Raw genomic sequence first — 108,527 nt, 5'->3', positions numbered from 1 at the left:
CATTAATGGGGTTCACTTTACAAATAGGAGGTTTTTATCATTTAATTTAAACGATTAAAAATTACGTTTAAATTATTTTTTTAGGTTGTAGAAAGATTTTAAACCATCGTAAACAGCGATTTCGCCTAGTTCGTCTTCGATGCGTAATAATTGGTTGTACTTAGCAATACGGTCAGTACGGCTCATAGAACCAGTTTTGATTTGGCCAGCGTTAGTTGCAACTGCGATGTCAGCGATTGTAGCATCTTCAGTTTCACCAGAACGGTGAGATACAACTGCTGTGTAACCAGCACGTTTAGCCATTTCGATTGCTTCGAAAGTCTCAGTTAAAGTACCGATTTGGTTAACTTTAATTAAGATTGAGTTAGAGATACCTTTTTCGATACCTTCAGCAAGTTTTTGCGTGTTCGTTACGAATAAATCGTCACCAACTAATTGAACTTTTTTGCCAAGACGGTCAGTTAATAACTTGTGGCCATCCCAGTCGTTTTCGTCTAAACCATCTTCGATAGAGATGATTGGGAAGTCGTTGCAAAGACCTTCGTAGAAATCAACCATTTCTGCAGAAGTTAAGCTACGGCCTTCGCCTGCAAGGTCATATTTACCAGTTTCTTTGTTGTAGAACTCAGAAGAAGCAACGTCCATTCCTAAGAATACGTTCTCGCCAGCTTTGTAACCAGCTTTTTCGATAGCTTCGATGATTACTTCTAATGCTTCACGGTTAGAACCAAGGTTTGGAGCGAATCCACCTTCGTCACCTACTGCAGTGTTAAGACCTTTGTCATGTAATACAGCTTTTAACGCATGGAATACTTCAGCACCCATACGGATTGATTCTTTGAATGTTGGAGCACCAACTGGTAAGATCATGAACTCTTGGAAGTCAACGTTGTTATCAGCGTGAGAACCACCGTTGATGATGTTCATCATTGGAGTTGGTAATTGTTTTGCATTGAATCCACCAAGGTAACGGTATAGTGGAAGACCTACGAAGTCAGCTGCTGCGTGAGCTACTGCCATAGATACACCAAGGATAGCGTTAGCGCCTAGTTTACCTTTGTTTGGAGTGCCATCTAATTCGATCATAGCACGGTCGATACCAGCTTGGTCAGTTACGTCGAAACCAACGATTTCTGGAGCGATAATTTCGTTAACGTTGTTTACTGCGTTAACAACACCTTTACCAAGGTAACGAGATTTGTCACCGTCACGTAATTCTACTGCTTCGTGCTCACCAGTAGATGCACCACTTGGTACGATAGCGCGTCCGAATGCGCCGCTTTCTGTGTAAACTTCTACTTCTACAGTTGGGTTACCACGAGAGTCAAGGACTTCGCGAGCATAAACATCAATAATTGTTGACATATAATTTCTCTCCTTTTATATATACAATTTAATTATTTAATAATTGTTTTACCTGTCATTTCTTTCGGTTGTTCCACATTTAAAAGTGTAAGCATTGTTGGAGCGATATCTCCTAAGATGCCACCTTCACGTAATTCAACATCATTTTTCGTAACGATGAAAGGAACCGGGTTCGTTGTATGAGCTGTCATTGGCTGTCCATCAGAAGTTAACTCCTGATCAGCATTACCATGGTCAGCAGTAATAAGTGCTACACCATCTTTTGCAAGAATCGCTTCTACAACTTTTCCTAAACATTCGTCAGTTGCTTCTACTGCTTTAATTGTTGGTTCCATCATCCCAGAATGGCCAACCATATCACAGTTTGCAAAGTTAAGAATGATAACGTCATGTTTATCATTTTCGATTTCATTTACTAAAGCGTCGGTTACTTCGTAAATGCTCATTTCAGGTTTCAAGTCATATGTTGCAACCTTCGGTGAGTTAATTAAGATACGCTCTTCTCCTGGGAATTCAGCCTCACGACCACCGCTAAAGAAGAATGTAACGTGCGGATACTTTTCCGTTTCCGCGATGCGAAGTTGCTTTAATCCCGCTTGCGCAACAACTTCACCTAATGTGTTATCAAGGTTCATTGGCTTGAATGCCACATAACCATCTACAGTTTCACTAAAGTGTGTCATACAAACGAATTCTGGAATGCGAGGTACTTTTTCACCACGATCGAACTCACGGAAGTCTTCATTTGTAAATACACGTGCAATTTGAATTGCGCGGTCTGGACGGAAGTTATAGAAGATAACTGCATCATCATCATTGATTGTTGCAACTGGCGTTTCATCTTCATTCACAACTACAGACGGCAATACGAATTCATCATAGATACCATTTGCATAAGAGTCCTCTACGCACTCATATGCATTTTTGTAAGTAGGGCCTTCGCCATACACCATAGCACGGTAACATTTTTCTACGCGATCCCAACGCTTGTCACGGTCCATGGAGTAATAACGACCGGAGATAGTCGCGAATTGTCCTACTCCTGTTTCTTTAATTACTTCATTTGTTGCATCGATATAACCTTTTGCTGTTTGTGGTCCAACATCGCGGCCATCTAAGAATGCATGAATGTATACTTTCTCCACACCTTCTTTTGCTGCTAAGCGAAGCAGAGCAAACATGTGGTTCATGTGACTGTGCACACCACCATCAGAAAGTAAACCGAATAAATGAAGAGCTGTACCTTTTTCTTTTACGCTTTTAATTGCATTTTGGAAAGTTTCATTCTTGTCGAACTCACCTTCACGAATTGCAACGTTCACACGTGTTAAGCTTTGATATACTACGCGGCCAGCACCAATGTTTAAGTGACCAACCTCAGAGTTACCCATTTGACCTTCTGGAAGACCTACTGCCTCACCACATGCTGTAAGCGTTGTGTGAGGGAACTTGTTCCAGTAACTATCGAAATTAGGTTTCTTAGCTTGTGCTACAGCATTCCCGTAAGTTTCTTCACGTAGTCCGAAACCGTCAAGAATGATTAAAGCTGTTGGCTTTCTCATTTTACCGCCCCCAGAAGACCTAAGAAGGAAGCAGGCTCTAAGCTAGCACCGCCAACTAAAGCGCCGTCGATGTCAGATTGTGCCATGTATTCTTTAATGTTTTCTGGTTTTACGCTACCACCGTATTGAATACGAACAGCTTCTGCAGCTGCCGGCGAAACAGCTTCTGCAACAACTTTACGGATGTGCGCACATACTTCGTTTGCATCTGCAGAAGAAGATGATTTACCTGTACCGATTGCCCAAATTGGCTCATAAGCGATAACAGTTGCTTTTACTTGCTCTTCTGTTAAACCTGCAAGTGCTTTTGTCACTTGACCTGCTACTAGATCAAATGTTTTTCCGCTTTCGCGCTCTTCTAAAGTTTCACCACAGCAAACGATTGGTGTTAAACCATGTTCAAATGCTGCAAGAGTCTTTTTGTTTACTGTTTCGTCTGTTTCAGCAAACATTTCACGACGCTCAGAGTGACCAAGTACTACATAGCTCACTTTTAAGTCGCTAAGTGCTACTGGGCTAATTTCGCCAGTGAATGCACCATTTTTTTCGAAGTGCATGTTTTGTGCACCTACTTTTAAGTCAGTTCCTTCCGTAGCCGCTACAAGACGCTCTAAGAAAAGAGCTGGAGAGCAAACTACTGCATCAACAGCTGAAGCTGCTGGGATTTGACCCTTTACTTCCTCTACGAAGCTAACTGCTTCAGATAGAGTTTTATTCATTTTCCAGTTACCTGCGATAATTGGTTTACGCATGCTTTGCACCGTCCTTTTTCTTTGGCTGCTTCTTATTTGTCGTTAAGACAAACTACACCTGGAAGCTCTTTACCTTCCATAAATTCTAATGACGCACCGCCGCCAGTAGAAATGTGGCTCATTTTATCAGCCATACCGAATTTTTCAACAGCTGCTGCAGAGTCACCACCGCCGATAACAGAGTATGTACCTTCTGCATCTGCTAATGCTTGTCCTACTGCTTTTGTACCTTCTGCAAATGGAGTCATTTCAAATACACCCATTGGTCCGTTCCATACAACAAGCTTAGAGTTTTTAATTACATCAGCATAAATTTCACTTGTTTTCGGTCCGATGTCCACGCCTTCCCAGTCAGCAGGAATAGAATCGATATCTACAATTTTTACGTTTGCAGTTTCAGAGAAATCATCTGCAATTACGCAATCAACTGGCATGTAGAAGTTTACGCCTTTTTCTTTTGCAAGTGCCATAAACTCTTTTGCTAAGTCAATTTTGTCATTTTCACATAGAGATTGTCCGATTTCATGTCCTAATGCTTTTACGAATGTGTAAGCAAGGCCACCACCGATGATTAAGTTATCTACTTTGTCTAATAGATGACGAATTACACCGATTTTATCTTTTACTTTCGCACCACCAATGATTGCTGTGAATGGGCGTTCTGGGTTAGAAAGTGCTTTACCTAATACTTCTAACTCTTTTTCCATTAAGAAACCTGATACTGCTGGTAGGTAATCCGCAATACCTGCTGTAGAAGCATGAGCACGGTGAGCTGCACCGAATGCATCGTTAACGAAAAGATCAGCAAGAGCTGCAAATTCTTTCGCTAGTTCTGCATCGTTCTTTTCTTCACCCGCATAGAAACGTACGTTTTCAAGAACTAATACGTCGCCTTCGTTCATTGCTGCAACCATTTCTTGTACAGCTGGCCCGAATGCTTCGTCTGCTTTTTTCACTTTTTTACCAAGAAGCTCACCTAAACGTGCAGCTACTGGAGTAAGACGCATTTCTTCTACTACTTGGCCTTTTGGACGCCCTAAGTGACTCGCTAAAATCACTTTCGCACCTTGCTCTACTAAATATTGAATTGTAGGAAGAGCTGCACGAATACGAGTCTCGTCTGTAACTTTGCCATCTTTCATAGGTACGTTGAAGTCAACGCGGCAAAATACTCGTTTACCCTTTAAATCTACGTCACGAATTGATTTTTTGTTCATTGGATTTCCCTCCGACTAGTTAGGATTGACAAAACCCATTCAAAAGCTTATCACATTTGCTTCTAAAACGAAAGAAGAGAGAGGGAACAAACCCTCTCCCTCGTTTTGTCATTGATAGCTTATAAACTCAAAAATTAAAGACCTTTAGAAGCGATGTAATCTACTAAATCAACTACGCGGTTAGAGTAACCAGTTTCGTTGTCGTACCAAGAAAGGACTTTAAGCATGTTGCCTTCCATAGTCATTGTAGATAATGCATCGATTGTAGAAGAACTTGTGCATCCGTTATAGTCAATAGATACTAATGGCTCTTCGCTGTATCCAAGGATACCTTTTAATTCGCCTTCAGCTGCTGCTTTGAATGCTGCATTTACTTCTTCAACTGTTACTTCTTTTTCAAGTTCAACAACTAAGTCAACAAGAGAAACGTTAGCAGTTGGAACACGTACTGCGCCACCGTTTAATTTACCTTTAAGTTCTGGTAATACTAATGCTACTGCTTTAGCTGCACCAGTTGTAGTTGGAATCATGCTCATTGCTGCTGCACGTGCACGACGTAAGTCTTTATGTGGTAAGTCTAAAATTTGTTGGTCGTTAGTGTAAGAGTGAATTGTTGTCATCATTCCGCGTTTTACACCGAATTTTTCGTTTAATACTTTAGCAAATGGAGCTAAGCAGTTTGTAGTACAAGAAGCGTTAGAAATTACATTATGGTTAGCTGCATCATATTGCTCATGGTTAACACCCATAACGATTGTGATATCTTCGTCAGAAGCTGGTGCAGAGATGATAACTTTTTTAACTGATCCACCTAAGTGTTTTTCAGCGTCTGCTTTTTTAGTGAAACGTCCAGTAGATTCTACTACTACTTCTACACCGTAGTCGCTCCATGGTAATTGAGCTGGGTCACGCTCAGCGATAACTTTGATTTCTTTACCGTTAACGATGATGCTGTCACCGTTAGCAGATACTTCTGCATTTACTGTTCCGTGAACAGAGTCATATTTTAAAAGGTGAGCTAAAGTTTTAGCGTCTGTTAAGTCGTTGATTGCTACTACTTCCACGTTAGGGTTGTTAAGAGCTGCGCGGAATACCACACGTCCGATACGTCCAAATCCATTAATACCAATTTTAGTCATTTGAATTTCCTCCTTGGGGGATTATATTAAAGGGTAATACCCTTTGTTAATTGTTTTGCTGCACCCTCATCTGTAATTAGAATCGAAGTGTGCCCTTGTTTAATTACAGCCTGTATTGCTTTTGCTTTTGAAGATCCTCCAGCTACTGCAACAACGTGAGATACGTTTTGTAAATCTTTCAGTTGCATGCCAACTGTTTGTACTTTATGAACGACATTACCTTGTTCATTGAAGTAATAACCGAAAGCCTCGCCAACTGCATCACTTGCTTTAATTTTCATCCAATCTGCTTCCGAAGTATTTCTGCGACGTGCCATTGTTAACGCATCACCAATTCCATGAATGACGATATTGGAAGATCGAATCAACTCAAGAACTTCTTTCACGGAAGGCTCTGTCACAATGGACGCATATGCTTCGCTGCTTACATGGTCTGGAACATACAATAATCGATAATTGCTCATCGTATTTTGTGCCATTTTCGCACAAATGGTATTGGCCTCTAATTCGACCCCTTCTCCAATTCCACCACGCGCTGGGACAAATAGCATATGTAAGTCTTTGCAATCCAGTTGCATCATGTCCGCGGCGGCAGCTAGCGTTGTTCCTCCAGCCACAGCAACGATATTATTCGCTGTCAGACGGTCTTTTATACAAGTAACACAAGCACGGCCCATCTCCAATTTGACCCAAGGTGAATCGTCACTATCACCAGGGACAACGAAAACTTCATCCAAGTCTAATGTTTCCTTAAGTTGTTTTTCTAAAACCTTTAACCCGGAAATTTCTTTCATAAAGTCTTCCAAAGCAAGAACCACAGTTGTTCCTTCTTCTGTTAAAGTCATTCCAGAAGATGCGACGTGAACTAAGTTTTGTTCTTTCAAAACTTGCACTTCACTTCGCAATACTCGTTCTGTCATACCAAGACTTGCAGATAAGTTTCTTCTTCCAATCGGCTGCATGAGGCGAATGTACTGAAGAATTTGCAGTCTCGTTTGCATAACAGGTAGCAAATCAGGTAATAATTTTTTTGTATTTCGAATCCATGAGCGCATATCTTTTCTCCTCACTGCATCGGTTCATTTTCCCTCGTGGTCATTTTGTGTCCCGTAGTGACATTTTATGTCCCACTAGGTTAAAAAAAATAATCCCTGCTACGTGTATTATTGTAACAGGAGATAGAAACTTATTCAACTCTTAACTGCATTCTTTATATAGTTTATTATGACATCTTTGTGAATGACACCATATTCCGCCTGTTTTCCGTCTATTTCCACGACCGGAATCATAATTTGATACTTTTCTAAAAGCTCATCATCTTCGTATATATCTATTTCCTCGATTTTAAAAGAATATACCTTTTGAACCTCTTTCAAAACCTGTTTTGCCTTCACACAAAGACCACAGTCCGTTTTCGTATATAAAACAACTTTCATCTTCTTCACCTATCCAATTGTTTTTCGTAAAGAAGAAGCGGGAATATTCATTTGCTCTCGATATTTTGCAACTGTTCTACGAGAAATAACGATCTCATGCTCTTCTTCTAACAATTTCGAAATTTTTTGATCTGAAAGTGGTTTTTTCTTATTTTCTTGTTCTACAAGCATTTGAATCAATTGTTTGACACGCTTTGTAGAAACAGCCTCATCTTCTGTTGTCACCACTGCATTGCTAAAAAATGACTTCATTTCAAACAATCCGTGCGGCGTTTGTACATATTTATTACGTGTAGCACGACTAATTGTAGATTCATGTACACTTAGTTCTTCAGCTACTTCTTTTAAGGAGAGTGGTTTTAAGTACTCTGGTCCCCGCCAAAAGAAATCGCTTTGTTTCTTCATAATGATCTCCATGACTTGCAAAAGCGTTTGTTTCCGTTGCTTTAAACTGCGCATAATCCACTGCACATGCTGATACTTCTCAGATACATATGAAGCAACGTCCCTCTCACTATTATGAAGAAGCGCGCTATACTCTGAATGAATTTCAATTCTCGGCATGTTGCGTTCATTCATTTGTAAAACGAGACGATCTCCTTCTTTTTTCACAGCCATATCAGGAACAATATAAAGCGGCTTCTCAGAAGAAAATGCAAGCCCTGGTTTTGGCTGAAGCGATGTAATACAATCAACAGCTAACTGCAATTCCTCATTACTACACTTTAAGATGTGAACAAGCTTTCGCCAGTCTTTCTTAATAAAATACGCGAAATATTCATCCACAATCATTTTTGAGAGGGCATTCCCTTTTTGTAAGCGCTTCAATTGAAGTGATAGACACTCCTGAATATTACGCGCTCCTACCCCTGCTGGCTCCAATGACTGAACAAGCTCCATAGAACATTCTACTATATCAATAGGTACGGCAAGTAACTCTGCTAATTCTTCATTTGTTTCTTGTAAATAACCATTTCCATCCATGTTCATAATGATGAAAGAAGCCGTTTTCCGCTCCAGCTCATCTATTTTGTAATACTGTATTTGATCCAATAAATGTTGCTGAATCGTTTTCGAATCCACACTGTAAATTTCCATTTGATTATCGACTTGTTTGCTTGTACTTTTACTTTTGCTTGAGCTCTTTTTCTTCTCCCTCTCAAAGCCATTTAACTCAATAAGGGGATTCTCCATCGATTGCTCATACAAAAACTCCGATAGTTCCTGCACGTTATATTGGAGCATTGTAATCGCTTGTCTTAACTCTTGTGTCATGGCCAAACGTAAGCTTTGTTCTTGTAAAAGACTTGCCTTCAATCTAATCTCCCCCTTGTTTCTATTGTACAATAAGTTTCTTAAAAGGAGAATCCTGTGCAGATACCCTTTCCAAAATATTATTAATTTATATGTATTAATGACGTTTACATCTTACAACTGCAAAATGAATAATATTGAAAGAAAACAATAAAAAAATATATAAACTGACATAAAGCCTTTCTTTTTTTGAGCGTAAGAGAGGACCAATCAAAAAAGAAGCGGTCAGTACTTTTTTAATCCCATGCAAAATGAGAACAAAAGGAGAAAACGAGTGGAGATTTCCTTTTGTTTTCATAACTTCGACTTATACGCTTGGAAATCTAAATACATATATAGAACAACTTTTTATAACCACATACTAATAGTAAATCTTATAACCAGATATAACAAGGGGGGGGATTCACGTTGTATATTTTCGAACAGTCGATAATTGCCGATATATAACGATTTTGACCATATATAAAATAAAAAGTCCTAACTTACAAATGTAAGTTAGGACTTTTTGACGCGCCCAGAGGGATTCGAACCCCCGGCAGACGTGGTACCGGAAACCACCGCTCTATCCGACTGAGCTATGGGCGCATGAACGATATACTCGTAATTATATCTTCTTATACCCATGTACGCAACTACTATCACGCAAAAAGCTCTCCCCACATTTCTTCAAAAACAAAATCACTAACCTAAATTTGGAAATTATATTTTCACCGCTATTCACAAATTATAATCTTTGAATTCATATTTCAAAGGAGGCTTCATTCAATGACTGTAATTACAAAATTAAAACAAACTGTTTCTGGATTAAAAAGTGCACAAGCGAGCTTAGAGGGATTTGCTCTGGATACAGATAACCAACAAGCGAAGCAACTTTTCCAAACAGCTGCACAGCAAACTCAATCGATTATCGATTCTTTAAACCCACGTGTTGAAGAAGTGCAACAAGAAGAGCCTCAATACGGACAACAATAAGCGAGCATACTATTCCGTCTGATGGTAGACATTTTTTGAAAAACAGAAAAAGGATGATTCCATATCATCCTTTTTCACACCAAATTACATAAAGCAATAGAAATGGAATGATTGTAATGCGAAAACTTAGAATCATAACCGCGTTATTCGTACTCCTATGCGCTTCATTTACTGGCTGCGATAATAGCCCCTTAGATAAAAAAGTAAAAAAAGAGGAATCAAAACGAGAAGAGGAAAAAAAAGGACCCAAGTTAACAAAAATGAGTACGGAATCCTTTAATCAATCTATATCGCAGGAAGCAAAGAAAAAAGTACTCGCTATGGAGGAAATCCTAAAGGCCACAGCAGTCAATTCTAATCTAGACCTTTACATAGCGGTCAAGCCCGAACATCATGAAAGATTTCGATTAAAACCTCTGCGTAGCAAAATCAAAAAACAATTGAGCGATGAGTATCCTACTTTCGATATTCGCGTAAGTACAGATCGAAAAATTTTCATGCTGTTAGATAGCCTGGAAAACAAAATTAAGAAAAAAGAAGTAAACAAAGATCAGATTAAAAAGCAATTGAAACTCATACAATCAGAAATGAAATCTGATACTTAATTGTACGTTCTCTAAAGGAAAAGGAAGGGTTCAAATGTCCAGTAAAGACAAAAATTTAACACCTGTACAACAAGAATATAAAAAGTTTGCACAACAACGGGAGCCAAAGCGCCCTGTTTTTAAAAATTGTATAAAAGCCTTTTTCGTCGGTGGGTTCATTTGTTTAATTGGTCAACTTATTTCAACCTTTTATATCACGTATTTCGATTTTACCGAGCGATCTGCTGGGAACCCGACAGTCGCTACGCTTATTTTCATCTCAATGCTACTCACTGGTTTTGGTGTGTATGATCGCCTTGGGCAATTTGCCGGGGCTGGGACAGCAGTTCCTGTTACTGGCTTTGGCAATTCCGTTATAGCTGCCTGCATCGAGCATCGAACAGAAGGCTTTGTTCTTGGAGTCGGTGGCAACATGTTTAAATTAGCTGGTTCCGTTATTTTATTTGGTGTATTTTCTGCTTTTGTAATTGCTCTTATTAAAACTATTCTTGTTCAATGGGGAGGGCTGTAAATGTTACAAGGACACCGAACATGGGTATTCGATAATAAACCTGTTATCATCTCAACGGGCGTAGTCGGTGGGCCATTTGAAGCAAAAGGAAAGATTCCTGAAGACTTTGACACCCTTCACGAAGACTTGTGGCTCGGACAAGATTCTTATGAAAAGGCACATAAAATTTTATTTGAAGAAGCCTGTAGTCGTGCAACGGAAAAAGCAAAACTTCGTAAAGAAGATGTTCAATTTGTACTCGCAGGAGACTTAATTAACCAAATTACTCCTTCAAGCTTCGCTTGTCGTACACTTGGCACTCCGTATCTTGGATTATTTGGCGCCTGCTCTACTTCTATGGAAGGTTTAGCTCTTGGCGCAAGTATTGTAAATGCAAAAGGCGCAAAATATTTATTAACAGGGTCATCCAGTCATAATACTGCTGTAGAAAAACAATTCCGTTATCCAACAGAATATGGCGGACAAAAACCGCCTACCGCACAATGGACTGTAACAGGCGCTGGTGCCGCCCTTTTGAGTAGTGAAGGACATGGTCCACAAGTAACATCCGCAACGATTGGCCGAATTGTTGATATGGGGTTAACTGATCCATTTAACATGGGAGGCGCGATGGCCCCCGCCGCTGTAGATACAATTGAAGCTCATTTACGTGACCGACAAATTGATGCATCTCACTATGATTTAATTGTAACAGGTGACCTTGGGCACGTTGGCCGCGAGATCGCTTATGATTTACTGCATAAACACGGGACAAAGGTCATAGGCAAACAATTTCAGGATTGTGGATTACTCATTTATAGAGACGGACAACCAGTGTTAGCAGGCGGAAGTGGTGCAGGTTGTTCTGCAACTGTCGTATACGGACACTTATTAAATCGAATGAAAAAAGGAGAATTCAAAAAGATGCTTGTCGTTGCAACAGGTGCGTTACTATCTCCTCTTACATTTCAGCAAGAAGAAACCATTCCATGTATTGCTCATGCTGTATCGATTGAGTTTGGAGGTGTGGAACAATGATTTTTTTCTGGGCTTTTGTTATAGGTGGACTCATTTGCGTAATCGGACAACTTATGTTCGATGTTGGGAAGCTTACACCCGCTCACACAATGGCAACCCTCGTTGTGATTGGCGCTATATTAGATGGATTTAATTTATATGAACCATTAATTGATTTTGCAGGTGCTGGAGCAACAGTTCCGATTACAAGTTTCGGAAATGCCCTTGTTCATGGGGCTATGGCTGAGGCAGCAGAGCACGGTATTGTCGGCGTTATAACAGGAATGTTTAAAGTAACAAGTGCTGGTATATCCGCAGCCATTATATTCGGATTTATCGGCGCATTGCTATTCAAACCAAAAGGATAAGAGGTGTTCCCATGACTGTTGTTGCTAGTGTTAAGACATGCCTCGCTAGTTTAAAAGGTGCCCAAGCAAGTCTAAGTACACTTTCGCAAAACGCTGCGGATGAAGAAGCAAAGCGAGTCTTTCACGAATGTATGTTAGAAATGGACAGTGTCATCGCTGATCTTAAAAATAGAGTTTCAATATTAGAACGTGAAGAACCTCAATATAAAGGTTTTTAAGCAGACTGGAGGAAATTACTATGTCTCACCTACCCGAATGGACACTTGTCATTCTTCGTTCCATATTTATATTAATTATGTTATTTGCTATTACAAAATGGTTAGGAAAAAGACAAATTTCTCAACTTTCCTTTTTTGAATATATAGCGGGGATGACAATTGGTGATATTGCTGCTCAGGTATCTACAGGGCTAGATCAAAAATTTTTCCATGGTGTCTTTGCTATACTCATTTTTGCTGCAGTCCCATTTTTCACAGGTATTCTGTCCTTAAAAAATAAAGCGGCCAGAGATTTTTTTGAAGGAAAATCTACCGTTTTAGTAAAAGATGGAAAAATACTTGAAGATAATTTAAAAAAAGAAAAATATACAAGCGACGAATTACTTGAGCTTCTTAGAGGAAAAGATGCATTTAACATTGCTGATGTAGAATTTGCCGTATTAGAACCTAGCGGTGAATTAAATGTGTTATTGAAGAAAGATCGTCAACCGCTTACTGCAAAAGATATCGGATTAAAGGTACCAAATGAAAAAGAAACACAAACCGTTATTATGGATGGCAATGTACTCGATGAACCCCTGTCGGCCAGCGGGCATAATCACGCTTGGTTACACGCTGAATTAGAAAAAATCGGTGTTGTAATTGAAAATGTCTTTCTCGGTCAAGTGGATTCTTACGGACAACTTACCATTGATATCTATAACGATAAAATTCAAATGCCTTCTCCTCAAAATAAACCTTTATTGCTCGCATCTTTAAAAAAATGCCATGCTGATCTTGAATTATTCTCTTTAGAAACAAAATCAAAAGCGGCGAGTCAAATGTATAGTAAAAACGCAAAACAAATCGAAAATATTTTAAATAAAGTAACCTATCTCCTAAAAGAATAGCAGATAAGAGAACGCTTCTATAGAAAAGGCGTTCTTTTGTTTTTTCTACATCTTCTATCAGGTTTAAATTTATATAATTCGGTTATGATGTTGAAGATACATAAGCAGGGAATTACAAAAACATAGCGAATAAATGATGATAAAACTACATATTTTTTTGATTTAAAGTGGTTTCGTTTGACCTTTATTGACCATAATTGTATTATAAGACTAAGAAAGCTTTCAAAGGAGGAAATAACAGATGAATTTAATTCCTACAGTAATTGAACAAACAAATCGTGGAGAACGCGCTTACGATATTTACTCTCGACTATTAAAAGACCGCATCATTATGCTTGGTAGCGCAATTGATGACAACGTAGCAAACTCAATCGTTTCCCAGCTTTTATTCTTGGAATCTCAAGACCCAGACAAAGATATTCACCTATACATCAACAGCCCTGGCGGTTCTATCACAGCGGGTATGGCAATTTACGATACAATGCAGTTCATTAAACCACCAGTATCAACAATTTGTATCGGTATGGCTGCATCTATGGGGGCTTTCCTACTTGCAGCAGGTGAAAAAGGTAAACGTTATGCACTTCCAAACAGTGAAGTAATGATTCACCAACCACTTGGCGGCGCACAAGGTCAAGCAACTGAAATTGAAATCGCTGCAAAACGTATCCTATTCTTACGTGAAAAATTAAACCAAATTCTTGCTGATCGCACAGGTCAACCATTAGAAGTACTACAACGCGACACAGACCGCGACAACTTCATGACAGCAGAAAGAGCACTAGAATACGGCTTAATCGATAAAATCTTTACAAATCGTTAATAAACTTTAAAGCGGAAGCGGCTCTTTCAGAATCGTAGGGCGTTGGAGCACCCGACAGAGAAGCGCTTTTTGCTTCGTCCGAGGGGGCGAAACGACCGGAGATTCTAGCCGCTGAAGCTGGATATAACTAAAAGCGGAAGCGGCTCTTTCAGAATCGCTCCCAAAAAGGCTATCGCCACGTGCGATAGCCTTTTTTTATTGGCCGTTTCTCATGATATATCAGCGACTCGATGATATAACATAAATCAAGTCAATTGAAAAAGCTATCGCTACATGCGATAGCTTTTTACTGTTTATTTTGCACATATGCCGCTAGCGCTTCTAAAGCCGCTTCTGCATCTGAACCTTCTGTTATAATCGTTATATTGCTGCCAGATCCAATCGCTAAGCTCATAATCCCCATTATGCTCTTTGCATTGACTGTTTTACCATCTTTCTCAATAAAAATATCAGCATGAAAACGATTTGCTTCTTGTACAAACAACGCAGCCGGACGTGCTTGTAAGCCGTTTTTTAATGCAACCTCAACTTGTTTCTGAACCATAGCTCCCATTTCCCCTTTACCGTTATTTTTTTGCTACCGGTTCCCCCGCGCGTAATTTCTCTGCGATTTCATCGATTTTACGTAAGCGATGATTGATACCTGATTTACTGATTTTCCCCCCAGATACCATCTCACCTAATTCTTTCAATGTTACATCTTGATAACTAATGCGTAATTGTGCAATCTCTCGCAATTTGTCTGGCAAGACATCCAATCCAACTGTCTCATCAATGTAACGAATATTTTCAATTTGCCGTAAAGCGGCACCAATTGTCTTATTTAGATTGGCTGTTTCGCAATTCACTAAACGATTGACCGAATTACGCATATCGCGAACAATACGAATATCTTCAAATCTCAACAATGCATTATGTGCACCAATAATGTTTAAAAACTCCGTAATTTTCTCCGCTTCTTTTAAATACGTAATGTACCCTTTACGCCTTTCCAGCGTCTTACTATTTAAATCAAATCCGTTCATCAGTTCACATATAGAATCATTATGTTCCTTGTATAACGAAAAGACCTCTAAATGATAAGATGATGTTTCTGGGTTATTTACTGAACCACCTGCTAAAAATGCACCTCGTAAATACGATCGCTTGCAACATTTCTTTTCAATCAATTCTTGTGAGATATTGCGGATAAACGAAAAGTCTTCCCTGACAATATGCAAATCTGCTAAGATTTCACGAGATTTCTCAACAAGCCGAACGATATATACATTATTTTTCTTCAGTCGCATTTTTTTACGGACAAGCAATTCTACCGTCACGTCATATCCTTTTTTCAGCAATGTGTAAATTCTTCTCGCAATTGCCGCATTTTCTGTTTGAATATCAATCGAAAGACGACGGTTTGAAAAAGAAAGTGATCCGTTCATTCGAAGCAATGCTGATAGTTCTGCTTTCTCACAACACTCCTTCACCTGAAGCTTTGTCAGCTCTTTCTTTGTTTCTGATGCAAATGACACAGCCCCACCTCCTTATACGATATTTTGGAACAAAAATCTTGTCCTATATGAATGAGTAGCGTTATCTCTCCTGAGATAACGCATGCTTATAACAACGAATATAAGATAGAAGCTAATTTCAATGTATCATGCCTAACAACTTGATCATCATACTTTGCTAATTCATCTTGAATTAAACTAATGTTACTTTCCGCAAAACGATCTTCGTCAATCACAACAGGTTCAGACATTTCTTCTGCATACAAGTTACGTAATTCAGCAGGAATATCATGATTATTTACAATCGCTGTATCGATGAAAGGCGCCCCAAGATGATCATGTAAAGCCTGCACATGATCAAATGCTGTATATTCCATCGTCTCTCCAGCCTGCGTCATGACATTACATACATATATTTTTTTTGCCTTTGCATTAAGAACAGCGTCACCAATTTTTTTCACAATTAAGTTTGGCAAAATGCTTGTGTACAAACTACCTGGACCAAAGACAAGTAAGTCTGCCCGCTGAATTTCCGTTAACGTCTCATACAGCGGCTCTACATCACCTGGTGTTAAAAATACACGATTGATCTTTTTTCCGAAGTACGGAATTTTCGATTCGCCTGTTACAATTCTCCCATCTTCCAGTTCTGCATGAAGCACCACGCTTTGATTCGCCGCGGGTAAAACACGACCTCTTACATTTAAAACTTTACTAGTTTCTGTAATAGCATGGAAAAAGTCGCCTGTAATCGAAGTCATACCCGCTAACAATAAATTGCCTAATGCATGACCCGTTAAACCTTCTCCGGATGTAAAACGATGTTGAAATAAAGCTTCCACAAGCGGCTCTACATCTGATAACGCAACAAGTACGTTACGAATGTCGCCTGGTGGTGGAATTTCTAACTCATCACGCAATCTACCAGAACTGCCACCATCATCGGCTACTGTAACAATCGCTGTAATATCAACAGGATACTTTTTCAATCCTCGTAATAAAACAGACAGTCCAGTTCCGCCTCCCATGATAACAATCTTAGGTTTTCTCTCTTTTTTCATCCCTTAATTGCCCTTTCTCTTCTCCACATCACGATGAGATACATGAACGATATATTCTGGTTTCAAATGTTTTCCAAGGTATTCTGTAAGCGTAACAGAACGATGTTGTCCACCTGTACATCCAATTGCAATTACAAGCTGACTCTTGCCTTCTCTTTTATAATGCGGAAGCATGAAAGTAATAAGATCCGTCAGCTTTTCTAAAAACTTATGTGTCTCATTAAATTTGAGCACATATGACGAAACTTCTTCATCCAGTCCTGTTAACGGCTTCATCTGTGGAATATAATATGGATTTGGTAAAAAACGAACATCAAATACTAAATCTGCGTCAATTGGAATGCCGTACTTAAATCCAAATGACATCACATTTACACGAAATGCTTGCTCGTTTTCTGTTGAAAACAGATGAACAATTTTTTCGCGCAATTCTTTCGGTTTTAACTCAGACGTATCAAGTACAATATTTGCTCTTGCCTTCATGTCTGTTAATAAACCACGTTCCGCTTCAATTCCTTTTAACGGAAGTCCTGTCGGCGCAAGCGGATGCGAACGTCTTGTTTCTTTGTAACGCGTTACAAGAGTGCTATCTCTCGCATCTAAGAATAAAATATGAGGAATAATCCAAGTGCGTTCTGATAAATCATCAAGCGCTCCCCATAAATGCTCAAAAAATTCGCGGCCACGTAAATCAATACCAAGTGCCACCTTGTTCATTTTCCCTTTCGAGTCTGCCATAAGCTCAACAAACTTTGGCAATAACATAGGTGGTAAGTTATCTACACAAAAATATCCTAAATCTTCGAAACTTTGCAGCGCTACTGTTTTTCCTGCACCGGACATTCCTGTAATAATTACCATTTTAATATCATTATTCGCTGTCATTGTATCCCCTCCATGACGGTTTAGCTTGGATCCAATCGATATGAAAGTAATTCAAATTCTGGTGTATATACAAACGTACCGTAGATTATTCCATTTCCTTTAATTAAATAATCAATAATGTGATAGTCTCCCGGCGCCATTGCTAATTCATCAATTTTATCAAGTGTATGCCAGCCAATGATGCCTTCTTCGCTTTCCAATTTGTTTTCTCCTGCAAAATCTGTCGCTAAAAAGGAGAACATCATCCATTCAGAAACAACTTTATCACCTTCTTGGATAACAAAAGTGAAGACCCCCTTTAACGCTGGGTTCTTTAAATAAATACCTGTTTCTTCACGATATTCGCGAACAACGGATTCTCTTACTGTTTCACCGCGTTCCATTTTCCCACCTGGCGCAACCCACCAGTTTCGACGAGGTTTTTGTAATAGGAGAACTTCATTACCTTTAATTAACACACAGTTCGTGACTCTTTGCATGCTTCTTCACCTCAGCTACTTATGATGAATTTCTTCATCACATACTTATTTCATTATACTATCAAAAACACTTTGTCACAATGAAGGAACTCCCAACCTAATTGAACTATCCCCACCTCCCCCTACACGAGCTTGAGGTGGGACATCCTACTGTTTCTACCCTAGCAAAAACACTTCCTCTTGTTCTGCGAAAAGGATTGATTTTCTTAAAAAAGAAAAAAACGAGAAGACCCCATCATCACTTCATGTAGAGGAAGGGGTCTTCTCGGTTAAAATGATAAAAAACCTCGTAATTTATATATCTCATAAGCAATTATGCAGATATTAAGTGCGACTTTTAGCAGCAGAGGTTTCTCTTTTACTCATTATTCAGTAATCCCCCTTAAGAGAGAAAACTTAAATTCTTATTGATCATCCACAATAATATACGCTGTTCTTATTGGCCCATGTACACCTACAACGAGATTCATTTCAATATCTGCACTATTTGACGGACCAGAAACGAAATTCAAACAAGCTGGTAATTTATCTCCCGCTTTATTTTGATCGTGAATGACTTTCGTAGCTTGGGTTAACCTTGGCACAATCGTACTTTTAGGAACAATTGCAATATACGATTCAGGAAGAAGGCTAACATGCCTTCCTTTTAATCCATCATTAAATAGAACAACAGTTCCTGATTCAGCAAGAGCGATATCACTGAATGTAATGCCAAGGTCAGCAGCTTTCGCAAATTCTATATTCTCTTCTTTATGATCTAAACCCCACTTACGAAAATGTATTGTACCTTCATTGCTTAAAAATTGACCGAGACCATATTCCTTAAACCGTTCATCATTAGAATACATAACAGATTGGATATTCCATTCTGTTAAAAAAGATTGTAATGTTTCAACAAGCCTGTCCTTTGTTGTTCGCTTAACTTGTGTGTGAATTACCTCGCATTGCTCTATTAACTTTAGTACAAGTTCATCTTGTGTGAATCCGTCAAAAACAGTCCACTGCGGAGAAAAAGACCAGTTCGGTTTTTTCACCGCTTCCGGACGTTTTCTGCCAAGCTTTTCTGATAAGTGGAGTAAAAATTCCTCACGATTTTGGATGGCCATTATCGTTCTCCTTTACACGTTTTTTAAACCAATCTCTAAACGACTGTTTTTCTGGAACTGGAAAATCTCTCGCATCTGTCCAAGCTTTTAACGGCCCGATTCCACGCTCAATCTTATCCCCTTTCGTAAGAGGCTTTAACGCATACGGAGCGGTCTTTGCAGCAAGGGAAAACAATCTAGAGCTATTCACCGCTTTTTCAAAACCTTTCATAGCTACATTCCAGGCTACAGGTGATTGTTTCGCTTCTTCTACAATGCGGCGGCGATGTTTAATTAATAAATCGTGTAACGGTATTTTCACTGGACACGCTTCTGTGCAAGCACCACAAAGGCTAGATGCATAAGGTAAATCTTTATATTCATCATATCCTCCTAAAAGCGGCGTCAACACAGCTCCAATCGGTCCTGGATAAATGGAGCCATACGCATGTCCTCCGATATGCCGATATACGGGACATACATTAATACATGCCGCACAGCGAATGCACTGAAGAATACTTTGAAATTCTGTTCCTAAAATATTAGAACGACCATTATCAACAATGACTAAATGAAATTCCTCAGGTCCATCCGTCCCACCAGGCTCGGTTAATCCCGTAATATAACTTGTTAACTTTTGTCCTACAGAACTCCGGCATAGAAGAGTTACTAGAACATCAAGTTCTTCCCATGTCGGAACAATACGTTCCATTCCCATAACTGTAATTAACGTTTTCGGAAGCGTTGTGGCAAGTCTTGCATTTCCTTCATTTGCCACGATAGAGATAGACCCAGACTCTGCAACAGCAAAGTTACATCCTGTCACCCCTACATCCGCTGTAAAAAAATCATCACGCAAATAATTCCTTACAAACCTCGCCATTTCTGTAGGATCAGATGTTCCAGTATAATCTAACTTTGTTTTAAATATTTCACAAATGTGTTCTTTATCCTTATGAAGACACGGAACAACAATATGTGATGGAGGATCGTGGTCGTTCACTTGCAGAATAAATTCGGCAAGGTCCGTTTCTAACACTTCTCCTCCAGCTTCTTCAATCGCTTTATTTAAACTAATCTCTTCCGTTACCATAGATTTTGATTTCACAATTTTTTTCGCATTTTTCTTTTTTACAATCCCTTTTACATATTCCCTTGCGTCTTCTGCAGTCTTCGCAAAATAAACAAAACCACCGTTTTTCTCAATATTTTCACTCAGTTGATATAAATAATAATCAAGGTTTTCTAATGTATGCTTTCGAATTTCTTCTCCTAAAGCTCGCCATTCCTCCCAATTCCCCAGACTCTCAGTAGCTTTTAATTTCTTACCTCTAAGACCATCTTGCGCTTTCCTGACAGCCTTTCTCATGAATTGATCCCCTATCCCTGTTTCAGTACGCTTATGAAAGGGATCGTTCCCAATTTTCATTCCCATCTTTATATCCCCCTCTTACTTTCGATCTTCATTTAATACTTGAGCAATATGTTTTACATCAATTGGATAACCATTGCGTGTTAAACGTCCTTTTATATTCATTAAGCAGCTACAATCCATCCCGATTAACAGCTCCGCACCGGTTTCCATAATATGCTTTACTTTTTCATCTACCATTTGTTCAGAGATTTCTGGCATTTTCACTGAGAATGTGCCTCCAAATCCACAGCAATCATAATTATGTGGTAACGAAACAACTTCCAACCCTTTTACACATTTTAATAATTTTTGCGGTGGTTCCTTAATCCCCATTAATCGGCTCATATGGCAAGATGTATGAACCGTTGCTTTTTTATGAAGCTCCGCACCTAAGTCTTCTTTTCCTAATACTTCAACAAGAAATTGTGTGAATTCATATGTTTTATTTGCAAGTTCAGTAGCTTTTTTCTTCCACTCTGCTTCACTTTCAGAAAATAAGCTAGCAAACTCATGAACCATCATCGCACAAGAGCCTGATGGCGCTACAACATATTCTGAACCAGCAAAAGCCTCAATCATATGTTTAGCAGCTGTTTTTGTTTCTTTATGATAACCGCTATTATAAGCAGGCTGTCCGCAGCAGGTTTGGTCTTTAGGGAAGTCAACTTCACACCCCAAATCTTCAAGAATTTCTACGACATCTTTTCCTACTTCTGGATAAAAAACCTCTGCAACACAAGTGATAAATATTGACACTTTCAAATTTGACACCCCCAAATAAAGTAAAGTAGCCTGTCATAAATTGTCCTTTTACAGGCGATTTACTTTCCTACCAAATGTTGAGAGGAAAGATAAAGCAGAAAAGTAAGCTCTAGTAACATTTCACCAAAATAATCATTTTTGTATATTATTGGTAAAAAACACAGAGAATATAAACACAAATAACAAAAAAGTGATTGAGAGCTATCTCTCAATCACTTTTTCTTACTAAAATACGATACAATTACAAATCCCAAAATAAACGTAATAATAGAACTTACAATCGACATACCACCGGTCGGAATCCCTGGAAACACTACTGCAATCGATCCGATAACAAGCCCGATAATTGAAGCGAATGTTGCACTTTTAAAATGCGCTATTAAGTAGCTAATTCCTTTACTACTCACAACAAACCCAACCATAACACCTGCACCAATGACTGCAATGAGCGGCAAGTTTAATGTTGTTAACGCATTAATCGCTGTTGGATATACACCGATGATTAATAAAATAAATGATCCACTAATCCCCGGAAGAAGCATAGCCATACTCGCCATCCAACCTGATAAGAATAACCCAATTGTATTTAAAATTGTTAAAGAAGTAATTGGATCTGCTGCTTTATCCGGTTTTAAAAATGCTGTTACAGCTACAAGTACCGCTGAAACAATTAGTATAACAATATGTCCTGTTTTAAATGTTTCCTTTGCATTTGCTTCCTTCATCAACATTGGTAAAATACTTAAAATTAAACCAAGGAAGAAAAACTGCGTTGGTTCATAATGATTTTCCAGTAAATACTTAATCACATGACTTAATGTTAAAAATGCCGCTGCCACACCAGCGCCAAGCGGAATCAAAAAACCTAAATGCTTTTTCCATTCACGACTAAAGAATCCACTAAGTGCCGCAAGCAACCCTTCATAAATTCCTAATACAACAGCAATTGTTCCGCCGCTTACACCAGGAATTAAATCACTAACTCCCATACAAAAACCACGGTATATATTACGCCATTCCATACTGAATAAACTCCTCATTTCTCATAATCGTTTTTTCCGTAGATTCTAGTATAACAATAACTTTTGGTGTACTCCATGAGTAATTTAACAAATATTTTACATTTCAAACGAAAAATAAAGCAAGCTACCTTCTATGAAGATAGCTTGCTTCTCAAAAAAGACTCTTACCCTTATTATTCTGTTACAGTTTTTAATTCCTCTAGCAGCTCTTCTACGTAGTGCTGTGCACTTTGCGCCGCGATACTACCATCGCCAGTTGCTGTTACAATTTGACGAAGCATCTTTTCGCGAACATCACCAGCTGCAAAAATACCAGGAACTTTCGTCTCCATACGTTCATTTGTTTCAATATAACCATTTTCATTTGTAATGCCAAGCTCAGTAAATGGTTTTGATAGTGGTAACATGCCGATATAAATGAAAGCACCGTCTGTTTTAAACTCTTGCTCTTCACCAGTGTTCACATCTACAAGTGTTACACTACCTACTTTACCCTTCTCTTCATTGATTTCTTTTACAGTATGATTCCAAATGAAGTCCACTTTCTCATTTTGGAAAGCACGGTCTTGCAGGATTTTCTGTGCACGAAGAGCGTCACGGCGGTGAACGATTGTTACTTTTGATGCGAAGCGTGTTAAATACACACCTTCCTCAACAGCAGAGTCTCCTCCACCAACAACAACAAGCTCTTTCCCTTTAAAGAACGCGCCGTCACATACTGCACAGTATGATACACCGCGGCCGCCAAGTTCTTTTTCACCTGGTACACCTATTTTTTTATACTCGGCACCACTCGCAACGATAATAGCGCGTGTTTTATATTCTTTTTTACCAGCTACAACTGTTTTATATTCTTTACCATCAATGATTTCTTTCACATCACCATATGCATATTCAGCACCAAATTTCTTTGCATGCTCAAACATTTTATTTGATAAATCAGGTCCTAAAATAGATTCATAACCTGGATAGTTTTCTACATCTTCTGTATTTGCCATTTGTCCGCCTGGAATACCACGTTCAAGCATAAGCGTGCTTAAATTCGCACGAGATGTATACACTGCAGCTGTCATCCCAGCTGGTCCAGCACCAATAATAATGACATCATAAATTTTTTCTTCTGACACACTATTCACTCCTATTCATTCCTACCGTGATTTACCCTTATTATACTGTTAGCATCTGTTTTTTCCCAATGATTTGCCTATGCATGAGTACGCTTGACTACCTGCACATATTTTCTCACAGTTGCCACAGATACATTATATATATTTCCAAGTTCGGCCTGTGTCATTTTATTTTTCTGCTGACCGCGCACAATATATTCGATTGCGGCAGACCAACCAAACACATTCGTAAAGACCGTTCCAGATGTATATAAACGTATAAACGTACAAAACCAAAAATGCAAGCATTCTTCAATTAATTCATCTTCTTTATTTGTATAATTATATAAAGCATCCGCAACCCGAATACATTGTTCAAACGGTTGTAACTCGCTCGGAATACTCTTATGGCTATTCATCAAGAAGAAGTATTTTGCCAATTGCGAAACAATCGGCACACGATTTTTCGCCTGCATCACATCAAAGAAAAAACCAATTTTCTCAGGTGTTGTTAATTCATTCATTAAATATAGTGCTAACATTTGTTCTTCCAACGTTTCACTTTGCTGGAAAGATTTCCGTAGCTCTTCAAATAAAACATTCTGTCCCTCATCAGCTAGATTTAAAGCATTCCACGGCTCTTTCCCTTTTTTATCAGGATGTAATTCTACAACAGATTGCCACATCTTTTCCGCTGTCTGTTGATCTTTTATCATATAAGCAGAGTATGCGAACCAATAGTAAAAGCTGACATCTCCTTCATAGCCTTGGCGCTTTAATAACCTTAACCATTTATATGCCGATTCAAAGTGACCAATTGTTGCAAATGTTGTTCCTAGCTTTAATCGATGCTCAAATGATATCGGATATACTGATTCTAGTTGATTTGCTAACGATTCTGCTTGCTTGTGCTCTCCAATTGAATATAGAAAAATAAGCGTATTACATAACGCATGCATATTACCAGGATTTTTCTCTAAAATCATTTCTGTTAACTTTAATGCTTTATCTACATTTCCTAACTGAAAATGAGCAATTGCTAAATTATTATAACCCGACCAAAATTCTGGATAATCTTTCGTAACAATTTCAAGTGTAGCAATCGCTTCTTCTAATTGTCCGTTACGAATGTAACGATTCGCCTCTTCCTGCATAACAATTAGTTCATCTTCATCTTCAAGCTCTTCCGCATCCATTGATTCTTCTTCCATAATCTCAAGTAACTCTAACGTCTCTTCCACAAATTCTTTCTCTGTAGCTATCTCTAAATATTGCTCCGCATACTTCTTTGCTTGCTGAAACAGACCAAGATATGCGTAATTATTTGCTACAAAATAATAACACTGTTCAATATCAGCTTGTGAACGGATAAGTTTCAAGAAAATTTGATTCGATTCTTGATACTCTCCCACCTCAGATAATACAGTTGCTAATTGACATAAAATAAACGGCTCTTTCTCACTTTGTGCCGCTCTACGAAAATATTTAATCGCATCTTGTAATTTATGACCTTGATAAGACCTCATCCCTTTTTTATAAAAGAAATCAGCTAATTGATTAAATGAGATAACTTGTCCGTTCTCCTTAAATATTCTTTGATTTTTCCCCATATATCCTCCAGTTTTTTGTTTTCTTCGCTCATACACTTTTCTATTTATAAGTATAAACGATTCCGTAAAAAACAAAACAGTATATTATAATCAATTATTTCCTTTTTATTCATAAAAAGAGAAGGAAAATGTTACATTTTTAACATTGACCTTCTTCTCTAGCTGCCATTTCTTCCTTCGTATAAATGATACGCATTGGATTTCCACCTACAAAAGCTCCACTTGGTACATCACGATGAACGAGCGTACCTGCTGAAACAATAGCACCGTCACCAATCTTCACACCTGGCAATACAGTTGAATTCGCTCCAATCATCACTTCATTCCCTATGATTACTTCTCCAAGACGATATTCCGTAATTAAATATTCATGAGCTAAAATCGTTGTGTTGTAGCCAATTACTGAATTCGTTCCAACTGTAATCTTCTCCGGAAACATAATATCTGGCATTACCATAAGTGCAAATGATGTTTGCTCTCCGACTTTCATTCGTAAAAATGTGCGATACAACCAATTTTTCATAGATAAAAATGGTGTATATCGTGCAATTTGAATAACAATAAAATTTTTCATTACCTTAAAAAAAGACACTGTTTTATATACATTCCATAATGAATTTGCTCCTGAAACAGGGTAGCGCGTTATACGTCGCACTTTGCTCTCTCCCCTTATCCACTTACTCAGACAAAATAGATAATAAATCACTCATTTTATCTAATACATAATCCGGCTTATACGATTCTAAGTATTCTCTACCTTTAATCGTCCATGCAACCGCTGCTGTTTTCGTGCCTGCATTTTGTCCGCCTACTATATCATGATGGTTATCTCCAACCATTAAAGTTTCTTCTGGTTTCGCATCCAATAGTTTTAATGCTTTTTGAATAGGTTCTGGATGTGGTTTCACATGCTGTACATCATCAATTGTCACAACAACATCAAAGAACTCATTTAACTTCGAAAGCTTTAAACCCATTTCTACTGTTTGTCTTGCCTTCGTTGTTACAATTCCAATTTTATAATCTTGTTTCTTTAATTCCCGAACTGTTTCATAGACAGTTTCATATTCTTCCACTAATTCGTCATGATGGTCATGATTATACTGACGATAGCACTGAATCATCTCATCCACTTTATCCTCATCCATTGAACTAAACGTCTCATGCAAAGATGGACCGATAAATGGCAATACATCCTCACGCTTATACTGATCTGGATAGTACTTATGTAACGTGTGTAAAAAAGAAGAAATAATAAGTTCATTTGTATTTATTAATGTTCCATCTAAATCAAATAACACTGTATTTATTTTCATATGTTAAAGTCCTTTCACTGGCTAAATATGAAAGAAGCAGCATCTCATATAAGATGCTACTTTTTTCTAGTTTTCTGAATATCTTTTATCAGCTTGCCCCATTTTACGTCTCACAATAATGAAAATGATTGAAATCACAACAAGCCCGATGGACACCACTTGCGCAATGCGAAGCGGCCCTAACATTAAGCTATCCGTACGTAAGCCTTCCACAAAGAAGCGTCCTACCGAATACCAAATTAAGTACGTAAAGAATAATTCACCACGACGTAAATTCGCTTTGCGTAATAACAATAATACAATTACCCCTGCAAAATTCCATAATGATTCATATAAGAACGTTGGATGATAATATACTCCATCAATATACATTTGATTCACTATAAACTCTGGTAAATGTAAGCTCTCTAAAAACTGTCTTGTTACTTCACCGCCGTGAGCCTCTTGGTTCATAAAGTTCCCCCAGCGTCCAATTGCTTGCCCAAGAAGAATACTTGGTGCTGCAATATCAGCTAGCTTCCAGAATGAAAGACCACGCTTTCTCGCAAAAATAATTCCTGTAATAACCGCTCCAATTAAGCCACCATGAATCGCCAAGCCACCTTGACGAATATTAATAATTTGGCGTGGGTCTTGCATATAATATTCCCACTCAAAAATAACATAGTATGCACGTGCGCAAATAATTGCAATTGGTACTGCAATTAAAACAAGATCAATAAAAGTATCTTTTGGAATACCTAATCGTTCACCCTCGCGTGTAGCTAACCAAAGTCCAAGCAAAACACCTGTCCCAATAATAATCCCATACCAATAGACTGGGAATGGTCCAAGTTGAATCGCTACACGATCTAGCTGTGGTACAGAACCTAACAGCATATGTATGACCTCCCTCTTCCAAATTACTCTTGATTTCCTAGCTCAATCGCACTCATTAGACGCTCTGAAAATTGCTGAGCTGCATTGACTCCCATTCGTTTTAATCTGAAGTTCATCGCTGCTACTTCAATAATAACAGCCAAGTTTCGACCAGGACGAACTGGTAGTGTAATCTTCGTAAGTTCTGTATCTATAATTTTCATTTTCTCTTCATCAAGACCGAGGCGATCATAATTTTTCTTTTGATCCCAAATCTCAAGATTAATTACAAGTGTAATACGCTTATAGTTTCGCACCGCACCTGCACCAAATAGCGTCATGACGTTAATAATACCTAGACCACGAATTTCTAATAAATGCTCAATTAAATCTGGAGAACTTCCTACTAGCGTATCTTCATCTTCTTGACGAATTTCTACGCTATCGTCCGCCACTAAGCGATGACCACGCTTTACAAGCTCAAGTGCTGTTTCACTTTTCCCGACACCACTTTGACCTGTAATTAAAACACCAACTCCGTAAATATCTACTAATACACCGTGAACGGCAGTTGTTGGCGCTAACTTACCTTCTAAATAGTTCGTTAAGCGACTTGATAATCTTGTTGTCGTTTGTGCAGAACGCAAAAGAGGTACACCAGATTCACGTGACGCTTGCAATAATTCCTCAGGTACATCTTGACTACGAGTTACGATAATACAAGGCGTCTCTTCTGTACAAAGAGCTGTCATTCTTTCTTGCTTCTGTTCGCTTGTTAATGTATCAAAAAACGTAAGCTCTGTTTTTCCAAGAAGCTGCACACGATCTGCTGGATAATATGTAAAGAATCCTGCCATTTCAATTCCAGGTCGCGATAAATCACTTGTATCAATTGGACGATGAATCCCTTCTTCACCACTTACTAATTCCAATTGAAATTGTTCAATTAAATCTTTTGTCCTTACTTTTGGCATATGTAAACCTCCACTCCGCTGCGGGTTCAGTCTCATTTGATGTAAAATTCCATTCTAACCGATATTGTACCATTTTTTTCTGAAAACAAGAAATATGGTTTCTAGTAAATAGAAAAAAACATTTCATGAGCGTCATGAAATGTTTTTCTTTTTGTCATTTTTCTACTTCTTTTCAGCTAATGGCTCGACAATTACTTTATCAATTAGCATATTTAAAATCGAAATACAAATTGCCGCCAGAATTGCTACACCAAATCCTGATATGTTAAAAGCGTCACCTAATAAAGAATCTGTCATCTCTAACGTAATTGCATTAATTACAATTAGGAAGAAGCCAAATGTTAAAACAGTAATCGGTAACGTAATTAAAATTAATAACGGTTTTACAAACACATTTAAAATCGATAAAATAATGCTCGCGATAATCGCGGTTTGTATGTTTTCTATGTAAAATGCGTCTGGTGCAATTCCCTTCAGAAGACCTGATACTACAATTAACACAACGCTATTTACAAGAAGTGATAGAATCCATCTCATTTTCTTACACATCCTTTTGACATATATACTTAATCATACGCTAATGGATTGTAAACGCCAAGTGACCATTTAAAAAACGATACAAAACCTTTCCTTTTTAGTGAGAGAGAGCGTCCGCCCATGCATAGAAGCAGGACCCATGACATGCGAAGACAGAAGGGGAAACTGAATAGAGGCCACCTTTGGACCTCGGAACCATGATTTGTATGATAAAAATCGAAATGAGTTTATATAACAACTTATTCCAGCCCTTATACTTGTATACCTATTACGCTAAATCCTCTCCCAAACCAAAGCAAGGAGCCAGCCAATCGGCTTAGCTCCCTACTTCAACCTCTTTCATTTTCTCTTTCATACGAGCTGTATCACGCTGTAGAATTTCTTTTAAATACTTTCCTGTATAGGAACGCTCTTCTTTAACCACTTGTTCCGGTGTACCCGATGCAACGATTTGACCACCTTTGTCTCCACCTTCTGGACCAAGGTCAACAATGTAATCAGCTGTCTTAATTACATCTAAATTATGCTCAATTACAAGCACTGTCTCACCACTTTCAACAAGTCGCTGTAATACTTCTAGAAGGCGTGCAATATCATGTGCATGTAAACCAGTCGTTGGCTCATCTAAAATATATAACGTACGACCTGTAGAACGGCGATGTAATTCAGATGCTAATTTCACACGCTGCGCCTCACCGCCTGATAGCGTAGTAGCCGGCTGTCCTAATTTCATATATCCTAGTCCTACATCTACAAGCGTCTGTAATTTCCTTTTAATTTTCGGGATATTCGCAAAGAACTCTACCCCATCTTCAATTGTCATTCCTAATACTTCAGAAATGTTCTTATCTTTATATTTTACTTCTAACGTTTCGCGGTTATAACGTTTACCGTGACATACTTCACACGGAACATATACATCCGGCAAGAAGTGCATTTCAATTTTTATAATTCCATCACCGCGGCAAGCTTCACAGCGACCACCTTTTACGTTAAAACTAAAGCGTCCCTTTTGATATCCACGTACTTTTGCTTCATTCGTTTGTGCAAACACATCACGAATATCATCGAACACACCTGTATATGTTGCTGGGTTTGAACGTGGTGTACGCCCAATTGGTGATTGATCAATATCAATAACCTTATCTAAATGCTCAAGACCTTTAATATCCTTATGTGCTCCTGGCTTACTCTTCGCCTTATATAACTTCTGCGCTAAGGATTTATATAAAACTTCATTGACCATCGTACTTTTTCCAGAACCAGATACACCAGTTACTGCAACAAATGTCCCAAGTGGGAATGACATCTTCGCATTTTTTAAGTTATTTTCTTTTGCACCAATAATCTCAACTTTACGTCCGTCCCCTTTACGTCTTTCAAGTGGAACCGGAATAAACTTCTTCCCGCTTAAATATTGACCAGTTAATGAATTTTCATCATTCATCACTTCATCTGGTGATCCGGCTGACACAACTTGCCCACCATGAATTCCTGCACCAGGGCCGATATCAATCAAGTAATCTGCTGCCATCATTGTATCTTCATCATGTTCAACAACGATTAGCGTATTTCCTAAGTCGCGCATTTCCTGTAATGTACGAATCAGACGATCATTATCACGCTGATGCAAACCAATGGAAGGTTCATCTAAAATATATAGTACGCCAGTAAGACTTGAACCGATTTGTGTCGCTAAGCGAATACGCTGTGCTTCACCACCTGATAACGTTCCTGCTGCACGGCTTAAAGTTAAATAATCAAGTCCAACATTAACTAAGAAACCTACTCGCTCTTTAATTTCACGTAAAATTAAACGAGCAATTTGTTCTTGCTTCTCAGTCAATTCAATGTTGGAAAAGAAATCATACACTTCCTGAACAGAGTACTTCGTTACATCCGCAATTGTTTTCTCGCCAACAAAAACAGCTAAGCTTTCTGGCTTCAAACGGCCCCCCTTACATTTCGGACACGTCTGCTCCGCCATGTACTTCTCCATTTGTTCGCGAATGTAATCAGAACTCGTTTCACGATAACGACGTTCGATATTTGGAATAACACCTTCAAATAAAATCTCACTTTCTTTCACTTGTCCAAAGTCATTCACATAGCGGAAATATACCTTTTCTTCGCCGCTTCCGTATAGTACTTTATCAAACAAATCTTTCGGAATATCTTTAACAGGCATATCCATATCAATTCCGTAATGATTGCACACAGATTGTAGCAATTGTGGATAATACTGCGAGCTTGTCGGTTCCCAAGGAGCAATCGCATGCCCATTTAACGATAAATCCCAGTTTGGAATCACAAGTTCTAAATCTACTTCCAGTTTCGAACCAAGTCCATCACAAGTCGGACAAGCTCCAAACGGGCTATTGAAAGAGAACATACGCGGCTCTAATTCACCGATTGAAAAACCACAATGCGGGCAAGCATGATGCTCACTAAATAAAAGTTCCTCTTCTCCAATCACATCGATTAATACACGACCTCCGCCTAGTTTCAATGCGCTTTCAAGAGAATCTGCAAGGCGGCTTGCAACCCCTTCTTTCACAACGATACGGTCAATTACGACTTCAATGGAATGCTTCTTGTTTTTATCTAACGTAATTTCTTCAGACACATCAAGCATTTCTCCATCAACACGAACGCGTACATAACCTTGTTTCTTTATATCTTCTAACACTTTCACATGCGCACCTTTACGGCCTGATACAATCGGTGCTAACACCTGTAATTTCGTACGTTCTGGATATTCAAGTACACGATCTACCATTTGTTCTACCGTTTGAGATGTAATTTCAATCCCGTGGTTCGGGCAAATTGGCGTCCCAATACGCGCAAATAATAGACGTAAATAATCATAAATCTCCGTTACTGTTCCAACTGTTGAGCGCGGGTTACGGCTCGTCGTTTTTTGATCAATTGAAATCGCTGGAGATAGACCTTCAATTGTATCCACATCCGGTTTATCCATTTGTCCTAAAAACTGGCGCGCATACGCGGATAAAGACTCCACGTACCTGCGCTGCCCTTCGGCGTAAATCGTATCAAATGCTAACGATGATTTCCCTGAACCAGACAAACCTGTCACAACAACGAGCTGATTTCTCGGAATGGTTACATCAATATTTTTTAAGTTATGCGCCCTCGCACCTTTTACAACGATAAAATCTTTGCTCACTATTTTCACCCTTCCGCTTTTAATTCTAGCAGTAAATCTCTCAGCTCAGCTGCACGCTCGAAGTCTAGTGCTTTTGCGGCTTCCTTCATTTCTGCTTCCATCTTCGCAATTGTTTTTTCCCGTTCTTTCTTCGTCATTTTCTTAGCTGGCTCCGCTTCATACACTTCAGTTTCTTCTGCGGCTGTTGTTGCACGAATCACGTCGCGCACTTCTTTTTGAATCGTTTTCGGTGTAATACCATGCTCTTCATTGTAAGCTTCTTGCTTTTGACGACGACGTTTCGTCTCTTCAATCGCAATTCCCATTGATTTCGTTATGCGATCTGCATACATAATTACATGGCCATTTTCATTACGTGCTGCACGACCAATTGTTTGAATTAATGATCGTTCTGAACGTAAGAAACCTTCTTTATCCGCATCTAAAATAGCTACAAGCGATACTTCCGGAAGATCAAGTCCTTCTCGTAATAAGTTAATACCGACAAGCACATCGAATTTACCAAGGCGAAGGTCACGAATAATCTCAATTCGCTCCAGCGTCTTAATTTCAGAATGAAGATAGTTTACTTTAATCCCAACATCTTTTAAGTAATCTGTTAAATCCTCTGACATTTTCTTTGTTAATGTCGTAATTAATACGCGCTCATTTTTCGCAATCCGGTCTTGTATTTCTCCTAGTAAATCATCAATTTGCCCTTCAATTGGCCTTACATCAATTTGCGGATCTAAGAGCCCAGTTGGACGAATAATTTGCTCCACAACTTCCGGTGCATGTTCTAGTTCATATGGACCCGGTGTTGCTGATACGTACACAACTTGATTCGTTTTCTCTTCAAACTCTTCAAACATAAGCGGTCTATTATCCATTGCTGACGGCAAACGGAATCCATGATCAACAAGTACTTGCTTACGCGCTTGGTCTCCGTTATACATCGCTCTTACTTGCGGGACTGTTACGTGTGACTCATCCATCACAATTAGGAAATCTTTAGGGAAATAATCTATTAATGTATATGGCGTTGAACCCGCTGGACGGAGCGTCAAATGACGGGAGTAGTTCTCAATCCCCGAACAAAATCCCATTTCGCGCATCATCTCTAAATCATAACGTGTTCGCTGCTCAATCCGCTGTGCTTCTAACAACTTACCGTTATCATTTAATTCTTTTAAACGTTCTTCTAATTCTTTTTCAATATTTTCAATAGCAATCTTCATTTTTTCTTCACGTGTAACGAAGTGAGACGCCGGGAAGATTGCCACATGTTCACGTTCTGCTAATACTTCACCTGTTAAAGCATTCACTTCACGGATACGATCAATCTCATCACCAAAAAACTCAATACGGATACAATGTTCATCAAGCGATGCAGGGAAAATCTCGACTACATCCCCTCGCACACGAAATGTTCCACGCTGGAAATCAATATCATTGCGGCCGTACTGCACATCAACAAGTTCACGAAGTAATTGATTGCGTTCCTTCTCCATACCAACGCGCAGAGAAACAACAAGCTCACGATATTCTTCCGGAGAACCTAAGCCGTAAATACAAGAAACACTCGCTACAATGATGACATCATCTCGTTCAAATAAAGCTGATGTTGCTGAGTGACGCAATTTATCAATCTCATCATTAATTTGTGCATCTTTCTCAATAAACGTATCGGTTTGTGGTACATACGCTTCCGGTTGATAATAATCGTAATAACTCACAAAATACTCAACAGCATTGTTTGGAAAGAAATCTTTCAGTTCACTGTACAACTGTCCTGCTAGCGTTTTATTATGAGCCATTACAAGTGTTGGCTTTTTCACTTCTTTAATAACATTCGAAATCGTAAATGTTTTTCCCGTTCCTGTCGCTCCAAGCAACACTTGATGTTTCTTACCATTATTAATCCCTGCTACCAGCTGCTTTATCGCCCTCGGCTGATCACCTTGCGGGGAATATTCTGAGACAATCTCAAATTGATGTTCCAAACAAAACCGACCTCCTCGTAAAAAATCTGTATTCCCATTTTACCACGAATGCCCATAAAAAAACCAAGAAAACGAACAGATATTCGGTAAAGTTTTCGACAATCAATATTGAGCAGCACCAACAAACCGCGAATTTTGTATGCTAAGCAAAATTCCACAAAAAAAAGCCGATTTCCTGTGTACTGTGCGCTAAGGGATAAATCGGCTTTTTGCTATTAATTTGTTTGCAGTGGTCAAAATTTTATTGTATGAAAAATCATTTATACTTTTTTAACAAATTCTGATTTTAATTTCATGGCACCAAAACCATCAATTTTACAATCAATATCATGATCTCCATCAACTAGACGGATATTCTTCACTTTTGTACCGATTTTCACAACTGATGAAGTTCCTTTTACTTTCAGATCTTTAATAACTGTGACAGAATCACCATCGTTTAACACGTTTCCATTGGCATCTTTAACAACTTTTGTATCCTCATTATTTTCCGCCCCTGACTCTAAATCCCATTCATGGGCACACTCTGGACAAACAAAAAGATTTCTATCTTCATAAGTGTATTCTGAATTACATTTTGGGCAATTTGGTAAATTAGACATATTTTTATTTCCTCCATTTTAAGCTTTTATAAAATCATTAAAAACGTAGATCAACTAAACTTTTTATAGAATACATTTAAAAATCCAATGCATTGGTTTTATTATTTATTACATTAGCTTGCTGAGAAAGTTGGGCACATTCATGAAAAGCAAAATGCTTACATCCTGTACATTTTTTCGTATTCAAATGTTCTAGAGCGCGGTTAATCGCTTCTCCTGTGTGATCAAAAAAGTGTTCTTCCCCGATTTCGTTGTACAATCCATTCTTATCTAGAGTTGCTTTTAACTCGGATTGAATTCCTGAGATGAGAAGTACACCACCTTGTTTTTTAAAATGCTGAATAATATTTCTAAAGTATGCTTCTCCTGTTGTATCGATAAAAGGAACTTTTCCCATACGTAAAATTAAAACTTTTGGCTTATAATGAATAGTCCCTAAAATGTTTTGTTCAAATGTTTGAGCAGCACCAAAAAACAGTGGGCCCTCTATTGTGTAAATACTAATTTGTGGACAATCATGTGCCTTATTTACCACATGTGGTAATAATTTTTCATTCTTTTTTGTATGATCAGGAAGCACTTTAGATATGACAAGCATATTACTCATACGTTTTGTAAACAAAATAACAGCTAAAATAAGGCCGACTTCCACAGCTGTTGTCAAGCTAGTAAATACAGTAAGCAAGAATGTTACGAGCAATACAAGAGAATCCCCTGTCTTCATCTTAAGTATGTGAACAAAATGTTTTTGTTCACTCATATTCCAAGCTACTACCATTAAAATAGGAGCCATACTAGCAAGTGGAATATGTGAGGCATATGGCGCTAACAGTAGAAGTGTGGATAACACAAATATCCCATGAATAACACCTGACATTGGAGATACAGCCCCACTTTTAATATTAGTTGCCGTGCGGGCAATCGCCCCTGTTGCTGGAATCCCTCCAAATAATGATGTAACAACATTGGCAACTCCTTGACCAATAAGTTCTTTGTTACTGTTGTGTTTACTATTTGTCATACCATCTGCCACGACAGCAGATAAAAGGGATTCAATACCACCCAACATGGCGATAACAAATGCAGGGCCAATTAACTGTTTTATGCGCTCTAACGTGATTTCTGGTATATCAAACTGAGGAAGTGTGTTCGGAATCGTACCATACGCTGTACCAATGGTAGGTACATGACCTGAAAAAAATACAGCAGCAATTATAGTTGAAATAGCAACACCTACTAATGAACCAGGTACTTTGGGCAAAATCTTTGGTGTTATCAATATAACCAAAAGGCAAATCAGAGCAGTTATAATACTATAAAAATTAATGGTATCAATATGGATAAAGATTTCATTTAGGTTTGCTATAAATGCCTCATGCTTTTTTATACCTGTTAAACCTAAAAAACTAGCAATTTGTCCCGTAAAGATACTAACAGCAATACCTGATGTAAAACCAATTGTTACAGGGCGCGGGATAAATTTAATTAAAGATCCTAGTTTAAAAATTCCCATAAGGCATAAGATAATTCCGGCTAATAAACCGGCCAGTAGTAAATTTTCATACCCATAGGTAATTACAATCCCTAAAAGAATTGGAACAAAAGCACCTGTAGGCCCTCCAATTTGATACTTTGAACCACCAAATAACGAAATGAGTATCCCGGCAATACATGTTGTATAGATTCCATACTCCGGCTTAACACCAGAAGCTATAGCAAAAGACATAGCAAGTGGAATCGCGACGACTCCGACAATCATTCCAGAAAGAAGATCTTTTTGAAAATGTCCTAATGAATATCCTTCAAACCTTCCTGTAAATAACCCTTTCATTACAAAACCTTCTTTTCTATTTTTAATAAATCTTACTTCTTTTCTCCTGAAAGAATATTTTCTTGTGATAAATTTGTATTACAAATACATTTAAAAGCTCTCTACCCCGTTACAAAAGAGTATCATCCTAATATTGGTTATACGTTTTGCTTAAATGCCGTTCTAATTTGCCTATATCTCCGCCTTCTTGTACGTAGGATTCTAATCTTTCTGCTAAAAGTAATCCATTTCGACTCTCTAGCTTTTTCATATCTATAAACGATGTAATTCTTACTGTATCTGGTGTAATATCCCTACGAAACATTTGTCCTGGAATTTCACTCCAAAAACGATTCCATTCATCTAGTAATCCTATTTGGTCAAACAAAAAGCACTGAATTCCGCATAACCAGGCTGTACAAGCTGTATTTCTTTTTTGACATCCAACTCCATCTTGTAAATGTTGACATGAAAAACAACAAGAGTTTCCACTTTTAATACAAATGCTACAAACGTGATAAGCTCCTATTGAGCGAAATATCTCCATTCCATGTTGAATGATATCTTCTTTCTTAACTTCAATGCTCAACCTAGCCCTCCTTACCGATCGATTCACGCTCTGTTACATCTAGTTCCTCTAACATTGAAATTGTATCGATTAAATGGTTGTTAAAAATCCGCTTTGCAACTACCAGTAAATCCACAATCATAGGATCTCGTAAAGAATATAAAACTCGTTTCCCATCTTTGGTACCAACAACAATATTCTTTGAACGTAGTACGCTTAATTGTTGAGAAACAGCTGAACCCTCCTTATTAAGAATAGCTTGAATTTCATTTACACTTTTTTCACCCTCTGACAATAATTCTAAAATACCTATTCGCAAAGGATGTGCTAAGGCTTTAAAGAAGTCCGCTTTAAATTGTTGCATTTCGTTTCCCATTCAAATACCTCCATTACTTACCCTTAATTTGAAAAAGCACCATATTACATCTTCAAATATTTGAATATGTAATATGGTACTCCTAAAACCTCAAATTTTCAATACAATTTTTGAAAGATTAAACTAGAATCAAAAACGACGGAATTTGAACAGTGCTCATTCACACATCCACAAACAAAGCCTTGCGAATCTTTTACTCAGCTAAAAAATGAAATTAAGAGATATATGACATACTACAATCATTATCGATATCAATTGAATATAAAGAAGATGACTTCTGTTGATACAGAACTCACCTTTTTTCAAACTTATCTAAGTTGGTCACTCCGCTCATTTTGGCTTTATACACTCGTTCAACACGAAATTAGCGAGAAAAAACAACCAGAATACAGAAAAGGTAGAATTTTCTAAAAAATATATGTTTACAAAGTAATTTTTTCACATTAGAATACGAACTACAAGGATTCGACATTATGCGACAAAACGAATTTATTTTTCTGAATTTTTAAACAAAAGGAGATGAGGAAACTATATGAATCTATTTCGAAAAAAATCCATTTCAGCATTATTAGCGCAGTCAGAACAAAAAGGAGCATCGTTAAAGAAGGAGCTCGGCGCATTTGACCTTACTATGCTTGGGGTCGGCGCTATTATCGGAACTGGGATTTTTGTTCTTACCGGCGTTGCCGCAGCAGAACATGCGGGACCAGCACTTATTTTATCGTTTATTTTTTCCGGTTTAGCCTGTGTATTTGCAGCATTATGTTATTCTGAATTTGCATCAACTGTACCGGTATCTGGTAGTGCATACACTTATAGCTATGCGACATTTGGAGAGTTAATCGCTTGGATTTTAGGATGGGATTTAATTTTAGAATACGGATTGGCTTCGTCAGCTGTTGCATCAGGCTGGTCGGGTTATTTCCAAGGGCTATTGAGCGGATTCGGGATTACATTACCTACCGCTTTAACAAGCGCATATAATCCTGAAGCGGGAACATATGTAGATTTACCTGCAATCTGTATCATCTTTCTTATGACATTGTTATTAACAAGAGGAGCCAAAAAATCAGCTCGTTTTAATGCTATCATGGTAGCTATCAAACTCTTTGTTGTTTTACTCTTTATCGGTGTTGGCGCCTTCTATGTAAAACCTGAAAACTGGACGCCATTTATGCCGTTCGGCTTCTCTGGCGTAACAACTGGAGCTGCAACTGTATTCTTTGCTTACATCGGATTTGACGCTGTATCAACAGCTGCTGAAGAAGTCAAAAATCCACAGCGTAACATGCCAATCGGTATTATTGCTTCTTTAACAATCTGTACAATTTTATATATCGTTGTTTCATTAATTCTAACTGGAATTGTGCCTTACGATCAGTTAGGTGTGAAAAACCCTGTTGCATTTGCACTACAATACATTCAACAAGATTGGGTTGCTGGTTTCATTTCTTTAGGAGCCATTACTGGCATTACAACTGTATTACTCGTTATGTTATATGGACAAACACGTTTATTTTACGCAATTAGTCGCGATGGCTTACTACCAAAAGCACTTTCTCGCGTGAACAAAAAAACAAAAACACCCGTTATCAATAGTTGGATCACTGCAACTATGGTTGCTTTCTTCGCTGGTTTCGTTCCTTTAAATAAACTAGCAGAATTAACGAATATCGGTACACTATTCGCATTCATCGTTGTATCGATTGGAGTAATCATCTTACGCAAAAAACAACCAGATCTACCTCGCGCTTTTAAAGTGCCATTCGTACCATGGATCCCTGCTTTAGCCGTTTTATTCTGTGGATATTTAGCATTGCAACTCCCAATAACAACATGGATGGGCTTTGTTATCTGGCTTGTAATCGGGCTTGTTGTCTATTTCAGTTACGGTTATAAAAATAGCACTCTTCGAAATGAACAAAAAGAAGATGTTGCTTAAAAAAGAAGCTGTTGTCCTAATTAGGATGACAGCTTCTTTTCTTCTTTCGGAAAGATAACATATGAAAATGTAATGATCGTATCCGCTAAAAATACAACGCTCCATACTTGACTCACCCGACTTGCCGCCTCATTTAACACAATGCCTTTTTCAAGCCAATCTCCCCACTGTTCAATCGGCACGAACCCATACATAAAGAAAAATACAATGTGAATAGCGATAAATAAAAGAAGATGTAAACTCCATTGTCCAATCTCCCGCTTTGTATAAGCCCAGCCTGTTAGCTCTAACGGTTCTTCTATATGCGAAAGTGGTTCATTCCGCCATTTCGCAACAAGTTTCTGCATACGTATATCTAGTTTCTTTAAATCTTTTTTTCCATAAAAGAGTGCATATAGTAGTATCACTACCGTAATGATTTGAAAGTTAGAAAACTTACCTGTTTGATAATAATCAATGGCACCTAGAGCTAAAATAAATACTTCATTAAGCAACAATACAATCCCGACAATGAAACTGGCTTTCTTGAATCGCAATCCGTAACGTAGTAAAAAAAATCCAATAGCTGATACCCAAAATACAATTTCTGCACCGATTAAGAAATACCAACGATATTCTGTAAGTATACTCATTTCCTACGCTCCCTCTCATCATATATACGAAAAGCCTCATCCATATACGCTAGAAGCTCCTCTTCAATTGGATACATATTCATCTTTTGTGAATCTTCTTTTGATTTTCTTACTTCCCACAATTTATCTAGAAATGCCTCATCACCGTTTGCCATCTCTATACATTTCCCCATTAACCTTTTTGTAGCCTCTTGTACTTCATCATGAGATGTATCTTTACCTTCTGTCATAAAGCTACGTAACTGCTTCAATATATCCACCCATTCTCGAACATTCTCATCTTCCTCGCTCATATTTGGCAAATTACGAAGAAGTTTTTGCTCCTCATCTGAAAATATTTGTTTTTGAAACATTTCGCGTATACGAGGAGACTGCTGTGAAAGTTGAATAAGTTCAAACATAATTTTCCAGTTTAATTCTCCTTCAAGTTCCGCTGAATACACAACCGCCTGTAAAATCCGTTCCATCCGAGTGAATTTTTTCTTCTCTTCCTGCACAAACTTAAGCTGCTGTTCTAATGATTCTTTTAAGCTGAATCCACCTGTCACTAACATATTCGTAATCTCTTTCAATGAGAAACCTATTTCTTTTAGAAATAAAATTTGCTGTAAGCGAATAACGTCCGTTTCACTATATAAACGGTGTCCCCCTTCCGTTTTTCCGCTCGGCCTTAGCAAATCAATTTGATCATAATAACGAAGCGTTCTTACTGTAACTCCCGTTTCCTTTGTAAGCTCTTGAATCGAAATCATTTCCATCACCCTTTCCTCTTTCATTGTAAAAGATGACGTAACGTAACTTTCAAGTGTTTTTGTAAAAAAATTCAAAAAAGCTGTGTACATTCTTCATGTACACAGCTTTTACAGAAATAATATTTTATAAAAAGGAAACATATGAACTATATCTCCTTCTGTTACATTACATAAACCCTAACGCATATACAAGAATATAACCAAGAATCGATAGGCAAACAGATCCTATCAACCCAGCTACAAATGCTTTACTTCCTAATTTACGGAACGTCGTAAATTCTACATTTAAACCAAGCCCCGCCATTGCCATCGCAATAAGCATGTACGCGAGGACAACAATATAACCTGCAACAAACTCCGGTATAATTCCTAACGAATGAACCGCGCTCATTGCTAAAAAACCAAAAATAAACCACGGGATTGGGAGGTCACGCAATGAACTCTTTTGTCCTTTTCCTTCGCTGCGATTAAACCATAAGCCAATTAAGATGGCCACTGGTACCAGCATAGCAACACGTGTTAACTTCACAATTACCGCAATATCAACAGACGTACTTCCGCCTGGCGCAGCCGCGGCGATGACATGCGCAATTTCATGCAACGTCGCCCCAGAGAATACACCATAGCCATAAGGAGATAAGCCCAGAACCGGATACAATATAGTATAAATGAGTGTGAAAATCGTACCTAAAATAGCAATAATAGCCACACCGACTGCTGTTTCATCATCCTTTGCTTTCACTTGCGGTGCAATTGCCACGACTGCAGCCGCGCCGCAAATCGCTGTCCCGCACGCTGTTAAAATCCCAAGTTTCTTATCGACTTTAAAAACACGTGTTAGCGTATATACAACAACAATTGTAAAGGCAATGACAATCCCCGCAATAACTAGCACTTTTGGCCCCGCCTTTGCAATATCAACTAAATTCAAACGCATCCCTAGTAAAATGATCCCGAACCGAAGTAACTTCTTACTAGCAAAATTCGTTCCTGCTACCGCTTCATAGGGTATGCTAATAGTTGCTCTCCAAATCATACCGAGCAGAATAGCAATAACCAATTGGCCCATAATATTTAAAAATGGAAGCTCTGCTAAAAATTTCGCAGCAATCGCAATTAACAGCGTAATCCCAATCCCTTGTGAAAAACCGAGACGCTTCTTTTTTTGCATAACCAGTGTTTGTTCCACTTTGTACCACTCCAATAATCGTATTGAAACATGCATGTTCGTTATATTTACATTATAGAAGATTTTCAATGATAAGTTTAATACCAATATCCAATCTCAATCATTAAGAAAACTTATGATAAACTAAAAATGCGGAAGCGGCTCGCTCAGAATGTGAGGGGGATGGAGCTTCTGACAGAGAGGCGCTTTTTGACTCGCAGGAAGATGCGAAGCCACCGACCATTCTTGCCGCTATAGCTAGACATAACCAACATACACAGTACAGTCGAATTCAAAGTAAAGGAGTAAACACAATGAATGTTGATATTTTAAAAATATTTGTGACTGTTGTAGAACAAAAGCATTTCTCTCGTGCCGCAGAACTACTTAACCTTTCACAACCTGGCGTCAGCATGCATATTCGTAATTTAGAAAACGAATTTGGTACGACGCTTATTCAGCGTTCCCCAAAACATGTCCAAGTGACAGAAGCTGGTAACATTTTATACATTCACGCAAAGCAAATGTTATCTCTTTATGAAGAGGCAAAACAAGAAATTAACGAACTACATAACGTTGTCACAGGAACGCTGCGCATCGGTGCAAGTTTTACAATCGGTGAATACTTACTTCCAAAAATATTGGCGCGTTACGCCAATGAAAATCCACGCGTGGAAGTACATACATTCATCTCCAATACAGAAGAAGTTCTCCAAAGTATTCGTTCCAATCAAATTGATATAGGCTTAGTAGAGGGACAAGTCATATACACCGATATCAATGTAGAGACCTTTATGGAAGATGAAATGAAACTTGTTGTTCCGCCTAATCATTCTCTTCTAAATACCAGAATAATAAATGAAGATTCCTTACAAGACCAAGTATGGGTACTTAGAGAAAGTGGATCTGGAACACGCGCCTATAGCGATCGCTTTATCCATCAGCACCATTTAAAAATGAAACGCTTCTTTACATTCAGCAGCATTCAAAGTGTAAAAGAAGCCGTTGCCGCGGGGCTTGGCATCGCAATTCTTTCCGACTGGACTGTGAGAAAAGAATTACAAGCAGGAGAACTTTGTCCAATCGAAGTTCCAAATAAAAAACTCATCCGCCCTTTCTCTATCGTGCGTGGCAAATACTTTATCCCCTCTAAAGCGATTCAAGTCTTCTTAGACCATGTTCAATCATTTGCAAAAAAACAGAGTTGACCTTCACATTAGTGTGAAGGTTTACAATCTGTATGAAAAGAGTAAAAAACATTGCAGATTGGAGAATTATCAAAACAAACATATACCAGGGAACGTTCACTTAGACATTATGAAGAAAAAGGATGATTACCTTCTAAACGACTTCCGAATAGTTATCGTGACTTTGATCAGAGTGCTATCCAAAAGGTTGAACTCATTCAAATGCAATTACAGTTTGACTTAAATTTAGAAGGGACTACAAGAATGCTACGCTGCTTAGAAATCGAGCCGCAACTGTACGAAACTCCAGAAGGAAGCACTCTAATGTCTTCCCTATATATCGACGAGGCCTTTGCCATTTCCCAAGAAATATCGATGATTCGACATGCTAGGGTGCCCTAAATATATCAGAGTTTCTACAATATAAGACATTTGTAAACACAAAAAAGCCGTGCAATGAGCACGACTTCTTTCTTTATATGCTATATACGGACAGCAGTTCCACTTACTGCAACCATTAGCATCCCTTCACGAACTACTTCATAATCCACGTCAATACCTACAATCGCATTTGCACCTTTTTGCTTCGCAAGAGATTTCATCTCTTCCATCGCAATGTCACGTGCTTCTTTTAGTTTACTTTCGTATGCACCAGAACGGCCACCGACAACGTCACGAACAGAAGCAAATAAGTCGCGGACGATATTTGCACCCATAATTGCTTCACCATTAACAATGTCAATATACTCAATAATTTCTTTCCCTTGAATAGTAGAAGTTGTTGTTACGATCATAATATATCTCCTCCTATGTATATAAGTTTATCAATGTTACATAAGCCTTAACTTGCGCAATGCTTTCCGTTAATATAATACGCTGACTCTGTGAAAACCGTAAACACAACCTCTACTTCAGGAAGTCCAAAACCCATTAAATATGTAGTAATGGCATTGGCAAATCGATTACGAATTTCCTGTCCACGCTCGAACCATTTTACTTCAATAAGAGGGAATGCCTCTATTTCTTCCCCATTGTATACAAATGTAGAACTTGGTAGTTCCAACGTAAAATTATCCGTACCACACTCACAAATCTCTGCGAGCTCTTCTACTAATGGTTTGCTTATACTCTTTAATTGCTCAGTAGTAATTCCACGAAATACAATATGTGGCAAAAAAACCCCTCCGTTACATGGCTTTATTCTATATTTCTCCATATCATAGCACAATGTATTTCGTTGTACCAGAAATCTATCGGCTCTCCTAATTTCCCCAACTCTTCCGTCTTAATTCCTACAATTGCAGGTTTTTATCCCGCCATTCATGGGCAGTACGATTCCCACTGACGGAAGTTTCACTTTATTTCTTTCTCATTACGCCAACTTCAAAATAACTACACTACATTGTATTAATGATTTCATGCTCTTCTTTTGATTTTCTATAATCTTCATCTTAAAATAATTTAAAAGATTTATTCTTACTTTCTTACACATACTTAAAAGTAGGAGACTTCTTTCGAATTATGTTAAAATCTTCTGTGATAGTATTTATACATTGATAAAGGTGAGGGTACCCAGTGAACAAGAATGACAATACACACTGCACGATGGTTATATTTGGAGCAACAGGCGATTTAGCAAAGAGGAAATTATTCCCTTCTATATATAGCCTATATAAAAAAGGACATCTCTCTAAAAATTTCGCTGTTGTTGGTGTGGCGAGACGTGAATGGAGCAATGATGTATTTCGTGAAAATGTATTTTCCTCTATTCAAGAATCAAAAATTAAACCAGGGGATGATTTAGAAGAATTTTTAACTCATTTCCACTACTTAGCGTTTGATGTTACGAATACTGCTTCATACCAAGATTTAAACACGTTACTTATTAACCTAGAAGAACAATTCAATATTCCAGGAAACAGAATGTTTTATATGGCGATGGCTCCTGAATTTTTCGGAACAATCGCTTCTTACTTGAAATCAGAAGGTGTGACAAACTCAAACGGTTGGAATCGATTGATTATTGAAAAGCCTTTTGGAAATGACTTTTCATCTGCACAAATATTAAACGACAAACTTCGTCAAGCATTTACGGAAGACGAGATTTATCGTATTGACCATTATCTAGGAAAAGAAATGGTTCAAAATATTGGTGTCATTCGTTTTGCAAATGCAATATTTGAATCACTATGGAACAATAAGTACATCTCTAATATTCAAGTTACATCCAGTGAATCTTTAGGTGTAGAGGACCGCGGAGGTTATTATGACCATTCTGGTGCTTTAAGAGATATGGTACAAAACCATATGTTACAAATGGTTGCGTTACTGGCGATGGAACCACCAATTCGCTTAACAACAGAAGAAATCCGAAGCGAAAAAATTAAAGTATTGCGTGCACTTCGACCGATAACAGTAGAAGAAGTTGATCAATATTTTGTAAGAAGTCAGTATGGACCAGGAACAATCAATGGAAAAGAAGTTCCTGGGTACAGAAGCGAAAGTAAAGTCGATCCAAACTCAAGAACAGAAACATTTGTAGCAGGTAAATTATTAATAGATAATTTCCGCTGGGCAGGTGTGCCGTTCTACATTCGTACAGGGAAACGCATGCAAGAAAAATCAACAAAAATTGTCATTCAGTTTAAAGAATTGCCAATGAATTTATATTCTAAATCAGAAAACAACGTTCAGCCAAACCTGCTTATTATTCATATTCAGCCGGATGAAGGGATTTCTCTTGTTTTAAATGGTAAAAAAATTGGTACTTCTGAAAGAACAACACCATTTAAGCTTGATTACTGCAATGACTGCATAGACGGAGTAAATACACCGGAAGCTTACGAGAAACTTCTATATGATGCAATTCAAGGCGATTCAACAAACTTCACTCACTGGGATGAAGTAGCATTGTCATGGAAATTTGTTGATGTTATTTCTAAAGCATGGCAACAGGATGTATCAACAGATTTACTTACTTACGAATCAGGCTCAATGGGACCACAAGCTTCTGATGATTTACTTGCGGAAAATAGCTTCCAATGGTGGCCTATTTCAGATGATAGTGACTACTCAATCTAAGCAAAGGGGAATTCTTATGAAAAAAGTATATGATATTACAGTACCTATTTACGAAGGAATGCCTGTATATAAAAATAAACCAGAGAAACAGCCTCAACTTTCCAAAGTTACAAACGGTCATGTAACAGAATCCACATTAAAAATGGATGCTCATACAGGAACGCATATTGATGCGCCTTTGCACATGATAAATGACGGGGATACGTTTGAAACACTTGATATTGAAAAATTAGTAGGCGAAGCAAAGGTTTTTGACTTAACTCATGTTGATAGTGGCATTACTGCTGAAGACCTGAAAGACTTCGATATTCAAAAAGGGGATTTTGTTTTATTTAAAACAAAGAACTCCTTTGATGAAGGATTTAACTTCGAATTTATTTATTTAGCTGAAAGCGGCGCGAAACTGCTTGCTGAAAAAGGGATTCGCGGTGTGGGCATTGATGCATTAGGTGTTGAACGTGCCCAAGAAGGTCACCCAACCCATAAAACACTATTTGCACACGATATTATTGTAATCGAAGGATTAACATTTAAAGAAGTAGAAGCGGGAACATACTTTATGGTTGCAGCTCCATTAAAACTAATGGGTACAGATGCATCACCAGCGCGTGTGCTATTATTCCAATAAAAAATGGACCAAGATATCAATCTTGGTCCATTTTTTACCGCTATTCGCGGGCAGTAATACTCCCACCTCAAAATTCAGCAAAAGCATTGTCCAGCTCTAGCGGCTAGAATCTCCGGTCGTTTCGCCCCTCGGACGAGGCAAAAAGCGCCTCTCTGTCGGGGCGTGGGCGTCCTGCGATTCTGAGCGAGCCGCTTCCGCTTTTCTTTATTGTCCAGTTCCAGTGGCTAGAATATTCGGTGGCTTCGCTTCTTCCTGCGAGGTAAAAAACACCTCTACGTCAGAAGCTCCATCCCCCTCACATTCTGGACGAGCCACTTCCACTTTATTTTATATCCATTTTGTATGGAATGTACCTTCTTTATCTACTCGTTTATACGTATGTGCTCCAAAATAATCGCGCTGTGCTTGTAACAAGTTTGCAGGTAGTGTTGCAGTACGATAGCTGTCATAATACGAAATTGCCGCTGAAAATGCAGGAACTGGAATACCTTGTTGTACAGCCACTGCGATAATTTGACGTAATCCGCCTTGGTATGACTCCACAATTTCTTTAAAGTATGGGTCAAGTAAAAGGTTTGGTAAGTCAGCGTTTGTCTCATAAGCCTCTTTAATGTTTTGTAAAAAGGCTGCACGAATAATACATCCGCCTCTCCAAAGCATAGAAATGCTGCCAAAATCAAGGTTCCAATCATATTCCTCAGAAGCTGCCTTCAATTGCGTGAATCCTTGTGCATAAGAACAAATTTTACTCATATATAAAGCTTGGCGCACTGCTTCAATTAATTCGGCTTTTTCAATTCCAAGTGCTGCTTTATCTTTAGGTCCAGATAAAACTTTGCTTGCGTTCACACGCTCTTCTTTTAAAGCAGAAATACAACGCGCAAATACAGATTCCGTGATAATAGGGAGAGATATACCTAAATCAAGTGCGCTTTGGCTTGTCCATTTCCCTGTACCCTTTTGTCCCGCAGTATCAAGAATAACATCCACTAATGGCTTGCCCGTTTCTTCATCTTTCTTCGTGAAGATGTCTGCTGTAATCTCGATTAGATAGCTGTTCAGTTCGCCCTTATTCCATTCAGCAAATATTTCATGAAACTCTTCTGCAGTCAAATCCAGTGTTTGTTTCAAGAAGAAATATGCTTCACAAATTAATTGCATATCTCCATACTCAATACCGTTATGAACCATCTTTACATAGTGGCCTGCCCCATTAGGTCCGATATAAGAACAACAAGGCTCGTCATTCACTTTTGCAGAGATATTTTCAAGCATATCCTTCACTTTTTCGTATGCATCCTTCTGTCCGCCCGGCATAATAGACGGTCCCTTCAATGCACCCTCTTCTCCGCCTGACACACCTGCTCCGATGAAATTGATTCCTTCTTCGGCAAGACGTTTGTTTCGGCGAACTGTATCGATAAAGTATGTATTACCGCCGTCAATTAAAATATCACCTTTATCAAGGTGAGGAAGCAGAGAATCAATCGCCTTATCTGTAATTTCCCCTGCATTAACCATTAGTAAAATCTTTCTAGGTGATTCAAGTGAGTTAACAAACTCTTCAACCATATGAGTACCAACCATGTTTTTACCACGATTTTCCTCAATGATTTCATTTACTTTTTCCTTTGAAATATCATATAGGGCAACAGAATACCCTTTACTCTCAAAGTTAAGTGCGAGGCTTTTTCCCATAACGCCCACACCAACAACTCCAATTTGTTGCTTTGGCATATTTCATCGTTCCTTTCTATGCATGTTACTCTGTCTATATTATAGTATATATACCTAAAGTAACACTTTAATCAAATAATCTATCTTATTTATTTCAATATGCTCCACCAAGACACGTGCAAAAGGTCATAGGGACATGGCACATCGCCATCAAGTTAAAAAATAATTTTACTCATTTTCCATACCCCACTTATATCATGAAGATCGCTTATAAAAATATACAAAAACCCCCAATCATGGACTTTTTAAGTGTCCACGATTGGGGGTACAGTTCAAAGCTAGATTTCATTCAGTTTGTATTTTCTGGTTTACTAATTATAGAAAAACGTGCTAATCACAATCACGAAATAGTTCCAATTAATTTTGAAACAATTCTATCTTATTATAAAAAATCATAGAATTACACAGCTTCCGTATCCCACTTATGATCTTGCTCCACAAACACAATGCCTAATTCATGATGTCCACCTGCATATAGCGCTGTTTGAGCAAGGCGAAGCTCACCTTTTGTATCAAGTACTTCTAACTTACAAAATGCCCCTGTCGTCTTGGACTGCAGCGCATCATAAAACTCCTCTGTACTTTTAGGAATCACGCCGTTTACTTTCGTAATAACCTCTCCTGGTTTCAGATTCAATTCTGCACCGACTGTATTCGGGATCGTGCCTAACACTACTAATCCATCATCGCGCGCTGCAAAATATGCTGGACGCGTTTCATCAGCAATTCGTTCTCTCATTGCAATTGTGAATCGTCCAAGCATTGCCGCTCCCATTGCAACAATCGCTACAACTGGCCACCAATAGCTCACAACACCTAAAATAAGAACAACAGTCGCTAATCCAAATATACGTCTTCCTGTAAATAATAACGCTTCCTTTGGTTCCTCACTTCTAATTGTTCGCATAAAGCCAATTAAAAATGGTACAAGGAATAAGGAATACGTTTGTGAGCCAACAGAAACAACTGGCCACCACGAAACAAATTGTGTAACAGCATCTCCCGGCACGAGAATAAAAATCGGAACAAGCCATAAACGCTTTGATTCATGCAGTCCAATATTTAAACCGCGCTTTCCTTTACGCATTTTTGGCGTTGAGTATCGCACTGCATTTTTCGAAATTAATAACCCTTCTACTACTAGCATCAAGCCAAGTAAAATGGCAAGTGATGCGATTGTACTCTTTTCTCCTTCCCCAAGCTGTAAGAAAGAGATTGGCAGCTTAGAAGACAATATAGCTGCTACAATCGCCGCGCCAAATGTGTAAGCAGCAGATAAATATCTATACTGAGCAGCTAGTCCAAATACGAGTGTCCAAATTAAAATCATCCATATACTCGCCTCTGATAATACCAACCCTGCTCCAATTGTAATGGCAGATACAAGCAGTCCGTATCCAACTCCTGCAAACCAAGATGTTCGCAGTTCAAACCAAATATCATATACTTTAAAGGAAAAATCTTTTCTCTCTCGTAATACGCGTAAATATCCAACAAACACACTGCTTATTAAAAATACATAAACAGCAGGGTGTAAGAAAAAACGCCCAACTGCTCGCATTATTTCAAAAAACCACGCCTCCACGAACTGTTTCACCACCATTTATATAATCATTTCTTTTTATCTTATCACAACTAATCAAACGTTTGTTTAACACGCACAAAAAAATACAGGCAATAACATGCCTGCATTTCTTCTTATTTCGCCATTAATTTTAATGCTGCCTGTAATTGCAGATCATTTTCACCAGAGCGAATCTTTTCAATGATTTTATTTTGTAGCGCTTCAGCTGTCTTTTTATCAAGCTGACCTGTCGCTTCCATTTCATTTGCATTTTGGAAGGCTTTTAGCGCTGATTCCGTTTCCTTACTGAAATAACCATCTTCACGTCCAGGTACATATCCTAAGCTCTTCAACATCTCTTGTGCATGTTTCACTTGGACATCATTTGAGTTATACGAAAGTGTTTTCTCAATTTGAATTGGCGTTGCATGATAATAATCTGGCTGTTTCACTTCCACTGTTGGGGCAATTCCTTTTTTATGAATCCAATTGCCGTCTGGTGTAAGCCATTTAAACATTGTCAATTTAATATTGCTACCATCTTTAAATGGAACAGCTTGCTGAACAGTTCCTTTTCCAAATGTTTTTTCACCAACTAAATCATATCCTTCGCCTTCTTGTAATGCACCTGCTAAAATTTCTGAAGCCGATGCACTTCCTTTATCAATTAATACTGAAATCGGGTATGGCTTTCTCTCTTTTAATGAAGTTGAGAATTTCTTTTTCTCACCATCTCGTTGTTCAACTTGCATCATTGGCTTTTTGTCTGTCATGATTAATCCTAAAATATCTTGTACACTATTTAAGTAACCTCCAGGATTGCCACGCACATCAATGATAAGGCCTTTTATCTCTTTCTTTTCAAGCTCTTTTAATTGATCTTTAAATTCTTTTGCTGTATTTTCAGAGAAAGATGTAATTTGGATATAACCAATATTTTTCCCCTTCTCTTCTTTTACAGAACTAAACACAGTGAAAATTGGGATTTTTTCACGTTTAATTTTAAATTCTAATGGATCTGCCACTCCTGGACGTTTTATCTCAAGTGTAACGTCCGTTCCCTTCTTACCACGAATTTTCAAGACTGCTTCTTCACGTGATAAATCTTTTACACTGTTTCCATCTACCGATAAAATTTGATCGTTCGGTTTAATGCCTGCTTTTTCTGCTGGTGAACCTTTAATTGGAGATACAATAATAAGCTTGCCCTCCGTTTTGTTCACCTCAGCACCAATACCTTCGAGCTCAGGATCAAGTGATTGCTCAAATTGCTTCGCCGTTTCTTTATCCATATACGTGGAATAAGGGTCCTTCAGCGTAGACAACATTCCTTGTATTGCACCCTCAACTAATTTTTCATCCTTCACGTCTTCCACATAACGTGAATCAATCAGTGCATACGCCTCATTAATTTTTGCCAAATTTCCTTGCTTTGTGCTAGCACTATCGTTTGTTATTGTTTGCGCCACATATGCTGGATTAACCCCAAACATATACATACCCGCAAACATTCCGCCAGCACCAATTAAAAATGCAACAACCATTCCAATAATCGCAACTCTACGTTTCAATGCGGAATTCCCCTTTCCAAAGCACACAGGTGGTGTAGCAAAAGGCATCACACATTGTGTGATGCCTTTACCTATTTCTACTATATGATAAGCTTGTACGAATTATGTTTGCAACTTTTTACACTTTTAAGAAGCGACGAATTGACATTACACTTCCCCACATACCGATTAATGCACCGATTAACACTAATAAACCGGAAAGTTGGAATACAAACGGACTATATGGAAGCAGCTCGAAAATTGTGCCGCCCAGCTTCTCGTTAAACACGCCTTGCAGCGAGTTATAAATAGATAAAATCACGACAATTGGAAGGATTGAACCTAGTACCCCTAAGAATAAACCTTCTAATAAGAACGGCCAACGGATAAACCAGTTTGTCGCACCTACAAGTTTCATAATTTCAATCTCTGTGCTTCGTGCATAAATTGTAATTTTGATTGTATTAGAGATTAAGAACATTGCTGTGAATAACAGACCAGCAATTAACAGAATCCCAATATTACGACCTGTTTTTACAGTATCAAATAATTTTTCAACTTGGCCTTTACCATATTGAACTGTACTTACAAACTGCATTTTTTCAATTTTTTTCGCGATTGTAGCTGTATCTGTTGGTTCTTTCGCTTTTACAACAAATACGTTTTTAAGTGGATTATCTTGCTCAAATAGTTCAAACGTTTTTCCACTGTCACCTAAGCTTTTAATCAAACGTTTTAATTCTTCTTCTTTAGAAGAATATTTAACAGAATCTACTTTTGCAATTTTATTAATATCTTCTTCCAATTTCTTTTGATCAGCTTCTTTTGCTGCTGGATCAATGTGTACACGAATCTCTACATCTTGCTCCACTTTCGTTGCAAAGTGGTTCATATTCATAATCGCTGTTAAAAAGACACCTACAAGTAATAGTGTAACTGTTACTGCACTTACAGAAGCAAACGTCATCCATCCGTTACGGGATAGATTTTTTACACCTTCTCGCAAATGTCGACTAAGGGTTTTATTCTTCATATCCGTATCCTCCCTCAATCTCATCTCGAACAATTTTTCCGCCTTCAATCGCAATTACGCGATGACGAATTGTATTTACGATATCTGCGTTATGCGTTGCCATAACAATTGTTGTACCGCGCTCATTAATGCGTTTAAAGATACTCATAATATCAAGCGCTGTATCAATATCTAAGTTTCCTGTCGGTTCATCGGCAATTACAACTTTTGGCTTATTTACAATTGCTCTTGCAATCGCCACACGCTGTTGTTCTCCACCAGAAAGCTCATTTGGAAGTGCATCCGCACGATCTTCAAGACCTACAAGACCCAATACTTCGGTAACACGCTCACGAATTGCTTCAGGTTCTTCTTCAATTACTTCTAAAGCAAACGCTACATTCTCATATACCGTTAATTTAGGTAGCAATTTAAAGTCTTGGAAAATTACGCCTAGCTGACGACGAAAATACGGTACATCTCGCTCTGCTAACGATTCAATTACAAGGCCATTCACATTGATAGATCCTGTTGTTGGTTTTTCTTCACGATACATCATCTTAATAAATGTAGATTTCCCGGCTCCACTCGGTCCAACTACGTATACAAATTCACCCTGCTTAATGTTAACTGTGAGTCCATTGATGGCTTTCATACCATTTGGATACTCCTTATAAACACTCGTCATTTTTATCATTATTTATCACCCAATACTTAATGATTTTTTTTCGACATACTTTTTCTGTCTATCTGAACATGAAAGCAACAGCTTTCACCCTTACTCACATTCTGTTGTACTACAAATCTTATAGAAGTATTTCTGTTGTTTCAAAATAACAGCGACAGCATTTACAGTCTATCACTGCTGCTTATGTACATGTTTCAGCAAAATTCTACAAACTACATTGTAACATCATTCAGTTTCCAATTCGGATACATTTTTGTTACAGTTGTGTTACATCACAAAAGAAATACGAAAAAGGCCATTATCTTGGCCTCTTCCGCTTTTCTTTTGTTTAGCTCTAGCAGCTAGAATAGTCGGCAACCTCGCTTCTTCCTATTCTGAACAAACCGCCTGCGCTTTTTTATTTATGTTCTGCTAACCATTCTGATACTTTTTTTGCATCTTCACCTTGAATAAGTCCCGGTGACATTGCCCCGCGCCCTTTTTGGATAATATTTTCAATCTCCGCCGCGTCGTATTTACCGCCTACTTTTCGTAAATCGGGCCCAGTTGCACCAGATAAATCGTTAGCATGACACCCTGCACAACTTTTTTTGAAAATTTGCTCTGCACTATCTGTACTTGCAGATTGATTAGAAGACTTATTTTCCTCTTTCTTTCCGCATGCTCCCACAGTAAGAGCTAATGATGTTCCTAATGCAATAGCCAACAATTTCTTTTTCATGTATATCGCTCCCCATTGTTGATATCCTTCTTATTACTGATATAGCCATACTTTCATATAGCTCTCACTTGCCATTATAATAATTATCCCTTTATAGAAAAACCATCCTTCATAGGATATTTTTTACAAATCGATTAAGAACCCTATTCATATAAAGCTTTCACCAATTGTTTCAATTCTGTGAACAAATGTAAATTACTATAAAGATACTGTTTTTACAAAGCAGAAAAGAAAAAACCCTATCTATTTTCCTTATCATGTATAGCTCGATTCTTATATTTTCTACTTTTTACAAAACAATATACGGCCTTGTATTATAAAATTAAGCCCATTAAAAAGAGAAGTTGTCACTCAACTTCTCTTCCTCCTTCTCTTATCAATACAGACAAGATATACCTCTTTATACCCTCTATTCCCTCACCGATAGGCCAACATTCCGTTGGCTTTTTTCTTAAGAAATACGAGAGCGTAAATACGCATCAATAAATGGATCAATTTCTCCATCCATAACCGCTTGTACATTACCAACTTCCGTATTTGTACGATGGTCTTTCACTAGAGAGTATGGGTGGAATACGTAAGAACGAATTTGACTACCCCAACCAATATCTTTTTGTTCACCACGGATTTCATTCAACTCTGCTTGCTGCTCTTCTAATTTCTTTTGATATAATTTTGCCTTTAACATTTTCATCGCATGTTCACGGTTTTTAATTTGTGAACGCTCTGATTGACATGTTACAACCGTATTCGTTGGAGTATGTGTAATACGAACTGCAGAATCTGTCGTATTAACGTGCTGTCCACCCGCACCACTTGCACGGTACGTATCTATTTTTAAATCTTCCGTACGCACTTCAATCTCAATATCATCATTAAATTCAGGTACAACTTCACAAGATACGAACGATGTATGACGACGACCTGAAGAATCGAACGGTGAAATCCGCACAAGACGATGTACACCTTTCTCCGCTTTCAAATAGCCATATGCATTATGACCTTTAATTAATAATGTTACGCTTTTAATTCCCGCTTCATCCCCTGGTAAATAATCAACTGTATCTACTTTAAATCCGCGCTTTTCAGCCCAGCGTGTATACATACGTAATAGCATAGAACCCCAGTCTTGTGATTCTGTTCCACCAGCACCTGGATGTAGCTCTAAAATTGCATTATTTTTATCATAAGGATCGCTTAGTAATAGCTGAAGCTCGTACTCATTCATTTCTTGAACTAAAGATTTCACTTCAGATTCTAATTCTTCATGTAAATCCTTATCATATTCTTCTTTTAAAAGTTCATGTGTCACTTCTAAATTTTCAAATGTTTCATCTAACTGACGAAACTTCCCAACCATTTCTTTTAACGCATTCGCTTCATTAATTACTACTTGTGCACCTTGTTGGTCATCCCAAAAGCCTGCACCCATCATTGTTTCTTCTAATTCTGCAATGCGATTTTCTTTTGCAGGAAGGTCAAAGAGACCCCCTAAAAGCCGCTAATCTCTTAGCCATTTTCTCTAATTCTTGCCTAATTTCTACTAGTTCCATGCTCTTCACCTCTATGTAATTGCTTTCGCTTTTATATAAAACAAGGGAAACTCCCTCCGCTTGTACAGAGAGAGTTTGTCCCTTTTTATTATATGGATATTCTTAAAACTTTTCCATTTGGAAAATAAAATTTCATGGAAGATCGATTTTAAACGAGCCGACTTCGCTTTTCTTTATTTCCCAATTCCACAGCAGTTTTTATATTTTTTGCCGCTACCACATTTGCATAGATCGTTACGTCCGACTTGGTCACCTTTTACAACCGGTTTCTTTTTCACTTCTTCACCGTCATCTTTTGGGTGAATCGCTTCGCCTTGTGCTACTTCTTGGCGCTCTAAATTTTGTTCGATTTCTGCTTTTATGATGTAACGAGAAATTTCTTCCTCAATGGAAGCAATCATTGATTCAAACATTGCGAACCCTTCCATTTGGTATTCACGAAGTGGGTCAATTTGACCGTAAGCACGTAAATGAATACCTTCACGAAGATGATCCATCGCATCGATATGATCCATCCATTTCGTATCTACAACGCGGAATACAACAACCTTTTCAAATTCACGCATTTGTTCTTCTGGTAGAAGTTTTTCTTTTTCATCATAACGCGCAATTAACTTCGTAATGATCGGTTCACTCATTTCCTCTGGCGCAAGACGACGTAATTCTTCTTCTTTAATATCACCTTCCTCAAGAAGGTTTGTATTTAAGTAGTCAATCAGACCTTTAATGTTCCAATCCTCTTCAATTTCATCTTGCGTATGAAGGGCGATAGCACGTTCTACAGTAGATTTCATCATACCTTCGATAATGCCTCTTAAGTTTTCAGATTCCATTACTTCTTGACGTTGTTTATAAATAACTTCACGTTGTTGGCGAAGTACATCGTCATATTGCAGCAGTTGTTTACGTGCATCGTAGTTGTTTCCTTCTACGCGTTTTTGCGCAGATTCTACCGCACGAGATACCATTTTACTTTCAATTGGCTGTGAATCATCCATACCAAGACGATCCATCATTGCTTTCATATTATCAGAACCAAAGCGGCGCATTAGTTCATCTTCCATTGATAAGTAGAACTGCGTCACACCAGGGTCCCCTTGACGACCAGCACGACCACGTAACTGATTGTCAATACGACGGCTTTCATGACGTTCTGTACCGATAACCGCTAGGCCTCCAGCTTCTTTTACACCTTCGCCTAACTTAATGTCTGTACCACGGCCAGCCATGTTTGTCGCAATCGTTACAGAACCTTTAAATCCTGCTTCTGTAATAATATCAGCTTCACGCGCATGATTTTTCGCATTCAAGACATTATGACGTACACCTTTACGTGTTAACATATTTGAAATAAGTTCAGATGTTTCAATTGCAACTGTACCAACAAGAACTGGTTGACCTTGTTTATGGCGTTTTACAATATCCTCAACAACTGCATTGAACTTACCTTCCATCGTTTTAAAAATTAAATCCGCACGGTCATCACGAACAATCGGTCTGTTTGTTGGGATTACGATAACATTCATATTATAAATGTTACGGAATTCCTCTTCTTCCGTTTTCGCTGTACCAGTCATACCTGATAGCTTTTCGTACATACGGAAGTAGTTTTGGAACGTAATTGTCGCTAACGTCATACTTTCATTTTGAATGTCAACGCCTTCTTTTGCTTCAATCGCTTGGTGCAAGCCCTCACTATAGCGACGACCTTTCATAAGACGACCAGTGAATTGGTCAACAATTACAATTTCACCTTCTTGTACAACATAATCTGTATCGCGGTGCATAACAACGTGTGCACGAAGCGCTTGATTAATATGATGAAGAAGTGCAACATGTTTTAAATCGAATAAGTTTTCAATATGGAAAGATTTCTCTGCCCTCGTAATCCCGTCTTCTGTCAACATGACATTTTTCGTTTTCACGTCAAAGGAGTAATCTTTTTCGTTTTCTAACGTACGAATAAAGGCATTTGCAAAAATATATAGTTCTGTTGATTTTTGTGCTTGTCCAGAAATGATAAGAGGCGTACGCGCTTCATCCACTAAGATGGAATCGACCTCATCAATAATTGCGAAATGAAGCGGACGCTGAACACACTGTTCTTTATACAGCACCATATTATCGCGTAAATAGTCAAAACCAAGCTCGTTATTTGTACTATATGTGATATCAGCAGCGTAAGCAGCTTGCTTTTCCTCACGTGACATACTATTTAAGTTAATTCCTACTGTTAAACCTAGGAACTCATGAAGTTGTCCCATTTCATTCGCGTCACGCTGTGCTAAGTATTCATTGACTGTAACAACATGAACACCTTTACCTGTTAAAGCATTCAGATAAACTGGTAAAGTAGAAGTTAATGTTTTACCTTCCCCTGTTTTCATCTCAGAAATATTTCCTTCATGTAAGGCAATACCACCCATTAATTGGACAGGATAAGGGCGCATACCAAGAACACGTGTCGCCGCTTCACGAACAACCGCAAACGCTTCTGGTAATAAATCGTCTACTGTCTCACCTTTCGTAAGGCGTTCTTTAAATTCAATTGTTTTCCCTTTTAACTGCTCATCCGTTAATGGTTTAATAGATGATTCTAAACCTTCTATTTGATCCACAATTTTCTGCATACGTTTAATTTGGCGCTGGTTTACATCAAACACCTTTTTTAAAATACCGATCATAGGAAATACGCTCCTCTTTTATTAAAATAAAACTTCCGATCGTGCTCTATATTTCTGCTCACGAATCAGTCGTTATAAAGATCTAATTTATTCACTGCCAATTTCTCTCCTAATAAAAAAACAAATGTATAAACCTAATGATAATTGTAACACTTGTTTTATAACTATGACAACAACTGGCCAAGCGCATGGCCTAAATTAGCTGAAACTTTGATCAATAAAGGGGGTTATAGAACGTTTCGATTCCTAGGATAGCTCTTTCCCACAATAACAGAGTAAAGAATGAAAGACTTTCGTATCAAATAAAAAAAACGTAGCCTTTTACAGCTACGTTTTCTATTTATTATTTTGTTTCAATTACTCCATATTTTCCATCTTTACGGCCATATACAACATTTGTTTCATTTGTATCGGCATTTGTGAAGACGAAGAAGTTATGCCCTAACATATCCATTTGTAAAATAGCTTCTTCTACGTCCATTGGTTTTAAATCAAATCGTTTTGTACGTACAAGTTCTAATTCATCCTCTTGCACTTCTTCTTGAGTAGCCGCTGGCTCTGTAAGAATAAATGCAGATTTAACAGAACCTTTTTCACGTAATTTACGATTTACTTTTGTTTTATGTTTACGAATTTGTCGCTCAATTTTATCAACTACTAAATCAATTGCAGCGTACATATCGCTATGAGTTTCTTCAGCTCGAAGTAATAAATCTGTGAATGGGATTGTTACCTCGACACGTTGTTTCTCAGAGTATACTTTTAAATTAACTCTAATCTCTGGGAATGCATCAAAATAACGTTCTAATTTGCTAAGTTTTTTCTCTACATATTCCTTTAATGCTGGAGTTACTTCAATATTTTCACCACGAATGTTGAATTTCATAGATGAATTCCTCCTTTCAAGCCTATGTATATAATTTCGACACCGGCTTAAAAACTCCTTCTAACTTTTTAAAAAAGTTAGCGAAATTGCAATTTATTATCGTTTTTTGTTGAAAAGAAAAGATGCATCGTTTCTATTTACATTTTACCCTATTTGCATCGTAAATAACGAATATAAGTATGGACAATTCGTTACAGAAAAGAAACAACTTTTTGACAACTTTTGTAGCCCCCTGCCACGCAACAAAAAAAACAGAAAAAGACTCTATAGGTGAAAGCCTCCTTCTGTTCTTCATAGCCGCAATTTATATGTTGAAAGTCCAAATTCACTCTATATAAACCGTTTCCACAACCGCAGCTCTATGTTTCTCACAAAACTCTTCGTTCAACATTATAATTTCACAACATTCGCTGCCTGTGGTCCACGCGCACCATCTACAATATCAAATTCTACTTTTTGCCCCTCTTCTAACGATTTATACCCATCTTGTTGAATTGCAGAAAAATGAACAAAAACATCATCACCTTCTTCACGCTCAATAAATCCAAATCCTTTTTCTGCATTAAACCATTTTACTCTTCCTTGCATGTTCGTTCCATTCCCTTCACTCTAAAAATAAGGGCGTTTGCCCCACAATTTGACTATAACGACTGACAAGATATCAAGTCAAAGAAGTCTTGTCGTCTTTTTATTGTATCTTTCGACACTCTCATCTTACCCACGACAAAGAGTAAGACTGGAAACAGTTTGGGCACCCGCCTCATACAAACACTCTGCAACTTGTCTAATCGTAATCCCTGTCGTATATACATCATCGATGAGCAAAAGATGCTGTCCAGTGAATCTTTCTTCTTTTCGAAAGTAAAAAGGATTGGTTCCCCTAAGTCTCTCAATACGTCTTTTTTTACTTTGCTTTTCCGTATTTTTTCTACTTAAAGATGTTTGTAGAACGAGAAGTGGCAAACAAGATGCCAACAATTCTGCTTGATTAAAACCGCGCTCATATTCCCTCTCCTTGCTAAGCGGAATGGGAATAATCGCATGACAATTTGAAAAGTATTTGCGAAATGCAGCTACAAATTTCGCATGAAAAATTTGTACAAGTTCAGCATCCCCGCGAAATTTAAACCGAGCTAATACTTCCTTCATCCAATCATTATAGACATATACAGATCGATTTTTTATAGGTGAAAACCTGTTTTCTTCCTTCCACCTTACACAATCTCTGCAACAGTTACCCTCTCTATACTCCAGCGCCAGAAACTCAAAAGGTCTGCTGCAGTCATCACAAATTTCTCCTATAATATAGGAAAGTTTTCGTTCACATCTCTCACACATACATCTTCTATCAGACTGAATAAAAAAAGAATACCAGCCCATACTCTCAGAAATAGAATCATCACAAAGTAGACAATGCATTAATCAATCAACCCTTCTCGCTTTGCTCTTTTATTCATAGATTGAATATGCCTTCTCGCTCGTATCATTGCTTCTGTTTTACCATAATGAAAATAAAAGATATCACCATCTGGCCTACGATGACTTCTACCGGCCCTACCAGCAATTTGTACAAGTGCACTTTCCGAGAAAATAGGTTCTTCCGCTCCTAACACCGCTACTTGCAAATTCTCTATCGTCACGCCGCGCTCCAAAATCGTTGTCGTTACTAATAGTGGGATATTTCTTTTTCGAAACGCTGTCACCTTTTCTTTTCGATTTGGATCCTCCGCATGAACGCCTTCAATTCGATTATCTAGTGTTTTTAACAATATACTTACTTCATCAATATAACGTACGTGGGGAACAAATAGAAAAATAGGAGATTGCTTGAGGAGGTGATACTTTAACCATTCAAAAACAACAAATGGGATTTCTTTTCGATTTAGTGCCTTTTTCCAATTGCCACACCACCTGAATCTTGGGACTGGCAAAGGATGCCGATGATAACGTCCTGGAATAATCACACCTTTTTGTTTCCCACTCCATAACTTACGTTTCCATGTTTCTGACGGGGTCGCCGTTAAATAAATTTTTGCTGCCCTATCTTTACTTGCTCGCTCCACCGCATAATGAAGCATCTTGTCCACTGCATATGGAAAGGCATCAATTTCATCGACAATCATAACATCGAAGGCCTTGTAATACCGAAGTAACTGATGTGTTGTAGAAACGAGAAGTCTCGCTTCCTTTTCACGATCCAAACTACCACCATATAGTGCAGCAATCGGTACATCTGGAAAAACAGTTTGTAAACGAGGAGCCAGCTCTAACACAACATCGGTCCGCGGCGTTGCAATACAAACCCGCTCTCCTTTTTGGAGTGCCTCTTCTATACCATAAAAAAGCATCTCCGTCTTACCAGCTCCGCATACTGCCCATATAAAAAAAGATTCTTTTTGGCGTACTGCTTCTGTTACTCCGTTAGCTGCTCTTTCCTGTCCAGGTGATAATTGCCCCTCCCATCGTAAAGAATTCGACAAAACTTCCCATTCTACATCCCGTATACCTCTAACGAGCACTGTACACTCTCCCACTCGTCCCATCGTAATGCACTTTCGGCAATACGTGCACATTTGATTGCATCGCTTACATAAAAACGAAGCGAATAACCGCCCTTCCATATTTCCACAGCGCTGGCATACATAGCGTAAAGATTTCTTTATGACACCTCTTTCCAAAGAAATATCCCCTTGTCTTTCCAAATGATCTAATTCATCCTTTGAAAATGAAAGTTCTTCTAACAGCACTTGTCTTCCTGCTAGCATAGTAAAGCACCCCTGGCTTTACTATAACCCTTTCTCTTTCTCTCGTAAAAACTCAAAAAAGCCGATAACCTACTTTTAAAATAGTAAGCTATCGACTTTATACACATGTTTTATATGATTCAAAATCCTAGAATCTACCGTAACCTAAGAAATGTTTTTGATTATAGCTGCTGTTAATATCACCGTATGCAATACCTTTATCACTAGCATGAATCATTTGGCCATTACCAACGTAAATACCGATATGAGAAGGGCCTGCTTTATAAGTACCTTGGAAGAATACTAAATCTCCAGGTTGTGGGCTACTTACTTTAGAAACTGAGTTCCAATAACCCGCAACATCTTGACGACCTACACCAAAAATATAAGAAATGAAACCACTGCAATCAAAACCACCATTTGATGGAGATGCACTTCCCCATACATATGGAAGACCAAGGTATTGTTGTGCTTTACCAATTACGCCACCTTTATTTGGTGCTGGTGCTGGTGCTGGTTGAGGTGTTGGCGCTGGCTTTGGAGCTGGTTTAGTTTCTTCTTTTTTAGCTTGTCCACCATTATTTGCTGGTGCTGGTGCAGCTTGTTGCGGAGCTGCTTCTTGTGCTGGTGCTGGCGCTGGTTGCTGAGCTTTCTCTGCTTGTTGCTTTGCAGCCTCTTCTTGTGCTGCCTTCTCTTTTGCTTCTTCTTCAGCCATGCGTTGTAATTGTAGCGCTTGTTTTTCAAGATCTTTTAATTGATCTTCTGTGCTTGTCATATTGTTTACAACCGTATCCATTTTACCGCTTAAGTCGTTTACTGCTTCTTGTTTTTTCGCTTTTTCAGTATCAAGATCTTTCTTTACAACTTCAATCTTTGCTTGTGCTTCTTTTAATTCTTTTTGTTTTTCTTTTACCGTTTCAACATCTTTTTTCACAGTTGCTTGCTCTTCTTGTTGCGTTTTCATGATATCTTCATCAGATTCAAGAATTCTAGAAACAGAAGTTAAACGATCTACTAGATCAGCAATGTTTTTAGAGTTTACAACAACCTCTGTTACAACGTTCGTGTTCGGTTGCTCTTGAAGTGCTACTAAACGTTTTCTTAACAAATCTTCACGCTTTGCAATTTTCGTTTGTAATTCTGCAATGTTTTTATTCTTCTTCTCAATTAATGCTTGTGTTTCTTCAACTTTTTTCATTGTTTCGTCAAGTTTCGCTGCATTTTCTTGAACAGACTTATCTAAACCTTCAACCGTTTTATTTAAGTCATTCATTTGTTTTTGAAGCTCATCACGTTCTTGTTGTTGTTTATGTAAAGTATCATTTTGTGCGTTAATTTGTGTTTTTACGTCCTCAATCTTTTCTGCGAATACATTTGGTGTTACTACTGAAAACATCATAAATCCTGCAGCCAATGCGCAAGATGCAATTTTTAATTTTTTCATTTTGTTTTTACACCGCTTTCTTTTTTTCTTTTCCGACATATAATCTATTAAAATTTATACCATATTTCGTAAGATTTTTTCTCAATGTTACGCTTTTGTAAAATAAATGTAATATTGCGCTTGTGATTTCCTGACATTTTCCTTCTAATCCTGTATTTTCTTGTAGAATTTTAAGAAAATGACACTGTTTTTTTATACACTTGTCATACATTTGTTATAAAAAAATCACAAGGAAAACTCCTTGTGATTTTTTCTCCCTATCCATGGATTACTTTATTATTTCACCCATTTTTCAGCCCAGTTTTGGACTTCATTCATAACACTTTCTAATGCTTTTCCTTTGTCTGTTAAACCATATTCGATTCTAACAGGTACCTCTGGATAAACATTCCGAACAACTACCCCTTCACTCTCCAATTCCTTTAAACGTTCTGACAGCATACGATCACTCATATTTGGGATAATATCCGCGATTTCTCTAAATCGTTTCGGTTCTTCTAACAGAGATTTAATAATTAAACCCGTCCACTTTTTACTAAGCAGTGTAAAAGCCGACTCAAACTTTGGACATAAACAAGAATTATGCTCCATATGTTTCACCTCTCCTTTATTATAAAATAGTTTCTTATAAAAAGTAAGCAATAAAACTTTCCTCATTTTAGGTTATGTATCATTTTATCACTTCCAAATATTAACTTGTCAATTCAATGTGGATATCCGTAAAAAAACTCTCTACAAAAAGAGAGCTTTTACATTACTATTATTTTGTATACCAACCTAGACCTAGTGCTCCCTCTCCTAAATGCGTTCCAATTACAGCACCAAAATAACTGATGCGAATTGTAACATGAGGGTATTTTTCCGCTAATTCTTGCTGCCATTCTTTCGCTTCCTCTTCACGATTTGCATGAATGATAACAGCTTCCATTGGCATACCTTTACTCGCTTGCTCATCAAAGATTTCAACAATACGCTTTAGCGCCTTTTTGCGCGTGCGAATTTTTTCAAACGGAATGATAACTTTATCTCTAAAGTATAAAACCGGCTTTACTTGTAATAAGCTACCGATAAATGCTTGTGCACTATTTAAGCGACCACCACGCTGCAAATGATGCAAGTCATCCACAACAAAATAAGCATCTATAGTTTGTTTCATTTCATCAAATCTAGCTAAAATTTCTGCTGGCATCTTTCCTTCGCTTGCCATTTTTGCACCTTCACGCACATAAAACCCTTGTACTTCACAACTAATTTCAGAATCATACGTATATACGTCTATTCCCTCGACCATTTGCCCAGCTGTCGTTGCTGTTTGATATGTGCCACTAATCCCGCTTGAAAGATGGATACTAATAACCGCATCGTATTCTTTTGATAATTCTTCAAATAGCTCCACAAATTTTCCAATTGCTGGTTGAGAAGTTTTTGGAAGTTCTTCATGTTCACGTACTTTTACATAAAAATCATCCGCTGTAATTTCTGCTTCTTCTTGGGAAGAATTCGCCCCAAAAATTACATCTAATGGGATCATATGTATATTGAGTTCTTCACGAATATGCTTCGGTATATATGCTGTACTATCCGTAACAATAGCTGTTCTCATTTTCGTACCTGCCTTATAAAAAAGTTTTTATTTCCTAATTTTACACGAAAATTGGAAAAGGTGCATTAGTGTATGAAAAATGCTGATTTAAGATTATAATCAACACTAGGGAAATTTACAACAAAAACATTAAATTTATAATAGAATTTGCCACCTTGCTATAAAAAATGTTTGAATCTGAAAACTCCCCATTTTACAATAAAGAGTACTAGTAATTTTGAAAGGTAGGAGCGTATACTATTGCTATTACAATATTTAACAATCAAGGGATACGGTGAACACGAAATTGTCATTCAAAAATCACGTTTCATTTGCTATATAAGCCGAGCGAAAACAGAAAAAGAAGCACAGGAATTTATTCAAAAAATAAAAAAACAACACTGGAACGCGACGCATAACTGTTCAGCCTATTTAATCGGGGAACAAGATCAAATTCAAAAGGCAAATGACGATGGTGAACCAAGCGGTACAGCTGGTGTGCCTATGCTAGAAGTATTGAAAAAACGTGGACTGAAAGATACTGTCGTTGTCGTCACACGATATTTTGGTGGCATTAAACTTGGTGCTGGTGGTTTAATTCGTGCATATGGAAAATGTACAAGTGAAGGACTTAACCATGTAGGTGTTGTTGAACGAAAATTAATGCGGGTTATGAAGACAGAAGTTGAATATACACTACTTGGGAAAATTGAAAATGAATTACGCCACTCGAAATATGTGATTAAAGAGATACATTACCTAGAAAATGTGACATTTGACACTTATGTGGAAGAAGATCAAAAACAAACTTTCACAAATTGGATGATTGAATTAACAAATGGGCAATGTACAATACAAGAGGATGACATGCTCTATTTAGAGCATGACGTTGTTCAACAATAACATATTGATTAAAGGGAGATTATGTATGGAAGAGCGTTATCATCATCTCCAGAAGAGAAGAATTAAAAAAAAGCGCAGACGTAGATTTTTCATCTATCTCATTATTATAGGCCTAATTAGTAGTGTAGGACTTTATGTATTTAATTCTTATTCGTCACTTATGGAGATGTATAGTGGTTTTACTCGCGATAAATCAAAATTACGTGCGGTAAATGTAGAAATTACAAAAGAACCTTTCAGCGTCCTGATTATGGGAATTGAAGATTATGCAACAGATGGACAAAATGGACGAACAGATTCTCTCATGTTCGCAACAATTAATCCAAAAACACAAAATGTTTCAATTATGAGTATTCCACGTGACTCACGTGTTACAATTGCTGGAAAAAATAAAAAAGATAAAATTAACGCCGCACATGCTTATGGTGGAGAAAAAATGGCATTAGAAACCGTAGAAGGTTTTTTAGGCGTGCCTGTTGACCATTATGTTAAAATTGATTTCAAAGGCTTTAAAGGAATTGTTGATGCTGTTGGCGGTATTACAGTCGATGTTCCGTTCGATTTCGAGGAACGATCTGATATAGATTACTACAAGCTAATTCAATTTAAACAAGGAAAACAAGAATTAAATGGTGAAGAAGCGCTCGCTTATGTCCGAATGCGGAAACAAGATCCGAACGGAGACCACGGCCGTGCTGATAGACAACGACAAGTACTTGCTGCGGTTGCTAGTAAGCTAAATTCCACTTCCACCGTCTTTAAGATTAAAGAATTAGCAGAGGTTGTTGGAAAATATATAAAAACTGATATACCTGTATCTGACGGCCTTGCCCTATACACTAAGTTATCTGGATTCGATCCTTCTAACATACAGACGATTCAATTAAAAGGTGAAGATAAAAAACTAAACGATATTTATTACTTTATTCCAGATGAAGTAGGCTTACAAGATGTTCGTAATACAATTTTAGCAAACTTGGGTAAAGAAAAAATAAACACGAATTCAACAACCAATAATGATTCTGGTTCTAGTTCTAGTTCTAGTTCTAGTTCTAATTCTGGTTCTAATACAAATTCATCAAATTCCTCTACTAAGACGAAAACAGAGGAACCTCCATCTACGAATGCGAATGCGGAATGGTTAATGCGCAATCATCAGTAGAGCATAAAAAAAGAGACTTTTCCTATACTAATAAAAATAGGAAAAGTCTCTTTTTACTTACTTTTGATTAAAGTATTGTAAAATCGCTTCTACAATACGCTCTGAAGCAAGGCCATCACCGTAAGGATTAGACGCTTGTGCCATTTTATTATGTGCTTCTTCGTTAGATAACAAGTCATCCGCAAGCGTGAAAATCGTCTCTTCATCTGTACCCGCTAATTTTAATGTACCTGCTTCAATGCCTTCTGGACGTTCTGTCGTATCACGAAGAACAAGAACCGGCACCCCAAGGGAAGGCGCTTCCTCTTGCACACCACCAGAGTCTGTTAATATTAAGTATGAACGTGCTGCAACGTTATGGAAATCAATTACATCTAGTGGTTCAATTAAGTGAATACGATTATGATCTCCCAAAATATCATTCGCTGTTTCACGCACAACAGGGTTCATATGTACTGGATATACAACTTGTACATCTTCATACTTGTCAACAAGGCGTTTAATTGCACGGAACATATTACGCATTGGTTCCCCTAAATTTTCACGACGATGCGCCGTCATAAGTACAAGTCGGTCATTTCCAAGCTTCTCAAGTACTGGATGACTATATTCTTCTTTTACTGTCGTTTTTAGCGCATCAATTGCTGTATTTCCTGTTACGAAAATACGTGCTTCATCTTTATTCTCTTGTTGCAAGTTCGTTGCTGATTTTGCTGTAGGAGAGAAATGAAGATCTGCCATTACACCTGTTAATTGACGGTTCATTTCTTCCGGGTATGGAGAATATTTATCCCATGTGCGAAGTCCAGCTTCAACATGACCGATTGGAATTTGATTATAGAAAGCAGCAAGACTTGCAATAAAAGTAGTTGTTGTATCACCATGTACAAGAACGATATGCGGCTTTGCTTCCTTCATTACTTTATCTAGACCCTCTAAACCACGTGTTGTAATATCAATTAATGTTTGACGGTCTTTCATGATATTTAAATCAAAATCTGGTTTAATACCGAAAATATCCAATACTTGATCTAGCATTTGGCGATGTTGCGCTGTCACTGTCACAATTGATTCAATTTGCTCAGGATGTTTTTGCAATTCTAATACAAGAGGTGCCATTTTAATCGCTTCCGGACGTGTTCCAAAAATTGTCATCACTTTTAAACGTTTAGTCATTTCACTGCCTCTTTTCTTTCACTAATTACAATCTACGAAAAGCTAACATAAAATCTCTCCTTTTGAGTGGGAGAGCGCGTCCAGCTATGCATAGAAACGGTCAAATCTTCTTTTAGCTCCACGCCAAGTAAAACAAAAGGAGAAAACGAGCGAAGATCTCCTTTTATTTTCATAGCCGCTATTTAGATACAGCTTCTCAACATGGATTTATATAGTATTGTTACACCCACCATTATATAGGAGAGTATACAAGGACAAAAGAGAACCTTCTTAATAGACCGTAGAAACTTTCCTATTACAAATACTTTTTCTGCCAACAGAATAGTAATCCATTCTATGCTTTTCAACATCTTTCCCAGTATAACAATTTCTACCATCAAATAAAATAGGTTCACGCATAAGCTTCACATACTTCTCTAATGGATACGTTCGTATGCATTCCCATTCGGTTACAATAAACGCTGCATCTCCTTCTGTAATTGCCTCATCTAAATTGGTTGTATATTTTATTTCGTCTCCAAACAACTGTTGTACATGCAATAGAGCTTGCGGGTCATATACAATTACATTTGCTTCCATCTCTAATAACTCTTTTATAATGAGAAGAGACGGCGCTTCCCTAATATCATCTGTATTTGGCTTAAAGGCCACTCCTAATACCGCAACCTTCTTTCCCCTCATGTTCATTACACTTCTAGCTTTCCGAACAAGCAACATCTGTTGTTTATTATTCACTTCAATTACCGCTTTGAGTAGCCTAAAATCATGCGCAACATTACCTGCGATTTGAACAAGAGCATCCGTATCTTTTGGGAAACATGAACCTCCATAACCGATACCTGCCTGTAAGAAATGTGGACCGATTCGTCGATCTATTCCCATGCCACCTGCTACTTCTAACACATCTGCGCCCACTTTTTCACATATATTAGAAATTTCATTGATGAAGCTAATTTTCGTAGCTAAAAAAGCATTGGAGGCATATTTAATCATCTCAGCACTGCGGGTATCTGTAACAAACGTTTCCATTCGTAGCTTGCTGTATAACCCCTCTACTTTCTGTGCGATTTCTTCTGTTTCGGCTCCTATGACAATACGATCACCATGGAAAAAGTCATGTATACCCGATCCTTCACGTAAAAACTCTGGATTGGATACCATATGTATGATATGCCGTCCTTGTAACTTCTCCTGAATCCATTCCTTCATTTGATCGTTCGTACCTACAGGAACCGTACTTTTGGTAACCACAATTACATCTGAATTTGCATATATCCCAATTTCATAACAACTATTACGAATATATGTTAAATCTGCCGTCCCATCCGGTAAAGAAGGTGTTCCCACTGCTACAAATATAAAATCTACATGTTTAAATGCCTCTGCTTGACTTGATGTAAATACTAGTCTTTTTTCTTGGACAGCTGCATTGACTAATTGTCCTAAACCTGGTTCATAAATTGGCATTTCTCCTTGCTTCATTCGTGCTATTTTTCCTTGATCTATATCAAAACAAGTAACTGAATGACCTAATGTGGCTAATCCTACTCCAGTAATTAATCCAACATATCCAGTACCTATCACTGTAATTTTCATTAGATGTTCCGCACACACTACCTAACATTATATTTTAGGTATTTTTGTGCTTCCCCCTTTCATACGAAGAATGAATATAGGACAATCCCTTTAAGAGTTTCTTTTCCTCTGTATTAAGACATGGAATATACAGAAGAGATAACATGCCATCTCTCACCCCTTATTATATGAACCGTCTTCTCTTTCATTTTTTAAGATTTTGTAAAATACCATCATTACATTTGAACATATTTGTTTACAAACTGTTCCATTATCAACACATTGAACAGTTCCATATTTTAACACGAAACGTACATGTTTGAACGTGCAACACTTATAGTAAAGAGATTCATTATCGGCCACATCGTATCGTATGTAAATGTTATAAGCTATACTAAATGATACGATATATTGTAACCTTCTTGTGGGACATTATATTTATCATAAATTTGTCATATTTTTATCTGTTTCCAATTACGTTGAACGAGAAAAAAGATTGAATTCTAATCTTTTTGTGATACCATATGTTATGAGCCTGCAAATAAACATCTTAATTTTCAGATAATTATTGAAAAACTACGTTAAAATATAAAAGGTGGGGTATTAATGGACTCACAAGTGATTTATGCAGTTTTGGCATCTTTCATTACCGTATTAGTCGTTACTCCTTTCGTCATCAAATTAGCATTTAAGATCGGAGCAACTGATAAGCCAAACGCACGTAAAGTACACCAAAAAATTATGCCTCGCCTAGGTGGACTGGCAATTTTCATCGGTGTAGCTGTAGGATTCATTGTTAGTGGATTATATGAACAAAGAATGCTATCCATTAGTTTAGGGGCTGTCATCATTGTCATTATCGGTATTTTAGATGACATGTATGAATTATCGGCAAAAGTAAAGTTCGGTGGACAACTAGTAGTTGCCGCATTCATCGTAAAAAGTGGATTATTAGTTCAGGTGTTATACATTCCATTCCTAGGAGATACTGAGCTTGGTCTACTTGCATATCCAATTACAATATTCTGGATTGTCGGTATTACAAACGCCATTAACTTAATTGATGGATTAGATGGATTATCCGCTGGTATTTCATCCATCGTTCTTGCAACGTTAGCATATATGGCCTTTACTAGTCCGATTGGTACTGGTGCTGTCATTATTCTACCATTAGCACTTATTGCACTTGCAAGTACACTTGGGTTTTTATTCTATAACTTCCATCCAGCAAAAATTTTCATGGGAGATACAGGTGCACTGTTTTTAGGATACTGTATTTCTGTTATATCCTTACTTGGATTGTACAAAAGCGTAACGTTATTCAGCTTCGTTGTTCCAATTATTATTTTAGGTGTACCAGTGTTCGATACAACCTTTGCAATTATTCGACGTGTTGTAAACAAAAAGCCAATTTCTGCACCAGATAAATCACATTTACATCATCGGCTGTTAGCAATGGGCTTCTCTCATCGTACAACGGTACTTATCATTTATGCATTCGGCATTTTCTTTAGCGTAAATGCAATTATATTCACTAGCGCAACATTATGGTTATCCATTATCCTTCTGTTCGCTTTAATCTTCTTTACTGAACTCATAGCAGAAGTAATTGGTCTTGTGCACGAGCGTTATAAACCAATTATTTCCTTCTATAAAAAAGTGAAAAAACGCGAAGACTAATTATAGTATCGTCTTTACTAGCAAAGAATATTCAAATAGCACTCTTTCTTTTTAAGAAAGAGTGCTATTTTTATTTCCAAAATATAGTTTGTTTGAGAGTTCTTCTATTGGAGCAAGATATACATATAAAGGGAATCATGAGAATATAATCTTAATTCCTTCTTCACGACTGTTAGATTGAGGGTGAGTATAATGATAAAGCAAATGTTTCTATGTATTATTATATTTTTGAGTATTACTACATGTTCGATATCTTATACTGAAGCAGCCGCTAACTCCCCACTTATACAGCAATCTCCGGCTCAGGACACGGCTCTTCCGTCCAAAATTGCATACTTAACATTTGATGATGGACCAAACAAGTACACATCACAAATTTTAAACATCTTAAAACAAAAACAAGGAAAAGCAACCTTCTTTGTAATTGGTAGCAAGGCTTCACATTACCCCCAAATAATGAAACGTTTCATACAAGAAGGTCATTATATCGGTCTTCATAGCATGTCCCATGACGTAAAACGTCTATATACTGGTGATCCATCCACTTTAATTACTGAAATGGAACAGACCCGCTCAATTGTCCGTCGCACCGCAAACTTGGATACACACCTTGTTCGCGTTCCATATGGTAGTATGCCTTATTTAAAAAAGAATTATCGTGATGCGCTTGTTTCTGCTCAGTATAAAATGTGGGATTGGACAATCGATACATATGACTGGAAAAGTTATCATAATCCTTCGGCTGTACTAGAGCGTGTTATGAACCAAAACGATGAACAAGTTGAAGTTATTTTAATGCATGATTCTAGCGTTACCGTACAAATTCTTCCAAAGGTAATTGATTACCTCAAAGCAAAAGGGTACACACTTCTTCCTTATAATCCTTCCTCACATTTAGAAGTTAACTTTTGGAAGGACACAAGATTGTAACAGCTTTAGTATATATACTAGGGCTGTTTCGTCTTTTTCTCTTCCCACACTTCCTATTTTTGTGTAAAATTTTAAATAGCGACGAAGTTTCGAGGTGAAGAAAAATGAAACGAATGGACCTCATTTATAATGTAATAAAGAAAGGGAATTACTCAGAAGGTGTAACAGCATCTGAACTCGCTACCTTTCTACAGCTAGACCGTGCAAATGTAAGCAGCGATTTAAATAAGCTGGTGAAAGAGGGTCGTTTATCTAAAACAGGGACACGCCCTGTCCGTTTTTATTTAGGAGTTAACTCTCATATGGAAACGCATTCAGAAAATGACACTTCACTCGATACCTTTGCAAAAGAGAACACAAGCCTCAAAATTGCGATTGAAAAAGCAAAGGCCGCTGTACTCTATCCGCCAAATGGTATGCATACATTACTACTTGGAGAAACAGGTGTCGGGAAATCTATGTTTGCCTCTTTAATGCATGAATACGCAATTGAAGTTAATCGGCTCCCAAAAGATGCACCGTTTATCGTCTTTAACTGTGCGGACTACGCAAATAATCCACAGCTCTTACTTGGGCAGCTTTTCGGGATAAAGAGAGGTGCTTACACTGGTGCAAGTGACCAAAAGGGATTAATTGAAAAAGCTCATGAAGGCATTCTCTTTCTAGATGAAATACACCGCCTTCCGCCAGAAGGACAAGAAATGCTATTCACATTTATTGACCGGGGTGTGTATCGTCGCCTTGGAGAAACAGAGAACGAGCGCCGAGCACAAGTATTAATTATTACCGCAACAACAGAAGAACCAAACTCGTTTTTACTGAAAACATTTACACGGCGAATTCCAATGACCGTAACGCTTCCACCACTTCGTGAACGAACACATCAGGAACGCTTTTCACTATTGCAGCTCTTTTTTACAAATGAAGCGATTCGCCTACGAAAAGGAATTCATGTCAGCCCAAATACAATGCGCGCATTCGTCTTTTATCAATGTCCAAACAATATCGGACAATTAAAAACCGATGTACAAATCGCCTGCGCAAAAGCCTATTCTGATTTCGTAACAAAAAAGAGAGATTCTGTACGTGTTTCTAGCACTGACTTACCATGGTACATGAAGGAAGGCTTATTTATCGAAAGAAAAAGTCGCCATCTGTATCAAGTACCAAACGAAACTTTTGTGTTTACGAGTGACGAAGGATGGAGTAGACATAAAACAGAAGATACACGCTCTTCCATTTATAATTACATCGATCATAAATATGAAGAACTCCAAGCACGCGGGATTGAAGAAGAAGAATTAGAATTATTAATAGACAATGATATCCAAAGCTTTTTCGTTCATTATTTTAATCAAATGTCCAAAAAGACAAATCATGAAAACGTCTTTAAAATCGTCGATCGTAATATTGTTTCTGTTTGCGAAAAAATCGCTGAACTAGCAGAAAAACATTTATCTAAGACATTCGATGAAAAAGTCTTTCTCGCTTTAAGTTTACATGTACAGACAACTTTACAACGTTTACAAGGCGGGAAACAAATTCATCACCCACAGCTGAATCAAATTCGTACGAAATATAAAGAAGCTTTCTCCGTTGCCATGCAATGTATCCAGCTGTTAGAAGAAGAATTACAAATAACGATGCCGATTGATGAAGCTGGATTCTTAACGATGTTTTTTGTTGTTGATCCCATCCCAGCTTCCCAAACAGAAGTAAAAGTATTAATTTTGGCTCATGGCAATGGTATCGCAACAGAAATGGCAAATGTATCCAATGAACTTCTCGGTATCGATGAAGTAACAGGAATTGATATGCCCCTTCATGAATCGCCGAAAGATTTCTTAGAACGAGTAAAAATGTACATGAAAACACTAGGACATATAAATGGACTTCTCTTACTTGTCGATATGGGGTCACTTGCTTATATCGGAGATATACTAGAGACGGAATTCCATATCCCTGTACGCGTTCTCTCGATGACAAGTACGCCGCACGTACTCGAAGCAGCGCGAAAAGCCCAGCTCGGTTACTCATTAGATACGTTATATGAAACCGTGAAAAATTTAACACCGTTTTACTTGAACGTACAAGAAGAAAAGAAAAAGCCACTCGCTCCAATGAAATCAGTCATTTTAACAGCTTGTTTAACAGGAGAAGGAAGCGCACTGGCCATTCAAAAAATGCTTGAAAACTATTTGCGATTCGATAAGGATTTAATAGAAATTATTCCGATTAGTATCGTTCATGAAAAAGATTTAACAAAAATGATCGAAAATATAAAGAAAGAACGCAATATGATTTGTATTGTTACAAACTTTGATGTACAAGTACCATGTTTAACTTATCATTTCCAAGATATTATAAACTACAAAGCCATTCAACCGATTCAAGAATTAATTACGTATGAAGAAACATATGCAAAAATGGCTGATATTCTCGGGCAACAAATGCAACGCGAAGATGGAGCACTGATGATTAAAACAATACGGTACGCGCTCAATACAATTCAAGAGCTCATCTCTTTACAGTTAAACCCTGATAGTTTAATGGGAGTTATTTTGCATATGAGCTGTATGATTGATCGGCTGCAAAAGGGAGAAAAACTCCTCCCTTACCCTGACAAAGAAGCACGTAGACAAGATGAATACTGGATGTATATGAAAGTAAAAAAAACGCTGCAACCGATTGAAAATACGTTTGACGTACAAATTCCAGATGATGAAGTATTTTATGTAATGGACTTCTTCATAAAGAATCAACCAGAAAAAAAAGAATAAAGTAAATATGCCCATGAATGTTAACATTCATGGGCATATTTACTTAACGGCTTATCGATCGGCTATACCCCTTTATCTTTCCACGTATTTCTCCTCTTGCATATGCTCTTGTATGAACATTTACATATGCATTCATTTCTTCGATTGCCTGCACAAGATTTTCGAACGTCTTCCCTTGCAAAGGCCCTTCTAGATCTTCAGTGGACACCATACCTGTTATCGTTCCTTCATTTACACTAATTCCATGCTTCACAGGTCCATATAAAAACATTACCACTGGTCCTGTCTGATTCCCTTTGCCTAAGTGAATTTGGCAAGATGTTATCTTCTCAATATTCTTCAATATGATCCTATAATGTAGTTTTGTAAAATTGCTATTGAAAATAAGTTCAGCTACCCCATAAGCCTTTGTTTCTACAGGAGGTAATTCATTACCACCTTTTAGCTTAGCAACAAAATGTTTTGTCATACGAGCAACATTCTCCTTATATAAATTTCAATTTGAATAGCTGGCATCTCTTTAACTAATTTATTGCTGGGACACGATTAATTATGACTTTTTCAGAGGCGCTTTTTCATGAGGATTATTCCACTCAAGAAATCTTTACAAAAACATTACATCATAGCCATTCCCTTTGCTTAGGTCCTCCTTGTATAATGCACATAGACTTTAAATTTCTTTAGGAGGCCACCTTGAAAACGATAATAGAAATCTTTCTCGTATCACTTAAACTAGGTCTTACCTCTTTCGGAGGTCCTGTAGCTCATCTTGGGTACTTCCATCACGAATACGTACAAAAGCGAAAATGGATGGATGAGCGAAGCTATGGCGATTTAGTAGCACTCTGTCAATTCCTTCCTGGCCCTGCAAGCAGTCAAGTTGGAATTGGCATCGGTTTATCACGCGGAGGACTCCTTGGAGCTATAGCCGCTTGGACTGGATTTACACTCCCATCCGTTCTTGTACTTGTCTTTTTTGCTTCACTGCTCCAGCAATTTCATGTGACGGATGCTGGCTGGATTCATGGTTTAAAGCTTGTAGCAGTAGCAATTGTCGCCCATGCAATATGGGGAATGGCTCAGAAATTAACACCGGATCGAAACCGAGCAACCATTGCAATCATCACTGCTGCAATCGCATTATTATTTCCAAGTACATGGACACAAGTTGCACTTATTCTACTTGCTGGTTTTATCGGTTGGCTCTTATATCGTAAGTATGAAGTTCCATCTGCTAGCAAAATACATATTCCTATTTCACGTATAACAGCCATCTTATGCCTTTTACTATTCCTTAGTTTATTATTCTTGTTACCCATCTTACGACCATTTTCACACTGGATTGCCATGTTTGATAGTTTCTATCGCTCCGGCTCACTCGTGTTTGGCGGGGGACATGTCGTTCTTCCTCTTCTTGAAAATGAATTTGTACTAAATGGCATGATGACAAAAGAACAGTTTCTAGCAGGATACGGTCTAACACAAGCCGTTCCAGGTCCTCTTTTTACATTTGCATCTTACATAGGAGCTGTGCTGGATGGAACGCTAGGAGCCATTCTTGCAACAATTGCTATCTTTCTTCCTGCATTCTTGCTTGTCATTGGTTTACTGCCATTTTGGGATCAAGTTAGACGCTTGTCTTATGTACAAGGCGCACTCCTTGGTATTAATGCTGCTGTTGTTGGCATTTTACTAGCTGCTTTTTACAATCCAATTTGGACAAGCTCCATCATAAGTACGCCTGACTTTGTTATCGCCTCTCTCCTATTTTGTCTATTAGCATTTTGGAAAGCACCACCATGGATCATAGTTGTTCTTGGCGCCGTTAGTGGCTATATTCTTTCTATTATCTAGCCATACAAAAAGACGGTCTTAATAAACCGTCTTTTTTAAAATCTCACAAGTTCTATCCCCTCTGGCAACTCACTTTCCGTTAAAACCCGTAGTTCCTTCACGCGTTCCATTACATAAAATGAAAAAAGCGTGCCTTGTCAGCGCCGCTTTTTATTTCTCTACTTTTGTGAAGAACTGCGGAAGATAGTCTTTATGTGCTTCCAACATTTCATCTAAAATTTGTTTTGCTACTTTATCTGATGGTACAAGTGGATTAATTGTCATAGCTAGCAGCGCTTTATGATAATCCCCTGTAACAGCAGCTTCAATTGATGTGCGCTCAAATGATTTGATTTGCTGAACTAAACCGCAAACAGAAACCGGTAAGTCTCCTACCGCAATCGGCTTCGGACCATCTTTTGTAATGGTACAGTTCACTTCAACAACTGAATCATGTGGCAAGCTTGCAATTGTACCGTTATTTCTTGTATTAACAGGTTGAATATCACCTTTATTATTATAAATGGATGTAATTAAGCTACATGCTGCATCACTGTAATACGCCCCTCCGCGTTTTTCTAACTGCGGTGGCTTAATATCTAAATTCGGATCTTTATATAACTCGAATAAATCGTCTTCTAATTGTTTCACCACTTCTGCACGTGTTCCTTTTTTAATAGAAGCTTGTTTTTCTTCTTCTAGCATTTCACGTGTTTTATAATAGTAACGATGGTATGGACATGGAATTGCACGCAGAGCGCGGATGAACTCTGGCTCCCAATCTAGCGCAGCGATGTTTTCCATCGTAATTTGCTTTTCTGGGTCTGTTACAAGTTCTATTACTTGATCCATCACACTTACTCCATCTAAATACACATTTAATCCGTAGGCCATATGATTTAAGCCGGCAAAGTCAACATGAACGCGGCTTGCATCTACTTCAAGCAACCTTGCAAGCCCCATACGAATACCAATTGGAACATTACATAATCCCACTACTTTTTGAATGCTTGTATAACGAAGTACAGCCTCTGTTACCATGCCAGCTGGATTTGTGAAATTAATGAGCCAAGCATCTGGACAAAGCTCTTCCATGTCTTTACAAATATCTAAAATAACCGGAATCGTTCTCAATGCTTTGAATAATCCACCTGGTCCATTCGTTTCTTGACCGATTACATCATATTTTAATGGAATCGCCTCATCTTTCGTACGTGCCTCTAATAAACCAACGCGAAGCTGTGTTGTTACAAAGTCAGCATCCTTAAGTGCAGCGCGGCGATCAAGTGTTAAGTGAATATCAATTGGTAGACCAGCTTTTTTCACCATACGTTTCGCTAAATTCCCAACGATCTCTAACTTTTCTTTTCCTTCTTCAATATCAACGAGCCAAATTTCGCGAACTGGAAGCTCATCATAGCGCTTAATAAATCCTTCAATTAACTCTGGTGTATAACTAGATCCACCGCCGATTGTAGCAATTTTAATTCCGCTCATACCTTATTCTCCTTTCGCATCAAGTTTTTTATAAAGGTCAATAAATTCTGCTGCTAATTCTTTTACAGTCATTGAATTCATTAAATGGTCTTGTGCATGAATTAAAAGAACACTAATTTCTGTTTTTTCTCCTCTTGCTTCTGATTGTATAAGCTCTGTTTGGAAATGATGTGCTTCATTAATGGCTTCTTTCGCTTTTGCCATCGCTTCATCTGCTTCTAACAATCTCCCCTGTTTCGCATATTGCAGTGCCTCCATCGCATAACTTCTTGCGTTACCGCTGTGTAAAATTAATTGGAATGGAATTTGTTCTGCTGTAGTCATCATAAATACCGCCCTCTCTATAAAGTGAAACTTTAATCAGCAGGGGCTTTTTCCCACTGATTATTAGCCCTCGCCAATCGGGCATTTACAGGTAGTTGTCTCCACCTAACTTCTTTGCTTTTACCGATTTTTCAGGTAGGAGGCTTACTCCCCTTTAATGCGGGGTAAAGTTCAATCGATTGAAATACCCCCTCAGTTTGAACGCGTCTATTAAAATTAAACTATTATTTTAGTTGTATATTTTTAGTGTTCTTCCAGATATGTGCCATTTTTCTGAACATGATATAAAGGTATTGTCCTCACGATCTAGCACCGCCCGTGAGAACAATCATGTATTACATAGGTACAGATTGATCGTTTCCTTGTGCTGCAGCTTTTTCAGTTTTAACAATAGAACGGTCACATAATACAACGAATGGATAGTAAATTACCATTGCAATTACAAAGTTGAGTAACTGGAGAATTGCACCTGAAATATGTCCACCTGTTACAAGGTAACCACTAATAATTGGTGGTGTTGCCCACGGAATCATCGCAACTGTTTTGGGCACCATTCCTAAAGAAATCGCTGTATAAGAAGTAATTACTAATACAATTGGTGTCACAATAAATGGAATAAATAAAATTGGATTTAAAATAATCGGTGTACCAAAGATTACTGGTTCATTAATGTTAAATGCACCTGGTCCAATTGATAATCGGGATACGCCACGCATTTGTGCGCTTTTCGCTACAATTAATACAACTACTAAGAATGCTAATGTTGCACCAGAACCACCAAGATATACGAATGTATCAAAGAATGGCTTGGTAATAATGTTTGGAACATCAAATGCAGACACACCATCTTGGAATAATTTTATATTTTTTTCTAACGCTGGTAAGTATAACGGCTCGATGATACCACCAACGATGTTTGGACCGTGTAAACCAAAGAACCAAAGAAGATGAACAAGAATTACAATAACAATTGCACTTGGTAATGTACCCGCTAAACCTTGTAATGGTAATTGAATTGTATTAAAGATAAATTCATGAACACTTGTACCTGCTAATTTCACAGCTAATTGAATACCTGCAACTACTGTCAAAATCACAAATGCTGGAACTAACGCTGCAAAAGAGCGAAGAACAGCTGGTGGTACTCCATCTGGCATTTTGAAAGTAATCTCTCTTTGTACAAAGAAACGGAATGCTTCCGTAACAAGAAGTGCTACAATGATTGCTACGAATAAACCTTGTGCTCCTGTCCAAACTAAATTTAATCCGCCCTCTTTTGGTGTTGTTGGTGTAAGAATAATTAACGCACCAAATGAAATAATACCTGCAGACAATCCATCAACACCGTAAGATTTTGCTAAGTTGTAACTTGTTGTAAATGCTATAATTAATGCTAAAATTGCGAAAGAACCAGTCCACATTCCTCCGCCTATCTGCTTCCACGTTTCACCAAACAAACCTTTCATGAAACTTTGAAAAGCTTCAGATGGAAAGCCATTAACAAGCGACGCTAGGGCACCAACTAAGATAAGCGGCATAACTGCAATAAATCCATCACGGATCGCAGCTAAATGACGTTGTGATCCGATTTTACCAGCGACTGGAACAATATACTTTTCCATAAATGCAATAAACTTTTGCATTCTTTCTTCCCCCCTAATTATTTTTTAAGTGTTAATGCGTGATCTAAAACTGCCTCTCCATTCATCATGCCGTAGTGCATTGGATTGATAACGTCGATACCAACATTCCTCTCATCAGCAAGCGCTTTCATTGAAGAGAGCATATAACGAACTTGTGGTCCTAGTAATAATACATCTGCTTCATCAATGTTGTTTTTTACTGCATCCCCAGATACAGCCCAGATCTTTCCTTCTAGACCGCGAGCTTTTGCAGCCTCTTCCATTTTTGTAACTAGTAAGCTTGTAGACATTCCTGCTGAACAACAAAGTAAAATATTCATTAATAAGTCCCCCTATGCATGTAAACTATTTTTGTTATTTATTTTTCTTTCTTTACACCTTTTATTATTGCAATTGCCGTGCCAACTTTTCAAACTGCCTAAAATCAACATTCTCCTAAGTGTTTTTTATTGTGTGTTATCGCTTTCAAAAAGTGTGTTATTTAAAATATCGGTAGTGTGTTATAAAACAACACGCTTTTAACACATATCTGTATGAAAATAGATTAGTGTTTAGTTGTCTAGTCGTGTGGGAAAACAAAAAATAAAATATTTTTACAAATAAATTTTATATTGGCTTTTCACTTTGTAATAAACTAGTGTTTCATATTCCAAAAGAATAGATTGTCCAATCTAACTTCTATTTCTTTACATAAAATAAGATAAAACATTTTTTATACAAGAAGTATGGAACATGCCACATTCGGCAGACATATAATTGTAGATTTGTAGAAAATAGATTTTTTCTCTATTAAATGCTTGTGAATTTTTAGAACAACATTTAATAACTGCATCTGTTATATGTGGTGCTACTGTTCTATCTGTAAGCGAAAAAATATTTCACCCATATGGCGTTACTATATTAATTCTACTAGCAGAGAGCCACATCTCTATTCACACATATCCAGAAAAGGGCTTCGCAGCAATCGCCTATTATACATGCGGTACAGCCGTTGATCCACAAAAAGCGATTAACTATATATTAGACATTTTAAAACCGAAGCGATTTTATATAAAAAAATTGCTTCGAGGTATAGGAGAAATAACGAATATGAGCTAATTCTTATTTTTATTCTTCTACTAAAAGGAGGTTACGCTACAATAACAGGACCATCAGTGATAATCCACTGATGGTCCACACCCATCTATCATTCAAATATTGGCGATTCGAAAACCTACAATAAAGAATTAACCTCCTGTAAACCTACTTCAATCCACTATTCAATCCCTCAATTTTTTTCTTCCAATACATTGTCATTGTAAACCAGATAATGAAGTAAATAACGATAAAGCTACCTATGCAAATCAGAATGGGAACAAGTTGACTTGGAACCCAACCAATCCAAATTGCAATCGGTAAGAATGTTCCTAGTAAAATGATAAAGTGAATCATCGTTTGCTTCAAAATGCTCCATTCTTCTCTCTCAAACACAAAGGAAGCAAACGAAAAGATCATCCCTACAATATTTGCTGTTACAAGGTGGGTAAGTAATGTCTTTGTCTCTAATACATCCATTCCATTTGCATAACCGATTCCTAAAAACAATAAGCTATACACCATCGCCATCGCCATTCCTGCAATCACTTTAGCGCCTATTCTATCAAACAATGTAATCATCATATATCTCTAACCTCCTCCTATATTCAATGCTTCTTTAATAAGCGGCACATATTTTCTTGAAACATACTCTTTCATTCCATTTGAAAAGTGTGCACACATACTGCCACTAAAAGACATTTCAAAACTTGTTACATACTGCAAGTTAGCTAATGTAGACTTTGAGAATCTCACAAAGCGATCACCCTGTAATTTTGTTTCTAACTCATACAAACGTGATTTCACTTCAAGACTTCCTTTCGTCGTTTGCGCCATTATCTTTCGACCCTCTGCATAAAACCAATAAATATCTTTCGGTTCTAACAAATAATATTGCTGTTCCGAAATTCCAACAATTTGCTTCACACCTCCACCTTCTATCCTTTTTAAAAGATGCTGAACTTCGTCTGTTACTTCTTTTGTCTTTACAATAATCTCTATTTCATCTTGTGATGGATCTAATTCAAGGTGAATCTTCACTACCTCCACCTCCCTTACACTTTTATTGTTACATATATTTGGAAAAAATAAATAGATTGCTACATAAGTGGTATCACCCTCGACATAACTGACACTTTTTCGTACATAAAAAAAGACCTTGCATAAGCAAGGCCTCATTCTTTCGCTAACATTTTCTTATATAATCCTACAAATTCACTCGCTAATTCCTTCACCGTTATAGCATTCATTAAATGGTCTTGTGCATGAACCATGAGCAGGGTAATCTCCGTCTTTCCCCCCGCAGCTTCCCTCTGTATCAAATCTGTTTGCAAACGATGCGCTTCTTGTAATTCTTGAAGCGCATCCTGTAGTTTAGCGTCCGCCTCTTCAAACTTTCCTCGCTTTGCATAATCAATCGCTTCCATCGCACTGCTTCTCGCATTTCCTCCATGTAAAATTAAATGAAAAGCTTGTGTCTCTAATGTATCCATTTTATCTCTTTACTCCCCTTTTTCTTACGCTACTTTTTGCTTATCCTACACTCTCAAAAATGGTAAATAAAGAATACCATCGTAGCCCCAAAACTTTCTGCACAGATTCATAATTATCATATTTGTTATATCTTTCTTTGCTTGAAAAACGCTGCAGGTTTTAATCCATTCGTGATAATTAAATTGAACCCATGACACCGCCCACCATGGCTCGTCATGAATTCCACATGGACAATAATGAATACTACTAATACATCCACTTTATGTTGTTTCTCAAACCTGTAAGCGATTCCAATAAAACCTATTAAAGACATTATATTAAATGTTGCACTAACTGGATACCCGAACACTTCCTTACAATTACCTCCAAATAAAATAACACTTTATTTGCCACAAATTTGTTATAACTTTCACAAAGTTTCCACAGCGCTTTCTCTTCCTTCGTACTATAATCATGTATGGAAAAGGAGATGGAAACTATGACACAAAACGCCCCGGAATTTAAAGTTTTGCAAAGCATAGCATTTCTTGCTGTTGTTTTGCAAAGTTCCTTACTATATACAATGAATCAAGGACATATTCTACTAGAACAATCTCTTATTATGGGAATGCTATTTAATCTCGCAAAATTTTCAGCACCAGCATTCATCTTCATTGTTGGATTCCATTTAATTCGGCAATACACAAAACAAATGGTTTATACAGAATACCTCTATGAAAAAACAACACACTTACTTGCTCCTTATTTCTTCTGGTCCGTCGTATACCTATTTACAACAAATCAAGTCGTTACAGTGCAAAGCGGAATAAAAAGCCTATTTCTCGGAACAGCCGCACCCCATCTTTGGTACGTCATCATGATGTTCCAAATTCATTTGTTGTTCCCACTGCTATGCGGATTGTTCTATTGGTTTCAAAAGCGAACACACAATCAGCAAGATATATACCGGTACATGGCCGTTTTCGCTAGCATGTATTTTCTCTTAATGTGGTATTCTTCTCATTATATTTTTAACGGTGAAGTCTTAACTAGATCAACTGTTTTGCATTATACAGATCGATCCTTCTTCTTTTATTCATTTTACTTTGTCATGGGAGGAATCGCAGCTGTAGCACTTCAAGCTTGGCGTTTATTTGTAATGAAACATATACCGCTCATAACAATCTTATTTTTTATTCTATTCTTATTCATTAACTATGAACTATTTAGCTTTTATGGTGTAGATTCCATTCACCTTACTGTATCTACCTATTTAAAGCCATCCATGTTTCTGTACATTGTATGTGAAATTTTAATATTATACGTACTATCTATCATGATTGTACAGCGACGAGGTTTGTTATATAAAACATTACGTTTTATCGGAAACTACACGTACGGGGCCTATTTAGCGCACTTTTTCTTTTTACAGCTAATTACGAAATTACTATCTCTATTTACATTACAAGCAAATACAATTCTATATAGTCTATCACTATTTCTTTTGACGGTAACATTTTCTATCATCACAATGGTTATATGTAGCACGGTTCCATTCCATACATGGATTACAGGACCTTCTCCCACGCCTGTATTAAAATGGCCTACATTTATACCTTTACTATCGTTAGTAAGAAGTAAAAAATAAGAAGAAGCTGCCTCCGCAAAGAGGCAGCTTCTTCTTGTCCAGAAACCTGTTGATTTTTCTTTCTTCTAATATAACAAGGCCATCTACAATAACTGCAGGAGCCACTATCATCCTCTTACTTCTTATCCATTTTCAATTCCGTCTCAGCTAATAGCGGCAACACGTTATCAAAAATATGCGTGTTGTCCTCTTTCCCAACTACATATCCACCATAAAACCTGCTAAATACGTTGTCATTCCGAAATTCACTCATCCGATTGTATAATTCCTTAGCAAACTTTATATCTCCCGTTTGCAACACATATAGAATGGTTAGCCCATATGCCGCTGGTGATTCAAAATCTACTACTGGTTTTCCTGTATCTAAATCATAACGACCGTATAGCTTTCCATCTTTATGGAATGCTTTTTTGATAAAATCTAAATAGGCTTCGGAAGCAATGCCGCCTAAACTCCGATGATAAGCAACATACGATTGATCAATCAGATTCACCTGTTTTTCATATGTGAACGTGCCATCTGCTTTATATTCTTTCGGGAATGCCCAGCCGCGCCTCGGATAATCCGCTAAAAATTGAATAACTCCTTGATATTGCGTTTCTGAAATTTTTCCGTACTTTTTCATATAAGAGAATGCACTTGGATTTATGTAGGATGTCGTTAATATATTGTGTTGCATCTCCTTATCCGCATCATAATAATCAACATAGATGTTTCCTCTCTTATTATAACGAAGTACAGCATCACTCACTTGATCCGCAAGATGTTTATACCGCTCTTCTTTATACATTTCATAGGCACGATATAGCTGTTCGATAATGCGAAGATCATCAATGAGAGCGTTCGTAGCTGCTTGTCTTTCTCCTGTTTCAGAAATTTTCCATAAAACAATATGGACTGGATGTATAAAATAATTTTGGATAACCTTTACTTGTTCATCAAACAATGATTGATTGTCCATATCAAGTGTATATTGTAGCCATAGTCCTGCTGATTCTGATAATGCTTCACGACCGATTGCCTCGTCCGTTCCTTCCTCTGAATCAGCTATTCGATATGTTGCGAGCGTCCCATTCTCGTTTATCATATGTCTCAAAATAAAATATTCTGTTCGATTCCCTTGTAGTGCAGCCCAAAAAACAATCCCTCCTAAAACCATAAATAAAACTAACGCCACCCATATATACAAATGTTTCCGCACGTTTTCTCACCTCTATAATAAGGCTAACCGTAATCTTGGCAGAACATACGGAAACATTTAAAAGACAATCCTTTAGATTGCCCTTACTTTTTATTCTTTACATACGTTAGTTAGCCTCTTTCGCAGGACGATACAGTAATTGCACAAGGCGATCATATTCACGCCGTGTAATTTCTTTATTGTATAACTTTAATAATAAATCTTTATGCTCTTTCGAAAACGCCATTTTTCTAATGACTTCAGGATACATACAAGGATCCCCCTCCGTTTCACATGAACCTCTTCATTCTGTTGGTCTCAACCTCAGGAACAGAACTAACGTTCGTATAAGCATTATAAAAGATTTTGTTCTGAAATACAAATGCAATTACATTCCTTCCCTATTTTTTATCTTTTCTAAAGATTTCGAAATTATAATATCATACTCACTTTTTAAATACATATATATTTTTGGCAGTTTTTTGAATAAATTTTCCAGTTCAATCAGAAAATAATGGCAAAAATGAAGAGGAGTAGAGTTATGGATACTGTTACATTGTCACGGGCTTTCTTTGGATCATCATTAGCATTCCACATTATTTTTGCAACTCTTGGAATCGGACTATCCTTAATGATTTTTATAAGCGAAATATTATATCACTGGAAGAGGGATTCAGATTATGCTGTTATGGCAAAAAGATGGACAAAAGCTTTTGCCATCCTTCTTGGTGTAGCAATTCCTACTGGAACAATTGTCGGTGTACAAATTTCACTTCTTTGGCCCGGTTTCGCCAAAATTGTCGGTCAAGTCATATCTGTTCCATTCCAGATTGAGATTTTCGCATTCTTCTTAGAAGCTTTATTTATGTCCATTTACGTATATGCAGCAGATAAATTACCACCATTCATGAGATTAATCTCACTCTTTTTTGTCATGCTTGGTGCCACGGCATCTGCCGTGTTAATTACTTCAGCAAACACATGGATGAATACACCGGCAGGCTTTTCTATGAACCCTGATGGCTCTGTCTTTAACGTTGATCCGTGGAAGGCATTCTTTAATCCAAGCTTTTTCACAAGCTCCCTTCACGTGGTCATTACGGCTTACGCAACAGGTGCAGCAGTCATTGCTTCTATCGCTGGATTTAAATTATTAAAACGAAATATAAGCCCACGGGAAATTGCTTATCATAAAAAAGGACTATTTTTAGGCCTCGTCGTCACGTTTATTACAGGTGCAACAATGTGGCTTTCTGGACATGAATCAGCAATTGCCTTGCATGAACATTCTCCGGAAAAATTAGCAGCGGCTGAAGCATTATTTCATACAACATCACATGCTCCTCTTGCAATTGGTGGTTTTGTTGATCCTGCAACACATGAGCTAAACTACGCCCTTGAAATCCCAAATATGCTAAGCATGTTAGTTGGATTTAATCCTAATACCGTTGTAAAGGGATTAAATGAATTTCCACAAGAAACGTGGCCACCATTTTATACGCATACGTTCTTTAATTTAATGGTCGGTACAGCTGCATTCACTTTTGCTGTAGCAGCAATCGCTCTTTTATATTGGTACTTTATCTATCGAAAAAAAGGGACAGAATTACCAAAGTGGCTTCTGTGGGCTACTGCTGCATGCGGACCGATTATGATGCTTGGCATTGAATTTGGATGGGTTTTCAGTTGTAGCGGCCGTCAGCCTTGGACGATTTATGGGATGCAGCGCACAATGGATGCTGCTACGCGGGCTGATTTCGTCGGGCCCTTATTTATTTTATTCATCATCTTATATGTCGGTCTTGGCGCTTTAACGATTTTCGTACTACGAACGTTCTTTAGAAGACATCCATTAAAAAACGATCTAGGACAGCAAGGAGGAGATCCTCGTGCATGAGGAAAGTATTGCGATTATCATCTTATGGGCCATTATCTTCGTATACAGTATTTTAGGTTCCATTGATTTTGGGGCTGGATTTTGGGGCATGGTATACGCGAAGCACCCGACGCTAGCCGGAAAGCTTGCCAATCGTTATCTATCACCAACATGGGAAGTCACGAATACATTTCTTGTCTTTGTCGTTGTCGCATTTCTTGGCTTCTTTCCGAAAGCAGCTTTTACACTCGCAACAGTCATGTTCGTTCCTGTAACATTAATTTTAGTTCTCGTTGCTATTCGTAGTACCTTTATGGTGTTTGCTTACTCTGTACCAAAATATGAACACGTCCTGCGCCTCATTTCTGGTATTACTGGGCTCTTAATTCCTGCCTTATTAATTACAGTTTTGCCAGTAACAGAAGGTGCCTATATTACAACCTCTGGTGGAAAAGAAGTTTTATTATATGGGAAACTTCTATCAAGCCCTGTAATCTATTGGTATATGTTGTTCGGATTAACTTCTGAGCTATTCTTATCCTCTCTGTTTCTAGCTGATTTTGCGAGAGAACAGCGCTCAGAAGATACATATCGAATTTACAGACGTAATGCCATCATACTCGGCCCAGCAACACTCGTTACTGCCATCATCGCCCTTGTTGTTATGGACCCAGAAACCCATTGGCTCATGCAAGGATTAATTAAACAGTTTCCGTGGTTCACAGTCTCCATTATTTTATTTGTAATCGGGTATTCTTCCCTTTGGTGGACAAACAAAAAACACGGTTCACTTGGCTGGCCTCGCATCGCTGTGTTAGCAGTTGTTGCACAATATGCATTTGCAAGTTACGCTTATGGCGTTGCACATTTACCGTATATTATCTATCCGGACGTTACCGTATTTACAAGCTTTACAACGAAAGAAACATTCTATGCGCTGCTCATCCTCTATGCAATTGGCATCGCGATCTTACTTCCGGGCTTTATTTTCTTCTGGAATTTATTCTTAAAAGATCGAACATTCCTCAAAGAAAAATAGCAATTAAAAAAGAAGCTACTCCAAACATTTACTGAAAATAGAGATGTTTGGAGACCAGCTTCTTTTTTTATGATCATAAAAAAGTGACCTACTCTTTGTTTTAAACTGGGCATGGGGTTAAACCGCTTCTATGCTTGAGCAGATGCTCTCTCTCCCACTTTAAAATGGTTCTATATTATTTGTTCATTTTTTATTTATGCAGGCACTTCTCTCTATCAAAAAGCACTAGTTATCTCTCTCGTATCTATATTTGCCTTTTAACATCAAATACACATATTCACTAGATTCAGATACATACCTAGTTCTACTTGTCTTTCTTTGAATATACTACTGTATAAACTTGAGACAAGCTTACATCTATTTGTTCAAGTAAAAAAGAAAGGTAGGCTAACAATGAGTACAGAAATATTGGTTACTATCGTCGTCTTCTTCTTAACCATGATTATCATCTTTTGGCGACCACGTGGATTGAATGAAGCATGGCCCGCTGCAATTGGCGCCGGTATCATTCTCCTTACAGGGCTTGTATCAAAACCGGACGTCATGGATATTATTAGTAAAATAGGAGGCGCCTCCATAACGATCTTAGCAACCATTGTTATGGCGGTTATACTAGAAAGCTTCGGCTTTTTCCATTGGTCGGCTGCAAAACTGGCAAACTTAGCAAAAGGTTCCGGCCGCCGTTTATACTGGTACATTCAATTATTATGCTTCCTCATGACACTTCTATTTAACAATGATGGCAGTATCTTAATTACGACTCCAATTCTAATTTTACTTCTTAAAAACCTTCGATTAAAACCACATGAGCAAATCCCATATTTACTAAGCGGTGCTTTAATTGCTACTGCTTCAAGTGCACCAATTGGTGTAAGTAATATCGTAAACTTAATCGCATTAAATATCGTAAACATGACACTTTATATGCACACTGCAATGATGTTTGTTCCGGCAACGCTAGGATTACTATTTATGTCATGGCTCATGTACACTGTGTTAAAGAAAAAATTACCAGAAAGATTACCTGTTTCCTCTTATGATATTGAAGAAATTTTCTTCACAAAAAACTTTCATCCTCTAAAAGGGAGAAATCCCGTAGATACAAAACAAAAACGGACAAAATTCATGTTAAAAGTATTACTTTTCGTATTCCTTATGCGCTGTCTTCTCTTCGTCGCTTCCTTCCTATCCATACCGATTGAAATTGTAGCTGTACTGGGTTCATGCATTCTTCTTGTGTGGAGATGGTACTATTTACGTACAAATCCTGTCGATATCTTAAAAAAGACACCTTGGCATATCCTAATCTTCGCTTTCTCTATGTATGTTATCATCTACGGCTTGCACAATGCAGGATTAACAGAGTTGCTGGTAAAATGGTGCGAACCCATTGTAAACCAACATCTTCTTTATGCGAGCTTTACAATGGGCGGATTGGTTTCTATCCTCTCTAACATCTTTAACAATCACCCTGCTCTCATGATTGGTACCATTACATTAACTGAGATGGGACTTGATCCAGTCACTCTAAAAACAATCTATCTTGCAAACATTATTGGTAGTGACATGGGATCATTATTATTACCAATCGGTACACTTGCTTCCCTCATTTGGATGTACATCCTAAGACAAAATAAAATTAAAGTGAAATGGAAAGATTATTTAAGCGTATCACTTATTGTCATTCCGCTCTCAACAATCGTAACATTATTCCTCTTATTCTACTGGGTACAACTTTTCTTCTCCCTCTAAAAAATAATAGCCTCCTTTGCTACCGTCTTAGCAAAAGAGGCTTCTTCTATATTTAAATTAGGTACACGTGATCAATCAAGTAAAAAGGTGCTCGGAAATCATACATATCTCCCGCTATCCGCGGGCACTCTTAGCCTCATCTCAAATTCAATTATTGATATAAGTGACTACCCGCTTCTTTAAATTCTTCCGCTTTCTCTTTCATACCTTTTTCAATTGCTTCTGTTGTTTCTAAATCATTTTCTTTTGCATACTCACGAATGTCATGTGAAATTCTCATACTACAGAACTTCGGACCACACATCGAACAGAAATGAGCTGTTTTTGCCCCTTCTGCTGGTAATGTTTCATCGTGAAAATCCATTGCGCGTTCGGGATCTAAAGATAAGTTAAATTGATCACGCCAGCGGAATTCAAAACGAGCTTTTGAAAGTGCATCATCACGCTGCTGCGCTGTTTTGTGTCCTTTCGCAAGGTCAGCCGCATGCGCCGCAATTTTATACGTAATAACCCCTTCACGAACATCATCTCTGTTCGGCAAACCTAAATGCTCTTTCGGTGTCACATAGCAAAGCATTGCTGTGCCAAACCAACCAATCATTGCTGCACCAATCGCAGATGTAATATGGTCATAACCAGGTGCAATATCCGTTGTTAAAGGTCCGAGTGTATAGAACGGTGCACCTTGGCAAATCTCAAGCTCTTTATCCATGTTTTCTTTAATTAAGTGCATGGGTACATGACCTGGCCCTTCAATCATAACTTGAACATCATGCTTCCAAGCAATTTTTGTTAACTCACCAAGCGTTTCAAGCTCAGAAAATTGCGCCTCATCATTTGCATCTGCAATCGAACCAGGACGTAATCCATCTCCTAAAGAGAAAGAAACATCATATTGTTTCATAATTTCACAAATCTCTTCAAAATGAGTGTATAAGAAGTTTTCTTTATGATGGAATAAACACCACTGCGCCATAATGGACCCACCGCGTGAAACAATTCCTGTCGTACGTTTTGCAGTGATTGGAATGTAACGAAGCAGTACACCTGCATGAATTGTAAAGTAATCCACACCTTGCTCCGCTTGTTCAATTAACGTATCACGATATACTTCCCACGTTAAATCTTCAGCAATTCCATTTACTTTTTCTAGCGCTTGATAAATTGGTACTGTTCCAACCGGTACAGGAGCGTTACGAATAATCCATTCACGAGTTGTATGAATGTTTTTCCCTGTTGATAAATCCATAATGGTATCTGCGCCCCAGCGAGTTGCCCATGTCATCTTCTCTACTTCTTCTGCAATGGAAGAAGAGACAGCAGAGTTTCCGATATTCGCATTTACCTTCACATGGAAATTGCGGCCAATAATCATCGGTTCTGCTTCTGGGTGGTTAATGTTTGCTGGTAAAATAGCGCGTCCTTCTGCAATCTCTTTACGTACAAATTCAGGCTCTACCCCTTCACGAATCGCAACATATTCCATCTCAGATGTGATGATCCCCTTACGAGCATAATGCATTTGCGTTACATTTGCTCCTTTTTTTGCGCGAAGTGGTTTACGATCCATTTGCGGGAACACAGATGTATGATTAGATGCAACTTTCACACCATCATCTTCCGGCTTAATTTCTCGTCCTTCATACTCTTCCACTTCTCCGCGCTCAACAATCCAGCGACGGCGAGGCGATGGAATTCCTTTCTCTAGCTCTACTTTGTACTTAGGGTCTGTGTACGGACCACTCGTATCATAAACACGAATTGGTGGATTTGGTACACCGTTTGTATCACTTTGTTCAATCTCACGCATTGGTACTTTCATACCTTCATGCGGCCCATCAACATAAACTTTCTTACTCCCTGGTAAACTCGACTTCAATTCAATTTGTTCAGCTGAAACAGATTGCTTCATAATTTGTGTTTCCTCCCCTTTATCATTTCAGGCAAATCTAACTTGCACCGAATCTTGAGCCAATTTCTGTGCAACTCGATTCTCACTTCAGCGACGTTTCGCCGCTTTCGCTTTACTTAAGATCCAGCTTGAGTGGCTAGAATGATCGTTGGCTTCGTTTCTTCAACTGAGGTAAAACACACCTCTTCGGCTGAAGCTCCATCCCCCTCCCATTCTGAACGAGCCGCTTTCGCCTTACTTGTGACAAGGACAAGAACTAGTGGCCAGCGCATGCCAAAATAAAAAGAGCCAGGTCCATAGTAAAACAAGGACCTGGCTCATAAAGACATAGTTATGTAAAGCCGTTAACTTCCCTACGCTGGTACGAGCCAGATCAGGTCCAAAGGGTTAAGAAGTTATCGCGCTTCTCTCTCAGCCTAAGCATTACTTAGGCACCCCTAGTTTATCACTGATTTAATTTTCAATACTTTCCCATCATACACGATAATCAGAAAAATGCAAAGGCATGAGTTGCAATTTTTATCTATCGTTTTTTTGTCTGCCAATCGATATACCTGATAGAACCAATGATTATTAGCCCTCACCAATCGGGTTCTTATGGGCAGTTGATCTATCACCTAGCTTCTTTGTTTCCACTAAATTTTGAGGTGGGAGCCAAAACTTATTCATGTTCAAATAAAATCATACCATCCGTCTACAATTAATAGAGATTTCTACTTATTACACGGATTATAATACGGTTTCGTGTTATAATTTTCTAAAAATTACTATTTTTATATATTTTATTTATAAGAACAATTCAGTTAAAGTCAAAACACATAAAAAATTAGTCATATTATTTATGCACATATATCAAGTATAGTTTAGATCAGGAGTGAAATTATAATGGGGTGTTTTGGGTCTATCTTCAGGTTTATATTTTGCGCAATATGTATTATTTTTGTCTTTTGGTTTGGAGGCACGTCAATTATGGCCTTTTTTTCTGCTCTGTTTGGGGGCAGTTGGATGCGCTTCTGGACATTATTTTCTATCTGGGTTGTTGCCAATTACGGAATCGGTTGGCTGTTTGAAGTTCACTGGAAAGATGAGGACGCGGGCGACGAATTCTTTTTAAATTTTATTCTTTTTATCAGCATACTTATTTATAGGGGAGTTAATAAACTTGGGAGAGTGTTTATCCGAGGATGAATAGTCTCTCAGCGTAACCATTTAGTTAAGATTATGAAACAAGCCAGGTGCTTTCAGCACCTGGCTTGTTTGTGTTAAGTTGACGGCTTATACCCACCTAAAAGCTTACGGTATCATCCACGTTAAATAGTAGGCTTGTACATATGTCATAATCCCAACAATCACTACAAAGAATAGACTATGTTTTACTGTAAAGCGGAATAAATCAGATTCTTTTCCAGCAAGTCCTACTGCTGCACACGCGATTGCAATCGATTGCGGAGAAATCATTTTACCCGTTACACCACCTGTTGTATTTGCCGCAACAAGCAGTACTTCTTTTACACCAACTTGCTGCGCTGTAATCGCTTGTAAGTTGGAGAATAGTGCATTTGCTGATGTATCTGATCCTGTTAAGAATACACCTAGCCAACCAAGGAATGGTGAGAAGAACGGGAATAATCCACCTGTTCCCGCTAACGCTAACGCAAGTGTTGACGATAAACCAGAATAGTTTGCGATGAATGCGAATCCTAATACTAAACCGATAGATAGAATCGGCATCTTTAATTCTTGTAATGTTTCTGCAAATGTTTCTACAGCCTGTTTTGCACTCATTTTTAGTACAAGGATAGAAATAATACATGCAATTAAAATCGCTGTTCCTGTTGCTGACAAGATATCAAGCTTTAATATCGCCTCATAGGGTGTTGGTTTATTTACAATTGGCTCTGCTTTCATTACTAAATTGTGCAGACCTGGAATTTGGAACTTAAAGACAAGACTTTCTAATGCCCCACCTGGAGCAAATAATGCTTTGAAGAAACTTTGACTCCAAATAACTACCATCACTGTCAAAATAATAAATGGTGACCAAGCTTTTACAACTTTTCCTGCTGTTAATTTCGGCATAGATGCAACTGTCATTGCTGCTGCCACTTCATTATTTTCTTGATTAGATTGATAGATTTCTTTCGGCTGCCATACTTTTAGGAATAACGATAAACATATTAAACTCACAAGCGCTGATGTAATATCCGGAAGTTCTGGCCCTAAAAACGTTGCTGTAATAAATTGTGTAATTGCAAATGAACTACCTGCTACAAATAACGCAGGCCATGTTTGTTTTATACCTTTGAAGCCATCCATTAAAAATACGATAAAGAATGGAACAAATAGTGATAAGAATGGTAATTGGTGCCCAGCCATTTGGCCGATTTTGTGAGGATCAATACCCGTTACTTGCCCCGCAACTGTAATCGGAATCCCCATTGCTCCAAACGCTACTGGTGCTGTATTGGCAATTAAGCACAGTCCAGCTGCATATAGCGGATTTAAACCAAGACCAGCAAGAAGTGCTGCCGTAATTGCTACCGGTGCGCCAAATCCTGCTGCCCCTTCTAAAAATGCACCAAATGAAAAACCAATTAAAATAACAAGTAAACGATGATCATTTGTAATCGATAGTACGGATGCACGGATGATATCAAATTGTCCTGTTTTTACTGAAATTTTATATAAAAATACCGACATTACAATAATCCATGCAATTGGCCATAATCCATATAAAAATCCATATCCGGTTGCAGCCATCGCCATTGTAAACGGCATTTTATACGCAAATAGCGCAACTAGAATTGTCAATACAACCGTAATAAATCCTGCCACATAACCCTTCATACGAAAAACTGCTAAAGCCAAGAAAAAAAAGATAATTGGAATAAGTGCTACCGCTGCAGAAATCCAAATGTTACCGAACGGATCGTAAACTTGTGTCCATGTGCCCATTGTCCTCTCCCCTTCTGTAATCCCCTGTTTTAAAATTCTTATAGTCCTATCAATAGACTACCTGGTCATCATACCTTTAAGCCTAAAATAAAAAACGTTTTCAGAAAACGTTTTCATTAACTATATTTATACTTTACCATATCATTTTCTTTTAAAAAAGATTTTTCTGATTATTTTCCGTTTCGTTACACGTTTATAAATAGGAAAAAAAGTAAGTTTCATTCTTCCTTCATTTTTTAAACAAACGTTTGATTAATGCAAAAAAAGAATATCATATCAATGCATTTCACTTTAAACAAACGTTTGATTAAAAGTCTTATATTCCGTTCTACATAATAAAAAAGAAAAAACACTCGCAATTTGCAAGTGCCTTACCTCCTTCGTTTTCTCTTCTTTCGCCCTATAAGCCTTTTCCGGCGCGTGTTCAATCGATCCGCTATAATATGAAGTGCACTCGCAGCAATGACTCCAATTACAAATGTTGTTAAAGCAACATCATATTCCTTTGCAATCTCGAGCAACCTTCCGTCTAATACCGTTTTATTTAATATGTATAGGAATGGAGAAAAGACGAGAAGCATATACAATATACGAATAAGATCCCCGATTACTAGCGTGTGCGTCAAAAAAGAACGATGTGGCATCACACATTGATACGGATACCAAAAAATACGAAGCAACCCCCATTTATTATAGGCGCTACTATGAATATCCAAATCTGGTGTTAAGAAAAACGTGCCAATTAAAAATCCTATGGCAAAAGTGAGTAAAAAATCAAAATTTGTTAGTCCATACGAAACAAGCATAAACAAAACGATCGGAAGAGAAAGTAAGTTTATTTTCGTATGTGTTTTTCCTGATGGCATAGTACACTTCCTCACTTACTGATCTAACTTTTGATCGATAAACGATGTGTCTATATCCGAACCAAACCAATCCACTAACTTTATCCGTGCTTTTTCTTTTACATCTTCATTTACATACATAGATGCTTGCAAAAGTGCAGCTATTAAAGCACCTAAATCATCCGTATAACCAATTCCAGCGAAAAAGTCCGGAATCGCATCAATCGGCGCAATAAAGTAAGCAAGTGCTCCAATAATAATTGCCTTTACTCGCTTCGGAACATCCGGTCTTTGCATAACGTAAAACAGCAATAAGCTCGCATAAATAACCGATTGTCCCGCTTGTTTCGCTACATGTTTCACTTTATTCCAAAACGCTTCAACTGAAAATTTCCGTTCCATATAAAGGCCCCCATGTTTTGTTTTTTTATTATACGCAAAAAGTAAATACACCTTCAAAAAGAAAAACAGCCTCATTAGTCAATAAAAAGTTCATCAAATATACACATAACCGATCCATGAAAACTTATTGTAACAGACAATAGCAAAAAGAACAAGTGTTCGTAATTATTTTCCTCTATTAATTCTAACTTTAGTAAGGTTTTTAACATATAAACCACAGCTATGAAAACAAAAGGAAACCTACTCTCTTTCCCTCATTTTGTTTTAAACTTGGCATCGGGCTGAACCGCTTCTATGCTCAGGCGGATGCTCTCTCCTCTCTAAAAAGAAAGTGGATTTCAATATTTCTCAATATATAATGTTCTATTTCTCTTACTATTCTTTATTATCTTTGTTATATTTTCTAGTTGACGAGCATATAAACCAATGTTAAAGTTTTCTCTGGCAGCAACAATAAAAAATACAAAAAATGTAAAATGTTATAGTGTTTCTAAGAATTGAATTTTGTTGTATAATACAAAAATGACGTTATACTTATGTATCAACAAACAAAATGGCAGGAAACCAAAAGGGTATGCATAGTTAAAGTCGTATATGAGAGATATAGAAACCTCTACTCATGGCCAAGAAAACTATGTATTTTTTATTTTAGCACTTTTCGCTCAAAAATCGACCAAGCCTGATAGAGAAAGGGTGGAAATGGATGAAGGAATCTTTAAAGTCACAATTTCTTAATGTGCGCTTTACTTTGTTCGTTGCTTTGGCTGTATGGCTAAAAACTTACATCATAACGCGTACAAGTTTTGATTTGAAACTTGAATCTTTCATGCAAGAATTTATCTTATTCATTAGTCCATTAGCAGCATCATTACTGCTTGTGGGTCTTGCATTATTCGCAAAAGGAAAGAAACGTAATTATATAGCACTTGGAATTGATTTTATTTTAACAATCGTTCTTGTTGGTAACGTAATGTTCTACGGGTTCTACAATGACTTCGTTACTTTACCGGTACTTGGGCAAACATCCAACTTCGGACAGCTCGGTTCTAGTGTGAAAGAACTATTTAATTACAAAATCATCGTTGCATTTGCTGATATTATCATCTTCTCTGTTCTATTAAAGAAAAAGAAGAACTTTGCAAGAACTGAGCGCGTATCACGTCCAATGCGTTCTTTATACTTCGTATCAACGATCGCTGTTTTCTTTGCAAACTTAGGTCTTGCAGAAACTGAGCGTCCAGAACTATTAACACGTTCATTTGACCGCGTTATGCTTGTAAAAAACTTAGGTTTATATACTCACCAATTATACGATCTTGGCTTACAAGCAAAATCAAGTTCACAAAAGGCATTTGCTGATGGTAGCAAATTACAAGAAGCAGAAAACTATGTGAAAACAAACAAAACGAAACCGGATCCAAATATGTTTGGTGCTGCGAAAGGGAAAAACGTAATCGTCGTTTCTCTTGAATCCTTGCAAACATTCTTAATTGGTGCACAAGTAAATGGTCAAGAAGTTACACCATTCTTAAACCAATTTGCAAAGGAAAGTTATTACTTCGATAACTTCTTCCATCAAACTGGACAAGGGAAAACATCGGATGCTGAATTCTTAGTAGATACATCTCTATATCCGTTAGACCGCGGTGCTGTATTCTTTACACATGGTAATAACGAATATACTGCAACACCAGAAATTCTGCGTCAGCAAGGGTATTACACAGCTGTATTCCACGCAAACAACGCAACATTCTGGAACCGTAACATCATGTATCCTGCACTTGGTTACGATCGTTACTATAATGAGCTTGACTACAAAATCACACCAGAAACAAAGTTAAACTGGGGATTAAAAGATATCGAGTATTTTGATCAATCAGTGGATATGTTAAAACAAGTGAAGAAGCCATTCTATACTCGCTTCCTTAGTTTAACCAACCACTATCCATTTACGTATGACGATAGCACAAAATTAATCGAACCTTACAACTCTGGTGACGGAGTGTTTGACCGTTACATGGTAACAGCTCGTTACTTGGATGAAGCACTGAAAAACTTTATTGAACGCCTAAAAGCAGAAGGGCTATATGATAACTCTGTTATCGTCTTCTACGGTGACCATTACGGTATTTCTGAAAACCATAACCGCGCAATGGCACAATTCTTAGGCAAAGAAGAAATTACAACATTTGATCATATGAACTTACAACGTACACCGATGTACATTCATGTTCCAGGTCAAAAAGAAGGTAAAACAATTTCAAAACCAACAGGTGAAATTGATATTAAACCAACAATTCTAAACTTACTTGGTGTTGATTCAAGCAATGACATTAGCTTTGGTCATGATGTATTCTCACCAGATTATAAATCATTCGTTGTTCTTCGCGATGGAAGCTTTATAACAGAAAAATATATGTACACAAACAATACATTCTATGATCGCATGACAGGCGAAGTTGTAGAAGTACCAAAAGAAGAAGCTCAAGCAATGATTGATCGTGCACAAAATGAACTGCGCATGTCTGATAAACTCATTGAGGGCGACCTACTCCGCTTCTCTGAAAGTAACAAAATTAAAACAGGCGAAGTAAAAACGGCTATTAAAGAAGACAAAAAAGACGCTGAGTAATCTCAGCGTCTTTTTTCTACATTTGTATGATAAAATTACACAATCTTCACCAAATATTTACATAAAATTCATAATACATCTCTATAATAAAACTTGTAAACAATGTTCTGCCTATCCCCCGCCTATCATTTCACAGCTTTGTGAAAAGTCCCCTTGAGGGAGTAACAGAATCATTTGTGTAACAATGCCTTTGGTGTTACTTTGAAGTAACACTCATTGTCTTAGTAAAGCCGATCGATCGGTTTACCATTTACCTTTCTAGGCTATGCCAAGACAATATCCCTATGAAATGAGCTACCCTCCTTATGCGACATTCTATATGAATGTCGCTTTTTTTATTTCTAAAAAGCAGGATTCTTATTTCTCATTTACGAATTGATATATGCGAAATGCATTAAGGTGGAAATTCTATCATTTTTTCATCTTCCGCTAATGGAATATCCTCACCAATCGTTTTATTACAACTATCACCTACAAACGATTCACCACTCATCATTCAAACAATTAAGAAAGGATGGGAAGTAAAATGGCGTACGAAAGATTTGTATTATGGAATGATCAAATTATTGATACAAATAAAACAGAGCCGTACATACAATTAGAAGAACGCGGCTTACAATTTGGAGATGGGGTCTATGAAGTAATTCGTATTTACAAAGGAAACATTCATTTATTAGACCCACATTTAACAAGATTATACCGTTCAATGGATGAAATAGAATTAACATTACCTTTCTCTAAAGCAGAACTTATTACCTTGCTTTACAAATTACTTGAAAATAATACATTCCAAGAAGATGGTACGATCTACTTACAAGTTTCTCGAGGAGTACAACATCGTGTACACACATTTTCTTTTGATGTAACCCCAACAATCTATGCTTATATCTCCAAAAAAGAACGACCCGCTTTATGGATTGAATATGGAGTACGTGCTATCTCAGAACCTGATACACGTTGGCTCCGCTGTGACATTAAATCCTTAAATTTATTGCCAAATATACTGGCTGCCACAAAAGCAGAACGTAAAGGGTGTAAAGAAGCCCTTCTCGTGCGTAATGGAATTGTTACAGAGGGTAGTTGCTCGAATTTTTTCCTAGTAAAAAAAGGGATTCTTTATACACACCCTGCCAACCATTTAATCTTAAACGGGATTGTCCGCCAATACATTCTCTCTTTAGCAAACAAACTACAACTTCCTGTACAAGAAGGACTATTCAGCATTCGTGATGTCTATAATGCTGACGAATGCTTCTTCACAGGAACAACTGTAGAAGTTTTGCCTATGACGCATCTTGATGGAACTGCTATCCAAGATGGCCAAGTTGGACGAATTACCAAATTACTACAAAAAACATTTATGCAGAGCTTTTCAACTTCTAACATCTCATTACCTTAAACACGGACGATGTCATATTAACTATACATTAATATATGTGTTTTCATTTAAAATCAAGGTGAAGAATACACCTTGATTTTTTTTGTAATACTTTTGACATATTCAGATTCCCGCATAAACCTTGACAGTAATCGACATGCCTTTTAGAATTTTTAACAGTTGGTAAATATTTCATCACTATATCACAGACAGAAAGGAATCGACAAAACATGAAAAAATATCTTGCCGGTCTTGCGGCAGTGTCTGTAGCGGGAGGCGCAGCCCCGACATTAGATAGCGTTCAAGCTGCCCCTGAAAACACTCAGAAACCTGCTGCACAAGCTGTTCAAGCTGCACCACAAAACAATTCAAACTACACAGTAACTGCTGACGTACTACACGTGCGCTCAGGGTCCAGTACTTCTCACGACATCATCTCTCGCGTATACGAGGGACAAACATTAAACGTAATCGGTGAAGAAAACGGTTGGGTTAAAATTAGCCATAATGGTAAAACAGGTTATGTAAGCGGAGAATTTGTATCCAAAAATGGTGCAAAACCAAACGTAAGCACAGGTGGTAAAAACAAAGTTACTGCTGACGTATTACGTGTTCGCACAAGCCCAGATCCTTCTAGTTCTATTATGGGACGTGTATACGAGGGACAAACATTAAACGTAATCGGTGAAGAAAATGGTTGGGTTAAAATTAGCCATAATGGTAAAACAGGTTATGTAAGCGGAGAATTTGTATCTGGCGCTTCTTCAAATAATGGAACAGCGGTTAAACCTACAAACGGAAATTATACTGTAAGCGTATCTTCCCTTCGTGTTCGTACAGGCCCTAGTATTTCTCATACAGTTTTAGGATCTGTTCATAAAGGACAAGTTGTACAAGTTGTTGGCGAAGTTCAAGATTGGCTCAAAATTAACTACGCAGGACAAACAGCATATATTAGCAAAAACTACGTAACAAAAGGCGGTTCTAGTAACAATACTAACCAAGGTAACAATGAGCAAGAAAATAACAATACAACTGTTCGAACTGATGGTACTTACGTTGTTAACGCAACATCTTTACGTGTTCGTACAGGTCCAGCTGAATACCATGGTGTGCTTGGTGGCGTATTAAATGGGCAAACATTAAACGTAATTGGCGCAGAGAATGGCTGGTTCAAAATCAATCATCACGGTAAAACGGGTTATGTGAGCAGCAAGTATGTGACATTCGTTAAAGGCGGCACAACTACACCCGAAAAACCACAGCAACCACAAACAACTGTTGGCGAATACTACATTAACGTAGCCGCATTAAATGTACGTAGCGGCGAAGGTACAAATTACAGCGTAATTGGTGCTCTTCCACAAGGCCAAAAAGTGCAAGTTATTTCTGAACATTACGGCTGGAGCAAAATTAACTACAACGGTCGCACTGGCTATGTAGGAACTCGCTACCTATCTAAAACACCAGTTGGTGGCGCTGTAAACAATAAGCCTAACAACAATAACAACCAAAATAACAATAATAATAACAATACAGGTAACACAAGTGGCGATATGTCTTCTATCCTTGCATATGCAAAATCCATGCAAGGTGTACCATATGTATGGGGCGGTACTTCTGCTAATGGCGTTGACTGTAGTGGTTACATTTTCCACGTATATAACAAATTCGGTCATAACATTAGCCGTCAAAGCGTTGCAGGATATTGGAGTAGCTTACCAAAGACTTCAAATCCACAACCAGGTGACTTAATTTATTTCCAAAACACTTATAAGCCGGGTCCTTCGCATATGGGTATTTACCTTGGTGGTGGATCATTCATTCAAGCTGGCGACAACGGCGTAAAAATTGTTTCAGTAAATAATTCTTATTGGAGCAGCCACCTCTTAGGATATACAAAAGCACCTTAAGTCATAGTTTCAGAGTCTTCTAGAATACTAGAAGGCTCTTTTTTAGTTTTATAGATTTTAAATGTGCAGCCTTCTTCTCATTTCATACACTACATTCTACGAAAACATTCTAAAACGTCACAATAATGATGCATTTTTTTTAACATAACCAAATTCTTTATTTTAGGATAGATATGTGTTTTTTAACAAAATCTTCTTTCTATTTAAACTTTTCGGTAGACGTTTGACCTCTGATGTCCTGTGTGATAAGTTACTTAAGATGCTATTTTCGTATAAGTATATCTGTTAATTATACTTTTTTACTATGAGAGAGGAGACTACACTGCATGAATGTTTTATGGGGAATTGGCGGTGTGATTGGAATTTTAGCAGTTGCTTTTTTACTATCTTCCAACCGCAAAGCTATAAATTGGCGCACAATTTTAATCGCGCTAGCATTACAAATTACGTTTTCTTTCATCGTGTTACGATGGGATGCTGGAAAAGCAGGTTTAAAAATTGCTTCTGACGGTGTTCAAGGTTTAATCAATTTTTCTTATGAGGGAATTAAATTCGTCTCTGGTAACTTATTAGATAAAGATGGCCCTTGGGGATTCGTCTTCGTAATTCAAGCACTACTTCCAATTGTATTTATTAGTTCTTTAGTAGCAATATTATATTATTTAGGTATTATGCAATGGTTCGTTAGTATTATTGGTGGGGCATTAAGTAAACTTCTTGGAACTTCTAAGGCAGAAAGTTTAAATGCAGTAACGACTGTTTTCTTAGGACAAACAGAAGCACCAATTTTAATTAAACCGTACTTAGCACGTTTAACAAACAGTGAATTCTTTGCCATTATGGTAAGCGGTATGACAGCGGTTGCTGGCTCTGTTCTTGTTGGTTATGCAGCGATGGGAATTCCGTTAGAGCATTTATTAGCAGCTGCAATCATGGCAGCACCATCAAGCTTATTAATTGCAAAATTAATTATGCCAGAAACAGAAACACCAGATAACAATGTTCAACTTTCTACAGAACGTGAAGATGCTAACGTTATCGATGCAGCTGCACGCGGAGCTTCGGAAGGAATGCAGCTTGTTATTAACGTGGCAGCAATGTTAATGGCATTCATCGCGTTAATCGCTGTATTAAACGGCCTACTAGGATGGATTGGATCTTGGTTCGATATTAAACTTAGCCTTGATTTAATCTTGGGATATCTTCTATCTCCATTTGCTGTTCTAATCGGTGTTTCACCAAACGAAGCTATACAAGCAGCTGGCTTTATCGGACAAAAACTTGCAATCAACGAATTCGTTGCTTATGCAAACTTAGGTCCACACATGGCAGAGCTGTCTGATAAAACAAATATGATCTTGACATTTGCAATCTGTGGCTTTGCAAACTTCTCTTCTATCGCAATCCAATTAGGTGTAACAGGGACACTTGCTCCTTCTCGCCGTAAGCAAATTGCACAGTTAGGGATTAAAGCAGTAATCGCTGGTACTCTAGCGAACTTCTTAAATGCAGCAGTTGCAGGTATGATGTTCCTTTAAATAATACAAGAGCTGATCCGAACTTCGGGTCAGCTTTTTTATGAATGCATCCTCCCCCTTCTAGCACATATTACATATAACAACCTATTTGTTAGGAGGTACACTAATGAAGAAAACTCCCAATCAAATCATACTGTTATGGATGGCTCAAATTTTATTCTATTTCACCACAATCCATACAAACTCCTATCCTTATGCTTTTTTCTTCACAATTATTTATGTACTCATCAACTTACTATTTCTATTCATTTCAAATAAATTCGCTTTTATTTTATTTATTGCCGGCACTCTCCTCTCCGTCTTCTATTTATTTTATGAAGCATGGTTATATTTATGGAGTACTTCCACACAATTTTCCTATATCATTGCTCATTTCCTAACAACCGCAAATTTCTTTCTTATTTATATATCGACCTATATGTTAAAAAAACTCGTGAATGAAAATAAACGCCTGCGAAAGCAAGTTCAAAAGCTCGAACAATACATTGGAGAGACAAAGCTATTAACAAGACAAGAATTTGAAAAACGTGGTTTATTGCTCGAAACTGCTATGAAAAGACGTAGTGAAACGGGAATGCTCATCTACTTTTCGTTTTCCTCTTTTAGTAGCTATACGCGACAAAGCGTCATGGATCACGTTGCCTCCCTCCTACTCGATACAGTGCTAAGTGATTTTGATTTAGTTGGAAAATATGATGATAATACATTGGTCATTTTACTTCAAAATATAAATGAAGTTGGTGTAAATATCGTCCTGAAGCGTCTTGAACATAAATGGGAAGAATGGTTCACAGAAGAGGCTATTTCAAAAATCAAAATAAAACAAGAACAGCTTGGAGGGAAGGGATTAACAATATGATGACCCTTATTCTTCTTCTGTTATTTCTTCTATTTTGTCTGCTTGTTTTTTGGATTAGTACTATTTTTTCTATTAAATATGTACTTATTTTTACAGCCTTCTTATTTTCAGGCTTACTCGTCTACTATTCCTTACTAACAATCGCTGGCCTTATTCATCGACAGCGTAAATTAAAGGATCGTACATTAGAACATTATCCAAGCGTAGATATTCTGATTCCTGCTCATAATGAAGGCGTTGTTATTATGGATACGTTAGCCGCGATGGCAAATATTGAATATCCCGGAAAACTTACGATTTATTTATTAAATGACAATTCCAAAGATGAAACCGGAGAAATTAGCGATGAATACGATAAGGCATATGCTCATATAAGGCATATTCGCGTACCACCTGGGGAACCGAAAGGAAAATCACGCGTATTAAACTATGGACTTAGCATATCAAATGGAAAATACTTTTGTGTATACGATGCCGATAATCAGCCAGAACCTCATGCTCTTCGCATGCTTGTTGAATACGCAGAAACGACAAAAGATGCTGTCGGTGCTGTCGGCCATGTGCGTACTGTTAATGAAAAACGAAATTGGCTTACAAGGATGATTTCTCTTGAGTTTCAAATCTTCCAGCTACTCATGCAATCTGGCCGTTGGCTCCTATTCCAAACCGGCTCATTAACAGGAACAAACATGCTCCTTCGCCGCTCTGCACTTGAAGAACTTGGCGGCTATGACCCTTATGCCATTGCGGAGGATGCAGAACTCACATTACGAATTACACAAAAAGGCTATCTATTACCAATCGTACCGGAATCCATTACATGGGAACAAGAACCTGAACATTTAAACATCCTAATTAAACAACGAACGCGCTGGCTCCAAGGAAACTTATACATTTTAGAAAAGATGTTTTCCTCCTTCAGCTTCTTTAAAGGAAAACTACTCGTTCATTCACTGCAGCAAGTATTAGTATACATTGTCTTTTGGCTATTCTTAATCATTTCAAATGTATGGTTGATCATCGGTCTACTAGGCCTGTTTCAAATCAACTATGCAATCCCGCTGCTATTTACGTGGTACGTCGCCTACATTACGTACACCTCGCAGCTCTTTAGTGCACAAAGTGTCGAAAACACATTCACACCGCTAAACATTTTTATCAGCATCATCATGTATTTCACATACGCCCAGCTCTTTACGTACTTATTTATCAGAAGCCTCATCCTATACTTGCGTGCTAAAGGTAAAAAACAAATTATCGGATGGGACAAAACAGTACGGTTTAAAAAATAAAAGCGGAAGCGGCTCGTTCAGAACAGGAGGGCGTTGGAACTCCTGAATCAGAGGCGCTCTTTGCCTCAGGTGAAGGAGTGAAACGACCGACTGTTCTAGCCGCTGGAGCTGGATATCAATAAAAGCGCATGCGGCTAGAATGAAATTAAACAAACGTTTGATTAAAAAAATAAGCACAGAGCGCCGTATGCTCTGTGCTTATTTTTACTATAAAATCTATATATCGGACAATACCCCTTAGTCGAAAGCAATTTTCACGTCCATCCCCCAACGAACGATCTACTTTCATTTATATACGAAAAAGTGACTGCTATTTTTGTAAAACCAATTGCTTCTCTTGTTGTTCTTTAGATACCTCAGTCTTTGGTTCCGTGTTTGCTTGAACACTACGATGTGCCACACGTTTCAAACAAATATGCTTCCACTTTCTTTCGTAACGCTTCATTATTCTAGTTGTCCCCCTTGAATACGCTTAAAAACCATTTGAAATCGCTTACAAGAAATAATATAGCACATATACGGAAAAGTGACAACACATTTCCGACAAATTTTTGACACAAATTTGGATTATGTTTGTCAATATATCAATAGTTTACACATTACAGCAAATATCCGACAATATGCGACAAATTAAATAAAATCACAAACCCTGTCAAATAACTATAATTTGGTTTATCGTCCTCATTCCCTAAACGGATTGAACCATATTTTGAAAAGATTAAAAAGATAGCTAAACCTAAGAAAATAGAAACAGAAATAATAGAGAACCAAACTTACTTACTAACGCCGTTTGGATTGTAGCTGTTACATTTCCTAAACTACCTTTTCCAATAACAGACTCAGGAATAATCCCCCATGCGATACATAATGTTAATGAGATAAATCGGATAAACAACAATTTTAGTGAGTGGGTTTTCTTCATTCCACACTGATAATTTTCTCTCATCAATCAAGCTTTTATAGAGATATCTTCTCTAAATATTGAGATGCACATATTGCTATTCACAAATAGCTGGATAAAATGAAATATTTCTTGTGGTGATTTTCTTAAGCCCCGCGAAAATGAGCCTTCACCAATTGAGCTCTTGATAGACAGTTCCTTCCTCCTTATTCCCTTTAAGAATGGAAAAGAAGAGTATGACTGTCCGTTGGTATGAGATAGATGCGAATGGAAAAGTGTGTTTTTCCAAAAAAATGATGTGTTACAGTTGTAAAAAAGGCACATGCACGGATTGCGCCCCTTTCTTTTTGTAACAATTATGCGGTTGTTTTTGTAGGATATAGCACTTCTTTGTGAGCAAATAAACAAATTGTTTATGTTTATATAACTATTTTAGTTATATATCGACGAATTACTCAAGGAATGTAACCTTTTAGTAACCATGTCGTAACGATTGCGCAACATTATTATCTTAATCGAAAAACATCCTTTGAGTTACAAATAATAGAGATATCTACTAAACCTCCGAAAAACATGGAACGAAAACCGCTTTCTATTATTTTTTTCTATATTACAGAGTATTAATGATTTGTTACGAATGGTTTGTAATTGTGTGTTTTCCCAAATTCCGAAAAAAACTGTTGCTATAATGAGGACACGAAAACAAACGCAATGGAGGCTATCATGAAAAAATTAATTGGTATAGCAACAGCAGCAGTTTTTGGTCTTGGGATTTTCACTACTTCTGCACAAGCAGAAACTGTTGTAACAACAGACGTATTAAATGTACGAGAGAACCCAACTACTGGATCACAAGTTGTAGGCAAAGTATTAAATGGTCATAAACTAGATGTTACAAATACAGAAAACGGATGGTCAAAAATCAAATTAGATGGTAAAGACGCATTCGTAAATGCAGAATTCACAAAAAGCATCTATTACGTAACAGCAAACGTATTAAACGTACGTGCTGAAGCGAACACAAACTCAGAAATTCTTGGTACGCTTAAGAAAGACGATATGATTGAAACAACGAACCAAGTACAAAATGAGTGGTTACAATTCGAATATAATGGGAAAACAGCTTACGTTCATGTTCCTTTCTTAACAGGTACAGCACCTGTTATTGAAAAACAAGAAACGCCTGTACCTGCTAAAGCAGAAGCGCCTGCTAAAACTACAGCACCTGCTAAAGCAGAAGCACCAGTAGCACAAGTAAAAGCAGCAGAAACAAACGCTCCTTCTGGTGGCCGTGAACTAACAGTTGTAGCGACTGCATATACAGCTCATCCGAGCGAAAATGGCGGCACATATGGTGGCCGTGTATTAACTGCAATGGGTCATGACTTAACAGCGAATCCAAACATGAAGATGATCGCTGTTGATCCGAAAGTGATTCCACTAGGATCAAAAGTATGGGTAGAAGGATATGGAGAAGCAATTGCTGGTGACACTGGCGGTGC

General features: G+C 37.7%; 99 protein-coding genes, 1 tRNA gene, 6 pseudogenes and 1 riboswitch. Of the genes and pseudogenes, 34 read left to right on the top strand and 72 right to left on the bottom strand.

Annotated features, from left to right (window positions below; genetic code table 11):
- Positions 1 to 72 precede the first annotated feature (72 nt).
- From eno to CN288_RS16335, 9 genes are all read right to left on the bottom strand, one after another.
- On the bottom strand, positions 73 to 1,365 hold the full coding sequence (gene eno, locus CN288_RS16375; RefSeq protein ID WP_026594093.1) for a phosphopyruvate hydratase: 1,293 nt from the start codon (positions 1,363 to 1,365) through the stop codon (positions 73 to 75).
- A 32-nt stretch (positions 1,366 to 1,397) separates the two neighbouring features.
- Positions 1,398 to 2,927, bottom strand: coding sequence for a 2,3-bisphosphoglycerate-independent phosphoglycerate mutase (gene gpmI, locus CN288_RS16370; RefSeq protein WP_026594092.1), 1,530 nt, complete (start codon positions 2,925 to 2,927; stop codon positions 1,398 to 1,400).
- On the bottom strand, positions 2,924 to 3,679 hold the full coding sequence (gene tpiA / locus CN288_RS16365; RefSeq protein ID WP_003201936.1) for a triose-phosphate isomerase: 756 nt from the start codon (positions 3,677 to 3,679) through the stop codon (positions 2,924 to 2,926). Before tpiA ends, gpmI begins: the two co-directional genes overlap by 4 nt.
- A 32-nt stretch (positions 3,680 to 3,711) precedes the next feature.
- Positions 3,712 to 4,896, bottom strand: a complete 1,185-nt coding sequence (locus tag CN288_RS16360; RefSeq protein WP_098302630.1) for a phosphoglycerate kinase — start codon at positions 4,894 to 4,896, stop codon at positions 3,712 to 3,714.
- Positions 4,897 to 5,030: 134 nt separating this feature from the next.
- Entirely contained in the window at positions 5,031 to 6,035 is a 1,005-nt protein-coding gene (gene gap, locus CN288_RS16355; protein WP_020061700.1) for a type I glyceraldehyde-3-phosphate dehydrogenase, read from the bottom strand.
- A 26-nt stretch (positions 6,036 to 6,061) separates the two neighbouring features.
- Entirely contained in the window at positions 6,062 to 7,090 is a 1,029-nt protein-coding gene (gene cggR, locus CN288_RS16350) for a gapA transcriptional regulator CggR (protein ID WP_098302629.1), read from the bottom strand.
- A 135-nt stretch (positions 7,091 to 7,225) separates the two neighbouring features.
- Positions 7,226 to 7,471 carry a glutaredoxin family protein gene (locus CN288_RS16345; protein WP_098302628.1) on the bottom strand — a complete coding sequence of 82 codons (246 nt, stop codon included), beginning with the start codon at positions 7,469 to 7,471 and terminating at the stop codon, positions 7,226 to 7,228.
- Positions 7,472 to 7,480: 9 nt separating this feature from the next.
- The gene (gene rpoN, locus CN288_RS16340) at positions 7,481 to 8,788 is read right to left on the bottom strand and encodes an RNA polymerase factor sigma-54 (protein ID WP_098302627.1); all 1,308 of its coding nucleotides are present in this window, start codon (positions 8,786 to 8,788) and stop codon (positions 7,481 to 7,483) included.
- Positions 8,789 to 9,294: 506 nt separating this feature from the next.
- A tRNA-Arg gene (locus tag CN288_RS16335) sits at positions 9,295 to 9,370 on the bottom strand.
- Positions 9,371 to 9,550: 180 nt separating this feature from the next.
- On the opposite strand from CN288_RS16335, the gene CN288_RS16330 reads away from it, so the two are divergent.
- From CN288_RS16330 to clpP, 8 genes are all read left to right on the top strand, one after another.
- The gene (locus CN288_RS16330; RefSeq protein WP_000216162.1) at positions 9,551 to 9,757 is read left to right on the top strand and encodes a DUF1657 domain-containing protein; all 207 of its coding nucleotides are present in this window, start codon (positions 9,551 to 9,553) and stop codon (positions 9,755 to 9,757) included.
- A gap of 116 nt (positions 9,758 to 9,873) precedes the next feature.
- A complete protein-coding gene (locus CN288_RS16325) occupies positions 9,874 to 10,362 on the top strand; it encodes a YhcN/YlaJ family sporulation lipoprotein (protein WP_026594087.1) in 489 nt (162 codons plus the stop codon).
- A gap of 34 nt (positions 10,363 to 10,396) precedes the next feature.
- Positions 10,397 to 10,873: a stage V sporulation protein AC gene (gene spoVAC / locus CN288_RS16320; RefSeq protein ID WP_026594086.1), complete on the top strand. Its 477-nt coding sequence runs from the start codon at positions 10,397 to 10,399 to the stop codon at positions 10,871 to 10,873.
- The gene (spoVAD, locus tag CN288_RS16315; RefSeq protein ID WP_098302626.1) at positions 10,874 to 11,890 is read left to right on the top strand and encodes a stage V sporulation protein AD; all 1,017 of its coding nucleotides are present in this window, start codon (positions 10,874 to 10,876) and stop codon (positions 11,888 to 11,890) included.
- Positions 11,887 to 12,237, top strand: a complete 351-nt coding sequence (gene spoVAE, locus CN288_RS16310; RefSeq protein WP_026594084.1) for a stage V sporulation protein AE — start codon at positions 11,887 to 11,889, stop codon at positions 12,235 to 12,237. Before spoVAD ends, spoVAE begins: the two co-directional genes overlap by 4 nt.
- Before the next feature lie 11 nt (positions 12,238 to 12,248).
- Positions 12,249 to 12,455 (top strand): DUF1657 domain-containing protein, encoded by a 207-nt coding sequence (locus CN288_RS16305; protein ID WP_026594083.1) that lies wholly within the window; start codon positions 12,249 to 12,251, stop codon positions 12,453 to 12,455.
- 20 nt (positions 12,456 to 12,475) lie between these two features.
- On the top strand, positions 12,476 to 13,345 hold the full coding sequence (locus tag CN288_RS16300) for a DUF421 domain-containing protein (RefSeq protein ID WP_098302625.1): 870 nt from the start codon (positions 12,476 to 12,478) through the stop codon (positions 13,343 to 13,345).
- A gap of 241 nt (positions 13,346 to 13,586) precedes the next feature.
- Positions 13,587 to 14,168 (top strand): ATP-dependent Clp endopeptidase proteolytic subunit ClpP, encoded by a 582-nt coding sequence (clpP, locus tag CN288_RS16295; protein ID WP_026594081.1) that lies wholly within the window; start codon positions 13,587 to 13,589, stop codon positions 14,166 to 14,168.
- A 286-nt stretch (positions 14,169 to 14,454) separates the two neighbouring features.
- Here clpP and CN288_RS16290 read toward each other — a convergent pair whose 3' ends face one another.
- The 22 genes from CN288_RS16290 to CN288_RS16185 form a co-directional block, all read right to left on the bottom strand.
- Complete coding sequence (locus tag CN288_RS16290; protein ID WP_026594080.1) at positions 14,455 to 14,712, bottom strand: HPr family phosphocarrier protein; 258 nt, start codon at positions 14,710 to 14,712, stop codon at positions 14,455 to 14,457.
- Positions 14,713 to 14,734: 22 nt separating this feature from the next.
- Positions 14,735 to 15,685: a DNA-binding protein WhiA gene (gene whiA, locus CN288_RS16285; RefSeq protein ID WP_026594079.1), complete on the bottom strand. Its 951-nt coding sequence runs from the start codon at positions 15,683 to 15,685 to the stop codon at positions 14,735 to 14,737.
- 86 nt (positions 15,686 to 15,771) lie between these two features.
- Positions 15,772 to 16,725, bottom strand: a complete 954-nt coding sequence (locus tag CN288_RS16280) for a gluconeogenesis factor YvcK family protein (RefSeq protein ID WP_026594078.1) — start codon at positions 16,723 to 16,725, stop codon at positions 15,772 to 15,774.
- A gap of 3 nt (positions 16,726 to 16,728) precedes the next feature.
- Positions 16,729 to 17,610, bottom strand: a complete 882-nt coding sequence (gene rapZ / locus CN288_RS16275) for an RNase adapter RapZ (protein ID WP_026594077.1) — start codon at positions 17,608 to 17,610, stop codon at positions 16,729 to 16,731.
- A 20-nt stretch (positions 17,611 to 17,630) separates the two neighbouring features.
- Positions 17,631 to 18,089, bottom strand: coding sequence for an NUDIX hydrolase (locus CN288_RS16270; protein ID WP_026594076.1), 459 nt, complete (start codon positions 18,087 to 18,089; stop codon positions 17,631 to 17,633).
- 404 nt (positions 18,090 to 18,493) lie between these two features.
- The gene (locus tag CN288_RS16265) at positions 18,494 to 19,195 is read right to left on the bottom strand and encodes a LutC/YkgG family protein (protein WP_026594075.1); all 702 of its coding nucleotides are present in this window, start codon (positions 19,193 to 19,195) and stop codon (positions 18,494 to 18,496) included.
- Complete coding sequence (locus tag CN288_RS16260; RefSeq protein WP_026594074.1) at positions 19,176 to 20,609, bottom strand: LutB/LldF family L-lactate oxidation iron-sulfur protein; 1,434 nt, start codon at positions 20,607 to 20,609, stop codon at positions 19,176 to 19,178. The genes CN288_RS16265 and CN288_RS16260 overlap by 20 nt, the downstream gene beginning before the upstream one ends.
- Before the next feature lie 15 nt (positions 20,610 to 20,624).
- Positions 20,625 to 21,350 (bottom strand): (Fe-S)-binding protein, encoded by a 726-nt coding sequence (locus CN288_RS16255; RefSeq protein ID WP_098302624.1) that lies wholly within the window; start codon positions 21,348 to 21,350, stop codon positions 20,625 to 20,627.
- A gap of 212 nt (positions 21,351 to 21,562) precedes the next feature.
- Complete coding sequence (locus tag CN288_RS16250; protein ID WP_098302623.1) at positions 21,563 to 22,372, bottom strand: DUF368 domain-containing protein; 810 nt, start codon at positions 22,370 to 22,372, stop codon at positions 21,563 to 21,565.
- Positions 22,373 to 22,545: 173 nt separating this feature from the next.
- Entirely contained in the window at positions 22,546 to 23,499 is a 954-nt protein-coding gene (gene trxB, locus CN288_RS16245; RefSeq protein WP_026594071.1) for a thioredoxin-disulfide reductase, read from the bottom strand.
- 77 nt (positions 23,500 to 23,576) lie between these two features.
- Positions 23,577 to 25,088, bottom strand: coding sequence for a tetratricopeptide repeat protein (locus CN288_RS16240; protein WP_026594070.1), 1,512 nt, complete (start codon positions 25,086 to 25,088; stop codon positions 23,577 to 23,579).
- A 139-nt stretch (positions 25,089 to 25,227) separates the two neighbouring features.
- Positions 25,228 to 25,743: an acyltransferase gene (locus CN288_RS16235; RefSeq protein ID WP_026594069.1), complete on the bottom strand. Its 516-nt coding sequence runs from the start codon at positions 25,741 to 25,743 to the stop codon at positions 25,228 to 25,230.
- A gap of 22 nt (positions 25,744 to 25,765) precedes the next feature.
- Positions 25,766 to 26,404 (bottom strand): pyrophosphatase PpaX, encoded by a 639-nt coding sequence (ppaX, locus tag CN288_RS16230; protein WP_026594068.1) that lies wholly within the window; start codon positions 26,402 to 26,404, stop codon positions 25,766 to 25,768.
- 66 nt (positions 26,405 to 26,470) lie between these two features.
- Positions 26,471 to 27,283 carry a prolipoprotein diacylglyceryl transferase gene (gene lgt, locus CN288_RS16225; RefSeq protein ID WP_098302621.1) on the bottom strand — a complete coding sequence of 271 codons (813 nt, stop codon included), beginning with the start codon at positions 27,281 to 27,283 and terminating at the stop codon, positions 26,471 to 26,473.
- Positions 27,284 to 27,306: 23 nt separating this feature from the next.
- Positions 27,307 to 28,236, bottom strand: coding sequence for an HPr(Ser) kinase/phosphatase (gene hprK / locus CN288_RS16220; RefSeq protein ID WP_035415741.1), 930 nt, complete (start codon positions 28,234 to 28,236; stop codon positions 27,307 to 27,309).
- Positions 28,237 to 28,398: 162 nt separating this feature from the next.
- A complete protein-coding gene (locus CN288_RS16215; RefSeq protein ID WP_026594065.1) occupies positions 28,399 to 28,773 on the bottom strand; it encodes a phage holin family protein in 375 nt (124 codons plus the stop codon).
- 316 nt (positions 28,774 to 29,089) lie between these two features.
- A complete protein-coding gene (gene uvrA / locus CN288_RS16210) occupies positions 29,090 to 31,960 on the bottom strand; it encodes an excinuclease ABC subunit UvrA (RefSeq protein ID WP_098302620.1) in 2,871 nt (956 codons plus the stop codon).
- A gap of 5 nt (positions 31,961 to 31,965) precedes the next feature.
- Positions 31,966 to 33,942, bottom strand: a complete 1,977-nt coding sequence (gene uvrB, locus CN288_RS16205) for an excinuclease ABC subunit B (RefSeq protein ID WP_026594063.1) — start codon at positions 33,940 to 33,942, stop codon at positions 31,966 to 31,968.
- 260 nt (positions 33,943 to 34,202) lie between these two features.
- The gene (locus CN288_RS16200) at positions 34,203 to 34,544 is read right to left on the bottom strand and encodes a zinc ribbon domain-containing protein YjdM (RefSeq protein ID WP_026594062.1); all 342 of its coding nucleotides are present in this window, start codon (positions 34,542 to 34,544) and stop codon (positions 34,203 to 34,205) included.
- A 76-nt stretch (positions 34,545 to 34,620) separates the two neighbouring features.
- Positions 34,621 to 36,375 (bottom strand): SulP family inorganic anion transporter, encoded by a 1,755-nt coding sequence (locus CN288_RS16195; RefSeq protein ID WP_026594061.1) that lies wholly within the window; start codon positions 36,373 to 36,375, stop codon positions 34,621 to 34,623.
- 127 nt (positions 36,376 to 36,502) lie between these two features.
- Entirely contained in the window at positions 36,503 to 36,943 is a 441-nt protein-coding gene (locus CN288_RS16190) for a hypothetical protein (protein ID WP_026594060.1), read from the bottom strand.
- 1 nt (position 36,944) lies between these two features.
- Complete coding sequence (locus CN288_RS16185) at positions 36,945 to 37,298, bottom strand: ArsR/SmtB family transcription factor (RefSeq protein WP_026594059.1); 354 nt, start codon at positions 37,296 to 37,298, stop codon at positions 36,945 to 36,947.
- 177 nt (positions 37,299 to 37,475) lie between these two features.
- On the opposite strand from CN288_RS16185, the pseudogene CN288_RS30230 reads away from it, so the two are divergent.
- Both CN288_RS30230 and CN288_RS16175 read left to right on the top strand, forming a co-directional pair.
- A pseudogene (locus CN288_RS30230) lies at positions 37,476 to 37,666 on the top strand (IS3 family transposase); the annotation flags it as partial.
- 164 nt (positions 37,667 to 37,830) lie between these two features.
- Positions 37,831 to 39,240: an amino acid permease gene (locus CN288_RS16175; protein ID WP_098302619.1), complete on the top strand. Its 1,410-nt coding sequence runs from the start codon at positions 37,831 to 37,833 to the stop codon at positions 39,238 to 39,240.
- 20 nt (positions 39,241 to 39,260) lie between these two features.
- Here CN288_RS16175 and CN288_RS16170 read toward each other — a convergent pair whose 3' ends face one another.
- The 3 genes from CN288_RS16170 to CN288_RS16160 form a co-directional block, all read right to left on the bottom strand.
- Positions 39,261 to 39,872, bottom strand: a complete 612-nt coding sequence (locus tag CN288_RS16170; protein WP_026594057.1) for a hypothetical protein — start codon at positions 39,870 to 39,872, stop codon at positions 39,261 to 39,263.
- Positions 39,869 to 40,630 (bottom strand): MerR family transcriptional regulator, encoded by a 762-nt coding sequence (locus CN288_RS16165; RefSeq protein ID WP_141527978.1) that lies wholly within the window; start codon positions 40,628 to 40,630, stop codon positions 39,869 to 39,871. The genes CN288_RS16170 and CN288_RS16165 overlap by 4 nt, the downstream gene beginning before the upstream one ends.
- Before the next feature lie 160 nt (positions 40,631 to 40,790).
- Positions 40,791 to 41,813 (bottom strand): YeiH family protein, encoded by a 1,023-nt coding sequence (locus CN288_RS16160; protein WP_141527977.1) that lies wholly within the window; start codon positions 41,811 to 41,813, stop codon positions 40,791 to 40,793.
- Positions 41,814 to 42,106: 293 nt separating this feature from the next.
- Between CN288_RS16160 and CN288_RS16155 the strand changes: the two genes are divergently transcribed.
- A complete protein-coding gene (locus CN288_RS16155) occupies positions 42,107 to 43,000 on the top strand; it encodes a LysR family transcriptional regulator (protein ID WP_026594054.1) in 894 nt (297 codons plus the stop codon).
- A 51-nt stretch (positions 43,001 to 43,051) separates the two neighbouring features.
- Positions 43,052 to 43,381, top strand: a pseudogene (locus CN288_RS29645) (MerR family transcriptional regulator).
- Between the two features lie 80 nt (positions 43,382 to 43,461).
- Here CN288_RS29645 and CN288_RS16145 read toward each other — a convergent pair.
- Both CN288_RS16145 and CN288_RS16140 read right to left on the bottom strand, forming a co-directional pair.
- Positions 43,462 to 43,773 (bottom strand): heavy metal-binding domain-containing protein, encoded by a 312-nt coding sequence (locus CN288_RS16145; protein WP_000637524.1) that lies wholly within the window; start codon positions 43,771 to 43,773, stop codon positions 43,462 to 43,464.
- Positions 43,774 to 43,820: 47 nt separating this feature from the next.
- Positions 43,821 to 44,153, bottom strand: a complete 333-nt coding sequence (locus CN288_RS16140) for a DUF1904 family protein (RefSeq protein ID WP_026594053.1) — start codon at positions 44,151 to 44,153, stop codon at positions 43,821 to 43,823.
- A 431-nt stretch (positions 44,154 to 44,584) separates the two neighbouring features.
- Here CN288_RS16140 and zwf point away from each other — a divergent pair, with 431 nt between their 5' ends.
- Both zwf and CN288_RS16130 read left to right on the top strand, forming a co-directional pair.
- Complete coding sequence (gene zwf / locus CN288_RS16135) at positions 44,585 to 46,060, top strand: glucose-6-phosphate dehydrogenase (protein ID WP_035415762.1); 1,476 nt, start codon at positions 44,585 to 44,587, stop codon at positions 46,058 to 46,060.
- Between the two features lie 16 nt (positions 46,061 to 46,076).
- Positions 46,077 to 46,688, top strand: coding sequence for a cyclase family protein (locus CN288_RS16130; RefSeq protein WP_026594051.1), 612 nt, complete (start codon positions 46,077 to 46,079; stop codon positions 46,686 to 46,688).
- Between the two features lie 327 nt (positions 46,689 to 47,015).
- Here the strand turns inward: CN288_RS16130 and gndA are convergent, their stop codons facing one another.
- The 15 genes and pseudogenes from gndA to CN288_RS16035 all read right to left on the bottom strand — a co-directional run bounded on the left by gndA (position 47,016) and on the right by CN288_RS16035 (position 64,874).
- Positions 47,016 to 48,425, bottom strand: a complete 1,410-nt coding sequence (gndA, locus tag CN288_RS16120; RefSeq protein WP_026594049.1) for an NADP-dependent phosphogluconate dehydrogenase — start codon at positions 48,423 to 48,425, stop codon at positions 47,016 to 47,018.
- A gap of 400 nt (positions 48,426 to 48,825) precedes the next feature.
- Entirely contained in the window at positions 48,826 to 50,028 is a 1,203-nt protein-coding gene (locus CN288_RS16115; protein WP_081811124.1) for a PDZ domain-containing protein, read from the bottom strand.
- A gap of 95 nt (positions 50,029 to 50,123) precedes the next feature.
- Complete coding sequence (locus CN288_RS16110; protein WP_090693790.1) at positions 50,124 to 51,560, bottom strand: S41 family peptidase; 1,437 nt, start codon at positions 51,558 to 51,560, stop codon at positions 50,124 to 50,126.
- A 118-nt stretch (positions 51,561 to 51,678) separates the two neighbouring features.
- On the bottom strand, positions 51,679 to 52,572 hold the full coding sequence (ftsX, locus tag CN288_RS16105; protein WP_026594046.1) for a permease-like cell division protein FtsX: 894 nt from the start codon (positions 52,570 to 52,572) through the stop codon (positions 51,679 to 51,681).
- The gene (gene ftsE / locus CN288_RS16100; RefSeq protein ID WP_081811123.1) at positions 52,562 to 53,248 is read right to left on the bottom strand and encodes a cell division ATP-binding protein FtsE; all 687 of its coding nucleotides are present in this window, start codon (positions 53,246 to 53,248) and stop codon (positions 52,562 to 52,564) included. Before ftsE ends, ftsX begins: the two co-directional genes overlap by 11 nt.
- A gap of 388 nt (positions 53,249 to 53,636) precedes the next feature.
- A complete protein-coding gene (gene cccB / locus CN288_RS16090; RefSeq protein WP_026594044.1) occupies positions 53,637 to 53,960 on the bottom strand; it encodes a cytochrome c551 in 324 nt (107 codons plus the stop codon).
- 451 nt (positions 53,961 to 54,411) lie between these two features.
- A protein-coding gene (gene prfB, locus CN288_RS16085) for a peptide chain release factor 2 (protein WP_098302617.1) occupies positions 54,412 to 55,513 on the bottom strand; the annotation gives its coding sequence in 2 pieces (ribosomal slippage) (positions 54,412 to 55,440 and positions 55,442 to 55,513; 1,101 coding nt in all).
- A 173-nt stretch (positions 55,514 to 55,686) separates the two neighbouring features.
- A complete protein-coding gene (gene secA / locus CN288_RS16080; RefSeq protein WP_026594042.1) occupies positions 55,687 to 58,197 on the bottom strand; it encodes a preprotein translocase subunit SecA in 2,511 nt (836 codons plus the stop codon).
- A 343-nt stretch (positions 58,198 to 58,540) separates the two neighbouring features.
- The gene (gene hpf, locus CN288_RS16075; protein ID WP_026594041.1) at positions 58,541 to 59,083 is read right to left on the bottom strand and encodes a ribosome hibernation-promoting factor, HPF/YfiA family; all 543 of its coding nucleotides are present in this window, start codon (positions 59,081 to 59,083) and stop codon (positions 58,541 to 58,543) included.
- 390 nt (positions 59,084 to 59,473) lie between these two features.
- Positions 59,474 to 59,671: a cold shock protein CspC gene (cspC, locus tag CN288_RS16065; protein ID WP_026594040.1), complete on the bottom strand. Its 198-nt coding sequence runs from the start codon at positions 59,669 to 59,671 to the stop codon at positions 59,474 to 59,476.
- A gap of 126 nt (positions 59,672 to 59,797) precedes the next feature.
- Positions 59,798 to 60,502 (bottom strand): ComF family protein, encoded by a 705-nt coding sequence (locus CN288_RS16060; RefSeq protein WP_098302616.1) that lies wholly within the window; start codon positions 60,500 to 60,502, stop codon positions 59,798 to 59,800.
- Positions 60,502 to 61,848, bottom strand: a complete 1,347-nt coding sequence (locus CN288_RS16055) for a DEAD/DEAH box helicase (protein WP_026594038.1) — start codon at positions 61,846 to 61,848, stop codon at positions 60,502 to 60,504. Before CN288_RS16055 ends, CN288_RS16060 begins: the two co-directional genes overlap by 1 nt.
- Before the next feature lie 127 nt (positions 61,849 to 61,975).
- Positions 61,976 to 63,482 (bottom strand): annotated as a pseudogene (locus tag CN288_RS16050) (C40 family peptidase).
- 65 nt (positions 63,483 to 63,547) lie between these two features.
- Entirely contained in the window at positions 63,548 to 63,862 is a 315-nt protein-coding gene (locus CN288_RS16040; RefSeq protein WP_016112543.1) for a winged helix-turn-helix transcriptional regulator, read from the bottom strand.
- Between the two features lie 169 nt (positions 63,863 to 64,031).
- A complete protein-coding gene (locus CN288_RS16035; RefSeq protein ID WP_026594035.1) occupies positions 64,032 to 64,874 on the bottom strand; it encodes a DegV family protein in 843 nt (280 codons plus the stop codon).
- Between the two features lie 240 nt (positions 64,875 to 65,114).
- Here CN288_RS16035 and CN288_RS16030 point away from each other — a divergent pair, with 240 nt between their 5' ends.
- Both CN288_RS16030 and CN288_RS16025 read left to right on the top strand, forming a co-directional pair.
- Positions 65,115 to 65,756: a YigZ family protein gene (locus CN288_RS16030; RefSeq protein ID WP_026594034.1), complete on the top strand. Its 642-nt coding sequence runs from the start codon at positions 65,115 to 65,117 to the stop codon at positions 65,754 to 65,756.
- Positions 65,757 to 65,781: 25 nt separating this feature from the next.
- Positions 65,782 to 66,918 carry an LCP family protein gene (locus tag CN288_RS16025; RefSeq protein ID WP_098302613.1) on the top strand — a complete coding sequence of 379 codons (1,137 nt, stop codon included), beginning with the start codon at positions 65,782 to 65,784 and terminating at the stop codon, positions 66,916 to 66,918.
- A 57-nt stretch (positions 66,919 to 66,975) separates the two neighbouring features.
- Here CN288_RS16025 and wecB read toward each other — a convergent pair whose 3' ends face one another.
- Positions 66,976 to 68,094, bottom strand: coding sequence for a non-hydrolyzing UDP-N-acetylglucosamine 2-epimerase (gene wecB, locus CN288_RS16020; RefSeq protein WP_026594032.1), 1,119 nt, complete (start codon positions 68,092 to 68,094; stop codon positions 66,976 to 66,978).
- A gap of 270 nt (positions 68,095 to 68,364) precedes the next feature.
- Positions 68,365 to 69,690 (bottom strand): UDP-glucose dehydrogenase family protein, encoded by a 1,326-nt coding sequence (locus CN288_RS16015; protein WP_051588625.1) that lies wholly within the window; start codon positions 69,688 to 69,690, stop codon positions 68,365 to 68,367.
- A gap of 585 nt (positions 69,691 to 70,275) precedes the next feature.
- Here CN288_RS16015 and CN288_RS16010 point away from each other — a divergent pair.
- The 3 genes from CN288_RS16010 (at position 70,276) to CN288_RS16000 (ending at position 75,059) form a co-directional block, all read left to right on the top strand.
- A complete protein-coding gene (locus CN288_RS16010) occupies positions 70,276 to 71,349 on the top strand; it encodes a glycosyltransferase family 4 protein (protein WP_026594030.1) in 1,074 nt (357 codons plus the stop codon).
- Between the two features lie 192 nt (positions 71,350 to 71,541).
- Positions 71,542 to 72,279 carry a polysaccharide deacetylase family protein gene (locus CN288_RS16005; RefSeq protein WP_098302612.1) on the top strand — a complete coding sequence of 246 codons (738 nt, stop codon included), beginning with the start codon at positions 71,542 to 71,544 and terminating at the stop codon, positions 72,277 to 72,279.
- 104 nt (positions 72,280 to 72,383) lie between these two features.
- Entirely contained in the window at positions 72,384 to 75,059 is a 2,676-nt protein-coding gene (locus tag CN288_RS16000) for a PRD domain-containing protein (protein WP_098302611.1), read from the top strand.
- Positions 75,060 to 75,102: 43 nt separating this feature from the next.
- Here CN288_RS16000 and CN288_RS15995 read toward each other — a convergent pair whose 3' ends face one another.
- A complete protein-coding gene (locus CN288_RS15995; RefSeq protein WP_026594027.1) occupies positions 75,103 to 75,528 on the bottom strand; it encodes a CHRD domain-containing protein in 426 nt (141 codons plus the stop codon).
- Between the two features lie 224 nt (positions 75,529 to 75,752).
- Here CN288_RS15995 and CN288_RS15990 point away from each other — a divergent pair, with 224 nt between their 5' ends.
- Entirely contained in the window at positions 75,753 to 76,913 is a 1,161-nt protein-coding gene (locus CN288_RS15990) for a chromate transporter (protein ID WP_098302610.1), read from the top strand.
- Between the two features lie 35 nt (positions 76,914 to 76,948).
- Here CN288_RS15990 and CN288_RS28340 read toward each other — a convergent pair.
- From CN288_RS28340 to CN288_RS15970, 5 genes and pseudogenes are all read right to left on the bottom strand, one after another.
- A pseudogene (locus CN288_RS28340) lies at positions 76,949 to 77,035 on the bottom strand (chitin disaccharide deacetylase); the annotation flags it as partial.
- Positions 77,036 to 77,063: 28 nt separating this feature from the next.
- Positions 77,064 to 78,389 carry a 6-phospho-beta-glucosidase gene (locus tag CN288_RS15985; RefSeq protein ID WP_098302609.1) on the bottom strand — a complete coding sequence of 442 codons (1,326 nt, stop codon included), beginning with the start codon at positions 78,387 to 78,389 and terminating at the stop codon, positions 77,064 to 77,066.
- Between the two features lie 3 nt (positions 78,390 to 78,392).
- Positions 78,393 to 78,716, bottom strand: a complete 324-nt coding sequence (locus tag CN288_RS15980) for a PTS lactose/cellobiose transporter subunit IIA (RefSeq protein ID WP_026594025.1) — start codon at positions 78,714 to 78,716, stop codon at positions 78,393 to 78,395.
- Between the two features lie 332 nt (positions 78,717 to 79,048).
- Entirely contained in the window at positions 79,049 to 80,356 is a 1,308-nt protein-coding gene (gene celB, locus CN288_RS15975) for a PTS cellobiose transporter subunit IIC (RefSeq protein ID WP_026594024.1), read from the bottom strand.
- Positions 80,357 to 80,373: 17 nt separating this feature from the next.
- A complete protein-coding gene (locus tag CN288_RS15970; protein ID WP_026594023.1) occupies positions 80,374 to 80,676 on the bottom strand; it encodes a PTS sugar transporter subunit IIB in 303 nt (100 codons plus the stop codon).
- Positions 80,677 to 81,129: 453 nt separating this feature from the next.
- Here CN288_RS15970 and speD point away from each other — a divergent pair.
- Positions 81,130 to 81,454: pseudogene (gene speD, locus CN288_RS15965) on the top strand (adenosylmethionine decarboxylase).
- A gap of 144 nt (positions 81,455 to 81,598) precedes the next feature.
- On the opposite strand, the gene CN288_RS15960 reads toward speD, so the two are convergent.
- From CN288_RS15960 to CN288_RS15945, 4 genes are all read right to left on the bottom strand, one after another.
- The gene (locus tag CN288_RS15960; RefSeq protein WP_035415761.1) at positions 81,599 to 82,012 is read right to left on the bottom strand and encodes a DUF3021 domain-containing protein; all 414 of its coding nucleotides are present in this window, start codon (positions 82,010 to 82,012) and stop codon (positions 81,599 to 81,601) included.
- Between the two features lie 9 nt (positions 82,013 to 82,021).
- A complete protein-coding gene (locus tag CN288_RS15955) occupies positions 82,022 to 82,471 on the bottom strand; it encodes a LytTR family DNA-binding domain-containing protein (protein WP_026594021.1) in 450 nt (149 codons plus the stop codon).
- 134 nt (positions 82,472 to 82,605) lie between these two features.
- On the bottom strand, positions 82,606 to 82,923 hold the full coding sequence (locus CN288_RS15950; protein ID WP_026594020.1) for a PTS lactose/cellobiose transporter subunit IIA: 318 nt from the start codon (positions 82,921 to 82,923) through the stop codon (positions 82,606 to 82,608).
- A 125-nt stretch (positions 82,924 to 83,048) separates the two neighbouring features.
- Complete coding sequence (locus CN288_RS15945) at positions 83,049 to 83,273, bottom strand: hypothetical protein (RefSeq protein WP_098302608.1); 225 nt, start codon at positions 83,271 to 83,273, stop codon at positions 83,049 to 83,051.
- Between the two features lie 108 nt (positions 83,274 to 83,381).
- Here CN288_RS15945 and CN288_RS15940 point away from each other — a divergent pair, with 108 nt between their 5' ends.
- Positions 83,382 to 84,551, top strand: a complete 1,170-nt coding sequence (locus CN288_RS15940; protein WP_141527976.1) for an acyltransferase family protein — start codon at positions 83,382 to 83,384, stop codon at positions 84,549 to 84,551.
- Positions 84,552 to 84,666: 115 nt separating this feature from the next.
- On the opposite strand, the gene CN288_RS15935 is transcribed toward CN288_RS15940, so the two are convergent.
- Positions 84,667 to 85,752, bottom strand: a complete 1,086-nt coding sequence (locus CN288_RS15935; protein WP_026594017.1) for a hypothetical protein — start codon at positions 85,750 to 85,752, stop codon at positions 84,667 to 84,669.
- Positions 85,753 to 85,858: 106 nt separating this feature from the next.
- Positions 85,859 to 86,002, bottom strand: a complete 144-nt coding sequence (locus CN288_RS28830) for a hypothetical protein (RefSeq protein ID WP_090695168.1) — start codon at positions 86,000 to 86,002, stop codon at positions 85,859 to 85,861.
- Positions 86,003 to 86,272: 270 nt separating this feature from the next.
- Here CN288_RS28830 and CN288_RS15925 point away from each other — a divergent pair, with 270 nt between their 5' ends.
- The 3 genes from CN288_RS15925 (at position 86,273) to CN288_RS15915 (ending at position 90,398) form a co-directional block, all read left to right on the top strand.
- Positions 86,273 to 87,628: a cytochrome ubiquinol oxidase subunit I gene (locus CN288_RS15925; RefSeq protein WP_026594016.1), complete on the top strand. Its 1,356-nt coding sequence runs from the start codon at positions 86,273 to 86,275 to the stop codon at positions 87,626 to 87,628.
- Positions 87,621 to 88,646 carry a cytochrome d ubiquinol oxidase subunit II gene (locus CN288_RS15920; RefSeq protein ID WP_026594015.1) on the top strand — a complete coding sequence of 342 codons (1,026 nt, stop codon included), beginning with the start codon at positions 87,621 to 87,623 and terminating at the stop codon, positions 88,644 to 88,646. The genes CN288_RS15925 and CN288_RS15920 overlap by 8 nt, the downstream gene beginning before the upstream one ends.
- Before the next feature lie 393 nt (positions 88,647 to 89,039).
- On the top strand, positions 89,040 to 90,398 hold the full coding sequence (locus CN288_RS15915; protein ID WP_098302606.1) for an arsenic transporter: 1,359 nt from the start codon (positions 89,040 to 89,042) through the stop codon (positions 90,396 to 90,398).
- 151 nt (positions 90,399 to 90,549) lie between these two features.
- Here CN288_RS15915 and thiC read toward each other — a convergent pair whose 3' ends face one another.
- Positions 90,550 to 92,310 carry a phosphomethylpyrimidine synthase ThiC gene (gene thiC / locus CN288_RS15910; protein ID WP_026594013.1) on the bottom strand — a complete coding sequence of 587 codons (1,761 nt, stop codon included), beginning with the start codon at positions 92,308 to 92,310 and terminating at the stop codon, positions 90,550 to 90,552.
- 116 nt (positions 92,311 to 92,426) lie between these two features.
- A complete protein-coding gene (locus CN288_RS15905) occupies positions 92,427 to 92,582 on the bottom strand; it encodes a hypothetical protein (protein ID WP_098302631.1) in 156 nt (51 codons plus the stop codon).
- A 61-nt stretch (positions 92,583 to 92,643) separates the two neighbouring features.
- A riboswitch (TPP riboswitch) is annotated at positions 92,644 to 92,759 on the bottom strand.
- A 556-nt stretch (positions 92,760 to 93,315) separates the two neighbouring features.
- Here CN288_RS15905 and CN288_RS15900 point away from each other — a divergent pair.
- Entirely contained in the window at positions 93,316 to 93,498 is a 183-nt protein-coding gene (locus tag CN288_RS15900) for a hypothetical protein (protein WP_026594012.1), read from the top strand.
- 105 nt (positions 93,499 to 93,603) lie between these two features.
- On the opposite strand, the gene CN288_RS15895 is transcribed toward CN288_RS15900, so the two are convergent.
- The 3 genes from CN288_RS15895 to CN288_RS15885 form a co-directional block, all read right to left on the bottom strand.
- Complete coding sequence (locus CN288_RS15895; RefSeq protein ID WP_098302605.1) at positions 93,604 to 95,265, bottom strand: lactate permease LctP family transporter; 1,662 nt, start codon at positions 95,263 to 95,265, stop codon at positions 93,604 to 93,606.
- Between the two features lie 371 nt (positions 95,266 to 95,636).
- Complete coding sequence (locus CN288_RS15890; protein WP_098302604.1) at positions 95,637 to 96,131, bottom strand: metal-binding protein; 495 nt, start codon at positions 96,129 to 96,131, stop codon at positions 95,637 to 95,639.
- A gap of 15 nt (positions 96,132 to 96,146) precedes the next feature.
- Positions 96,147 to 96,512, bottom strand: coding sequence for a YkvA family protein (locus CN288_RS15885; protein WP_026594009.1), 366 nt, complete (start codon positions 96,510 to 96,512; stop codon positions 96,147 to 96,149).
- 594 nt (positions 96,513 to 97,106) lie between these two features.
- On the opposite strand from CN288_RS15885, the gene CN288_RS28825 reads away from it, so the two are divergent.
- The 7 genes from CN288_RS28825 (at position 97,107) to CN288_RS15855 (ending at position 106,124) form a co-directional block, all read left to right on the top strand.
- A complete protein-coding gene (locus tag CN288_RS28825) occupies positions 97,107 to 97,247 on the top strand; it encodes a hypothetical protein (RefSeq protein WP_176527683.1) in 141 nt (46 codons plus the stop codon).
- Complete coding sequence (locus tag CN288_RS15880) at positions 97,216 to 99,144, top strand: LTA synthase family protein (RefSeq protein ID WP_026594008.1); 1,929 nt, start codon at positions 97,216 to 97,218, stop codon at positions 99,142 to 99,144. The genes CN288_RS28825 and CN288_RS15880 overlap by 32 nt, the downstream gene beginning before the upstream one ends.
- Before the next feature lie 514 nt (positions 99,145 to 99,658).
- Complete coding sequence (locus tag CN288_RS15875; RefSeq protein ID WP_090695185.1) at positions 99,659 to 100,543, top strand: D-amino-acid transaminase; 885 nt, start codon at positions 99,659 to 99,661, stop codon at positions 100,541 to 100,543.
- A gap of 209 nt (positions 100,544 to 100,752) precedes the next feature.
- Positions 100,753 to 102,435 (top strand): C40 family peptidase, encoded by a 1,683-nt coding sequence (locus CN288_RS15870; protein WP_098302603.1) that lies wholly within the window; start codon positions 100,753 to 100,755, stop codon positions 102,433 to 102,435.
- A gap of 326 nt (positions 102,436 to 102,761) precedes the next feature.
- Positions 102,762 to 103,973 (top strand): NupC/NupG family nucleoside CNT transporter, encoded by a 1,212-nt coding sequence (locus CN288_RS15865; RefSeq protein WP_090695192.1) that lies wholly within the window; start codon positions 102,762 to 102,764, stop codon positions 103,971 to 103,973.
- Between the two features lie 106 nt (positions 103,974 to 104,079).
- Entirely contained in the window at positions 104,080 to 104,832 is a 753-nt protein-coding gene (locus tag CN288_RS15860; RefSeq protein WP_098302602.1) for a dGTP triphosphohydrolase, read from the top strand.
- Positions 104,829 to 106,124 (top strand): glycosyltransferase family 2 protein, encoded by a 1,296-nt coding sequence (locus tag CN288_RS15855; RefSeq protein ID WP_026594003.1) that lies wholly within the window; start codon positions 104,829 to 104,831, stop codon positions 106,122 to 106,124. The genes CN288_RS15860 and CN288_RS15855 overlap by 4 nt, the downstream gene beginning before the upstream one ends.
- Positions 106,125 to 106,434: 310 nt before the next feature.
- On the opposite strand, the gene CN288_RS29640 is transcribed toward CN288_RS15855, so the two are convergent.
- On the bottom strand, positions 106,435 to 106,569 hold the full coding sequence (locus tag CN288_RS29640; RefSeq protein ID WP_090695650.1) for a hypothetical protein: 135 nt from the start codon (positions 106,567 to 106,569) through the stop codon (positions 106,435 to 106,437).
- 166 nt (positions 106,570 to 106,735) lie between these two features.
- Positions 106,736 to 107,046: pseudogene (locus CN288_RS15840) on the bottom strand (BCCT family transporter); the annotation flags it as partial.
- Positions 107,047 to 107,748: 702 nt separating this feature from the next.
- Here CN288_RS15840 and CN288_RS15835 point away from each other — a divergent pair.
- Positions 107,749 to 108,527 (top strand): SH3 domain-containing protein (locus CN288_RS15835; RefSeq protein ID WP_098302601.1); only part of this gene is annotated, 779 nt, incomplete at its 3' end.

Source organism: Bacillus sp. AFS023182 (genome assembly GCF_002560575.1).
GTDB lineage: Bacteria > Bacillota > Bacilli > Bacillales > Bacillaceae_G > Bacillus_A > Bacillus_A arachidis.
Note: the sequence above shows the minus strand (reverse complement) of the source record. Positions and strands in the feature narration are given on the sequence as shown.

What these genes read in the sequence shown, in the direction of transcription:
- CN288_RS15950 (WP_026594020.1), bottom strand. Translation starts at nt 82,923, where the DNA reads ATGGATACATTAGAGACACAAGCTTTTCATTTAATTTTACATGGAGGA.
- CN288_RS16305 (WP_026594083.1), top strand. Translation starts at nt 12,249, where the DNA reads ATGACTGTTGTTGCTAGTGTTAAGACATGCCTCGCTAGTTTAAAAGGT.
- thiC (WP_026594013.1), bottom strand. Translation starts at nt 92,310, where the DNA reads ATGAAGCAATCTGTTTCAGCTGAACAAATTGAATTGAAGTCGAGTTTA.
- CN288_RS15980 (WP_026594025.1), bottom strand. Translation starts at nt 78,716, where the DNA reads ATGATGACTACAGCAGAACAAATTCCATTCCAATTAATTTTACACAGC.
- CN288_RS16130 (WP_026594051.1), top strand. Translation starts at nt 46,077, where the DNA reads ATGAAAAAAGTATATGATATTACAGTACCTATTTACGAAGGAATGCCT.
- hpf (WP_026594041.1), bottom strand. Translation starts at nt 59,083, where the DNA reads ATGAAATTCAACATTCGTGGTGAAAATATTGAAGTAACTCCAGCATTA.
- CN288_RS16055 (WP_026594038.1), bottom strand. Translation starts at nt 61,848, where the DNA reads ATGCTAGCAGGAAGACAAGTGCTGTTAGAAGAACTTTCATTTTCAAAG.
- celB (WP_026594024.1), bottom strand. Translation starts at nt 80,356, where the DNA reads ATGCAAAAGTTTATTGCATTTATGGAAAAGTATATTGTTCCAGTCGCT.
- CN288_RS16290 (WP_026594080.1), bottom strand. Translation starts at nt 14,712, where the DNA reads ATGGTTCAGAAACAAGTTGAGGTTGCATTAAAAAACGGCTTACAAGCA.
- CN288_RS15870 (WP_098302603.1), top strand. Translation starts at nt 100,753, where the DNA reads ATGAAAAAATATCTTGCCGGTCTTGCGGCAGTGTCTGTAGCGGGAGGC.
- lgt (WP_098302621.1), bottom strand. Translation starts at nt 27,283, where the DNA reads ATGCTGTTAGGTTCTGTACCACAGCTAGATCGTGTAGCGATTCAACTT.
- wecB (WP_026594032.1), bottom strand. Translation starts at nt 68,094, where the DNA reads ATGACTAAACGTTTAAAAGTGATGACAATTTTTGGAACACGTCCGGAA.
- CN288_RS16215 (WP_026594065.1), bottom strand. Translation starts at nt 28,773, where the DNA reads ATGAGATGGATTCTATCACTTCTTGTAAATAGCGTTGTGTTAATTGTA.
- CN288_RS15895 (WP_098302605.1), bottom strand. Translation starts at nt 95,265, where the DNA reads ATGGGCACATGGACACAAGTTTACGATCCGTTCGGTAACATTTGGATT.
- CN288_RS15860 (WP_098302602.1), top strand. Translation starts at nt 104,080, where the DNA reads ATGAAGAAAACTCCCAATCAAATCATACTGTTATGGATGGCTCAAATT.
- CN288_RS16060 (WP_098302616.1), bottom strand. Translation starts at nt 60,502, where the DNA reads ATGCATTGTCTACTTTGTGATGATTCTATTTCTGAGAGTATGGGCTGG.
- CN288_RS16260 (WP_026594074.1), bottom strand. Translation starts at nt 20,609, where the DNA reads ATGGGAATGAAAATTGGGAACGATCCCTTTCATAAGCGTACTGAAACA.
- CN288_RS16265 (WP_026594075.1), bottom strand. Translation starts at nt 19,195, where the DNA reads ATGGCCATCCAAAATCGTGAGGAATTTTTACTCCACTTATCAGAAAAG.
- cggR (WP_098302629.1), bottom strand. Translation starts at nt 7,090, where the DNA reads ATGCGCTCATGGATTCGAAATACAAAAAAATTATTACCTGATTTGCTA.
- clpP (WP_026594081.1), top strand. Translation starts at nt 13,587, where the DNA reads ATGAATTTAATTCCTACAGTAATTGAACAAACAAATCGTGGAGAACGC.
- CN288_RS16185 (WP_026594059.1), bottom strand. Translation starts at nt 37,298, where the DNA reads ATGGGAAACGAAATGCAACAATTTAAAGCGGACTTCTTTAAAGCCTTA.
- gpmI (WP_026594092.1), bottom strand. Translation starts at nt 2,927, where the DNA reads ATGAGAAAGCCAACAGCTTTAATCATTCTTGACGGTTTCGGACTACGT.
- CN288_RS15865 (WP_090695192.1), top strand. Translation starts at nt 102,762, where the DNA reads ATGAATGTTTTATGGGGAATTGGCGGTGTGATTGGAATTTTAGCAGTT.
- CN288_RS16170 (WP_026594057.1), bottom strand. Translation starts at nt 39,872, where the DNA reads ATGAGTATACTTACAGAATATCGTTGGTATTTCTTAATCGGTGCAGAA.
- CN288_RS16345 (WP_098302628.1), bottom strand. Translation starts at nt 7,471, where the DNA reads ATGAAAGTTGTTTTATATACGAAAACGGACTGTGGTCTTTGTGTGAAG.
- CN288_RS16015 (WP_051588625.1), bottom strand. Translation starts at nt 69,690, where the DNA reads ATGAAAATTACAGTGATAGGTACTGGATATGTTGGATTAATTACTGGA.
- CN288_RS16165 (WP_141527978.1), bottom strand. Translation starts at nt 40,630, where the DNA reads ATGGAAATGATTTCGATTCAAGAGCTTACAAAGGAAACGGGAGTTACA.
- CN288_RS16175 (WP_098302619.1), top strand. Translation starts at nt 37,831, where the DNA reads ATGAATCTATTTCGAAAAAAATCCATTTCAGCATTATTAGCGCAGTCA.
- hprK (WP_035415741.1), bottom strand. Translation starts at nt 28,236, where the DNA reads ATGCCAAAAGTAAGGACAAAAGATTTAATTGAACAATTTCAATTGGAA.
- CN288_RS16040 (WP_016112543.1), bottom strand. Translation starts at nt 63,862, where the DNA reads ATGGAGCATAATTCTTGTTTATGTCCAAAGTTTGAGTCGGCTTTTACA.
- CN288_RS16200 (WP_026594062.1), bottom strand. Translation starts at nt 34,544, where the DNA reads ATGTCTAATTTACCAAATTGCCCAAAATGTAATTCAGAATACACTTAT.
- CN288_RS16000 (WP_098302611.1), top strand. Translation starts at nt 72,384, where the DNA reads ATGAAACGAATGGACCTCATTTATAATGTAATAAAGAAAGGGAATTAC.
- CN288_RS16325 (WP_026594087.1), top strand. Translation starts at nt 9,874, where the DNA reads ATGCGAAAACTTAGAATCATAACCGCGTTATTCGTACTCCTATGCGCT.
- ppaX (WP_026594068.1), bottom strand. Translation starts at nt 26,404, where the DNA reads ATGAAAATAAATACAGTGTTATTTGATTTAGATGGAACATTAATAAAT.
- CN288_RS29640 (WP_090695650.1), bottom strand. Translation starts at nt 106,569, where the DNA reads ATGAAGCGTTACGAAAGAAAGTGGAAGCATATTTGTTTGAAACGTGTG.
- CN288_RS15925 (WP_026594016.1), top strand. Translation starts at nt 86,273, where the DNA reads ATGGATACTGTTACATTGTCACGGGCTTTCTTTGGATCATCATTAGCA.
- CN288_RS15875 (WP_090695185.1), top strand. Translation starts at nt 99,659, where the DNA reads ATGGGAAGTAAAATGGCGTACGAAAGATTTGTATTATGGAATGATCAA.
- secA (WP_026594042.1), bottom strand. Translation starts at nt 58,197, where the DNA reads ATGATCGGTATTTTAAAAAAGGTGTTTGATGTAAACCAGCGCCAAATT.
- CN288_RS16145 (WP_000637524.1), bottom strand. Translation starts at nt 43,773, where the DNA reads ATGATCGTAACAACAACTTCTACTATTCAAGGGAAAGAAATTATTGAG.
- cspC (WP_026594040.1), bottom strand. Translation starts at nt 59,671, where the DNA reads ATGCAAGGAAGAGTAAAATGGTTTAATGCAGAAAAAGGATTTGGATTT.
- CN288_RS16025 (WP_098302613.1), top strand. Translation starts at nt 65,782, where the DNA reads ATGGAAGAGCGTTATCATCATCTCCAGAAGAGAAGAATTAAAAAAAAG.
- eno (WP_026594093.1), bottom strand. Translation starts at nt 1,365, where the DNA reads ATGTCAACAATTATTGATGTTTATGCTCGCGAAGTCCTTGACTCTCGT.
- CN288_RS28830 (WP_090695168.1), bottom strand. Translation starts at nt 86,002, where the DNA reads ATGTATCCTGAAGTCATTAGAAAAATGGCGTTTTCGAAAGAGCATAAA.
- CN288_RS15970 (WP_026594023.1), bottom strand. Translation starts at nt 80,676, where the DNA reads ATGAATATTTTACTTTGTTGTTCAGCAGGAATGTCTACAAGCTTACTA.
- rapZ (WP_026594077.1), bottom strand. Translation starts at nt 17,610, where the DNA reads ATGACAGCGAATAATGATATTAAAATGGTAATTATTACAGGAATGTCC.
- CN288_RS15960 (WP_035415761.1), bottom strand. Translation starts at nt 82,012, where the DNA reads ATGATTACATTGTTTGATAGAATAGGCGCTAAAGTGATTGCAGGAATG.
- CN288_RS15855 (WP_026594003.1), top strand. Translation starts at nt 104,829, where the DNA reads ATGATGACCCTTATTCTTCTTCTGTTATTTCTTCTATTTTGTCTGCTT.
- CN288_RS16155 (WP_026594054.1), top strand. Translation starts at nt 42,107, where the DNA reads ATGAATGTTGATATTTTAAAAATATTTGTGACTGTTGTAGAACAAAAG.
- zwf (WP_035415762.1), top strand. Translation starts at nt 44,585, where the DNA reads ATGGTTATATTTGGAGCAACAGGCGATTTAGCAAAGAGGAAATTATTC.
- gap (WP_020061700.1), bottom strand. Translation starts at nt 6,035, where the DNA reads ATGACTAAAATTGGTATTAATGGATTTGGACGTATCGGACGTGTGGTA.
- cccB (WP_026594044.1), bottom strand. Translation starts at nt 53,960, where the DNA reads ATGAAAAAGAAATTGTTGGCTATTGCATTAGGAACATCATTAGCTCTT.
- spoVAC (WP_026594086.1), top strand. Translation starts at nt 10,397, where the DNA reads ATGTCCAGTAAAGACAAAAATTTAACACCTGTACAACAAGAATATAAA.
- CN288_RS15890 (WP_098302604.1), bottom strand. Translation starts at nt 96,131, where the DNA reads ATGCCATCAGGAAAAACACATACGAAAATAAACTTACTTTCTCTTCCG.
- spoVAE (WP_026594084.1), top strand. Translation starts at nt 11,887, where the DNA reads ATGATTTTTTTCTGGGCTTTTGTTATAGGTGGACTCATTTGCGTAATC.
- CN288_RS16005 (WP_098302612.1), top strand. Translation starts at nt 71,542, where the DNA reads ATGATAAAGCAAATGTTTCTATGTATTATTATATTTTTGAGTATTACT.
- CN288_RS16280 (WP_026594078.1), bottom strand. Translation starts at nt 16,725, where the DNA reads ATGAAAAAAGAGAGAAAACCTAAGATTGTTATCATGGGAGGCGGAACT.
- CN288_RS16115 (WP_081811124.1), bottom strand. Translation starts at nt 50,028, where the DNA reads ATGGTGGTGAAACAGTTCGTGGAGGCGTGGTTTTTTGAAATAATGCGA.
- spoVAD (WP_098302626.1), top strand. Translation starts at nt 10,874, where the DNA reads ATGTTACAAGGACACCGAACATGGGTATTCGATAATAAACCTGTTATC.
- CN288_RS16360 (WP_098302630.1), bottom strand. Translation starts at nt 4,896, where the DNA reads ATGAACAAAAAATCAATTCGTGACGTAGATTTAAAGGGTAAACGAGTA.
- CN288_RS16330 (WP_000216162.1), top strand. Translation starts at nt 9,551, where the DNA reads ATGACTGTAATTACAAAATTAAAACAAACTGTTTCTGGATTAAAAAGT.
- ftsX (WP_026594046.1), bottom strand. Translation starts at nt 52,572, where the DNA reads ATGAAGAATAAAACCCTTAGTCGACATTTGCGAGAAGGTGTAAAAAAT.
- CN288_RS16010 (WP_026594030.1), top strand. Translation starts at nt 70,276, where the DNA reads ATGGACTCACAAGTGATTTATGCAGTTTTGGCATCTTTCATTACCGTA.
- CN288_RS16240 (WP_026594070.1), bottom strand. Translation starts at nt 25,088, where the DNA reads ATGGGGAAAAATCAAAGAATATTTAAGGAGAACGGACAAGTTATCTCA.
- CN288_RS16300 (WP_098302625.1), top strand. Translation starts at nt 12,476, where the DNA reads ATGTCTCACCTACCCGAATGGACACTTGTCATTCTTCGTTCCATATTT.
- CN288_RS15985 (WP_098302609.1), bottom strand. Translation starts at nt 78,389, where the DNA reads ATGAGCGGAATTAAAATTGCTACAATCGGCGGTGGATCTAGTTATACA.
- CN288_RS16250 (WP_098302623.1), bottom strand. Translation starts at nt 22,372, where the DNA reads ATGGAATGGCGTAATATATACCGTGGTTTTTGTATGGGAGTTAGTGAT.
- CN288_RS16270 (WP_026594076.1), bottom strand. Translation starts at nt 18,089, where the DNA reads ATGCAAAGAGTCACGAACTGTGTGTTAATTAAAGGTAATGAAGTTCTC.
- CN288_RS15905 (WP_098302631.1), bottom strand. Translation starts at nt 92,582, where the DNA reads ATGCGCTGGCCACTAGTTCTTGTCCTTGTCACAAGTAAGGCGAAAGCG.
- CN288_RS15900 (WP_026594012.1), top strand. Translation starts at nt 93,316, where the DNA reads ATGCGCTTCTGGACATTATTTTCTATCTGGGTTGTTGCCAATTACGGA.
- CN288_RS15995 (WP_026594027.1), bottom strand. Translation starts at nt 75,528, where the DNA reads ATGACAAAACATTTTGTTGCTAAGCTAAAAGGTGGTAATGAATTACCT.
- CN288_RS15880 (WP_026594008.1), top strand. Translation starts at nt 97,216, where the DNA reads ATGAAGGAATCTTTAAAGTCACAATTTCTTAATGTGCGCTTTACTTTG.
- tpiA (WP_003201936.1), bottom strand. Translation starts at nt 3,679, where the DNA reads ATGCGTAAACCAATTATCGCAGGTAACTGGAAAATGAATAAAACTCTA.
- CN288_RS15885 (WP_026594009.1), bottom strand. Translation starts at nt 96,512, where the DNA reads ATGGAACGGAAATTTTCAGTTGAAGCGTTTTGGAATAAAGTGAAACAT.
- CN288_RS15940 (WP_141527976.1), top strand. Translation starts at nt 83,382, where the DNA reads ATGGAAAAGGAGATGGAAACTATGACACAAAACGCCCCGGAATTTAAA.
- gndA (WP_026594049.1), bottom strand. Translation starts at nt 48,425, where the DNA reads ATGCCAAAGCAACAAATTGGAGTTGTTGGTGTGGGCGTTATGGGAAAA.
- CN288_RS15915 (WP_098302606.1), top strand. Translation starts at nt 89,040, where the DNA reads ATGAGTACAGAAATATTGGTTACTATCGTCGTCTTCTTCTTAACCATG.
- CN288_RS16035 (WP_026594035.1), bottom strand. Translation starts at nt 64,874, where the DNA reads ATGAGAACAGCTATTGTTACGGATAGTACAGCATATATACCGAAGCAT.
- CN288_RS28825 (WP_176527683.1), top strand. Translation starts at nt 97,107, where the DNA reads ATGAGAGATATAGAAACCTCTACTCATGGCCAAGAAAACTATGTATTT.
- ftsE (WP_081811123.1), bottom strand. Translation starts at nt 53,248, where the DNA reads ATGATAAAAATGACGAGTGTTTATAAGGAGTATCCAAATGGTATGAAA.
- CN288_RS16195 (WP_026594061.1), bottom strand. Translation starts at nt 36,375, where the DNA reads ATGAAAGGGTTATTTACAGGAAGGTTTGAAGGATATTCATTAGGACAT.